The organism is Paraburkholderia sp. BR10923 (genome assembly GCF_040948765.1).
Classification (GTDB): Bacteria; Pseudomonadota; Gammaproteobacteria; order Burkholderiales; family Burkholderiaceae; genus Paraburkholderia; species Paraburkholderia youngii.
Genome location: NZ_JBFPKO010000001.1, coordinates 1 through 112,734 on the forward strand (window position 1 = coordinate 1; position 112,734 = coordinate 112,734).

106 protein-coding genes, 5 tRNA genes and 1 pseudogene are annotated in these 112,734 nt (G+C 64.9%); 64 read left to right on the forward strand and 48 right to left on the reverse strand.

All coding sequences use genetic code 11. The features are described from left to right. From AB3X94_RS00005 to AB3X94_RS00015, 3 genes and pseudogenes are all read left to right on the forward strand, one after another. Positions 1-97 (forward strand): annotated as a pseudogene (locus AB3X94_RS00005) (electron transfer flavoprotein subunit beta/FixA family protein); the annotation flags it as partial. A 22-nt stretch (positions 98-119) separates the two neighbouring features. Continuing rightward, a complete protein-coding gene (locus AB3X94_RS00010) occupies positions 120-1,067 on the forward strand; it encodes an electron transfer flavoprotein subunit alpha/FixB family protein (RefSeq protein ID WP_368610771.1) in 948 nt (315 codons plus the stop codon). 98 nt (positions 1,068-1,165) lie between these two features. Then, on the forward strand, positions 1,166-2,956 hold the full coding sequence (locus AB3X94_RS00015; protein WP_368610524.1) for an acyl-CoA dehydrogenase: 1,791 nt from the start codon (positions 1,166-1,168) through the stop codon (positions 2,954-2,956). 139 nt (positions 2,957-3,095) lie between these two features. On the opposite strand, the gene AB3X94_RS00020 is transcribed toward AB3X94_RS00015, so the two are convergent. Continuing rightward, complete coding sequence (locus AB3X94_RS00020; RefSeq protein WP_368610525.1) at positions 3,096-4,382, reverse strand: D-amino acid dehydrogenase; 1,287 nt, start codon at positions 4,380-4,382, stop codon at positions 3,096-3,098. Positions 4,383-4,562: 180 nt separating this feature from the next. Between AB3X94_RS00020 and AB3X94_RS00025 the strand changes: the two genes are divergently transcribed. Continuing rightward, a complete protein-coding gene (locus tag AB3X94_RS00025) occupies positions 4,563-5,051 on the forward strand; it encodes an Lrp/AsnC ligand binding domain-containing protein (RefSeq protein WP_013090122.1) in 489 nt (162 codons plus the stop codon). 146 nt (positions 5,052-5,197) lie between these two features. Next, positions 5,198-6,349 carry a PA0069 family radical SAM protein gene (locus AB3X94_RS00030; RefSeq protein ID WP_368610526.1) on the forward strand — a complete coding sequence of 384 codons (1,152 nt, stop codon included), beginning with the start codon at positions 5,198-5,200 and terminating at the stop codon, positions 6,347-6,349. Between the two features lie 34 nt (positions 6,350-6,383). Here the strand turns inward: AB3X94_RS00030 and AB3X94_RS00035 are convergent, their stop codons facing one another. Further along, complete coding sequence (locus AB3X94_RS00035; protein ID WP_176105401.1) at positions 6,384-6,851, reverse strand: NINE protein; 468 nt, start codon at positions 6,849-6,851, stop codon at positions 6,384-6,386. A gap of 197 nt (positions 6,852-7,048) precedes the next feature. Then, positions 7,049-8,233: a sorbosone dehydrogenase family protein gene (locus tag AB3X94_RS00040; protein WP_368610527.1), complete on the reverse strand. Its 1,185-nt coding sequence runs from the start codon at positions 8,231-8,233 to the stop codon at positions 7,049-7,051. A 171-nt stretch (positions 8,234-8,404) separates the two neighbouring features. On the opposite strand from AB3X94_RS00040, the gene rpsP reads away from it, so the two are divergent. The 6 genes from rpsP to AB3X94_RS00070 all read left to right on the forward strand — a co-directional run bounded on the left by rpsP (position 8,405) and on the right by AB3X94_RS00070 (position 12,788). Further along, positions 8,405-8,659 (forward strand): 30S ribosomal protein S16, encoded by a 255-nt coding sequence (rpsP, locus tag AB3X94_RS00045; RefSeq protein WP_013090118.1) that lies wholly within the window; start codon positions 8,405-8,407, stop codon positions 8,657-8,659. Between the two features lie 134 nt (positions 8,660-8,793). Beyond that, positions 8,794-9,528, forward strand: coding sequence for a ribosome maturation factor RimM (gene rimM / locus AB3X94_RS00050; protein ID WP_368610528.1), 735 nt, complete (start codon positions 8,794-8,796; stop codon positions 9,526-9,528). Positions 9,529-9,553: 25 nt separating this feature from the next. Next, entirely contained in the window at positions 9,554-10,321 is a 768-nt protein-coding gene (gene trmD / locus AB3X94_RS00055; protein ID WP_176105404.1) for a tRNA (guanosine(37)-N1)-methyltransferase TrmD, read from the forward strand. Between the two features lie 146 nt (positions 10,322-10,467). After that, positions 10,468-10,854 (forward strand): 50S ribosomal protein L19, encoded by a 387-nt coding sequence (rplS, locus tag AB3X94_RS00060; RefSeq protein WP_176105405.1) that lies wholly within the window; start codon positions 10,468-10,470, stop codon positions 10,852-10,854. Between the two features lie 87 nt (positions 10,855-10,941). Then, complete coding sequence (locus tag AB3X94_RS00065; protein ID WP_176105406.1) at positions 10,942-11,700, forward strand: CoA pyrophosphatase; 759 nt, start codon at positions 10,942-10,944, stop codon at positions 11,698-11,700. A gap of 149 nt (positions 11,701-11,849) precedes the next feature. Then, positions 11,850-12,788 carry a CobD/CbiB family protein gene (locus AB3X94_RS00070; protein ID WP_176105407.1) on the forward strand — a complete coding sequence of 313 codons (939 nt, stop codon included), beginning with the start codon at positions 11,850-11,852 and terminating at the stop codon, positions 12,786-12,788. A gap of 69 nt (positions 12,789-12,857) precedes the next feature. Here AB3X94_RS00070 and AB3X94_RS00075 read toward each other — a convergent pair whose 3' ends face one another. The 3 genes from AB3X94_RS00075 to AB3X94_RS00085 are packed head-to-tail and all read right to left on the reverse strand — an operon-like array spanning position 12,858 to position 15,425. After that, the gene (locus tag AB3X94_RS00075; RefSeq protein ID WP_176124218.1) at positions 12,858-13,178 is read right to left on the reverse strand and encodes a DUF2007 domain-containing protein; all 321 of its coding nucleotides are present in this window, start codon (positions 13,176-13,178) and stop codon (positions 12,858-12,860) included. A 1-nt stretch (position 13,179) separates the two neighbouring features. Next, positions 13,180-14,169, reverse strand: coding sequence for a ribosome small subunit-dependent GTPase A (rsgA, locus tag AB3X94_RS00080; protein ID WP_176105409.1), 990 nt, complete (start codon positions 14,167-14,169; stop codon positions 13,180-13,182). Further along, entirely contained in the window at positions 14,166-15,425 is a 1,260-nt protein-coding gene (locus AB3X94_RS00085) for a M48 family metallopeptidase (RefSeq protein ID WP_176105410.1), read from the reverse strand. The genes rsgA and AB3X94_RS00085 overlap by 4 nt, the downstream gene beginning before the upstream one ends. A 227-nt stretch (positions 15,426-15,652) precedes the next feature. On the opposite strand from AB3X94_RS00085, the gene orn reads away from it, so the two are divergent. Continuing rightward, positions 15,653-16,264 carry an oligoribonuclease gene (gene orn, locus AB3X94_RS00090; RefSeq protein WP_152853925.1) on the forward strand — a complete coding sequence of 204 codons (612 nt, stop codon included), beginning with the start codon at positions 15,653-15,655 and terminating at the stop codon, positions 16,262-16,264. A 38-nt stretch (positions 16,265-16,302) separates the two neighbouring features. Here orn and mog read toward each other — a convergent pair whose 3' ends face one another. Next, positions 16,303-16,944, reverse strand: a complete 642-nt coding sequence (gene mog, locus AB3X94_RS00095; RefSeq protein ID WP_368610529.1) for a molybdopterin adenylyltransferase — start codon at positions 16,942-16,944, stop codon at positions 16,303-16,305. Further along, the gene (yjgA, locus tag AB3X94_RS00100) at positions 16,925-17,533 is read right to left on the reverse strand and encodes a ribosome biogenesis factor YjgA (protein ID WP_176105412.1); all 609 of its coding nucleotides are present in this window, start codon (positions 17,531-17,533) and stop codon (positions 16,925-16,927) included. Before yjgA ends, mog begins: the two co-directional genes overlap by 20 nt. Positions 17,534-17,684: 151 nt before the next feature. Here yjgA and pmbA point away from each other — a divergent pair, with 151 nt between their 5' ends. After that, entirely contained in the window at positions 17,685-19,055 is a 1,371-nt protein-coding gene (gene pmbA / locus AB3X94_RS00105; protein ID WP_176124213.1) for a metalloprotease PmbA, read from the forward strand. A gap of 101 nt (positions 19,056-19,156) precedes the next feature. On the opposite strand, the gene AB3X94_RS00110 is transcribed toward pmbA, so the two are convergent. The 9 genes from AB3X94_RS00110 to AB3X94_RS00150 form a co-directional block, all read right to left on the reverse strand. After that, positions 19,157-19,657: a dihydrofolate reductase gene (locus AB3X94_RS00110; RefSeq protein ID WP_176105414.1), complete on the reverse strand. Its 501-nt coding sequence runs from the start codon at positions 19,655-19,657 to the stop codon at positions 19,157-19,159. A 71-nt stretch (positions 19,658-19,728) separates the two neighbouring features. Beyond that, positions 19,729-21,288, reverse strand: a complete 1,560-nt coding sequence (locus AB3X94_RS00115) for a sigma 54-interacting transcriptional regulator (RefSeq protein ID WP_368610530.1) — start codon at positions 21,286-21,288, stop codon at positions 19,729-19,731. Positions 21,289-21,312: 24 nt separating this feature from the next. Then, complete coding sequence (locus tag AB3X94_RS00120) at positions 21,313-22,764, reverse strand: hypothetical protein (protein WP_368610531.1); 1,452 nt, start codon at positions 22,762-22,764, stop codon at positions 21,313-21,315. Between the two features lie 94 nt (positions 22,765-22,858). Beyond that, a complete protein-coding gene (locus tag AB3X94_RS00125) occupies positions 22,859-23,668 on the reverse strand; it encodes a peptidase C39 (RefSeq protein ID WP_368610532.1) in 810 nt (269 codons plus the stop codon). A 7-nt stretch (positions 23,669-23,675) separates the two neighbouring features. Next, positions 23,676-24,389, reverse strand: a complete 714-nt coding sequence (locus AB3X94_RS00130) for a C39 family peptidase (protein WP_368610533.1) — start codon at positions 24,387-24,389, stop codon at positions 23,676-23,678. Between the two features lie 104 nt (positions 24,390-24,493). Then, on the reverse strand, positions 24,494-25,885 hold the full coding sequence (locus AB3X94_RS00135; RefSeq protein ID WP_368610534.1) for a hypothetical protein: 1,392 nt from the start codon (positions 25,883-25,885) through the stop codon (positions 24,494-24,496). A gap of 25 nt (positions 25,886-25,910) precedes the next feature. Then, on the reverse strand, positions 25,911-26,588 hold the full coding sequence (locus tag AB3X94_RS00140; RefSeq protein WP_368610535.1) for a hypothetical protein: 678 nt from the start codon (positions 26,586-26,588) through the stop codon (positions 25,911-25,913). After that, on the reverse strand, positions 26,585-27,136 hold the full coding sequence (locus tag AB3X94_RS00145; protein ID WP_368610536.1) for a hypothetical protein: 552 nt from the start codon (positions 27,134-27,136) through the stop codon (positions 26,585-26,587). The genes AB3X94_RS00140 and AB3X94_RS00145 overlap by 4 nt, the downstream gene beginning before the upstream one ends. Positions 27,137-27,255: 119 nt before the next feature. Beyond that, a complete protein-coding gene (locus AB3X94_RS00150) occupies positions 27,256-27,732 on the reverse strand; it encodes a hypothetical protein (RefSeq protein ID WP_176105422.1) in 477 nt (158 codons plus the stop codon). A gap of 538 nt (positions 27,733-28,270) precedes the next feature. Here AB3X94_RS00150 and AB3X94_RS00155 point away from each other — a divergent pair. Both AB3X94_RS00155 and AB3X94_RS00160 read left to right on the forward strand, forming a co-directional pair. Further along, positions 28,271-29,665, forward strand: a complete 1,395-nt coding sequence (locus AB3X94_RS00155; protein ID WP_176105423.1) for a sigma-54 dependent transcriptional regulator — start codon at positions 28,271-28,273, stop codon at positions 29,663-29,665. 244 nt (positions 29,666-29,909) lie between these two features. Beyond that, positions 29,910-30,881 (forward strand): thymidylate synthase, encoded by a 972-nt coding sequence (locus tag AB3X94_RS00160; protein WP_176380321.1) that lies wholly within the window; start codon positions 29,910-29,912, stop codon positions 30,879-30,881. A gap of 102 nt (positions 30,882-30,983) precedes the next feature. On the opposite strand, the gene AB3X94_RS00165 is transcribed toward AB3X94_RS00160, so the two are convergent. Both AB3X94_RS00165 and AB3X94_RS00170 read right to left on the reverse strand, forming a co-directional pair. Continuing rightward, positions 30,984-33,593, reverse strand: a complete 2,610-nt coding sequence (locus AB3X94_RS00165; RefSeq protein WP_368610537.1) for a DUF6600 domain-containing protein — start codon at positions 33,591-33,593, stop codon at positions 30,984-30,986. Positions 33,594-33,764: 171 nt separating this feature from the next. After that, positions 33,765-34,478 carry a helix-turn-helix transcriptional regulator gene (locus tag AB3X94_RS00170; protein WP_176105426.1) on the reverse strand — a complete coding sequence of 238 codons (714 nt, stop codon included), beginning with the start codon at positions 34,476-34,478 and terminating at the stop codon, positions 33,765-33,767. A gap of 186 nt (positions 34,479-34,664) precedes the next feature. Between AB3X94_RS00170 and AB3X94_RS00175 the strand changes: the two genes are divergently transcribed. Both AB3X94_RS00175 and AB3X94_RS00180 read left to right on the forward strand, forming a co-directional pair. Then, positions 34,665-34,805 carry a hypothetical protein gene (locus AB3X94_RS00175; RefSeq protein WP_176105427.1) on the forward strand — a complete coding sequence of 47 codons (141 nt, stop codon included), beginning with the start codon at positions 34,665-34,667 and terminating at the stop codon, positions 34,803-34,805. Positions 34,806-34,924: 119 nt separating this feature from the next. Then, positions 34,925-35,431, forward strand: a complete 507-nt coding sequence (locus tag AB3X94_RS00180; protein ID WP_176105428.1) for an acyl-CoA thioesterase — start codon at positions 34,925-34,927, stop codon at positions 35,429-35,431. Positions 35,432-35,495: 64 nt separating this feature from the next. Here AB3X94_RS00180 and fumC read toward each other — a convergent pair whose 3' ends face one another. The 5 genes from fumC to AB3X94_RS00205 all read right to left on the reverse strand — a co-directional run bounded on the left by fumC (position 35,496) and on the right by AB3X94_RS00205 (position 41,984). Continuing rightward, positions 35,496-36,893, reverse strand: coding sequence for a class II fumarate hydratase (gene fumC, locus AB3X94_RS00185; RefSeq protein WP_176105429.1), 1,398 nt, complete (start codon positions 36,891-36,893; stop codon positions 35,496-35,498). Positions 36,894-36,908: 15 nt separating this feature from the next. Beyond that, a complete protein-coding gene (locus AB3X94_RS00190; protein ID WP_246391781.1) occupies positions 36,909-38,630 on the reverse strand; it encodes a phospholipase D family protein in 1,722 nt (573 codons plus the stop codon). A gap of 126 nt (positions 38,631-38,756) precedes the next feature. Next, on the reverse strand, positions 38,757-39,716 hold the full coding sequence (locus tag AB3X94_RS00195) for a bile acid:sodium symporter family protein (RefSeq protein WP_368610538.1): 960 nt from the start codon (positions 39,714-39,716) through the stop codon (positions 38,757-38,759). Positions 39,717-40,052: 336 nt separating this feature from the next. Then, on the reverse strand, positions 40,053-41,468 hold the full coding sequence (locus tag AB3X94_RS00200) for an MATE family efflux transporter (RefSeq protein WP_368610539.1): 1,416 nt from the start codon (positions 41,466-41,468) through the stop codon (positions 40,053-40,055). 297 nt (positions 41,469-41,765) lie between these two features. Beyond that, positions 41,766-41,984 (reverse strand): RNA-binding S4 domain-containing protein, encoded by a 219-nt coding sequence (locus tag AB3X94_RS00205; protein ID WP_013090085.1) that lies wholly within the window; start codon positions 41,982-41,984, stop codon positions 41,766-41,768. 358 nt (positions 41,985-42,342) lie between these two features. Here AB3X94_RS00205 and AB3X94_RS00210 point away from each other — a divergent pair, with 358 nt between their 5' ends. The 3 genes from AB3X94_RS00210 to AB3X94_RS00220 all read left to right on the forward strand — a co-directional run bounded on the left by AB3X94_RS00210 (position 42,343) and on the right by AB3X94_RS00220 (position 45,476). Further along, positions 42,343-42,861 (forward strand): hypothetical protein, encoded by a 519-nt coding sequence (locus tag AB3X94_RS00210; RefSeq protein ID WP_368610540.1) that lies wholly within the window; start codon positions 42,343-42,345, stop codon positions 42,859-42,861. 91 nt (positions 42,862-42,952) lie between these two features. Then, a complete protein-coding gene (locus AB3X94_RS00215; protein WP_184226540.1) occupies positions 42,953-43,216 on the forward strand; it encodes a hypothetical protein in 264 nt (87 codons plus the stop codon). Between the two features lie 121 nt (positions 43,217-43,337). Further along, the gene (locus AB3X94_RS00220) at positions 43,338-45,476 is read left to right on the forward strand and encodes an ATP-dependent helicase (RefSeq protein WP_368610772.1); all 2,139 of its coding nucleotides are present in this window, start codon (positions 43,338-43,340) and stop codon (positions 45,474-45,476) included. A gap of 30 nt (positions 45,477-45,506) precedes the next feature. Here AB3X94_RS00220 and AB3X94_RS00225 read toward each other — a convergent pair whose 3' ends face one another. The 8 genes from AB3X94_RS00225 to fdxA all read right to left on the reverse strand — a co-directional run bounded on the left by AB3X94_RS00225 (position 45,507) and on the right by fdxA (position 50,120). Next, positions 45,507-46,274, reverse strand: coding sequence for a DUF4088 family protein (locus AB3X94_RS00225; protein WP_176105434.1), 768 nt, complete (start codon positions 46,272-46,274; stop codon positions 45,507-45,509). Between the two features lie 326 nt (positions 46,275-46,600). Next, positions 46,601-46,924, reverse strand: a complete 324-nt coding sequence (locus AB3X94_RS00230) for an AzlD domain-containing protein (protein ID WP_176105435.1) — start codon at positions 46,922-46,924, stop codon at positions 46,601-46,603. Beyond that, on the reverse strand, positions 46,921-47,682 hold the full coding sequence (locus tag AB3X94_RS00235) for an AzlC family ABC transporter permease (RefSeq protein WP_368610541.1): 762 nt from the start codon (positions 47,680-47,682) through the stop codon (positions 46,921-46,923). The genes AB3X94_RS00230 and AB3X94_RS00235 overlap by 4 nt, the downstream gene beginning before the upstream one ends. A 189-nt stretch (positions 47,683-47,871) precedes the next feature. Next, positions 47,872-48,714: an AraC family transcriptional regulator gene (locus AB3X94_RS00240; protein ID WP_368610542.1), complete on the reverse strand. Its 843-nt coding sequence runs from the start codon at positions 48,712-48,714 to the stop codon at positions 47,872-47,874. 116 nt (positions 48,715-48,830) lie between these two features. Beyond that, positions 48,831-49,307: a CreA family protein gene (locus AB3X94_RS00245; protein ID WP_368610543.1), complete on the reverse strand. Its 477-nt coding sequence runs from the start codon at positions 49,305-49,307 to the stop codon at positions 48,831-48,833. Positions 49,308-49,463: 156 nt separating this feature from the next. Beyond that, positions 49,464-49,539: transfer RNA gene (locus tag AB3X94_RS00250), tRNA-Asn, on the reverse strand. Positions 49,540-49,601: 62 nt separating this feature from the next. Then, positions 49,602-49,677: transfer RNA gene (locus AB3X94_RS00255), tRNA-Asn, on the reverse strand. Between the two features lie 119 nt (positions 49,678-49,796). Further along, positions 49,797-50,120, reverse strand: coding sequence for a ferredoxin FdxA (gene fdxA / locus AB3X94_RS00260; protein ID WP_090801209.1), 324 nt, complete (start codon positions 50,118-50,120; stop codon positions 49,797-49,799). Between the two features lie 290 nt (positions 50,121-50,410). On the opposite strand from fdxA, the gene pncB reads away from it, so the two are divergent. The 5 genes from pncB to AB3X94_RS00285 all read left to right on the forward strand — a co-directional run bounded on the left by pncB (position 50,411) and on the right by AB3X94_RS00285 (position 56,469). Beyond that, entirely contained in the window at positions 50,411-51,607 is a 1,197-nt protein-coding gene (pncB, locus tag AB3X94_RS00265) for a nicotinate phosphoribosyltransferase (RefSeq protein WP_176105439.1), read from the forward strand. 188 nt (positions 51,608-51,795) lie between these two features. Next, positions 51,796-52,458, forward strand: a complete 663-nt coding sequence (locus AB3X94_RS00270) for a lactate utilization protein C (protein ID WP_368610544.1) — start codon at positions 51,796-51,798, stop codon at positions 52,456-52,458. Between the two features lie 139 nt (positions 52,459-52,597). Continuing rightward, positions 52,598-53,986 carry a sodium:proton antiporter gene (locus AB3X94_RS00275; protein ID WP_368610773.1) on the forward strand — a complete coding sequence of 463 codons (1,389 nt, stop codon included), beginning with the start codon at positions 52,598-52,600 and terminating at the stop codon, positions 53,984-53,986. Positions 53,987-54,034: 48 nt separating this feature from the next. After that, positions 54,035-55,024: a 2-hydroxyacid dehydrogenase gene (locus AB3X94_RS00280; protein WP_368610545.1), complete on the forward strand. Its 990-nt coding sequence runs from the start codon at positions 54,035-54,037 to the stop codon at positions 55,022-55,024. Next, on the forward strand, positions 55,021-56,469 hold the full coding sequence (locus tag AB3X94_RS00285) for a DNA recombination protein RmuC (protein ID WP_176105443.1): 1,449 nt from the start codon (positions 55,021-55,023) through the stop codon (positions 56,467-56,469). The genes AB3X94_RS00280 and AB3X94_RS00285 overlap by 4 nt, the downstream gene beginning before the upstream one ends. 56 nt (positions 56,470-56,525) lie before the next feature. Here the strand turns inward: AB3X94_RS00285 and AB3X94_RS00290 are convergent, their stop codons facing one another. From AB3X94_RS00290 to AB3X94_RS00310, 5 genes are all read right to left on the reverse strand, one after another. Then, positions 56,526-56,801 carry a hypothetical protein gene (locus tag AB3X94_RS00290; RefSeq protein WP_008923126.1) on the reverse strand — a complete coding sequence of 92 codons (276 nt, stop codon included), beginning with the start codon at positions 56,799-56,801 and terminating at the stop codon, positions 56,526-56,528. A 102-nt stretch (positions 56,802-56,903) separates the two neighbouring features. Then, positions 56,904-58,220: a gephyrin-like molybdotransferase Glp gene (glp, locus tag AB3X94_RS00295; protein ID WP_368610546.1), complete on the reverse strand. Its 1,317-nt coding sequence runs from the start codon at positions 58,218-58,220 to the stop codon at positions 56,904-56,906. Between the two features lie 61 nt (positions 58,221-58,281). After that, positions 58,282-58,908, reverse strand: a complete 627-nt coding sequence (mobA, locus tag AB3X94_RS00300) for a molybdenum cofactor guanylyltransferase MobA (RefSeq protein ID WP_176105445.1) — start codon at positions 58,906-58,908, stop codon at positions 58,282-58,284. A gap of 11 nt (positions 58,909-58,919) precedes the next feature. After that, positions 58,920-60,029 (reverse strand): GTP 3',8-cyclase MoaA, encoded by a 1,110-nt coding sequence (gene moaA / locus AB3X94_RS00305; protein WP_176105446.1) that lies wholly within the window; start codon positions 60,027-60,029, stop codon positions 58,920-58,922. Positions 60,030-60,222: 193 nt separating this feature from the next. Continuing rightward, a complete protein-coding gene (locus tag AB3X94_RS00310) occupies positions 60,223-63,441 on the reverse strand; it encodes an Rne/Rng family ribonuclease (protein ID WP_368610547.1) in 3,219 nt (1,072 codons plus the stop codon). Positions 63,442-64,180: 739 nt separating this feature from the next. Between AB3X94_RS00310 and AB3X94_RS00315 the strand changes: the two genes are divergently transcribed. Genes AB3X94_RS00315 through AB3X94_RS00330 form a run of 4 tightly spaced genes read left to right on the forward strand, consistent with a single transcriptional unit; the run spans position 64,181 to position 67,325 of the window. Continuing rightward, positions 64,181-65,230: an RluA family pseudouridine synthase gene (locus AB3X94_RS00315; RefSeq protein ID WP_368610548.1), complete on the forward strand. Its 1,050-nt coding sequence runs from the start codon at positions 64,181-64,183 to the stop codon at positions 65,228-65,230. Continuing rightward, complete coding sequence (locus AB3X94_RS00320) at positions 65,223-65,882, forward strand: HAD-IA family hydrolase (RefSeq protein WP_368610549.1); 660 nt, start codon at positions 65,223-65,225, stop codon at positions 65,880-65,882. Before AB3X94_RS00315 ends, AB3X94_RS00320 begins: the two co-directional genes overlap by 8 nt. Beyond that, the gene (locus AB3X94_RS00325; protein ID WP_176105450.1) at positions 65,879-66,295 is read left to right on the forward strand and encodes a Rieske 2Fe-2S domain-containing protein; all 417 of its coding nucleotides are present in this window, start codon (positions 65,879-65,881) and stop codon (positions 66,293-66,295) included. The genes AB3X94_RS00320 and AB3X94_RS00325 overlap by 4 nt, the downstream gene beginning before the upstream one ends. Positions 66,296-66,323: 28 nt before the next feature. Next, positions 66,324-67,325, forward strand: a complete 1,002-nt coding sequence (locus AB3X94_RS00330) for a S49 family peptidase (protein ID WP_368610774.1) — start codon at positions 66,324-66,326, stop codon at positions 67,323-67,325. Positions 67,326-67,439: 114 nt separating this feature from the next. On the opposite strand, the gene AB3X94_RS00335 is transcribed toward AB3X94_RS00330, so the two are convergent. Continuing rightward, complete coding sequence (locus tag AB3X94_RS00335; protein WP_176105451.1) at positions 67,440-68,159, reverse strand: SAM-dependent methyltransferase; 720 nt, start codon at positions 68,157-68,159, stop codon at positions 67,440-67,442. Then, positions 68,159-68,773, reverse strand: a complete 615-nt coding sequence (locus AB3X94_RS00340; protein WP_176105452.1) for a Maf-like protein — start codon at positions 68,771-68,773, stop codon at positions 68,159-68,161. Before AB3X94_RS00340 ends, AB3X94_RS00335 begins: the two co-directional genes overlap by 1 nt. A 299-nt stretch (positions 68,774-69,072) precedes the next feature. Between AB3X94_RS00340 and AB3X94_RS00345 the strand changes: the two genes are divergently transcribed. From AB3X94_RS00345 to nagZ, 22 genes are all read left to right on the forward strand, one after another. Continuing rightward, a complete protein-coding gene (locus tag AB3X94_RS00345) occupies positions 69,073-69,729 on the forward strand; it encodes a DUF177 domain-containing protein (RefSeq protein ID WP_368610550.1) in 657 nt (218 codons plus the stop codon). 102 nt (positions 69,730-69,831) lie between these two features. Further along, positions 69,832-70,011, forward strand: a complete 180-nt coding sequence (gene rpmF, locus AB3X94_RS00350) for a 50S ribosomal protein L32 (protein WP_006401275.1) — start codon at positions 69,832-69,834, stop codon at positions 70,009-70,011. A gap of 123 nt (positions 70,012-70,134) precedes the next feature. Continuing rightward, positions 70,135-71,241 carry a phosphate acyltransferase PlsX gene (gene plsX, locus AB3X94_RS00355; protein WP_013090058.1) on the forward strand — a complete coding sequence of 369 codons (1,107 nt, stop codon included), beginning with the start codon at positions 70,135-70,137 and terminating at the stop codon, positions 71,239-71,241. After that, the gene (locus AB3X94_RS00360) at positions 71,241-72,230 is read left to right on the forward strand and encodes a beta-ketoacyl-ACP synthase III (RefSeq protein ID WP_176105454.1); all 990 of its coding nucleotides are present in this window, start codon (positions 71,241-71,243) and stop codon (positions 72,228-72,230) included. Before plsX ends, AB3X94_RS00360 begins: the two co-directional genes overlap by 1 nt. A 118-nt stretch (positions 72,231-72,348) precedes the next feature. Then, complete coding sequence (gene fabD / locus AB3X94_RS00365; protein WP_368610551.1) at positions 72,349-73,284, forward strand: ACP S-malonyltransferase; 936 nt, start codon at positions 72,349-72,351, stop codon at positions 73,282-73,284. Positions 73,285-73,396: 112 nt separating this feature from the next. Further along, positions 73,397-74,146 (forward strand): 3-oxoacyl-ACP reductase FabG, encoded by a 750-nt coding sequence (gene fabG / locus AB3X94_RS00370; protein ID WP_176105456.1) that lies wholly within the window; start codon positions 73,397-73,399, stop codon positions 74,144-74,146. A 151-nt stretch (positions 74,147-74,297) separates the two neighbouring features. After that, positions 74,298-74,537 carry an acyl carrier protein gene (acpP, locus tag AB3X94_RS00375; protein WP_004197638.1) on the forward strand — a complete coding sequence of 80 codons (240 nt, stop codon included), beginning with the start codon at positions 74,298-74,300 and terminating at the stop codon, positions 74,535-74,537. A 255-nt stretch (positions 74,538-74,792) separates the two neighbouring features. Then, positions 74,793-76,031: a beta-ketoacyl-ACP synthase II gene (gene fabF / locus AB3X94_RS00380; protein WP_176105457.1), complete on the forward strand. Its 1,239-nt coding sequence runs from the start codon at positions 74,793-74,795 to the stop codon at positions 76,029-76,031. A gap of 108 nt (positions 76,032-76,139) precedes the next feature. After that, on the forward strand, positions 76,140-76,556 hold the full coding sequence (locus AB3X94_RS00385) for a hypothetical protein (RefSeq protein WP_176105458.1): 417 nt from the start codon (positions 76,140-76,142) through the stop codon (positions 76,554-76,556). Between the two features lie 101 nt (positions 76,557-76,657). Continuing rightward, the gene (gene rpoE / locus AB3X94_RS00390) at positions 76,658-77,257 is read left to right on the forward strand and encodes an RNA polymerase sigma factor RpoE (protein WP_006051939.1); all 600 of its coding nucleotides are present in this window, start codon (positions 76,658-76,660) and stop codon (positions 77,255-77,257) included. Between the two features lie 93 nt (positions 77,258-77,350). Continuing rightward, positions 77,351-77,965, forward strand: coding sequence for a sigma-E factor negative regulatory protein (locus AB3X94_RS00395; RefSeq protein WP_176110282.1), 615 nt, complete (start codon positions 77,351-77,353; stop codon positions 77,963-77,965). A 4-nt stretch (positions 77,966-77,969) separates the two neighbouring features. Continuing rightward, the gene (locus tag AB3X94_RS00400) at positions 77,970-79,010 is read left to right on the forward strand and encodes a MucB/RseB C-terminal domain-containing protein (RefSeq protein ID WP_368610552.1); all 1,041 of its coding nucleotides are present in this window, start codon (positions 77,970-77,972) and stop codon (positions 79,008-79,010) included. Positions 79,011-79,047: 37 nt separating this feature from the next. Then, positions 79,048-80,568 carry a DegQ family serine endoprotease gene (locus AB3X94_RS00405; RefSeq protein WP_368590563.1) on the forward strand — a complete coding sequence of 507 codons (1,521 nt, stop codon included), beginning with the start codon at positions 79,048-79,050 and terminating at the stop codon, positions 80,566-80,568. Continuing rightward, positions 80,565-80,837, forward strand: a complete 273-nt coding sequence (locus AB3X94_RS00410; RefSeq protein ID WP_176105461.1) for a glutaredoxin family protein — start codon at positions 80,565-80,567, stop codon at positions 80,835-80,837. The genes AB3X94_RS00405 and AB3X94_RS00410 overlap by 4 nt, the downstream gene beginning before the upstream one ends. Positions 80,838-81,064: 227 nt before the next feature. Next, positions 81,065-82,858, forward strand: a complete 1,794-nt coding sequence (gene lepA / locus AB3X94_RS00415; protein ID WP_176105462.1) for a translation elongation factor 4 — start codon at positions 81,065-81,067, stop codon at positions 82,856-82,858. An 18-nt stretch (positions 82,859-82,876) separates the two neighbouring features. Beyond that, on the forward strand, positions 82,877-83,770 hold the full coding sequence (lepB, locus tag AB3X94_RS00420; protein WP_013090047.1) for a signal peptidase I: 894 nt from the start codon (positions 82,877-82,879) through the stop codon (positions 83,768-83,770). Between the two features lie 192 nt (positions 83,771-83,962). Beyond that, complete coding sequence (gene rnc / locus AB3X94_RS00425) at positions 83,963-85,246, forward strand: ribonuclease III (RefSeq protein ID WP_176105463.1); 1,284 nt, start codon at positions 83,963-83,965, stop codon at positions 85,244-85,246. 54 nt (positions 85,247-85,300) lie between these two features. Beyond that, positions 85,301-86,200: a GTPase Era gene (gene era / locus AB3X94_RS00430; RefSeq protein ID WP_050783920.1), complete on the forward strand. Its 900-nt coding sequence runs from the start codon at positions 85,301-85,303 to the stop codon at positions 86,198-86,200. Then, entirely contained in the window at positions 86,187-87,101 is a 915-nt protein-coding gene (recO, locus tag AB3X94_RS00435; protein ID WP_176105464.1) for a DNA repair protein RecO, read from the forward strand. The genes era and recO overlap by 14 nt, the downstream gene beginning before the upstream one ends. Continuing rightward, positions 87,098-87,862: a pyridoxine 5'-phosphate synthase gene (gene pdxJ, locus AB3X94_RS00440; RefSeq protein WP_176105465.1), complete on the forward strand. Its 765-nt coding sequence runs from the start codon at positions 87,098-87,100 to the stop codon at positions 87,860-87,862. The genes recO and pdxJ overlap by 4 nt, the downstream gene beginning before the upstream one ends. A gap of 24 nt (positions 87,863-87,886) precedes the next feature. Then, the gene (acpS, locus tag AB3X94_RS00445) at positions 87,887-88,354 is read left to right on the forward strand and encodes a holo-ACP synthase (protein WP_176105466.1); all 468 of its coding nucleotides are present in this window, start codon (positions 87,887-87,889) and stop codon (positions 88,352-88,354) included. A 67-nt stretch (positions 88,355-88,421) separates the two neighbouring features. Beyond that, complete coding sequence (gene nagZ / locus AB3X94_RS00450; protein WP_176105467.1) at positions 88,422-89,450, forward strand: beta-N-acetylhexosaminidase; 1,029 nt, start codon at positions 88,422-88,424, stop codon at positions 89,448-89,450. 81 nt (positions 89,451-89,531) lie between these two features. Here the strand turns inward: nagZ and AB3X94_RS00455 are convergent, their stop codons facing one another. The 4 genes from AB3X94_RS00455 to earP form a co-directional block, all read right to left on the reverse strand. Beyond that, positions 89,532-90,914, reverse strand: a complete 1,383-nt coding sequence (locus AB3X94_RS00455; protein ID WP_176110284.1) for a sigma-54 dependent transcriptional regulator — start codon at positions 90,912-90,914, stop codon at positions 89,532-89,534. Between the two features lie 189 nt (positions 90,915-91,103). Beyond that, the gene (locus tag AB3X94_RS00460) at positions 91,104-91,310 is read right to left on the reverse strand and encodes a CsbD family protein (protein ID WP_176105468.1); all 207 of its coding nucleotides are present in this window, start codon (positions 91,308-91,310) and stop codon (positions 91,104-91,106) included. A 274-nt stretch (positions 91,311-91,584) separates the two neighbouring features. Then, positions 91,585-92,142, reverse strand: a complete 558-nt coding sequence (gene efp / locus AB3X94_RS00465; RefSeq protein ID WP_176105469.1) for an elongation factor P — start codon at positions 92,140-92,142, stop codon at positions 91,585-91,587. Between the two features lie 392 nt (positions 92,143-92,534). Beyond that, positions 92,535-93,728 carry an elongation factor P maturation arginine rhamnosyltransferase EarP gene (gene earP / locus AB3X94_RS00470; RefSeq protein ID WP_368610553.1) on the reverse strand — a complete coding sequence of 398 codons (1,194 nt, stop codon included), beginning with the start codon at positions 93,726-93,728 and terminating at the stop codon, positions 92,535-92,537. Between the two features lie 255 nt (positions 93,729-93,983). Here earP and uvrC point away from each other — a divergent pair, with 255 nt between their 5' ends. From uvrC to AB3X94_RS00510, 8 genes are all read left to right on the forward strand, one after another. After that, on the forward strand, positions 93,984-96,215 hold the full coding sequence (gene uvrC / locus AB3X94_RS00475) for an excinuclease ABC subunit UvrC (RefSeq protein ID WP_368610554.1): 2,232 nt from the start codon (positions 93,984-93,986) through the stop codon (positions 96,213-96,215). Between the two features lie 213 nt (positions 96,216-96,428). Continuing rightward, positions 96,429-97,022 carry a CDP-diacylglycerol--glycerol-3-phosphate 3-phosphatidyltransferase gene (pgsA, locus tag AB3X94_RS00480; protein ID WP_176105472.1) on the forward strand — a complete coding sequence of 198 codons (594 nt, stop codon included), beginning with the start codon at positions 96,429-96,431 and terminating at the stop codon, positions 97,020-97,022. A 197-nt stretch (positions 97,023-97,219) separates the two neighbouring features. Further along, positions 97,220-97,295 (forward strand) — tRNA-Gly (locus AB3X94_RS00485). A 63-nt stretch (positions 97,296-97,358) separates the two neighbouring features. Next, a tRNA-Gly gene (locus AB3X94_RS00490) sits at positions 97,359-97,434 on the forward strand. A 129-nt stretch (positions 97,435-97,563) separates the two neighbouring features. Further along, positions 97,564-97,637 (forward strand) — tRNA-Cys (locus AB3X94_RS00495). Between the two features lie 379 nt (positions 97,638-98,016). Further along, entirely contained in the window at positions 98,017-98,766 is a 750-nt protein-coding gene (locus tag AB3X94_RS00500; protein WP_368610555.1) for a TraB/GumN family protein, read from the forward strand. Between the two features lie 141 nt (positions 98,767-98,907). Continuing rightward, positions 98,908-99,888: a sensor domain-containing diguanylate cyclase gene (locus tag AB3X94_RS00505; protein WP_176105474.1), complete on the forward strand. Its 981-nt coding sequence runs from the start codon at positions 98,908-98,910 to the stop codon at positions 99,886-99,888. Positions 99,889-100,005: 117 nt separating this feature from the next. Next, on the forward strand, positions 100,006-100,506 hold the full coding sequence (locus AB3X94_RS00510) for a GNAT family N-acetyltransferase (protein ID WP_176105475.1): 501 nt from the start codon (positions 100,006-100,008) through the stop codon (positions 100,504-100,506). An 11-nt stretch (positions 100,507-100,517) separates the two neighbouring features. Here AB3X94_RS00510 and AB3X94_RS00515 read toward each other — a convergent pair whose 3' ends face one another. From AB3X94_RS00515 to AB3X94_RS00525, 3 genes are read right to left on the reverse strand one after another with little or no spacing between them, the layout of a single operon-like run. Next, positions 100,518-101,402 carry a cytochrome c oxidase assembly protein gene (locus AB3X94_RS00515; RefSeq protein WP_176105476.1) on the reverse strand — a complete coding sequence of 295 codons (885 nt, stop codon included), beginning with the start codon at positions 101,400-101,402 and terminating at the stop codon, positions 100,518-100,520. A 39-nt stretch (positions 101,403-101,441) separates the two neighbouring features. Then, on the reverse strand, positions 101,442-101,903 hold the full coding sequence (locus tag AB3X94_RS00520) for a copper chaperone PCu(A)C (RefSeq protein ID WP_176105477.1): 462 nt from the start codon (positions 101,901-101,903) through the stop codon (positions 101,442-101,444). 28 nt (positions 101,904-101,931) lie between these two features. Then, positions 101,932-102,558: an SCO family protein gene (locus AB3X94_RS00525; RefSeq protein WP_176105478.1), complete on the reverse strand. Its 627-nt coding sequence runs from the start codon at positions 102,556-102,558 to the stop codon at positions 101,932-101,934. Between the two features lie 473 nt (positions 102,559-103,031). On the opposite strand from AB3X94_RS00525, the gene otsB reads away from it, so the two are divergent. Together otsB and otsA are read left to right on the forward strand one after the other, a co-directional pair. Then, positions 103,032-103,781: a trehalose-phosphatase gene (otsB, locus tag AB3X94_RS00530; protein WP_176105479.1), complete on the forward strand. Its 750-nt coding sequence runs from the start codon at positions 103,032-103,034 to the stop codon at positions 103,779-103,781. A gap of 52 nt (positions 103,782-103,833) precedes the next feature. Next, positions 103,834-105,312 (forward strand): alpha,alpha-trehalose-phosphate synthase (UDP-forming), encoded by a 1,479-nt coding sequence (gene otsA / locus AB3X94_RS00535; RefSeq protein ID WP_176105480.1) that lies wholly within the window; start codon positions 103,834-103,836, stop codon positions 105,310-105,312. A gap of 85 nt (positions 105,313-105,397) precedes the next feature. Here the strand turns inward: otsA and AB3X94_RS00540 are convergent, their stop codons facing one another. Next, on the reverse strand, positions 105,398-107,233 hold the full coding sequence (locus AB3X94_RS00540) for an ABC transporter ATP-binding protein (RefSeq protein WP_176105481.1): 1,836 nt from the start codon (positions 107,231-107,233) through the stop codon (positions 105,398-105,400). Between the two features lie 696 nt (positions 107,234-107,929). On the opposite strand from AB3X94_RS00540, the gene AB3X94_RS00545 reads away from it, so the two are divergent. The 3 genes from AB3X94_RS00545 (at position 107,930) to AB3X94_RS00555 (ending at position 110,718) form a co-directional block, all read left to right on the forward strand. Continuing rightward, complete coding sequence (locus AB3X94_RS00545; RefSeq protein WP_176105482.1) at positions 107,930-108,994, forward strand: glycosyltransferase family 4 protein; 1,065 nt, start codon at positions 107,930-107,932, stop codon at positions 108,992-108,994. A 254-nt stretch (positions 108,995-109,248) separates the two neighbouring features. Beyond that, positions 109,249-110,103 (forward strand): hypothetical protein, encoded by an 855-nt coding sequence (locus tag AB3X94_RS00550; protein WP_176105483.1) that lies wholly within the window; start codon positions 109,249-109,251, stop codon positions 110,101-110,103. 150 nt (positions 110,104-110,253) lie between these two features. After that, entirely contained in the window at positions 110,254-110,718 is a 465-nt protein-coding gene (locus tag AB3X94_RS00555; protein WP_176105484.1) for a DUF2214 family protein, read from the forward strand. A 78-nt stretch (positions 110,719-110,796) separates the two neighbouring features. Here the strand turns inward: AB3X94_RS00555 and AB3X94_RS00560 are convergent, their stop codons facing one another. Beyond that, positions 110,797-112,671 (reverse strand): ABC transporter ATP-binding protein, encoded by a 1,875-nt coding sequence (locus tag AB3X94_RS00560; protein ID WP_184226563.1) that lies wholly within the window; start codon positions 112,669-112,671, stop codon positions 110,797-110,799. Between the last annotated feature and the right edge of the window lie 63 nt (positions 112,672-112,734).

Sequence of the window (112,734 nt, forward strand, 5' to 3'; positions counted from 1 at the left end):
GAAGGTCGCCGAGCCTCCGAAGCGCTCCGCCGGTGTGAAAGTGCCGGACGTGAAGACGCTGGTCGAGAAGCTGAAGACCGAAGCCAAGGTGCTGTGAGGAGACGCAAGAAATGACGAATCTGGTTAATCTGGTAGTAGCAGAACACGACAATGCATCGATCAAGGCCGCGACGCTGAATACGATCGCAGCGGCACAGAAGATCGGCGGTGAGATTCACGTGCTGGTCGCGGGGCATAACGCGCAGGCCGCGGCCGATGCCGCAGCGAAGATCGCCGGCGTCGCCAAGGTACTGCTCGCCGACGCGCCGCAACTCGAAGCGGGTCTCGCGGAAAACGTCGAAGCGACGGTGCTGACGCTTGTGCAAGATGCGGCCAGGAACTACACGCATATCCTCGCGCCGGCTACCGCGTACGGCAAGAATATCGCGCCGCGTATCGCCGCAAAGCTCGACGTCGCGCAGATCAGCGACATCACCGCGGTGGACAGCGCCGACACGTTCGAGCGTCCGATCTACGCGGGCAACGCCATTGCGGTCGTGCAATCGGCTGATCCGATCAAGGTCATCACCGTGCGCTCGACCGGTTTCGACGCCGTTGCAGCCGAAGGCGGCAGCGCAGCGGTCGAAAAGATCGAAGCCGCAGCCGACGCAGGCATCTCGCAGTTCGTGAGCCGCGAAGTGACGAAGCTCGATCGTCCGGAACTGACGAGCGCGAAGATCATCGTGTCCGGTGGCCGGGGTCTGGGCAACGGCGAGAACTACACGAAGGTGCTCGAGCCGTTGGCCGATAAGCTCGGCGCGGCACTGGGCGCATCGCGCGCAGCGGTCGACGCGGGCTTCGTGCCGAACGACTATCAGGTCGGCCAGACCGGCAAGATCGTCGCACCGCAACTGTACGTCGCGGTCGGCATCTCGGGTGCGATCCAGCACCTCGCGGGCATGAAGGACAGTAAGGTAATCGTCGCGATCAACAAGGACGAAGAAGCGCCGATCTTCAGCGTGGCCGACTACGGCCTCGTCGGTGATCTGTTCACCCTCGTACCGGAACTCGTGAAGGAACTCGGCTAAGCGCCGCGGCGGCTGAAACAGGCCGCCGAGAATAAGCGAAGGGCGCTGGACCGACCAAGTCCCGCGCCCTTTTTTCATATCAAGGGAGGAGAACCGAAATGAGCTATACGGCGCCCATCAAGGACATGCTGTTCGTGATGAAAGAACTGGCCGGACTCGAAGACATCGCGAAGCTGCCCGGCTTCGAAGACGCGAACCTCGATACGGCGCAGGCCGTGCTCGACGAGTCGGCGAAACTGTGCGGCGAAGTGCTCGCGCCGCTGAACGTCGACGGCGATCGCAACCCGAGCAGCTGGAAGGATGGGGTCGTCAGCGCGACGCCCGGTTTCAGGGACGCGTTCCGCCAGTTCGCCGAGGGCGGCTGGCAGGGTGTGCAGCACCCGCTCGACTACGAAGGACAGGGGTTGCCGAAGCTGATCGGGACGCCATGCGTCGAAATGCTCAACGCGTCGAATCTGTCGTTCGCGTTGTGTCCTTTGCTCACCGACGGCGCGATCGAAGCACTACTGACCGCCGGCAGCGAAGCGCAGAAAAAGACCTTCGTGCCGAAGCTGATTTCAGGCGAATGGACCGGCACGATGAACCTGACCGAGCCGCAGGCGGGCTCCGATCTCGCGCTGGTGCGCACGCGCGCCGAGCCGCAGGCCGACGGTTCGTTCAAGCTGTTCGGCACGAAGATTTTCATTACCTGGGGCGAGCACGACATGGCGAAGAACATCGTCCATCTCGTCCTTGCGCGCACGCCTAACGCGCCCGATGGTGTGAAGGGCATTTCGCTGTTCGTCGTGCCGAAGTTTCTCGTCAACGAGGACGGCTCGCTCGGTGAGCGCAACGATGTGCATTGCGTGTCGATCGAGCACAAGCTCGGCATCAAGGCGAGCCCGACCGCGGTGCTGCAGTTCGGCGATCACGGCGGCGCGATCGGTCAGTTGATCGGCGAAGAGAATCGCGGCCTCGAATACATGTTCATCATGATGAATGCCGCGCGTTTCGCGGTCGGCATGCAAGGCGTCGCGATTTCGGATCGCGCGTATCAGAAAGCGGTCGCGTATGCGAAGGAGCGCGTGCAGAGCCGTCCCGTGGATGGCTCCGCGAAGCAGTCGGTCGCGATCATCCAGCACCCGGACGTGCGCCGCATGCTGTCGACGATGCGCTGCCTCACCGAGGCGTCGCGCGCGCTCGCGTACGTCGCGGCCTCGCACTGCGATATCGCGCATCGTCATCCTGACGACGCGACGCGTGCCAAGCATCAGGCGATCTACGAATACCTGGTGCCGATCGTGAAGGGCTGGAGCACGGAATTGTCAATCGACGTGACGAGCCTCGGCGTGCAGGTGCATGGCGGCATGGGCTTCATCGAGGAAACCGGCGCCGCGCAGTACTACCGTGACGCGCGCATTCTGCCGATCTACGAAGGCACGACCGCGATCCAGGCCAACGACCTGATTGGTCGCAAGACGCTGCGCGACGGCGGCAAGGTCGCGAAGGAACTGCTTGCTGGTATCGCCGAAACGGTCGAAGCGTTCGGCGCGCAGCAGGGCGCGGCGTTCGCGTCGATGCGGACGCAACTCGCTGAGGGTCAGCGGGCGCTTGGCGCGGTCGTCGATTTCGTCGTCGCGAATGCGAAGGGCGATCCAAATGCGGTGTTCGCGGGCAGCGTACCCTATCTGAAGCTCGCGGGCATCGTGTTGGGCGGCTGGCAGATGGCGCGTGCGCAGCTTGCCGCGGCGGCGAGGCGCGACGAGAATCCCGCGTTTTATGACGCGAAGATTGCGACCGCGCGGTTTTACGCCGAGCATGTGCTGCCACAGGCGGCGGCGCTCGAAGTGGCGATCGTCAGCGCGAAGGGTGGCGAGGGCGTGCTGGCTTTGTCGGAAGATCAGTTCTGAGGTGCGTTGATGCCTGTCGCGATTGCGGCGGCACATTGAAAAGCAAACGGCGCCTCGCGAGGCGCCGTTTGTTTTTGCCGCTGCTGTTGGTTGCCGCGTGCGCTTGCGGCCAGGGCCGCGTCAGCGCACGCACTCGAACTCACGCATACGCCGGCCGATGTTCGCCCGCGGTCTCGCCGAGATAGCGATGCACCGACAGATCGTCCGCGCGGATCGCCGGTTGCTTGCCCGACATCAGGTCGGCGAGCAGTTGGCCTGAGCCGCACGACATCGTCCAGCCGAGCGTGCCGTGGCCGGTGTTCAGGAACAGGTTCGGCACCGGCGTGCGGCCGACGATCGGCGTGCTGTCCGGCGTCATCGGTCGCAGACCGGTCCAGAACGTCGCCTTCGACGTGTCGCCGCCGCCGGGGAACAGGTCGTTCACCGAAAGCTCGAGCGTCTTGCGGCGCGCCTCGCGCAGCGATTTGTCGAAGCCGACGACCTCAGCCATGCCGCCGACGCGAATCCGGTCATCGAAGCGCGTGATCGCGATCTTGTAGGTCTCGTCGAGCACTGTCGACACCGGCGCGGCAGCCGCGTCGACGATCGGCGCGGTGATCGAATAGCCCTTCAGCGGATAGACCGGAATCTTCACGATGCCGTCGAGGAAGCGCGTCGAGTACGAGCCGAGCGCGACCACGAACGAGTCCGCGCGCACCAGTTCGCCGCCGCACTGCACGCCGGCGATGCGGCCGCCTGCCATCGAGAGCGCGTCGATCGGCGTGTTGTAGCGGAACTTGACGCCCAGTTGCTCGGCGAGTGCCGCGAGGCGCGTCGTGAACATCTGGCAGTCGCCCGTTTCGTCGCCTGGCAGGCGCAGGCCGCCGGTGAGCTTGTGCGACACCGCGGCGAGCGCCGGTTCGGCCTTGCCGAGTTGGTCGGCGCTCAGCAGCTCGTACGGCACGTTGGCTTCCTGCAGCACGGCGATGTCTTTCGCGGCGCCGTCGAACTGCTGCTGCGTGCGAAATACCTGCAGCGTGCCACCGGTGCGGCCTTCGTACTGGATGCCGGTGTCGGCTCGCAGCGCCTGCAGGCAGTCGCGGCTGTATTCGGCGAGCCGCACCATGCGGCCCTTGTTCACCGCATAGCGCGGCGCCGTGCAGTTCTGCAGCATCTGCCACATCCATTGCAGCTGGAACGTAGTGCCGTCGAGGCGGATCGCGAGCGGCGCGTGCTTCTGGAACATCCACTTGACGGCCTTCAGCGGCACGCCCGGCGCGGCCCACGGCGACGCGTAGCCCGGCGAGATCTGGCCCGCGTTGGCAAAGCTGGTTTCGAGCGCCGGGCTGGCCTCGCGATCGATGACGGTCACTTCGTGACCGGCGCGTGCAAGGTAGTACGCGCTCGTTACACCGACGACGCCACTGCCCAAAACGACGACTCGCATAGCTGCTCCAGATGTCCAAAAATTGAGTGAGGGCAAGGCGCGTTTCGCTGGATTCGATCTGCTTCGATTCAACGAGCTGCAACGTGAGGTGAAATGCCGTCTGCCCAGTGTTAACCGCTATACTATTAACAGTGAAGCAGGTTTTGTTATCGTATTTTCATCATTTTCAGCAAAAACACTATGCGTACCCAGCGCCATCCCGTGCGGGCTCTCGATAAGCTCGATCACAAGATCCTGCGGCTGTTGCAGCAGGACGGCCGTATGGCGATGAAAGACCTGGCGGAACGGGTCGGTCTGTCGGTGACACCTTGCATCGAGCGCGTCAAGCGGATGGAGCGCGACGGCGTGATCACCGGCTACTACGCGCGCGTGAATCCGGCAGAACTGGGCGCGGCGCTGCTGGTGTTCGTCGAGATCACGCTCGATCACAAGAGCGGCAACATGTTCGACCAGTTCCGCCGCGAGGTGCAGAAGATCCCCGAGGTGCTCGAGTGCCACCTCGTGTCGGGCGATTTCGACTATCTGATCAAGGCGCGCATCGGCGAAATGGCCGACTACCGCAAGTTGCTCGGCGACATCCTGCTGCAGTTGCCGGGAGCGGTGCAGTCGAAGAGCTATGTGGTGATGGAGGAAATCAAGGAGACGCTGACGATCGCGGTGACCGACTAAAGTGCCTGATCGCTGGCGGGACTGGTCGCGCATCTCGCGGCACACGAAGTGCTCGACAAACGGCGCAAATACTGTATATTTATACAGGTGTTTTGCGCCGTTTTCTTTTGGCGCTTCGTGTTTGTGCTAGCTTTGCGTGGCCCGCCGTGGATGACCCCGACACCCCTGACATTCCCGAATTTCCGATCGCGCCGCCGGCGCCTCGCAAGGGGCGCGGTGCGGTCACGAACCTGCAAGGCCGCTACGAAGTCGACCAGCGCGAGGCCGTCGACGACGGCTGGCAGGCGGCCGACGAAGACTGCGAGCCGAAGCTCCTGCGCACGCAGGTGTTCGAGGAGCCCGCCAAAACCATCCTCACACGCAACGCGTCGCCGGACATTCCGTTCAATGTGTCGCTGAATCCGTATCGCGGTTGCGAGCACGGTTGCATCTATTGCTTCGCGCGGCCCACGCACAGTTACCTGGGGTTGTCGCCGGGGCTCGATTTCGAAAGCCGCATTTACGCGAAGATCAACGCGCCCGAACTGCTCGAGCGGGAACTGTCGAAGAAATCCTATGTGCCCGAGCCGATCGCGCTAGGCGTCGCGACCGACGCATGGCAGCCGGCCGAACGCGACTTGCGACTTACGCGTCGGGTGATCGAGGTGCTCAGCGAGCGCAATCACCCGTTCGGGGCGATCACCAAATCGTCGCTGATCGAGCGCGATATCGACCTGCTCGCGCCGATGGCGGAGCGCGGGCAATTCATGGCCGCGATCACGATCACCACGCTTGACGCCGACATCGCGCGCACGCTCGAACCGCGCGCGGCCACGCCGTCGCGCCGGCTGCGCACGATCCGTACGCTCAGCGAGGCGGGCATTCCGGTCGGCGTCAGCATCGCGCCGGTTATCCCGTTCGTCACCGAACCGGACATGGAGCGCGTGCTCGAAGCGTGCGCGGAAGCGGGCGCCAGCAACGCGAGCTATATCGTGCTGCGGTTGCCGTGGGAGGTCGCGCCGCTGTTCAAGGATTGGCTGAGCGCACATTTCCCGGATCGTGCCGAGCGCGTGATGAACCGTGTGCACGACATGCGGGGCGGCAAGGATTACGACTCGTCGTTCTCGACCCGCATGAAGGGAGAGGGGTTATGGGCGGATCTGCTCAAGCAGCGCTTTCACAAGGCCGCGCGCCGGTTGGGGCTGAGCGGGCGTGACCGCGGCATTCTCGACATGTCGCACTTCCGCCGGATCGAGTCGCCGCGCGCCGGGCAGGCGAGCGCACCGGCGCGTGACAATCCGCAATTGAGGCTCTTCTAGCGCGCAGGAATGCCTGCTGGTCCCGCGACGGGTGTTACTGCGAAATCGCTTTGGCCGCTTCGACCTGGCTTTCGAAGTAGGTCTGGAACGCGAGCGCGAGACCGGTCATCAGCAGAAACGCACCGATGAGCAGCGAAAAGATCACGACGAAAATGACCGTCCAGCCCGAGCGGCTTTTGCGTTGCGTGTGGGCGTTGAATTGCGCATCCCATTTCTGATCCGGACGCAGCCCGTAGACGAGCGCGGCCAGAAACGCAGCGAACAGTGAAACCGCACCGATCGACGCAAGCACCCAGCCGAGGATCGACGCGCGCTCGGTCGCGATCAGCAGCATCACGCCGGGAATGCCGATCAGCGTGCCGAGCAGATGCGTCCAGCCGAAGATGTCCCGGATGCCATACAGATAGAAGCGGTGGGCGCCGAGGCTGCCGAACAGGAACGCCAGCGCGGCGGTGAGCGTCTTGGATCTGAAGCGCGGGGAGGTCAAGGCAACGGTGGACATGAACGCGTGGGCAGAGTGACAGGCGGTCGAAAGGAGCGGTGTGCCGCAGGGCGCGGGCCGATGCGCATTCTACGCCTGCGGCGGGCGGGTGATTACGTTGAGGGCGAGCGCCCGCGCTGAAAGCGGGGCGGCGGTACGCGCCGCAACTGGCTGAAGACCAGTGCAGCCGCTCAACCGGACATGCATGCATCCGCGCTCTACGGCGCCGAATACGTGACGCGATAGATCGCGCCGGCGGTATCGTCGCTGATCAGTAGCGAACCGTCCGGCAGCGGCAGCACGTCGGCGGGACGGCCCCACACCGATTCGCCGGGTTGCAGCCAGCCTTCGGCAAAGACTTGCTGGCGTGCGTGGCTGCCGTCAGGGTCGGTGATCACGCGCACCACGCGGTAGCCTACCTTCTTGCTGCGGTTCCACGAGCCGTGCTCGGCGATGAAGATATTGTTGCGGTAGTCGGGCGGAAACATCGGGCCGTCGTAGAAGCGCATGCCAAGCGCCGCCACGTGCGCGCCAAGCTTGACCACGGGCGGCGTGAAGTCGCTGCACGGATGATCCTTGCCGAACTCGGGGTCGGGCGTGTCGCCGCCGTGACAGTACGGAAAGCCGAAGTTCATGCCGACTCGTGACGCGCGGCTGAGCTTGTCGCTCGGAATGTCGTCGCCGAGCAAGTCGCGACCGTTGTCGGTGAACCACAGTTCGTGGGTGATCGGATGCCACGCGAAGCCAACCGAATTTCGGATGCCGCGCGCGACGACCTCGTAGTGGCTACCGTCCGGGTCCATGCGGCCAATCAGCGCAAAGCGGTCCGGATCTCTCTGGCAAATGTTGCACGGCGCGCCTTGCGGCACGTACAGCTTGCCATCCGGGCCGAACGCGATGAATTTCCAGCCGTGATGCGTGTCCGTCGGCAGCTTGTCGGTGACGACGACCGGTTTCGGCGGATCGTTCAGGTGCGAGTCGATCGCATCGAAGCGCACGATTTTCGACACGGCCGACACGTACAGCGCGCCATCGCGCCACGCGACACCGGCGGGCATCTGCAGCCCGGACGCGATCACGTGGTGGCCCGTCACCCGGCCGTTCCGCAGTTCGAGCGCATAGACGTGCCCATCGTTGCTGCCCACGTACAGAATGCCCTTGGGCGATAACGTCATCGCGCGTGCGCTCGGCACCTCGTCCGACAACACCTCGATGTGAAAGCCCGGCGGCAGTTTAATTTTTTCGATGGGTAGCGCGGCGTTTGCCGTCAACGCCTGCGCGGCGACCAACGTGGCCGCCGCCACGCGTAGGATCCGGCTGCGCGGGGTGCGCGAAAGTCCAGCAAAGCGCACGAAAAAAGCAAAAAAGGCGAATGGAAACAGGAGGTTCAGTTGGCGTTGCACACGCGCTCCTTCAGGTAATTCGGGCGTTTGAGCGGGTTCTCGCACCTCTTGTGGAAGGCCGGTGCGGCGCGGTTCCTCAGTTTATCCCGGTAAGTGTTTGTTATGGCGTCGGTTTCCCGCTATAATCGCGTGTTTCAGTCGTTCCGAACCCCGGTTTTCAAGGATTCTAGTATGGTCATCATCCGCTTGGCTCGTGGCGGCTCCAAGAAGCGCCCGTTCTACAACATCGTCGCCACCGACTCGCGCAGCCGTCGTGACGGCCGCTTCATCGAGCGCGTCGGTTTCTACAACCCGGTCGCTACGAAGGGCGAGTCCCTGCGTATCGCTCAGGATCGCCTGACGTACTGGCAAGGTGTTGGCGCGCAGCTGTCGCCGACCGTCGAGCGTCTCGTGAAGGAAGCCCAAAAGGCACAGCCGGCTGCTTGATATGGCAGCCCGCGGGCGTATCGTCGTCGGTGCGGCCGGCGGCTCGCGCAACTCGCGTGAGCAGTCCGATACGCAATTTGTGTTACTGAAGCAGACGCCAAAGCCTGCTGCGAAGTGGTTGTCGAGGTTATTCGATGTCTGAGCGTGATTCCGGCAGTTCTGGTAGCGCCAAGGCAGCTTCGCGCGCAAAGGCGTCTGGTCAGGCGTCGTTCGGCGCATTCGTCCGCAAGCCGGTCGAACGAACCGACGGCAAGGTGAAAGAGGCGCAGGCCAAGGTAGCGAACGCTGGTTCCGAAGCTGCAGAAATGCGCATCGAAACGGCGGCGAGCTGGCCGGCCGATGCGGTCGAAGTCGGCGCAATCGTCGACGCGTATGGTCTCAAAGGCTGGGTCAAGGTGGCCGCGCATGCGGATGCCGGGCAGGGCGGCGACGCCTTGCTGAGCGCGAAGCGCTGGTGGCTGCTGAAAGGCCAGGAGCGCAAATCGGCGCCGACCTTGCAGGCCAAAACGCATAGCGACAGCGTGGTCGCCCGTCTGGGTGGCATCGCTGACCGCGATGTGGCGCTGGCTTTGCGCGGCTCTCGCGTGTACATCAGCCGTAGCGAATTTCCGGCGCTCGAAGCCGACGAATTCTACTGGGTCGATCTGATCGGCCTGGATGTGGTGAATCTCGCTGGGCTCGGCCTCGGCAAGGTCGCCAGCATGATCGACAACGGCGCGCAGTCGGTGCTGCGCATCGAATACCCGGCTACCGATAAAAGCGGCAAGCCGATCGCAGGCGAGCGTTTGATTCCGTTCGTCGGCGTCTTTGTCAAAACGGTGGACCAGACGGCCAAGCAGATCGTCGTCGACTGGGAAGCTGACTATTGAAATCTATCGTTGAGTGGGGAGAGCGATGCAGTTCGATGTCGTGACGCTCTTTCCAGAAATGTTCCGCGCGCTGACTGACTGGGGTATCACCAGCCGGGCCGCGAAACAGCAGCGTTATGGGTTGCGTACGTGGAATCCGCGCGATTTCACGACCGACAACTACCGCACCATCGACGATCGCCCGTACGGCGGAGGCCCCGGCATGGTCATGCTGGCTCGGCCGCTCGAAGATGCGATCAGTGCCGCGAAGGCGGCGCAGGCGGAGCAGGGCATCGGCGCGTCGCGCGTCGTGATGATGTCGCCGCAAGGCGCCACGTTAAATCACGAGCGCGTGATGAAGTTCGCGGCCGAACCCGGTCTGATCCTGTTGTGCGGGCGTTACGAAGCGATCGACCAGCGTCTGCTCGACCGTGTCGTCGACGAGGAAGTTAGCCTTGGCGACTTCGTGCTGTCGGGCGGCGAGCTGCCCGCGATGGCATTGATGGATGCGGTCGTGCGTCAGTTGCCCGGCGTGCTGAACGACTCGCAGTCGGCGGTGCAGGATAGTTTCGTCGACGTGCTGCTCGATTGTCCGCACTACACACGTCCCGAGGAATACGAGGGCGTGCGGGTGCCCGATGTGCTGCTCGGCGGCCATCATGCGGAAATCGAAGCGTGGCGGCGGCGCGAAGCACTGCGCAACACGTTGAACAAACGGCCCGATCTGATCGTGAAGGCCAGAAAGAACAGAATGCTGAGCCGTGCCGACGAGGCGTGGCTCGCAAGTCTCGCGAAGGAAGAGCCGAAGGCCTGAGGCTCCGGTCTTTCGAGCGGACAAAAGGCGGTGCCGTATATGCGTGTGCGGTGCCAGATGTGAACCCATCCTCTATCGGGGCCGTAGCCCAACGCAGTAAGCGTGGGCAGGTACGAACGCCGACAAGATGGATCTAGGAGTCAGTGATGAATCTGATTGCAAAACTCGAGCAGGAAGAAATCGCGCGCGTTCTCGGCGAAAAGACCATTCCGGATTTTGGTCCGGGCGATACGGTCATCGTCAGCGTGAACGTGGTTGAAGGCACGCGTAAGCGTGTGCAGGCTTACGAAGGCGTCGTGATCGCCAAGCGTAACCGTGGTCTGAATTCGTCGTTCATCGTCCGCAAGATTTCGTCGGGCGAAGGCGTCGAGCGTACTTTCCAGACGTATTCGCCGCTGCTGGCAAGCATCGTCGTCAAGCGTCGCGGCGATGTGCGTCGTGCGAAGCTGTACTATCTGCGCGAGCGTTCGGGCAAGTCGGCTCGAATCAAGGAAAAGCTGGTCTCGAAGGACCGCGCTCCTTCCGAAGCGTAAATGCTGTAAGAAAAAGCACCCCTCGCGGGTGCTTTTTTGTTGGCCAGGTCAAAATAGCAGCATGTCCCCGCTCATCAGAGAGACCCGTTGATCCGCCCCGTCTTTGAGCCCGAAACTCTGCCTGTCATCGCGACGGGCGCCGATCTGCCACCGGTCACGGGCGAGCGTCTGACGCCCGATGCACTGCGGGCGCGCTTCGAACGGCAACTTGCCTGGACCCCTGAAAAAATTGCCGATGCGCCGTGGCGCAACACCGACCTCGACCCACGCGTGGCCGCGGTGCTGGTGCCGCTCGTCGTGCGTGCGCGAGGCCTTACCGTGTTGCTCACGCAGCGCGCGGACCATCTGAGCGATCACGCCGGCCAGGTGAGTTTCCCCGGCGGCCGCCAGGAACCGTTCGACGCCAATGCGACCGCCACGGCGCTGCGCGAAGCGCGCGAAGAGGTGGGTCTCGACGCGTCGCGCGTCGAAGTTCTCGGCGCGTTGCCCGACTATCTGACTGGCACCGGCTTTCGCGTGTCGCCGATCATCGCTCTCGTGCATCCGCCGTTCTCGCTGGAGATCGATCCGCTCGAAGTCGCCGAGGTTTTCGAAGTGCCGCTCGCGTTCCTGATGGACCCGTCCAACCACGAAGAGCGGCTGTTCCGCTACGAGGGCGGGGAGCGCCGCTTCTTCGCGATGCCGTATCCGCGCGGCGAATTGACGGTCGCTCCGGAAGCCGCCGAGCAGCACGGCGGGCAACACGCGCAGACGGCCACGCCAGCGGCCGTGCAAAGCGGCCATCATTTCATCTGGGGCGCGACGGCCGCGATGCTGCGCAACCTGTATCGGTTCCTCGCCGCGTGAGAGATATGACTCGCATCGACGCGCCGACGATGCGAGTTGCGCGAACGACGCACTTGTTGGCGCTTTGTCAGCGTCCGCGTTCAGACTCATCCGACCCTGTGCTATCGTTATAAAACAATCGTAAAAACTTAAAAAGCACGGCGCATCGCATGACTTTTTTCTCCGTATTGCTGGCTCTGATCATTGAACAGGTACGCGCGCTATCGCCGAACAATCCGGTGTCTGCGTTGCTTCAATACCATGCGGAGTCGGCGGCGCACGGATTCGATGCTGGCAAGCAACGTCACGGTCTGCTCGCGTGGCTCGTCGTGGTGCTACCCTGGACGCTCGCAGTCGCGCTCGTCTATTACGTGCTGTATCACATTCACTTCATGCTCGCGTTCCTGTGGAACGTCGTGGTGCTGTACTTCACGCTCGGCTTCCGGCAGTTCAGCCACTACTTCACCGACATCCATCTCGCGTTGAACAACGACGACGTGCCACGCGCGCGCGAAATCCTCAACGAATGGACCGGGCTCGAGACAGTCGACATGCCGGTCAGCGAGATCGTGCGTCACACGTTGATTCACGCGGTGGTCGCGTCGCATCGCCACGTGTTCGGCGTGTTCTTCTGGTTCCTGATTCCGGTCGGCCCTGCCGGCGCGGTGCTGTACCGTTGCGCGGAATATCTGGCGCGCGCATGGGCGCGGCCGGCCGACGACCGCACCGTCGCGTTTTCGAGCTTCGCGCAGCGCGCGTTCTTCGTGATCGACTGGGTGCCGGCGCGGCTCACGTCGCTGGGCTTTGCGATCGTCGGCAATTTCGAGGATGCGATTTACGCGTGGCGCAATCATGCGCGGCAATGGCCCGATACGAACGACGGCGTGTTGCTCGCCGCGGGCAGCGGGGCGCTCGGCGCGCGCCTGGCTGGGCCACTCGCGGAGCCGTCGAGCCTCGACGCGCTCGCCACCGGCGACGGCGGTCCGATGCAGGTCGGCGACGACTGCACGCCGCGCACGCTGCAATCGGCGGTGGGGCTCGTGTGGCGCGCGGTCGTGTTGTGGATGATCCTGCTGTTGATGTTGACCATCGCGGTGTGGCTCGCCTGAAGCAGCCACGCGCGCGCAGCACAAGAGAAAGCCGGGCGTTGCCCGGCTTTTTCAATTCCTGACGACGCTTCACCCCTTCAAAGGATCGCGCACAGTCCCGCATTGCCAGCACACGGTGAACTGCGCCTCGAGCATCTCGCCGCACTGCTGACATTGCCATAGAGGCGCGCCCGGTGCCGGTCCTCGCGACGCCGCTTCGATCAGCCGCCGCGCGACCGCCTCATCGCGTTCATCGACGAGCCACAGCTCCGGCGCGCATTGATCGGCCGGAATCTCGCCGAGCGCGCCGTTCAGATAGCGGTTATGCAGCTCGCAGGCGATGCCCGCGGTCTCCAGCACGTTGACCCAATGCTGTCCGATGATCAGGTTCGGCGCGCGCATCAGTTTCATGTCAGCGGATGATCTGGCTCGCCTCGTGCACGAGTTGCGCATAAAGCGCATGCCGTTCGCGGCGGATGCGGCCGTCGGCGACCGCTTCGAGGATCGCGCAGCCAGGCTCGTGCAGATGATGGCAGTTATAGAAACGGCAGTTCGGCAGCAGCGGCCGGAACTCGGGGAACGCGCGTTCGAGCCGGCCTTCGGTCAGATGGTGCAGGCCGAATTCCTGGAAGCCCGGCGAGTCGATCAGCGCGCCGGCCGCGCCGTTGACGTGATTCAAATCGGCCGTACCCTCCGACTGAGGCAGCGGATAAAGACGCGTGAACGTCGTCGTATGGCGCCCACTGTTCAACGCGGTCGAGATCTCGCGCGTCGCCACTTCGGCATCGGGAATCAGCAGGTTCACCAGCGTCGATTTGCCCATGCCGGACTGACCGAGCAGCAGTGTCGCGTGACCGTGCAGATGTTCGGTCAGCGTGGCGCGTGCCGCCTCGGGCTGCATGCGGATCGACACTTCGAGCACCGGATAGCCGAGCGCGCGATACGGCTCGAGCCGCTTGCGCGCGCCATCCAGAGCAGCGGTGACGTCGATCTTGTTCAGCACGATCAGCGGCTTCAGTTCGTTCGCCTCGGCGGCGACGAGCGCGCGGCCGAGCAGATCCTCGCTGAAATGCGGCTCGGTCGCGAGCACGATCAGCAGTTGGTCGAGGTTCGCGGCGAACAGCTTCGACTTGTACTGGTCCGAGCGATACAGCAGATTGCGCCGCTCGCCGATTTCGACGATCACGCCTTGATCCGCCGAAGTCGGCTCGTAGACCACGCGATCGCCGACCGCGACCTCGCTGCGCTTGCCGCGTGGGAAACACTGTAGCAGCGCGCCGCCGTCTTCAGGGGCGACCAGATAGTGGCGGCCGTGCGCGGCCACCACGAGCCCGCCCGTGCGCGCGCCGTGCATGCCGGACCCGGCGCCGCGCGCCGCTTTCTTGGGAGCGCGGCCGCTCATGCGTGCTGCAACAGTCGGTCGATCCGCTGCGAGGCCGGCGGATGCGAGTAGTAGAACGCGGTGTAGAGCGGATCGGGCGTCAATGTCGACGCGTTGTCCTCGTACAGCTTGACGAGCGCGTTGATCAGATCGTGCGCGTCGGTTTGCGACGCGGCGAACGCGTCGGCTTCGAACTCGTGCTTGCGCGAGCTGAGGCTGCCGAGCGGCGTGACGAAGAACATGAACACCGGCAGCGCGAGGAAGAACAGCACGAGCGCGAGTCCGCTGTTGCCGCCAATGAGCGACGGCCGCACGCCGAGCCCTTCGTAGAACCATACGCATTGCGTCAGCCAGCCGAGCAGCGCGAGCATCGCGAGGCTGATCGCGAACGTGACGAGCATGCGCTTCATCACGTGACGGCGCTTGAAGTGGCCGAGCTCGTGCGCGAGCACCGCTTCGATCTCGCGGCCCGACAGGCGCGCAAGCAGTGTGTCGAAAAACACGATGCGCTTGCTCGCGCCGAAGCCGGTGAAGTACGCGTTGCCGTGCGCCGAGCGGCGGCTGCCGTCCATCACGAACAGACCCTTCGCGGCGAAGCCGCAGCGCTTCATCAGCGCCTCGATGCGGGTCACGAGCGCTTCATCCTTCAGCGGCTCGAACTTGTTGAAGAGCGGCGCGATGAAGGTCGGGAAAATCAGCAGGCCGAACATCTGGAACGCGACCCACACGACCCATGCCCACAGCCACCACAGGTTGCCCGCGCGGTTCATCAGCCACAGCACGACAAACAACAGCGGCAAGCCGAACGCGATACCGAGCAGCGCGCCCTTCAGACGGTCGAAGAAGAACAGGCTTTTGCTCATGCGATTGAAGCCGAAGCGTTGCTCGACGACGAACTGCCGGTAGTAGTCGAACGGCAGGTCGATCGCGCTCGTGATCGCGATCACAGCGGCAACCAGCGCAATCTGACCGGCATAGCCGCGGCCGAGCCAGTCGGAGATCGCGAGATCGAGCATCTGCACGCCGCCGAGCAGCGTGAGCCAGATCAGCACGGCCGCGCCGACGACGATCTCGACCATCGCGAGCCGCGTGCGCTCGACGGTGTAGTCGGCTGCGCGCTGATGCGCGGTGAGCGCGATGGTGTTCACGAACTGGCTGGGCACCTGTTCGCGATGCGCGACGACGAAGCGGATCTGCCGCGACGCGAGCCAGAGTTTGATGCCGACCATCGCGACGACGGCGACGATGAAGAGGGCGGTGAAGTACAGGGTAGGCATCCGAGGATTCCGTGGTATCTATGCGAGAATTATATGTTTCTTCCCGCCTCAGGGCGGAGATACGGTTTAACGCGGCGGTTTGACGCATTAGCTCCGGGCAGCAGTTCAAGGCGGCGCTTCAGCGCAGCCGGCCCGGCTCGAACCGCGCGAATCCATTTCAAACGAACACATGCCGCGCCGCACGGGCTTGCAGCGAAGCCCGCGGCGCGGCCCTCAGGGTTGCCTTCATGACTGACATCCTCGCATCCACCGAACAGCCGCCGCTCGTGCGCAGCGACATGAATCTCGTCTGGCTGGACATGGAAATGACCGGGCTCGAGCCCGACACCGACCGCATCATCGAGATCGCGGTGGTGGTGACGAATTCGACGCTCGACAGGATGGTCGAAGGTCCGGTGCTCGCGATTCATCAGAGCGATGAGACGCTCGCGAAGATGGACGAGTGGAACCAGAACACGCATGGCCGCTCGGGGCTGATCGATCGGGTGAAGGCCTCGACGGTCAGCGAGGCCGACGCAACCGCGCAGATCCGCGAATTCCTCGGCCAGTACGTGCCGCCCGGCAAGTCGCCGATGTGCGGCAACTCGATCTGCCAGGACCGCCGCTTCATGGCGCGCTGGATGCCGGATCTGGAGAGCTTCTTCCACTACCGCAACCTCGACGTGAGCACGCTGAAGGAGCTGTGCCGGCGCTGGCAGCCGGTCATCTACAAGGGCTTCCAGAAGCGCGCGATGCACACCGCGCTGGCCGATATTCACGAGTCGATCGACGAACTGAAGTACTACCGCGAGCATTTCCTCGTGCCGTCGGCGCCCGACGCCGCCGCGAGCGCCAAATAAAGCGCGGGCCTGCACCTGCAGGCCCTAATCCGCCAACCTCAGTCCTGCCGCGGCGCGCGCTGCGCGCTCTTTGGCCGGAACGCCTTCACCACGTCCGCGTTGGTTTCCAGGTAAGGCCCGCCGATCAGGTCGATGCAGTAGGGCACCGCAGCGAAAATTCCCGGCACCTTCACCACGCCGTCATCGCGCAGGCCTTCCAGCGTTTCCCGGATCGATTTCGGCTGGCCGGGCAGGTTGACGATCAGCGCGGCGTGCTGATCGGTTTCCCGGATCACCGCGACCTGGCGCGACAGGATCGCGGTCGGCACGAAATTCAGGCTGATCTGCCGCATCTGCTCGCCGAAGCCGGGCATCTCCTTGGTCGCCACCGCGAGCGTCGCCTCGGGCGTCACGTCGCGGCGCGACGGGCCGGTGCCGCCGGTCGTCAGTACCAGATCGCAGCCCACTTCGTCGACCAGTTCGATCAGCGTCGCCGAGATGGTCGGCGCATCGTCGGCGATCAGCCGCGTGACGACTTGCCACGGCGAGCTCAAGGCCGCGCCGAGCCACTCCTGCAGCGCCGGAATGCCCTTGTCCTCGTACACGCCCGTCGACGCGCGGTCGCTGATCGACACGAGGCCGATCACGATTTCGTCGGGGTGGTTACGTTGCTTGCGTTGATCAGGCGTCACGGTCGTCATCGTCGTGTTCCGGGGCGAGGTCAGCGTCTTCGGCTTCGTCGCCGGCGCCGGCCGCGTTCTTGATCCACTGGAACAGCTCGCGGAAGTAGCGCGGCGGCTTGCTCTGCTGCGCTTCCTTGCGCGCGTTGCGGATCAGCGTGCGGCCCTGCTGCGGGTCGGCGGCCGGGTGCTGGCGGATGAACTCGGTCAGTGCGGCGTCGTCGGCAAGCAGCTTTTCGCGGGTGCGTTCGATCCAGTGGAGCTTCGCCGTTTCCGTCTTGTTGACGCCGTTGTAAGTGTCGAGCGCGGTGCGCAGCGCGGCGGTTTCGGTGTCGAGCAGCGAGCGCATCACGCGGCCGACGTACTGGATCTGGCGGCGCTTGCCCTCATGATCAGTGATGCGGCGCGCTTCGCGCACGGCTTCGTCGAGCTTTTCGGGCAGCGGCATGCGCTTGAGCGCGTCTTTCGGCAGCGCGACGAGCGCCGCGCCCAGATCCTGCAACGCCTGCATTTCGCGTTTGACCTGGGACTTGCTCGGACGATCGTAGCCGTTTTCGTCGACTTCCGTGACGACCGATTCGATCGGTTGAATGCGGGTTTTGCGTGTCATGCCGGTATTGTAACTTGCCGCGCCGGCCCGACCCGCGGCGGCGCGTACCTTGCTATGATCGCGGGATGCATTTATCCCGCACCCGCGCATCTCGCGCCGAACACGGTGCGCATATCCAGGGCCGCGCGGCCCCAACAGGACGGCAACCACAATGGCAGCAGACATGGACGTCAAGCAGCGCTTTTTTCCGCATACCCAGGATGAACTGAAGGAAATCGCCTCGGACATCCTCCGTCACGCGAAGGCGCTCGGCGGCACCGACGCCGCAACCGAAATCTCCGAGGGCGACGGCCTGTCCGTCTCCGTGCGGCGCGGCGAAGTCGAGACGATCGAGCACAACCGCGACAAGATGGTCGGTGTGACGGTGTTCATCGGCAACAAGCGCGGCAACGCGAGCACCTCGGACTTCTCGCCGCAAGCGTTGAAGGACACGGTCGCGGCCGCCTACAACATCGCGCGCTTCACCGCCGAAGACGATTGCGCAGGCCTCGCCGAAGCCGAGCTGCTCGAAACCGCGCCGCGCGATCTCGATCTCTATCACCCGTGGAATCTGTCGGCCGACGAAGCGGTCGAAATCGCGCGCCGCGCCGAAGACGCCGCGTTCGCGACCGATCCGCAGATCAAGAATTCCGAAGGCGCGAGCGTGTCGGCGCAGCATTCGCAGTTCGTGCTGGCGACCTCGCGCGGCTTCCTCGCCGGCTACCCGTACTCGCGCCACTACATCGCGTGCGCGCCGATCGCCGGCAGCGGCCGCAACATGCAGCGCGACGACTGGTACACGTCGACGCGCAGCGCCGACGAGCTCGCCGATCCCGAAGCGGTCGGCCGTTACGCGGCGCAGCGCGCGCTCGCTCGCATCGGCGCGCGCGGCCTCGACACGCGCAAGGTGCCGGTGCTGTTCGAAGCGCCGCTCGCGGCGGGCCTGCTCGGCGCGTTCGTACAGGCGACGAGCGGCGGCGCGCTGTATCGCAAGACCTCGTTTCTGGTCGACAGCCTCGGCAAGCCGGTGTTTGCGCCGCACGTGCAGGTGGTCGAAGATCCGCACGTCGCGCGCGCGATGGGCAGCGCGCCGTTCGACGAGGAAGGCGTGCGCACGCGTCAGCGCTCGGTCGTGAAGGACGGCGTCGTCGAGGGCTACTTCCTGTCTACCTACTCGGCGCGCAAGCTCGGCATGAAGACCACCGGCAACGCGGGCGGCTCGCACAACCTGTCGCTGCTCAGCTCGAACACGCGCGCCGACGACGACTTCGAAGCCATGCTGAAGAAGCTCGGCACGGGTCTCTTGCTGACCGAGCTGATGGGGCAGGGCGTCAACTACGTGACGGGCGACTACTCGCGCGGCGCGTCGGGCTTCTGGGTCGAGAACGGCAAGATCCAGTACCCGGTCGAAGAGATCACGGTCGCGAGCACGCTGCAGGAGATGTTCCGCCATATCGTCGCAATCGGCGCGGATACGATCACGCGCGGCACCAAGCAGACCGGCTCGGTGCTGATCGAGAGGATGACGATCGCGGGGCAGTAAGCCGCGCGGCGGCGCGTTCCGGCGCTGTCCCGTATCAAACGAAAACGCCACGCAGCTCAACGTTGCGTGGCGTTTTTTTATTGCATGCGTGGCGCGTGCAGTCAGACGTCCTTGCGTTGATACGTGACGAATGCGTAATCGAAGTCGTTGGGCGCATTCGAGTGATGCGCTTCGCGCGCGATTTCTTCCCACACCTGCGGGTCGATCGCGGGGAAGGTCGCATCGCCGGCGAAGTCGGCGGCGATCTCGGTGACGATCAGCTTGTCCGCGTGGCGCAGCCCTTCGTCGTACAACTCCGCGCCGCCGATCAGAAACGCCTGCGGCGCCTGGTCCTGCGCGGCGAGCGCGAGCGCTTCGTCGAGATTGGTCGCGGTATCGCAGCCTTGAAAGCGCCGCGAGGCATCGCGCGTGACCACGATGTTGCGGCGTCCCGGCAGCGGCCGGCCGATCGATTCATGTGTCTTGCGGCCCATGATGATGGGCGCGCCCATCGTCGTGCGCTTGAAGAACTTGAGGTCTTCGGGCAGTCGCCAGGGCAACTGGTTGTCGCGGCCGATCACGCCGTTGCTGGCGCGAGCGACGATCAGGGTGAGCGTCGTCATCGAATGGAAAGAGGAGGGTAACCGGGCGATTCTACCCGACGCACCGATGTGCACCGATGCCCGCCCGCTGCTCACCCCTGCGCCGCCCCGTCCGTGGCGAGCCCTTTCTTGTCGTCGGCGCCACCCGGTTCGCGCAGACCGTGCACGCCCATCAGCCGATACAGCGTCACGCGCGAAATGTTCAGATCCACCGCCGCCTCGTTCAAGCGGTGCCGATGGCGCAGCAGCGCGGCCTCGATCGCGCGCTTCTCGGCGGCCTCGCGCGCCTGGGTGAGCGTCATGCTTTGCTGCTCGGTAAAACCGGCGAGGTCGAGATCTTCAGCTGAGATCAGCTTGTTCTCGGCCATCACGATCGCGCGGCGCACGCGGTTGATCAGCTCGCGCACGTTGCCGGGCCAGTTGTAGTTGTAGAGCGCCTCGATCGCCGACGGCGTGAAGCCGCGAATCTTGCGCGCGTTGTCGGTCTTGAACTTGTGCAGGATGTGGTACGCGAGAATCTCGATGTCCCGCCCACGCGCGCGCAGCGGCGGCTCGTCGACGCGCAGCACGCATAGGCGATGAAACAGGTCCGCGCGGAACTGGCCGTCGCGCATCGCGCCGTCGAGATCCACGTGGGTCGCCGAGATGATGCGCACGTCGACCGGGATCGATTCGCGTCCGCCGAGCCGCTCGATCTTCCCTTCCTGCAGAAAGCGCAGCAGGCTCGCCTGGCTTTCGAGCGGCAGGTCGCCGATCTCGTCGAGAAACAGCGTGCCGCCGTCGGCAGCCTCGACTCGGCCGATCTTGCGCTGATTTGCGCCGGTAAAGGCGCCGCGCTCGTAGCCGAACAGTTCGGATTGAAGAAGGTGATGCGGAATCGCGCCGCAGTTGATCGGCATGAACGGCGCCTTGCGGCGCGGCGAGCGCTCATGGATCGCCAGCGCGGTCAACTCCTTGCCGGTGCCCGATTCGCCCGCGATGAACACGCTCGCGTCGGTGTTCGCGACCTTGCGGATCGTGCGAAAGAGCTGCTGCATCGCCTCGCAGGTGCCGACCATTTCCTCGTCGCCCGCTTCGCTGGCGGGCGGCGGGAGCTCCGGGTCGCACAGCGTGACCATGCCGAACGCGTGGCCGGCCAGATAGTCGATCGTCGCGTGCGCGACCGGCAGCTTCACGAAGTCGAAGCAGTAGTGGCGCACGAGACGTCGCACCAGCGGATCGCTGAGGCGCTCGTTGCTCGCGAGCGCGATCCAGCCGATCTGCTGCTGACGCAGGCTCGCCTCGAGTCCGCCGATGTCGCGCGGCGCGAAGCTCGCCAGATCGACGATGCCCGCGCACGTTATGTCCGGCTTCAAAAACCGCCCGAGTTCGTGCGCCGAGCGCGCGGCCGCGACCTGCCAGCCGCGGCTTTTCAGGTGCGCGATCAACGTTTCGTCTGGGGTGCGCGCGACGTACAGCAGCTGTCGCGCGACGCCCGGCATCGCGGCGCTCGCGGGCGCGCCGGTTTCGTTGCTAGCCGGTGGCTCGACGGCCGGCGCCGCGGCGGCCCCGGCGGACGACACCGCGGCGCGCTGCTTCGGCACTGCGAGCGACAGATGCGATCCCGCTGCCGCGACGGAAGCCACACTGCTCAGATGAGGTGATTCACGCACGTTCGACCTCGTATCGTTGACACGTCAGAAGGTGTACGGAAAGCGCACGCCGACCACGAAGTTCGGCGCGTCGGGTGTGAGTCCGATCGATACCGAGCCGTTGATGGTCAGGTGCTTGTTCACGACGTGGTTCAGGCCAAAATTCATCGCCGCGGCCGTGGTTTCGCTGCCCGGCACCTTCTGGTAGCTGCCGCCCGGCGCCTTGGTCTCCGACTCGGGCTCGAGCGCCATCGTGAACGATACGCTGGCCGAATCCTTGTCGGAGAACGCGAGCGCGACGCCGCCGCCGAACTGCACGATGTCGCCGAGCTTGACCGTCGCCGGTTCGGTTTGTCCCTGCACCGACGAGATGTCCGCGAACGAACGCGCGATGTTGTAGGTGTAGGAAACGCTGCCGAACAGCACGACCGGGTCGTAGGTCTTCAGCACCGACAGACCCGCGGTGATGTTCCAGAAGCCGGTGCCGGTCGGCAGTCGGGTCGGCGCGACGAGGTTGGTGTTGTTCGCGTCGACCTGCACGACTTTTTCGCCGAACGGCGAGCTGCCGGTCGGCGCCTTCACGCGCAGACTGCCGACCACGTCCGGCAGCGCATTGGTTTCCCTGACGAACTGGTAGTAGATGCCGAAATTCACGTCGCCGATGTCGTGACTCGACACCGTCGCGTCCGACAGCGTGCTGGCCGCGCCGCCCGCGCCGCCGACGATGAAGGTGCTGCGCCGGTACACGTACGGCACGTCGACGTCGACGTTGATGCGGTCGGACACGCCGTAGCGCGTGTCCAGGTCCGCCATCACCTGGTGCGACTTGGTCTGGCCGAGGTTGATGTTGCCGAGGAAGATCGCGTCGAGCGCGAGGAAGCCCGACAACTGCAACTGGCGACGGTCGTAGTAGGTGTCGCTGATGCCGAAGTCCATCGTCAGCTTGTGGTCGAACAGCGGCGCATGCTCGCGCTGCACGACCGCCTGCTCGGCTTGCGTGCGCACCGGTTCGTTCGCGCGCTGGGTCTGGCCGACCGCGCCGCTGCCGTCGGTGGCGGCGGGCAGGCCGCCGGCGCTGGGGGTGCCCGCGTTGCTGCCGTCCGGCGTCGGCGGATTGACCGGCACGCCGGTGGCGGTGCCGGTGGTGCCCGCCGGCGCGGGCTCGCCAGGCGCGATCTGCGCGAGCGGCGGCAGCGGCACCGGCAGCCCGTCGGCGCCGGGCTGCTCGGTCACCGCGCCGCTGCCCGCGGGAGCGCCGGCGCCCGGCACGCCGCGGCCGCGTTGCGCCATCTCGAGTTCGGTGACCTGGCGTTCGAGCGAATGGATCTGCCGCTGCTGCTCGTCGACGACGCGCATCAGCGTGTTCAGACGGTCCTCCACGGATTGACCGGCGAGCGCCTGCGCGCTCGCTGGCTGAGAAAGAGCCCAAAGCATGACGGCGGCCGGAATGGCCGCGAGAGCCATGCGCGGTGCCCTGGTCGATGACACTTTTTTCATTATTTGCTCCCCCGGTGGTCCGGCCGCGCGGTCCTGACTGCGCGGCCGTCTCTTTTCTGCTTGTGGTGCAACTGGCGGGTGGCGGCCCGCTCCGTTATCTCCTGTTTTGCAGTGCCTGCAGTACGCCCAACTGACGAAGCATCGAAGCCGACATCTGCTGGGTTTGCAGATGCAGTTGCAGGGCGTTGGCGACTTGCTGGTTATTGCCTGCAATCTGCAGCAACTGGGCGATCTGCCCGTTGCTCGGCGCGATGGTCTGGGTGGCGAGCCCAGCGGGTGTCTGCAGCGCGACGTTCACGCCGTTGCTGCCGAACGAAATGCCGGCTTTCACGGAGCCGGTCGAATTGCTGGCCGTCGCCGACGGCGCGTTGGCGGAGCCCGTCAGCGTCGCGGCGCTGTTGTTGAAGTCGATCAGCGCGGAGTTGGTGCCGCTGTTGCGATCGCCCGCGACCTGGCTAACCTGCGACACGCCGTTGACGCCGATGCTCTGGCCGCCGCGCGCCTGCGCATTCGGATTGGCGCCCGAATCGCCGGCATGGCCGTGCGCGCCGCCGCTCACGCTCGCGAACGTGCTGACGGAACTCGTGAGCTGGCCGCCACCGTTCTGTACCGCGCTCAGCGAGCCTTGAGCGAGCGCGCCCGCGCCGTTGGGCAACTGCCATTGCGAAATGACGTTCAGCACGAAGCCGGAGATCATCGTCGCGCCGGCGTATTTGCCGGTCTGGGTCGCGAGCACGTCGTCGCCGACCAGCTGCACTCGCAGCGGCTCGGCGCCCGGCGCGGACCGTGTCGAAACTTCGGGAGCCGGTGGCGAGGCGGCGCCCTCCGAAGCATGGGCAATGCTGCTTGCGCCACAGGCGATGGAGCAGAGCACGAACCCAAGCGGTGTCAGGTGTGACTTCATGGCGGGATCAGAACATGTCTGCCTTGTTCAAGCCGTACTCGAAAAAGGGCGTCGCGGCGGTGCCGGCCGCCAGCGCGGCGGCGCGCAGCTTCAGCGCGAGCGACTCGTTGTCCTGCAACAGCGGTGAATCCTCCCTGAAGGGTTTGCCGAGGACCGCGAACACGAGGCCGTTCCAGGTCTTCGCGAAGTCGTCTTCGAGCACGACGCGATTGCCGAGCGCCGGGTCCGCGATGAACACGCGGCCGTCCTGCGCATGCTTGACGATCACGAAATGCTCGTAGCCGTCGATGTTCATCAGGACCATCACGGGGATCTGAAGATGGTGGAGCGCGTCGACGTTGACGCGAAAGCCGCGGCCGCGCAGTCCGATGGTCTCGACGAAGTGCTTCATGTCGAGCATCGAGAAGCCGTTCTTGACGACGACTTCGGGCGTCGAGAAAACCATCATCCGGCGGATCAGTTCGGTTTCCGGAATATCGATGCCGTAGCCATACGTGAGGAGGGTGGCGAGCGCCGCCGCGCCGCAGCTGTAGTCGAACTGCTGATTGACGATATGGTTGTAGCGCAGGTCCTTCATCGAACGGACCGTCTTCGTCAATGGCACGCCGACGAACGTGGACGTGTCGATGCTCGACTGTGCGGCGGCGTGATTCGCGCACAGCACACAGCCTGCCAGCGCTACGGCGAGCGGTAGCGCCGGGAACCCCTTGAACCCGGTCATGCTGGTCTCCTGCCCGATCCGCGCCGGCAGCTTCTATGGCTGCCGGCGCGCCCTTCCGACTGCTTTTGCTTCTTCTGCTTGCCCGCGGTCGTCGCGTCGTCGGCTTATTTGCCGCTGTTCAGCGCCGCGATGGCAAGGCCGTTGTGCTGCAAGTTGCCCGCGCCGCCGGCGATGTTCACGCCGATGTTGCCGGAGGCGCCTTTCAACGTATCGGCGCCCAGACTTGCGGTGCCCTGGAATTGCCCGTGAACGACCATCGTGGCGGATTGCGAGTTGTCATCCGTCGCATCCATCGCGGTGGTCAGCGCCTTGCCCGGCGAGGTCGTCGTCACTGCGCCGGCAAGCGCGTTGTCCTGCGCGTTGCCGATGCCGGACGCGACGTTCACGCCGACGTTGCCCGTCACGCCCGACAGCGACCCGTTGCCGACCGACGCGTTCAGATTGAAGTTATGGATCGCCGCGCTGCCGCCCGAGGACTGCACGTTGAAGTCCTGCGCGTTGCCGAACACGTTGCCGACGTCGACCGAGGCGAGCGACACGTCGTTGCTCTGTGCGTTGTCGATGCCTTCCGCGACGTTGATGCCGAGGTTGCCCGACACGTTGCTGGCCGCGTTGGTGCCGGTGGTCGCGTTCAGCGTGGCGGCCCGTTCGTTGTTGATGTGCTGCGTGATCGAGCCGCGCGTCGTCACGTCGGTCGTCGCGAGGCCTTCGTCGATGCCCCATACGGCGCCGTACGCGTTGGTCGACGAAGAGCGGCTGCGCGAGTAGCTCGACGATTGCTCGCCGACCCTCGCAAAGCCAGAGCCTTCGCTCGCCTTGAAGCCCCACGAACGGCTTTGCCCGGACGCTTCGCTCGCTTCGAAGGCGCCGGCGACGCCCGACGAGTTCGAGTAGCTCGACTCGCGATAACCGGCGTGCAGGCCGCTGTGCGCGCTGAACGAGCCGCTGCCGTGCGAGGGAGTGTTGTGGTCTTGATAGCTGTAGCTGCCGCCGATCGAGCCGCCCGCCGCGATATGGCCGCCCGAATTCTGACTCGTGTGCGAGAAGCTGGCCGCGATGCCGGCTGCCTGCTGGCTCGTTTCATAGCCGCCGCTCGTCACGCTCGCACTCTGGCTGCCGTACGCATAGCCGCCCGAAGCTTCGAAGCCCTGCGCGCTCGAGCTCGACGAGGTATGGCTTTGCGTCGTGAACGCGAATGCCGTGCCGCCGCCTCTGACCGACGACCTGTTGTTGTTGATGGTCGTGGTCACGGTGCCGGTGGTGTAGGTCTGCGCCTGCGGATCGAGCGTCGCGTTGACGTTGACCATCTGATTGTTGTTGATCACCGCGTTAGCCGTGCTGGAGACATGCACGCAGCCAAACAGTCCGACCATACCCTCGACGCCGACCATCTCGCCGACGACCGTCGTATTGAACAGGTAGGCCTTCTGCGGCGCGGCAAGCACGCTGCCGGATGCGGCAACGAGAACGGCCGTGGCAATAAGAGTGCGCTTCATGATTCGCTCCGATACTTAAGTGTGGTCAGTTAAAAAAAGTGCCCGCCGGGGGACGGAGCACAAAACTGTTTGCCGTGGCATTACCGGCGCCGGCTGCCTGGTTGATCTGCACGATTCCGCTCGCGTTACGGAAGGCATCGCTGGAAATGCTTGCCTCGCGCACGCCGTGAATCGTGTTCGACCGCCCCGGACTGCCGTTTTTCGGGGCCGTCGCGGATAGCTCCCCATCCGAGACGGTCTCGACTCCGAGCGCCGCAGTCCCGATCTGGGTGCTGTTGCGCTGCAGATTCCCTGCTCCGGCCGACTGGTTCACCAGCACCGCGCCGGATGTGTTCGAAAACGCATTGGCTTCGATCGACGCTTGCGCGCGCGGCACGTTGGCGACCACCGACGCGCTTTGCACGCTCGCGTTCGCGTTGCCGACGGCGGCGCCATTCGTCACCGTGATCTGGTTGATCTGCGCGTTGTCGAGGCCAGCGGTTTCGTTGACCGAGAGCGCGCCCGTCGCGCCCATGCCCGCGCCGCTGCCGATCGTCGCGGTGGCGCCGATGACCGGCGCCGCCGGCGACTGCGCGTGGGCCTCGCCCGCGACGAGCGCGGCGACGCCCATGCACAGGCACGCGCAGACGCGCAGGGCAGTGCGCGCCGAAGTGAATTGCAGTGATTCGAGCGATGGCAGCGAGGGGCGCAGGCGCGTGCTCATTTCAGACCTCCGGGTGCGCCGCCGAGCACGTTCGATAGCGGCGCGAGCGCGCCCGTCACGGACGAGCTGATCGTGCCGCCGACGCCCGTCGCCGGTCCGCCGATGCCGCCCGCGTTCAGCGGGATCGTATTGCCGGTCGCCTTGCCGGAGAGGATCTGCGTGACGGCCTGCATGCCCGTGCCGCCGAGCACGCCGCCGGCGCCGACGCCGTTCGAGCCGTGCGCGTTGGTCAGATCGGTGTCGCCGACGAGCGTCGCGATCGTCGGGTCGAACGAGTTGGCCGGGAACGTGGTGGCGCGCACCGCGACCGGGTCCTGGTCGCGCGGCACGGGGACGAACGCGTCGCGCGGCGTGACGCTGCGCTCGACGATGATGTCGCCCGGATTGGCGACCTGCTCGGCATACGCATGGCTCGCGAAGCAGGCGCTGACGAGGACGCTGGCGAAGAGGGCGGTGCCGGCCAAAGCGGTGCGCGGCACGACGGGAGCGTTGCTGAACGACGCCGCCGGCAGCCCGAGGGCGCGCGGCGTCTGGTGGTTCGTGCTCATGTCCCGGTCCCTTCTCTGTTGTTGCTTGTGTCCCGCCGTCGTGGGGCGCGTCAACTTTCGCGCGGCCACCGGTCCCGCATTCCTTGGGTATTTGCTATCGGTTCGTTGCTTCGTCCTGCTCACTTGCGCTGGTATGTCGCGACGTTGCCCTGGGCGGCGCGTGCTGCATCGACGGGCACGGGCAGCGGCGAGGGCGGGGCGATCTCGTCCCACAACGTCACCTGGTTGCCGCCGCCTTGCATCAACTGTGGCGTCGCGGCGACCATCAACATGCCGACCGCGCCGCCGCGTTGCCGCGACAGCATCTGGTCGTCGAGCGAAATATCGTTCATCGATGCAGCATCGCCGGCCGGGTTCGACGCGTTGGCGGCAAGCTGGCTGCCGTCCTCCGCGGCAACCGGCGAAGCGGTTTGCGGGCTGGCGGAGGCGGGGTCGGTGGCATCGTTGAAATCAGCCGGCGTGACGGAACGCGTCGGGGCGGCTACCGTTGTCTGGGTGCCGGCACTCGCCGGCAGGGCGCTGAGCGCCAAGGCTGCGCAAATTGCGAAGAATGGTGCGCGGCGTCTTATCAGATCGATGCGGAATGCGAGTCGCATGATGTGTCTCCCTGGTGTTCGCCAATTAGCGAAACATGTGCCATCACTCGCAATCCATTGATGCGTCTGGCGCCCACCGGCGGAATGACAACTAATGCGTTCCAAATCGGAAAAAAACGTTGCAGCCCTGAAACGGGTCAGCAGAAAATACCTATAATTCGATAATCTGTAAGGTACGAACTACCGTCGCGGGAACGCCACGAAAAGCGCTTCCACTAATGTTTTATTTGTCGGCTGAATATATGGCGATCGGCCGCTAAACCATGATGGGCAAGGGGTCCATCGATTAAATTCGCATAATTGTTTTCGAAGCGGCGCACGTATAGTAAGCTCTCGAAAACAGCTTCAGATTTAAAAAAGGCCCATATCGGGCCGTCTCAAACACACACGCCGCTTTCTTGGGGATCAGCTGTCCGCACGGAATGGAATGGCCGTTCGGGTTTTGCGATTCGCGAATCCCGGACGAGTCAGCGTGTCTGAACCGCAGTTTCAGGTGCATGCGTCGTCCTTAACGTTCGTTGACGAGAGGATCTGAATAATGGAACCCGCAGCGCGGCAACTGATTTACGTTTCGCGTGACCCGAGCGCGGAACTGAATACGCGTTTTATGCAGCGTGGCTGGCATGTGGAAGTCGTGGGATCGGCGCGCGATGCGCGCCGGGCAGTGCGCACCGGCTCGGCAGCTGGCGGCCTGCTCGATTTGTCCAGCGATTTCCAGCCGCACGAAATCGCCGCTTTTGAATCCTGTTTGACCATGCCGAACGTCGGCTGGGTCGCTGCCACTGCGCCTGGCCAACTGCAAGACGCCGCGTTGCGCCGGCTCGTGCGCGACTACTGTTTTGATTATGTGACGGTGCCGTCTTCTGGCGACCGTATCGTCGACTCGGTCGGTCATGCGTACGGCATGATCTCGCTGAGCGACACGACCCCGCACGACGGCTTGCAAGGCGCCGAGGGCGAGATGGTCGGCTCGTGCGACGCGATGCTCGCGCTGTTCCGCTCGATCCGCAAAGTCGCGATGACCGACGCACCGGTGTTTATCTCCGGCGAATCGGGCACCGGCAAGGAGCTGACGGCGGTCGCGATTCATGAACGCTCGGCGCGGCGCAACGCGCCGTTCGTGCCAATCAATTGCGGCGCGATTCCGCCGCATCTTCTGCAATCGGAACTGTTCGGCTACGAGCGCGGTGCGTTCACCGGCGCGAACCAGCGCAAGATCGGCCGCGTCGAAGCGGCCAACGGCGGCACGCTGTTTCTCGACGAAATCGGCGATCTGCCGCTCGAAAGCCAGGCGAGCCTGTTGCGCTTCCTGCAGGAGCGCAAGGTCGAGCGGCTCGGCGGACATACCGCGATCGATGTCGACGTGCGCATCATTTCGGCGACGCACGTGGACATGACCGCGGCGATGATCGAAGGACGCTTCCGTTCCGACCTGTATCACCGCCTCTGCGTGCTGCAGATCGACGAGCCGCCGCTGCGTGCGCGCGGCAAGGACATCGAGCTGCTCGCGCGGCACATGCTCGAACGTTTCAAGAAGGATGCGAGCCGCCGTCTGCGCGGCTTCGCGCCCGACGCGATCGCCGCGCTGCATAACTACGGCTGGCCCGGCAACGTGCGCGAGCTGATCAACCGGGTGCGGCGCGCGATCGTGATGTCGGAAGGACGCGCGATCACCGCGCGCGACCTCGAACTCGCCGAATACGTCGAGATCGTGCCGGTGTCGCTCGCGCAGGCGCGCGAAGCGGCGGAACGTCAGGCGATCGAGCTTGCGTTGCTGCGGCATCGCGGGCGGCTCGGAGACGCGGCACAGGAGCTCGGCATCTCGCGGGTAACGCTGTACCGGCTGCTGTGCTCGCACGGCATGCGCCATATGGAAGGCGAGCCGATGTCGGCGCCGCACGGCGATTTGCCGGCGTCGGTGCAGCATCTGTAAGCGGCGAGGCTGGCGACGCGGCTTGTGAAGGTCTGGCGCGTCGCCTCGAAGCACTTTGCGTGCACGGTTTAGCCGCTCGTGTATCGCGTGCCGCGTCGTTTTCCTTCCCGCCTGACATTCCCCTCGATATTTCCCATCCGGCGCGCCATGCCCCGGCGTCGTCCGGTCGCGCTTGTTAGAATCGGGCTTTGCTCAATTCCGTGAGCGCGCCTGATCGGGTTCGCGCCGCGTCGAAGGAAACCGCATGAAACAATACCTGGACCTCGTCCGCACGATTCTCGATACCGGCACGTGGCAGGAAAACCGCACCGGCATCCGCACCATCAGCATGCCCGGTGCGATGCTGCGCTTCGATCTGCAGCAAGGCTTCCCCGCGGTCACGACGAAGAAGCTCGCGTTCAAGTCGGCGATCGGCGAGCTGGTCGGGTTCCTGCGTGCCTCGCGCAGCGCCGCGGATTTCCGCGAGCTCGGCTGCAAGGTGTGGGACGGCAACGCGAATCAGAACGCGCAATGGCTCGCCAATCCGTATCGCGAGGGCCCCGATGATCTCGGTGACGTGTACGGCGTGCAATGGCGCAAGTGGCCGGCCTATAAGGTGCTCGACGCCAGCGCCAGTGCGCAGCTGGCCGACGCGCAGGCGCGCGGTTTTCGCGTGATCACGCAGTTCGACGAAGATGGCCGCTCGAAGGTACTGCTTTACAAGGCGATCGACCAACTGCGCCAGTGTCTCGACACGATCATGCAGAACCCCGCCGATCGACGGATTCTGTTCCATGCCTGGAATCCGGCCGTGCTCGATCAGATCGCGCTGCCGGCTTGCCATCTGCTGTACCAGTTCCTGCCGAACGTGACGCGCCGCGAAATTTCGCTGTGCCTGTATATCCGCAGCAACGACGTCGGGCTCGGCACGCCGTTCAATCTGACCGAGGGTGCGGCGCTGCTGCACCTGGTCGGACGGCTGACGGGCTATACGCCGCGCTGGTTCAGCTATTTCATCGGCGATGCGCACATCTACGAGAATCAGCTGGATATGCTGCATCAGCAACTCAAGCGCGAGCCATACGAGAGTCCGCGGCTCGCGATTTCCGATCGCGTGCCCGACTACGCGAAGACCGGGGTGTACGAGCCGGAATGGCTAGAGAAAATCGAGCCGGCGGATTTCTCGCTGATCGGCTATCAGCATCACGAGCCGCTGACGGCGCCGATGGCGATCTGATCTCGGTGGAAGCGGGGCGATAGCGTTCCCCCCGATATAGAAAAGCCCCGCGATGGTGTGTATCGCGGGGCTTTTTCGTTGTCGGAACGGCAGGTGTCCTGCTCAGCTCCTGTGATGGTCGTCGCGATTGCCGCCGCCTTGGTGCTGCTCGACGTGTTGCGGCTGCGGCTGGGGTTGCGGACGTGGCTGCTGCACCGGTTGGGGCCGCGGTTCGGGGCGTGGCTGCTGCATCTGCATCTGCATCTGTGGACGCGGCTCTGGCCGGGCTTGCGGCACCGGCATCGGCTGTGGTCGCGGCTCGAAATGCGGCTGCTGCGCCTGCTGGAATTGCGGCTGGGGCCGAGGAGCTTGCGGCATCGGCTGCGGACGCGGCTCGAAATGCGGCTGCTGCGCCTGCTGCAACTGCGGCTCGGGCCGAGGGGCTTGCGGCATCGGCTGCGGACGCGGTTCGAAATGCGGCTGTTGCGCCTGCTGCATTTGTGGTTCGGCACGCGGTTGCTGCGGCGGGACGGCGCGCGGCGCCTGTTGCATCGCAGGCGGATGCCAGTTCGACCCACGCGCCTGTTGCTGCGCGGCCGGGTTTTCCGGCGGATGCGGCACACCGGACTGCGGCGCGAAGCTCGGCTGTTGCGGGTGGCCGGGCTGTTCCATGCGCGGCGCCTGCTGCGCCATCGGCGGATGCGGCTGCGTCCATGCGGGCTGAGACCTGCCGACCGCGCCCCATTCCTGCGGCGCGCCGTGCTGCCCTGCGTGCGCTGCCGCGTCGGCTGGATTACCGCCGACTGCTTGCGGTGGCCGCGGCACACCATTCGACGGACGGCCCAGATTGCCCACGAGCCCGCTCTCGCCGGGCTGCGGCGGACGCCCGTTGCCGACCATCTGCGGCGGCATGCCCGCACGCGCTTGCGCAGGCGCCTCGCCACGCGGCACCACGGCGCCAGCTTCGCCGGGCCGCTGACCGGCCTGTTCGACGCCATGCGGCGCGTTGCCGCCCATTGCGCCAGGCGTACCTGGCGCACCTGCCGCCATCCCCGGCGGACGTCCCGGCACATGCGATTGCACGACCCGCACGTTCGCCATCGGCAGCGCGCCAGGTGCACCGGTCATATGCGCGGGTACCGAGGTGCGCACGACCGGCTGGCCGCCGCCGGGCACCCGGCCGCCGCTTTGCGCGAAGCGCTGCGCGAGTTCGTCGTGGAAAGCGGCGGGCATGACGGGATTGCGGGTCGCGACGACCGGCCGGCCGGCGACGCTCGCCGGTGGCCGATAGTTCGCGCGCCGCAGATCCGACCCGAAGCTTTCGCGCACCGGCGCGATCCCCGGTGCGCCCGGATTGATTCGCGCGTTGCGCCACTGCGCCGGGTCGACCTTCTGCGAGAAGCGTCGGACCGGCTGACCGTGCACGAACGCGGTCGCCGGCACGGCCGTCACACAGCCCGGCACGCGATAGTTCACGTACGTGTTCACGTTGCGGTGGTAGTCGTTGTAGATCGTCGCGCGGTTCACGCGGTTGTAATAGCCGGCGCTCCAGCGATCGTGATCGCCCCAATGCGGATGCCACGGCTCGCCCGGCCCGAGCGGAAACCACGCGACCCCCGCCGCGATGACGCCGCCGACCGCCAGGTTGACACCCCAGTCGGTGCCGCCGTCGTTATCACCGACGAACGCGACCAGCGCCGGCGCATAGGCCGGCGCCACGTCCGCTTCGAGCGGACCGGGCACCCAGGCCCACGCGCCGTCGATGTCGGCCCAGCGGCCGTAATGGTACGGCGCGAAGCCCCAAGGCTGGTCGTCGACCCAGGTCCAGCCCCACGGCGCCTGCCAGACCCAGTGGCCGTCATGATACGGCGCCCAGCCGGCCGGCGTCGCGTTCGGCACCCACACTGCGCCGTACTGCGGCGTCTCGCGCCATGTGCCGTTGGCATCGAGATCCTCGTAGCCGGGGATGTCGCGCGACACGTAGCGCGCCGACAGCGAGCGGTCTTCGGTGGCGTCGCGGCTGGCGGCCCATTGGTCGAGCTCGTCGGCGGCGGGCGCGCGGTTGTCGGCGAGTTGCTGCAGGTTGGTGCCGGCAAAGCGGATCTGCTGACCCGCCGCAATCGGCACCTGGCCGCCGTCGCCGTAAGCGATTGCGCTGCCGCTGCGCACGGTGACGGTCGTGCTGCTGCCGTCGGGGGCGACGTCGACGCGGTAGTCGCCGGGACCGTTCACGCCGAGCGCAAGATTCGGCGTGTCGATTTCATACGACGACCCCGGCGCGAGTTCGCGCACGCGTGTCGACAGCGTGCCTTGCGCGACTTTCAGCTGCGCGGTCGAGTCGTCGAGGTTGAGCACGTCGAGGCTCGTGTTCTGGCCGAGGCGCACCGCGGTCGAGCCGATGTGCAGCTCGGAGCGGGCGTTCTGGTCGTTCCACAGCTGGTCGCCGGTCGTCAGCGGCCGGTTGATCTGCGCATACGACCAGCCGGTCGCGCCGGCGGGCTCGGTGGTCACGGCCCCGGCCGTGTAGTTCAGACGCGCGATGCGTCCAGGCGGATCACCCCCGGACGCTTCGCCGCCCGCCCCGACGGCTACCGCGGCTGGTGGCGCAGGTGGCGCTTCCTGCGCGAGAGCGGTTTGCGCGGCGAGCGCGACGACCGCGGCCGCGATCAGCGTATAGCCGCTGATCCGGCGATGAATCCCCGCTTGCAGCACGGGTTGCTTGGCGTGTGTCATGACTGATCTCCGGCGGACGCGGCAATCGGCCGGGTCCGTTCAGTCACTGTACCTGCCGCCTATGTTTCAAGGCCCGCACATTTGTAAGGTGGATTCGCTCGCCTGTAACAAAAGGTCTCGCGCGGGTCTCGCGCGGGTCCCGCGGCTCCGCGGCAAAGCCGGTTCAGCGGTCTATCCGGCCAGAAACGCATCGAATTGCTGATGGCCGGCCGGCGTGACGCGCAGCACGCGCGGCCGCTCCGTCCGCTCGACCCAGCCATGCGCCGACCACGCGTCGAGCAACGCCGCACCGAGCGCGCCGCCCAGATGCGGCCGGCGCATGCTCCAGTCGAGGCAGGTGCACGCGAAGCGCCGCCGCCGGGTCTTCTGCGCGGCGAGGTCGATGCCCCAGTCGGCGAAGCGGGCGGCGCCCTGCGCGGTCGCTTCGAGCGAGGCGCCGTTTTGCGTCAGCAACCCGCGCTCGAGCATGCGCTCGAACATCCGCACCGACAGCTCGCCGGCCATGTGGTCGTAGCAGGTGCGCGCAAAGCGCATTTCCAGCGGCACGGTGCGTGCCGGACGCGGCACGGAGCGCTGCGGCGCGCTGACTTGCGCGACGTTCGCGAGTGCTTCGATCGATGCGGCAATGTCCGCCGACGCGATACGGAAATAGCGATGCCGGCCGCGCACTTCGAGCGAGAGCAGCCCGCCGTCGGTGAGCCGTCCGAGATGGGCGCTCGCCGCCGATGGCGACAGCCCCGCGATCATCGTCAGTTCCCCCGCGGGGCGCGCGCTGCCGTCCATCAGCGCCCACAGCATCGCGGCGCGGCCGGGATCGGCGAGTAGCGCGCCGATGCGGCTCAGGCCGGGGAAGTGGTTCTGGTCGTCTAAGAGGGGGGCGGTCATCGCGAATCTCCTGAAGGGGTGGCAAAGGGCGCCGCCACGATTCCTACTCTACGCGCATCAGGTATTCGATGTTTCAGCTTTGCGTGAACAATCAATGTGACGGACGTGTCACGCTCGCCCGCGTTCCCGCGCCGTCTCGTGCCGCCAGGCTAGAATCGAAGCCTGTTCTTGCAGGAATTCGATGTGATGAAAACGCTTCTGGCCGTCGCCGCGACGGTTCTGCTGTTTACCGCCTGCGCAGGGGGCGGAGCCGGCTCGGGCTCGGCCGGCAGCGGCAGCATCAGCATGTACGGCACCATCGACCAAGGGATCACCTTTCACAACTAGGCCGACCGCCGGCCCATCGGCGTGCCGCGCGCCGCGTCTTCCATGCGACGCCGCGCCGCGCGCAATATTGCGCTCGTATAATCGCCTCCTTTCAATGCATCCGATTGACCGGAGTCAAGATGAGCACTGTTCCCACTGCACCGCTGGACCGTTCGGAAACCACCTTCCGCTTTCTCGCCGAGCCGACCTCGGTCAACTTCGGCGGCAAGGTGCACGGCGGCGCGCTGATGAAGTGGATCGACGAAACCGCCTATGCATGCGCGGCGGTATGGTCGGGGCGCTATTGCGTGACGGTCAGCGTCGGCAATATCCGTTTTCGTCGGCCGATTCTCGTCGGCAATCTGGTCGAACTGCGCGCGCGCGTCGTCGCCACGGGCCGTACCAGCATGCACATCCACGTGTCGGTGCACGCGGGCGACCCGAAGGGCGGTGAACTGCTGCAGACCACCGACTGTCTCGTCGTGATGGTCGCCGTCAACGAGAACGGCCATCCGGTGCCGGTCCCCGCCTTCTTGCCGGAGACCGAGGAGCAGAAGCGCCTCGCCAGGTACGCGATGGACGTGAAGGAAGCGCTCGACGCGATCGTCGAGCTGAAGCCGGAAGAAGTCGCGCAGGGGAAAATCTGAGCGCAGCGGGGCGGCGCGCGGCGCGCCCGTTTGCGCGCCTTCCTTCACGCCGCCTCGCGGATCATCATGCCGTGCGTCCGACCATATCGTTCGGTCGCACCCACTCGTCGAACTGCTGCTCGGTGACATAGCCGAGCGCCAGTGCCGACGCCTTCAGCGTCGTGCCTTCCTTGTGTGCCTTTTTCGCGATCTGCGCGGCCTTGTCGTAGCCGATGTGCGGATTGAGCGCCGTCACCAGCATCAGCGATTCGTTCAGCAAGGTATCGATGCGCTCGTGATTCGGCTCGATGCCGACCGCACAGTTGTCATTGAAGCTCTGCGCGCCGTCGGCGAGCAGGCGCACCGACTGCAGCAGGTTGTGCGCGATCATCGGCCGGAACACGTTCAGCTCGAAGTTGCCGCTCGCGCCGCCGATGTTCACCGCGACGTCATTGCCGAACACCTGCGCGCACAGCATCGTCAGTGCTTCGGACTGGGTCGGATTGACCTTGCCCGGCATGATCGAGCTGCCCGGCTCGTTTTCCGGGATCGACAGCTCGCCGAGACCGCAGCGCGGGCCGCTCGCGAGCCAGCGGATGTCGTTGGCGATCTTGTTCAGGCTCGCCGCTACCGTTTTGAGCGCGCCGTGCGCGAAGATGAGCGCGTCGGCCGCGGCCATTACCTCGAACTTGTTCGGCGCCGACACGAACGGCAAACCGGTCAGCTTGCCGATCGCGGCGGCGACGCTGTCGGCGAACTTCGGATGCGCGTTCAGTCCCGTGCCGACCGCGGTGCCGCCCTGTGCGAGCTCGTACAGGTGCGGCAGCGCCGACTCGACGTGCCGAATGCCATGCTCGAGCTGCGCGACATAGCCGGAGAATTCCTGGCCGAGCGTGAGCGGCGTCGCATCCTGCAGGTGCGTGCGGCCGATCTTGACGATATCGGTAAACGCTTTCGCCTTGCCGTCGAGCGTATCGCGCAACGTTTTCAGCGCGGGCAGCAGATGCTTGACGATCGCGTCCGCGGCGGCCACGTGCATCGCAGTAGGAAACACGTCGTTCGACGACTGCCCGCGATTCACGTCATCGTTCGGATGCACCTTGCGCGCTTCGCCGCGCTCGCCGCCGAGCAGTTCGCTCGCGCGGTTCGCGATCACCTCGTTGAGGTTCATGTTGGTCTGCGTGCCCGAGCCGGTCTGCCAGACCGCGAGCGGAAATTCGCCCGGATGCTTGCCGTCGATGATCTCGTCGGCCGCCTGCATGATCGCGCGCGCCTTCTGCTCGTCGAGCACCCCGAGGCCGAGATTGACTTCGGCGGCCGCGCGCTTGATCACCGCGAGCGCGGTGATCAGTTCGGGCGACTGCTTTTCCGTCGAGATCTTGAAGTTCTGCAGCGAGCGCTGCGTCTGCGCACCCCACAGGCGAGCGTTCGGCACCGCGATTTCGCCGAAGGTGTCGCGCTCCATCCGTACGTCTTCAGTCATGGTTGACTCCGCTTCTCAAAGTTCCGAGTTGACAGGCAATAACGAGAATAGACCGGTTAGCACATTCCGGTAAAAACCGGCCTGCGGATCGAAAATGTAGGTGCGTGTCTCGCCGTTCTCGACGTCGGTCCAGACGAGCGGCGACAGCGGCGCGCCGATCGAGCGCAGATAGGCGAGCTGGGCCGAGTCCGCGAGCGTTACGTGGTAGCTCTGCTCCGGCTGGGTCCCGCGCTCGAAGATTCTCGCGACCTGATTCGCCAGTTCGGGGCTGTGGATCACCAGCGCCAGCTCGGTGTTCAGATTGGCCGAGCGCGGATCGAGGTTCATCGAGCCGATCACGAGAATCTTGTGGTCGATCACGTAGGCTTTCGCATGCAGGCTCGCGCGCGAACGCGAGCCGACCAGCCCGACGTTCGGCGTTTCCTGGCGCGGCCTGAATTCGTACAGCTCGACACCGGCCTTCAGCAGCGGCACGCGAAACGGACTGTAGCCGGCCTGCACGGCGACCGCGTCGGTGGCCGCGAGCGAGTTGGTCAGCACCGCGATACGGATGCCGCGATGCGTGAGCTCGCTGGCCGCCTGCACCCCCGCGGCGTGCGGCACGAAGTAGGGCGACACGATCAGGAAATCGTGCTGCGCGTCGCGCATCAGTTCGCGCAGCCGCGCGAGCGGCGGGCTCACGTAGTCCGGCGACGGATGCTCGATCTTCTCCGGCAGGTCCACCCGGAATTCCGCGTCCGCCCACGTGAGGCCGAGCTGCTCGCTCGTGATCTGCGCGGCAAGCGGCGTCGCGTTCAGCGGTTTCGCGTTGTACGGATCGGCATTGGTGCGCCAGTGATGGCGCAGGTCGTCGCGCGTCTGGTCGAGTTCCTTCTGGTCGAACTTCTGCTTGTTCAGCGCACGCAGCGGATAGGCGAGCTCGCTGTTCCAGTAGTCGTCGAAACTCGCGGAGACGTCGGCGACGATCGGGCCCGCCGCGAGCACGTCGAGGTCGCGGAACTGCAGCGTTTCGCTCGCGCTGAAGTACTCGTCGCCCAGGTTGCGACCGCCGACGATCGCCAACTGGTTGTCCGCGATCATCGCCTTGTTGTGCATGCGGCGCGTGAAGTGGCCGATCTGCGTGAACAGGTTCGTGGTGCGCTCGAACAAGCCTTCCTGCGCGCTGCCGAACGGGTTGAATACGCGGATCTCGATGTTCTCGTGCGTGTCCAGGCCCGCCATGATGCGGTCGATGTCCTTGAAGTTCAGGTCATCGACCAGCATGCGCACCCGCACGCCGTGATCGGCCGCATATAACGCGGCGCCGAGCAGCAGCTTGCCGGTGGTGTCCTCGTTGGCAATGTAGTACTGCATGTCGAGGGTTTTGGTCGCCGCGCGCGCAAGCGCGATGCGCATTTGCAGCGCGTCGGTGCCGTTCGCCAGCACACGGAAACCCGACTGCTCCGGATGCTTCGCCTCGAGCGGCGCGAGCGCTTCGCGCAGCGGCGTATCGGCGGTGGCCGGCAGCGCGTGCGTCACCTGGCGGTCGAACGCGGTGGCGGGCGGCTTCGTCGCGCAGGCGGTCAAAAATGCCGCCGCGCAACAGAGCAGGAAGATTTGGCTCGTTGTGCTGACTATCGAGCGGCGGCGCGCGGCCCGCCGATGTTGTTCGAATTGGCCCTGCACGCTGTTTTCCCCTTGTTGCAAGCTTTTCGCGTGGCGACAGCGAAGGCCTGTGCCCGCTGTCGAGAAAACCATTCTAAGGGAATTGGGGCGGGTTCCGCGTACGTCGGCAAACGCAGCGGAGTGCCGCGCGTTGGTCGCGAGGGCGCCGCGGTTCGGTGATCGATCACGTGCTGCAAACCGCGGCGCGCGGGGGCGGTATCAGGCGCGCTCGACGTGCAGCGCGCGCTCGCCATCGGGATGCGTCGAGCCTTTCGCCGGTCGGCCCGCCCACACGCCCGCGAGCAGCGAACCCGACAGGTTGTGCCAGACCGAGAACAGCGCGCCTGGCAGCGCGGCGATCGGCGTGAAGTAGAGCTTGCCGAGCGTCGCGGCGAGGCCGGAGTTCTGCATGCCGACTTCGATCGCGAGCGTCCGGCAGACGGCTTCGTCGAACCCGAGCAGACGGCCGCCCCAATAGCCGCCGAGCAGGCCGATGCCGTTGTGCAGCACGACGCCGACCATCACGAGGAAGCCCACCGACGCGATGCTCTTCTGCGTGCCGCCCACCACCGCGCCGATGATCAGCACGATCGCGACCATCGAGACGAGCGGCAGGATCGGTTCGATCTTGCACACCAGCTTACCGAACAGATGATTGACGACGAGACCGACGACGATCGGCAGCGCGACGATCTGCAGAATGCTCATCAGCATGCCGTGCACATCGACGGCGATCGACGCGTCGACGTAAAGGCGCGTGAGCAGCGGCGTCGCGAATACGCCGACGAGCGTCGACAGCGCGCTGATCGTCACCGACAACGCGACGTCGCCGCGCGCGAGATAAATCATCACATTCGACGCGGTGCCGCTCGCAACGCTGCCGACCAGCACCATGCCGGCGGTCAGGTCGGGCGGCATGCGCAGCGCCTTCGCGATGACCCATGCGGCGAGCGGCATCACGAGGTAGTGCAGCACGATGCCGGCGATCACGGGCGCGGGGCGCGTGAACACGCGCAGGAAATCGCCGGCCGACAGCGTGACGCCCATCGCCAGCATGATGATCGTGAGGAGCGTGGTGACGTGCGGCGCGACGCCGGAAAACGAGGCCGGCGAGAAGTACGCGGCGACCGAGACGAGCACAGCCCAGAGCGGGAACAGGCGGGTGACGCGGGCAAGCATGGCGGGTGGTCCTTGGTTGTGTTGTATCGCGAGAGAGCGGGGGCCGCGGCGCGGCCGGGTGTCGGCTGGCGTTGCGGCGTTCGTCGCGCCGAAGCGGGTGAAGCGGCTACGGCAAGCGCCGTGGCGAAAGCGCGGCAAACACGGGCGGCCAATCGAAGCCGCACGCGTCGCGGGCAATGGTGGGTGCTCCGGCGGCGCCAGTCTGGCTTTTGCCTTGGTGAGGCGCGCCGTCGTGCGGTTCCTGGCGCGTGAGCGCGGGTTAGCGCTCGCGTGCAGCGGCGGGCATTTTACCTTTTACAGTGAGTGCTTCAGGAGTGAGCCTTGCCGCTGCGCCGCTCAAACCGAGTGCGCGGGCGGTGTGATTGACGCCACTGTCGGCGGTTGCCGGCCGCTCAGCTTGTGAAAACGCAGTGTCATCAGCAGCGCGACGCTCGCGAGGCCTGCCGCCAGCCCCCACCACAAGCCGCGCGCGCCGAGGCCGGCGTGAAACGCGAGCAGATAGCCGGTCGGGAAGCCGATCACCCAGTAGCCGAACGCGGCGGCGATCATTGGGATGCGGGTGTCTTTCAGGCCGCGCAGACAGCCGGAGCCTACCGCCTGCATCCCGTCGACGATCTGGAAGATCGCCGCCACGCCGAGCAGCGAACTGGCGAGCGCAATGGTCGGCGCGTTGGCCGGATCGTCGAGATGCAGATACAGGCCGACGATCCAATGCGGCGCGGTGATCAGCACGAGACCCGACATCGACATGAAGCCGACGCCGAGCGCGAGCGCGACGAAGCCCGCGTGGCGCGCGGCGAGCGGCTGACCGGCGCCGGCCCAGTAGCCGACTCGCACATTGGCCGCCTGGCCGATCGACAGCGGCACCATGAACGCGACCGACGCGACGTTCAGCGCGATCTGATGCGCGGCCAGTTGCGATTCGCCGAGCAGGCCGACCATCAGGCCGGTGGCAAGGAACAGCGTCGACTCGACGCCGTAGGTGATCGCGACCGGCCAACCGATGCCGAACAGTTCGCCCATCAGCGGCAGCTTCGGCCGCGTCGCGACGACGAAATGCCGAAAGCGCGGCCGCAGATGCAGCAGCGCCATCAGCACGAGCGCGGTCAGCCACACGGTGATCGTGGTCGCGGCCGCCGAGCCGAGAAAGCCGAGCCGCGGCAGCCCATACGCGCCGTGAATCAGCCCGTAGTTCAGAAAGCCGTTCACGCCGACGCTCAAGATCGACACCCACAGCAGCCGCCGCGCCGCGCCGATCGCCGGCAGGAACGAGCGCATCAGGCCGACGCCGATCAGGCTCGCGGGTGCGCCCCAGCGCAGCACCGCGGCGTATTGGCCGACGTTGTGCGCGAGCAGGCCCGGCTCGCCGAACGCGAGCAGGATGTGCGACGCGAACGACAACAGAATGAACGCCGGCACCGCCAGCAGCACCGACAGCAGGAAACCGGTCCAGTAGATATGCGGCACCCGGCCGTCGTCCTGCGCGCCGCGCGCGTGCGCGACGCTGACGCTGACCGACGTCAGCACGCCCTGCAGCAGCGTGACGACCACGAAAAAGAGGTTCGCGCCGAGGCCGCCGGCGGCGAGCGCGTCGGGGCCCAGCGAGCCGAGCAGAATCGTGTCGGTCACGCTCATCGCCATCTGCGACAGTTGCGCGATCGCGAGCGGCGCGGCGAGCCGCGCGGTGTCGGCCGCGTGGCGGGATAGGGTCGGCGGCCGGCTGGCCGCGTGGGCGAAGCTGGGTTGAGTCATCGAATGCCTGGCGGCGAAAGTTGGCCACTGCGGCGGCAACCGCAGTGGCGACAGGGAGAGGCGGGCGCAAGCGGCGCCGCATTGCATCGCGCCGCGCTCCGACGGGCGATGGAGCGGCGGGGCAGCGGGCGGAGAAATTCCGCGGCGCGGCGGCGAGCCGGTCAGCCGACTCCTCGCCCGTGGCGCGGTCCGTCGCGTTTACCTGTCGAAACCGACAGCTTATTGCCTCGCCCGGGCGATGTCGATGGACAACGCACAGTTCCGGTGCGCGGCGTCCCGCGAATTTCCGGAGTGGCGTCAGCCTTCGTGGACCGCGATCCGCGTGTCGCCGAGCAACACGACCTGGCCCGCGCGGATCTTGCAGGTCTTGCGGGTCTCGACCCGGCCATCGACCATCACGGCGCCGTCCGCGACCATCATCTTCGCGGAACCGCCGCTATCCGCGAGGCCCGTGATCTTCAGCAGATTGTGGAGTTCGACGTACTCGCCGGTCAGCGTGAAATTGAGATTGGGCATGGCGTTTGCACCTTGGGCACGGGTCGCGTTGGGGGTTCGCATCATAAAGCAAGTGCACGGCGGCGCGGCGGCGCGGGGCTGTCCCCGCCTGTGCTGGATGCATCGAGCGAGCCATCGCGCAAGCAAATGAAAGTAGATGTTATTCAGTTGTGGAGAGTGAAACGTTGCGTAACGCTGGTCGCACCAGACGGATTTCACTCCTAAAGTGCACCTCAGCAGCAAAGCCCGCTGGTATTCCGGGATCGCTCCCCGGCCACCCATCCAGCGACGCATAGACCGAGCGGGGCGCGTGGGCCATTCCGTCATCACGACGCCAGAGAGTCCGCCCGTGTCACAACTAAGTCTAGAGAGGATAGCCATGACCCAGATTCGTACGCTCCTGATCGGTACCGCCCTCACCGTTTTTGCCGCGACGTCCGCCGTCGCGCAGACCGCGCAGCCGGCAACAGGCATCGGCGGTCAGGCGCAGATCCAGAGCCAAGGGGCCGCCGAGATGGCGCCGCCGTCCGCGGCCGGCGCTCAAGGCATGCAGGCCCCGCCGTCGGCGCAAGGCATGCAGCAAGTCCCGGGCGCGCCCGCCGCGCAAGGCGTCGCCGCGCCGCCGCCGGGCCGTCTGACGGCTTCGGGCTCGACCGACCCGTTCGTACAGAAGCGCGACGCCGACGCGAAGGCGAACGCCGAGTATCGCGCGGCGAAGAAGTCCTCGAAAGCGGAACTGAAGGCTGAGCAGAAGGCCGCGAAGGACCAGTACAAGGAGCAGGTGCGCGGCGCGAAGCTGAACCAGAAGGCGGACAAACAGAGCGCCAACAACGAAATGAAGATAGAGATGGAAGGGCAGGCTGCCGCGCAGACCGACGGCGCGGACGTCAAACATTAAGCCCTGCTGGATGCCGCGGCGCGTGGGTCGGCGAGGCTCCCGCGCCGCGGGCGTCTGTCACTTTGCAAGCTGTGCCTAAGGGAGAATCCAGATGAACATCGACCGTTCCAGCCGAAACCGCATTTACGCCGCGCTGATCGCGGCTTGCCTGTCATCGGCCGTGCTCGCGCAGACCGCGGACCCGGCTTCGGCGCCCGCCACCCACGCGGACAAGAAGGCCGCGAAAGAGCAGGCGAAGGCCGACAAGAAAGCCGCGGTCGCTCAGGCGAAAGCGGACAAGACCAAAACCGACGCGCAGGCCGATGCCGACAAGGCCGCCGCCGAGGCCAACGTGAAGGACGCGAAGAAGCAGTAGTAGCGCGCAGTGTAGACCGCCAGGCAGGCGCCCAAAAAAGGGGCGCTTGTCGCATGGGGTTGTATGGATATACAGTATGCGTCGCATCCTGAAAATCCATCCAATCCGCAAAAACCGCTCAGTGTCCACCGTCGCCGAATCCGCTCCGTCGTTCGATACCGCCGCCTGGCTCGCCAAGCTCAACGACGCTCAACGCGAAGCTGTCGAATACGGGACCGACACGCCAGACGCGCTGCCCGGCGCGCTGCTCGTGATCGCGGGCGCGGGCTCCGGCAAGACCAACACGCTTGCGCATCGCGTCGCTAATCTGGTGGTGAAGGGCGCCGATCCGCAGCGCATCCTGCTTTTGACCTTCTCGCGCCGCGCGGCGCTCGAAATGACCCGCCGCGTGACACGCATCACCGGCGCCGCGGCTGCCACCGTCGGTGCACGCGCCGCGCTCGCGCAAGGCCTGACGTGGGCGGGCACGTTTCACAGCGTCGGCGCGCGGCTGTTGCGCGAATACGCGGATCTGATCGGCCTCGCACCCGCGTTCACGATCAACGACCGCGAAGACTCCGCCGATCTGATGAACCTCGTGCGCCACGAGCTCGGACTGTCCGCGAAAGAGCGGCGCTTTCCGGCGAAGGGCACCTGCTTCGCGATCTACTCGCGCGTCGTCAACACCGGTGCATCGCTCGGACAGGTATTGGACAGCGCGTTTCCGTGGTGTCGCGAGTGGGAGGACGATCTGCGCAGGCTGTTCGCCGCGTACGTCGACGCCAAGCAGAAGCAGAGCGTGCTCGACTACGACGATCTGCTGCTCTACTGGTCGCACATGGCCGCCGAGCCCAGCATCGCGGCCGATCTGTCGGCACGCTTCGACTATGTGCTGGTCGACGAATACCAGGACACCAACCGCCTGCAGGCGTCGATCCTGCTCGCGCTGAAGCCGGACGGCCGCGGCCTGACCGTGGTCGGCGACGACGCGCAGTCGATCTATTCGTTTCGCGGCGCGACCGTGCGCAATATCCTCGATTTCCCCACGCAGTTCGAGCCGCCCGCGAAGCAGGTCACGCTCGAGCGCAACTATCGCTCCACCGAGCCGATTCTCGCCGCGTCGAACGCGGTGATCGAACTCGCGAGCGAGCGCTACACGAAGAATCTGTGGACCGACAAGGCGTCGGCGCAACGCCCGCGCCTCATCACGGTCGCCGACGACGCCGCGCAAGCTCGCTACGTCGTCGAGCAGGTGCTCGAAGCGCGCGAGCAGGGCGTCAAGCTGAAGTCGCAGGCGGTGCTGTTCCGCGCCGCGCATCACAGCGCCGCGCTCGAGATCGAGCTCACGCGCCGCAACATCCCGTTCGTCAAATTCGGCGGGCTCAAATTTCTCGACTCGGTGCATGTCAAGGACGTGCTCGCGGTGCTGCGCTGGGCCGAGAATCCGCGCGACCGTGTCGCCGGCTTTCGCGTCGTGCAGCTGCTGCCGGGCGTCGGTCCGGCCACCGCGGCGAAGGTGCTTGACGACATCGTCGCGCGCGCGGACGGCGGCGATCCGGTCGCGACCGCGGGCGGTGTGCTCGCCGCGTTTGCGGCGCCCGCAAGGGCGCAGGAAGACTGGCATCCGTTCGTCAAGCTGATGTCGAGCGTGTATGGCCGGCAAACGCCGTGGCCCGCCGAGTTCGAGATGGTGCGGCGCTGGTACGAACCGCATCTGGAGCGCAATCACGAGGACGCCGCGATCCGTCACGCGGACCTGCTGCAGATGGAAAGCATTGCGGGTACCTATCCGTCGCGAGAGCGCTTCCTGACCGAGTTGACGCTCGATCCGCCCGACGCCACCAGCGACGAATCCGGCGTGCCGCTGATCGACGAGGATTACCTGATCCTGTCGACGATCCATTCGGCGAAGGGCCAGGAGTGGCGCAACGTGTTCGTGCTGAATGGCGTCGACGGCTGCATTCCGTCCGATCTGGGCACCGGCAGCGACGAGGAAATCGACGAGGAGCGGCGCCTGCTCTACGTGGCGATGACGCGCGCGAAGGAAGACCTGCATATCGTCGTGCCGCAGCGCTTTTACGTGCACAACCAGACCCATCTGGGCGACCGCCATGTGTGGGCGTCTCGCACGCGCTTCATCGCCACGCCGATGCTGCCGCTGTTCGACGCGTACGCATGGCCGCGCGTGCCGGCGGCTAGCGCGCCGAGCGCGGCCGGGCTCGCCGCGGCCGCGCAGGCCAGGATCGAGATCGCGGCGAAGCTCAGGAAGATGTGGGACTGAGCGGCCGGCGCCGCTCGGGTCAGCGGAAGCTCAACGCGGCTGCCGCTGCTGTTGCTGCGCGACCGGAGGCGGCGGCACGAAGAAATTGCGCAGCCATGCCGCGAGCCGCGAGAACACGTCGTACGGCTCCTCGACGAAAATCTCCGGCTTCAAAAGCCGCAGATACTCCATGATCTGCTGCGCTTCCTGCTTCTGGAACGTGCCGTGCGAAATGCCGAGCCGCAACAGCCCACGCAGTTCGCCGAGCTTCTCGCGCGCGGTGCTGCCGACGCTCGTCTCGCACGCGATCTTCGCCTCGTAGACGCGCTGGCGCAGCGATTCGACCAGCCGCCATGCCGGCGTCTGCATCACTTCCTCGAGCGCCTGGATGTCCTGCACCGTGCTCTTGATCTGCGAGGCGAGCGGATCGACCAGCGTCGCGTCGCCTTCCGCTTCCTTGACGATCGCGGCGGCCCAGTCGCGGCATTGCTTGGTGAGCTCCTCGGGCGTCCATTCCGAGCGCGCCGCGAAACCGAAGCCGAACTCGCTCGCCTGGCGCATCAGGATCGACACGACGTCGGGAAACTCCTTGTCGAGCGTGCGTTTGGCCCACGCGTACTGGCCGCCTTGCAGCATCCGCTGCACCGCGTGCTCGGTGAGCGGCACCATGTTGTCGAGCAGCTTCGCGCGCAAGAAATCTTCGAACGACGGCGTCGCGAACTGCGGATCGAGCTTCAGCGAGACCCGCAAAAAGGCCTCGAAGTCTTTGCGCAGCGAAGCGACGGTCTCGTCCTTCAGTTTCAGGGTGATTTGACCCATGTGTTATCCCGTTTAATGCGGCCGCGCGCGGCGCGCCGTCGCACGATCGCCCGGTCACTCCCGGACCGAGGCGACGCGACGCCGGCTGCCGACGCGCTCGATTTCAAGCTGTTGCCGCGTAACCAACGGGACGACTCCCGATGAGCGGACCTCGACTGCATATCGGCGGGGTGGCGGGAAACTTGAGGGCGGCCCGGCGACGGTTGCGGGCTTTGGAGGGAGGCTTCGGGCGCTTGCGCGCCTCGCTGCCGCTGGGAGAGGGGGGCGCGGTCCGCGATGCGTCGACGGACCGCTGACGAGTCGATGAGCGTGGAGAAAGGGCGCGCTTACTTCAGCACCACGCACTGCCACACGAAGAACACGACGAGACCGACTGCGATCGTCAGCAGCGGCCTGCGCGTCACGGCACTCACGACGATCGCGGCGAGCGCGCCGACCAGCTGCGGATTGCGCCAGGTCAACTCGGCGTTGTTGCCGTGCGGCGACACGGCCATCGGGACGATGATCGCGGTCAGCACGGTGACCGGCACGAAGCTGAGCGCCGTGCGCATCAGCGGCGGGAACACGAGGCGCTCGCCGAGCACGAATACGGCCGCGCGGATCAACCACGTAATCGCGGCCATGCCGACGATCAGAACGACGTAGTTCATCGCGTGGCCTCCACCGGACGGCGCGCGCCACGCAGGTTCAGACGCGACATCGACAGCAGCACGCCGACCGCGACTCCCGCGAACACCGCGCCGAGCAGGCCGAGCTTATACGGCCACGCTTGCCAGAAAAACGCCAGCGTGCCGGCGGTGACGGCCGCCGCGATATAGCGCAGCGCGACCAGTTGCGGCACGACGATCGCGATGAACGTCGCGACCATCGCGAAGTCGAGGCCGAGCGACTGCAGGCCCGGGAAGGCCGCGCCGAACAGCAGGCCGGCGACGGTCCACAGTTGCCAGTTCAGATACATCGCGACGCCGGCGCCAAAGAAGTAGTACGGACCGACGGTACCCGGCTCGCGATGCCGGTAGTGCTCCCACGCGACCGCGAAGACTTCGTCGGTGAGCAGCGCGCCGAGCGCCCAGCGCCAGCGCTTCGGCAGATGCGCGACGTGCGGCGCGAGCGTGGCGCTATACAGCACGTGACGCAGATTGACGACGAGCGTGGTCGCCCAGATTACGGCGAAGCTCGCATGTCCGGCGATCAGCCCGAGCGCGATGAACTGCGCGGAACCCGCGAAGACGACGAGCGACATCAACTGGCCGTGCCACAGATGCAGCGGGCCGGACGTCACGAGCGTGCCGAAAATGACGCCGAACGGCGCGGCACCGACCATCATCGGGATGATGTCGCGCGCGCCGGCGGCGCATTTTTTGAGATGACTGCCGCGGGTGGGCTGGCCTTGGGTGGAATCGGTCAATCTGAGCCTCCTTGATTTTCGGAAGCATAGCGACTGACGGGCCTTCGGACTTGTACGTTCTTGCGGCGGGTTGCTGGCGGGGGCTACGGCGTAGCGGGGGATGGCTGATGAAGGGCTGGCGCAGACAGGCGAATTGCGGCGCGATGCTCACTGCGTGCGGCGCACGCGACGGCGGTGCCGCATCGCGCGTTACGGGCCGCGCTGCGTTCCTTGCCATTGGCCCGGCGGCACGCCGAACATGCGCCGGAAATGCCGCGTGAAATGGCTCTGATCGGTGAAGCCACTTGCGGCGGCGACGTCGGTCACCGGGACGCCGGCGCGCAACGGCGCGAGCGCGCGCTGCAGGCGCACCTGATTGCGCCACGCATGAGGCGGTAGGCCGGTCGACTGCGTGAATAGCCGCGCCGCGTGGAACGGCGACAGACCCGCGGCCTTGGCGACCTCGGCGAGCGTCACCGGTTCGACGAGGTCACCGGTCAGCCGCTCCTGCATCAGTGCGACGCGGGTGTCGTCGGTCGCGACGCGCGCGGAGGCGGGGCGCGTCTGCGCATAGCGGACCAGCACGGTTGACAGTGCGTCGAGCATCGCGGCTTCGGCGGCGAGCGCGTCGTCGCCGGCTTCGAGCAGACGGTGGGCGTGCGCGAGCCGCATCGCGAGATCGGGATCGCGGATCACGCCGGGCGCAAACCACGGCAACGCCTGCGGCTTGCCGGCAACCTCGTCGGCAAGCGCGCGGAGGAACTCGACCGGCGCATACATCACGCGATACCGCCAGCCCGCCTCGACCGCCTTCGACCCCGTATGCAACTCGCCCGGATTGATGATCGGCACGCTGCCCGCTTCGGCGACATGGTTCTCGCCGCGATACCGATAGCACTCCGCACCCGCGACGATCACCGGGATCGTGTAGGCGTCGTGCCAATGCGGCGCGAACTCGTGGTCGTGGTATTCGGCGGTGAGCAGATCCGCGCCGGGCAGTAGCGGCGTGCGCCAGTAGTGGGCGGAATCGCGGAAACGAGAGGTGGCGGTCATGACGAAAGTCCAACTGGACCGGTCAGTTTAACGCGTCGTGGGCGGGGACGGCGGCGGGCGCGCAGGCGCGCAGGCGCGCCGCGTGCCGCTCGCGCCGTCAATTGACGGTACTTGCGTTACTTGAGCGGAATCGTCGTGCCGGTCGGCATCGGCACGGCGCTCACGCTGTTTTTCGCGCTGCCGCTGACCACACGGTCGCTGTAGGTCAGATAGACCAGCGCGTTGCGCTTCGTGTCGACCACCCGCACCACGTGCAGCGACTTGAAGATCAGCGACATGCTGACCGAAAACACGTCGTCCTTCTGCTTGATGGGGCCGGTAAAATGCAGCTCCCCGACCTGGCGACACGCGATCGACGCCTCGGTCGGATCTTCGGCGATGCCGAGCGTACCTTTGACGCCGCCGGTCCGCGCCCGCGACACGTAGCAGGTGATGCCTTGCACGACGGGATCGTCATAGGCTTCGACGACCACGCGGTCGGAGCCTGTAACGTGAAAATTCGTATTGACGCTGGCGATTTCTTCGCCGTGCGCCGAAGAAAGCAGCAGGGCGCCGATCGCCGTGAGCGCGATGTGTAGCGAGGTGGATTTCATGAGCGTGCCGGTTGAGTGTCTGGGGTGAGCCGGCGCCAGAGGGGTGAAACGTGCGCCGTGAAGCCGACATCGTATAACGGCGTGCCGCGCGCGTGAGGCGGGCGATCGGGGCGCAAAAATAAAAAGGCCCGCACGGATGCGGGCCTTTCAATTTTTTGGCTCCTCGACCTGGGCTCGAACCAGGGACCTACGGATTAACAGTCCGGCGCTCTACCGACTGAGCTATCGAGGAACAGCAGTACAAGTTGATCTACATAAAAAAACCCGTCTTGGTTAACGGGCTTTTGCAATTCTTGGCTCCTCGACCTGGGCTCGAACCAGGGACCTACGGATTAACAGTCCGGCGCTCTACCGACTGAGCTATCGAGGAACAGAACAACAACAGCAGAGAAGCGAAATTGTAGAGGCGGCTTAAACGCCTGTCAATACCTCTGCGTTCGTCTTCATATTAATTCTGAACGGGCAGGGCACGCGACAGGCGTGCCCTGCTCAGCGCGCGAGCAACGCGAGCTTTTCCTTCACGTCCTTGAATTCCTCGGCTTCCGGCAGCGGTGCCTTGGTCTTCGTGATGCTGGGCCACGCTTTCGCCAGGTCGGCGTTCAGCGCGATGAAGTCCTGCTGGTCGCCCGGCACGTCTTCTTCGGCATAGATGGCGTTCACCGGGCACTCGGCTACGCACACGGCGCAGTCGATGCATTCATCGGGGTCGATCGCGAGGAAGTTGGGACCTTCGCGAAAGCAGTCCACCGGGCATACATCGACGCAGTCGGTATAGCGGCACTTGATGCAGCTTTCGGTCACAACGTGAGTCATTCAGGCAGCTCCTGCATGCGGAATCAGGGAAGGCGCGGACGCCAAAAGAGTTATTGTAACTTAACGTCAACAGGCAGATGAAACATCGGCCTGTGCGTCTTATATGTTTTTGTGATTAGTTTATGAGGTGCCGCAAATGGCCGCGGACAGCCGGCGCAGGCCGGTGGCACGATGGATGCGGACGCATTCGGGTAACATGCGTCAGGTTGGCGCGCCGCTCGGTTCAGCGCGCCCGTTGCAACGGGGCCGTGAGCCCGTTTCGTTTTTTCAGCGGTCCAGTTCGTACCATCATGATTATTACTTCGCTGCTCGATACCGATCTGTACAAGTTCACGATGATGCAGGTGGTGTTGCATCACTTCCCCGCCGCGAACGTGGAGTACCGCTTCCGCTGCCGCACGCCGAACGTCGATCTGGTGCCCTACATCGGCGAGATTCGCGACGAAGTGCGCAAGCTCTGCGAACTGCGTTTCACCGACGATGAACTCGACTACCTGCGCCGCATGCGCTTCATCAAGGGCGACTTCATCGAGTTCCTCGCGCTGTTCCATCTGAACGAGAAGTACATTTCGATCACGCCGTCGCCGAAGGGCAATGGCGAAATCGACATCGACATCAAGGGGCCGTGGCTGCATACGATCCTCTTCGAAATCCCGGTGCTCGCGATCGTCAACGAAGTCTATTTCCGCAACACGCAGCAAACGCCCGACTATCACGTAGGCCGCGGCCGTCTGCTCGACAAGATCCAACTGCTCGGCGCGCGTCCCGAATACGCCGACTGCAAGATCGCCGATTACGGCACGCGCCGCCGCTTCTCGAAGCAATGGCACGAGGAGGTGATCCTCACGCTGAAGGACGGCCTCGGCGAGCAGTTCGCCGGCACGAGCAACGTCTTCTACGCGATGAAGCACAGCCTGACGCCGCTCGGCACGATGGCGCACGAGTACCTGCAGGCCTGCCAGGCGCTCGGTCCGCGGCTGCGCGACTCGCAGATCTTCGGCTTCGAGATGTGGGCGAAGGAATATCGCGGCGACCTCGGGATTGCGCTCTCCGACGTGTACGGCATGCAGGCGTTCCTGCGCGACTTCGACATGTACTTCTGCAAGCTGTTCGACGGCGCTCGCCACGATTCCGGCGATCCGTTCGACTGGGGCGAGCGCCTGCTCAAGCACTACGAGGCGAATCGCTGCGACCCGCGCACCAAGGTCCTCGTGTTCTCCGACGCGCTCGACATCCCGAAGGTGCTGCAGCTCTACGAGCGCTTCCGCGGCCGCTGCAAGCTCGCGTTCGGGGTGGGCACCAATCTGACCAACGACCTCGGCTACAACCCGCTGCAAATCGTGATCAAGATGGTCCGCTGCAACGGTCAGCCGGTCGCGAAATTGTCCGATTCGCCGGGCAAGAACATGTGCGAGGACAAGGCGTATCTCGCGTATCTGCGCCAGGTGTTCGGCATCGCGCAGCCGGAAGAAGAGGCGGCCAAATAGCGCGCTTCGCGGCCTGCCGTTCGGTTCGTCGCCTGTTCATGATCTGCTCGCGTTCGGGGTGGTGCGGCGAACAGTGTCGCCGCACTCCCGGCGCCCGGCAATATGCCGTTCGGCCAGGGTGTTTGCATGGAATGCCACCGGTATAATCCTCGCCATATCGCACGGCTGTCGACACGAGGATTTCGCCCATGGACACATCGATTGCCCGCCGCAACATTCTGGCGCGCATCCGCGCCGCGCAAGGGCGCGAGCCCGAGCCGAGCGCCGCCGAGCGCGAAGCCGCGGCGGACTATCTCGCGCGTCATCCGGCCGGGCCGCGTCCGGACATCCCCGCCGATCTGCGCGCGCAGTTCATTGAAGAAGCGCAGAAGATGGCGACCACCGTCGACACCGTTCAAACCCTCGCCGATGTGCCCGCCGCCGCGCATCGCTATCTGACCCAAGAGGGCTTGCCGTTGCAGGCCATCGCATGGCAAACGCTGCGCGATCTGCCGTGGGCCGAAGCCGGCCTCGCCGTCGAATTTCGCAAACCTCAAGACCACGACGCGGTCGGTCTCACCGGCTGCTTCTGCGCGACCGCGGAGACAGGCACACTCGTGTTGCTGTCCGGACCCGAGACGTATGCGTCGGCCGGGCTGCTTCCGGAGACGCATATCGCGATCGTGCCGGCGTCGCGCATCGTCGCGGGTCATGAGGAGGCGTTCGGTCTGATTCGCAAGGAGCGCGGTGAACTGCCGCGCGCGGTCAATTTCATATCGGGGCCGTCGCGCACCGGCGATATCGAGCAGACCATCGTGCTGGGCGCGCACGGCCCTTACCGCGTGCATGCGATCGTCGTGCAGGATGCTTGAACGCGTCGCGCGGCGGCTTGCTGTCGCATATGCGACACACGCGGTATCCGTCGTTCGTGCGTTGGCAAACCGTCGCGCGTCCTGTATCGGCATGAGTTCGCTGTCTGGTCGCGCGGGCCTGTGGCTCGCCGTTGCCTCCATGCTCGCGCTGTGTGCGCCGTCCGTGCAGGCTGCGACGCTCGACGGTGCGCGCTTGTCAGCGCTGTGGGGCTTGCCCTTCGCGGGTGTGCTGCTGTCGATCGCGATCTTTCCGCTGATCGCGCCAGCCTTCTGGCATCACCATTTTGGCAAGATCGCCGCGGCGTGGGCGCTCGCGTTCATCGTGCCGTTCGCCGTGAGCTTCGGCACGAGCGCCGCGCTAGGCGCGCTCGCGCATGCCATGCTCGACGAGTACATCCCGTTCATCATTCTGCTGACCGCGCTCTACACCGTCGCGGGCGGCATCTGCGTGCGCGGCAATCTGCACGGCACGCCGCGCCTGAACACCGCGATTCTCGCGCTCGGCACGTTGCTCGCGAGCGTGATGGGGACGACCGGCGCGGCAATGCTGCTGATCCGCCCGCTGCTGCGCGCCAACGACAATCGCCGCCATGTGACCCACGTGGTGGTGTTCTTTATCTTCCTCGTCGCGAACATTGGGGGCGCGCTGTCGCCGCTCGGCGATCCGCCGCTCTTCCTCGGCTTTCTCGAAGGCGTGAATTTTTTCTGGACCACCACGCATCTCGCGGCTCCGATGCTGTTCGTGAGCGGCATGCTGCTCGCCGCTTTCTATGCACTCGACTCGTACTATTTTCACCAGCGCGAGGAGGCGCGTTCCGCCTTCCTCGATCCGACGCCCGACGGCGCGCCGCTCGGCATCGACGGCAAGATCAATTTCGTGCTGCTCGCCGCGGCGATCGCGCTCGTGCTGATGAGCGGACTGTGGCGCCCGCAAATCACATTCGACGTACTGGGTGCCCACGTCGCGTTGCAAAACATCGTGCGCGACGCCGCGCTGATCGTCGTCACGCTGCTGTCGCTCGCGTGGACTCCGCGCGCCGCCCGTGCCGGCAATGACTTCAACTGGGCGCCGATCGAGGAAGTCGCCAAACTGTTCGCCGGCATCTTCGTGACGATCGTGCCGGTCATCATGATCCTGCGCGCGGGGGAAGCCGGCGCGTTCGCGGGCATCGTCCATCTGGTCAACGATCCGTCGGGCGAGCCGCGCGACATCATGTACTTCTGGGCGACCGGCCTGCTATCTTCGTTTCTCGACAACGCGCCGACCTATCTCGTGTTCTTCAATTTGGCCGGCGGCGACGCGCAGACGTTGATGACCACCGGAGCAACCACGCTCGCGGCGATTTCGGCCGGTGCCGTGTTCATGGGTGCCAATACCTATATTGGCAACGCGCCGAACTTCATGGTGAAGGCGATGGCGCAATCGCGCGGCGTGCGCATGCCGAGCTTTTTCGCATATATGGGCTGGTCCGGCGCGATGTTGCTGCCGTTGTTCGCGCTGACCGGCTGGCTCTTTTTTCGACGCTGACTCTGCAACGCCGAGGCACTCCCTCGACGTGCGATACGGAGACTTGCAATGCAGAAAATCCTCGTTGCCCGTTCGATCTTTCCCGATGTGATCGACCGGCTCAAACAATACTTCGACGTCGACTGGAACGAGGGCGACGTGTTGCCCGCCGACGAGCTGAAGCGCCGTCTCGCCGACAAGGACGGCGCGCTGACGGCCGGCGAGATGATCGATGCGGCCGTGCTCGCCGCGGCGCCGCGTTTGCGCGTCGTGTCGAACATGGCAGTCGGCTACAACAACTTCGACATGGCCGCGTTCAACGCGGCGAACGTGCTCGGCACCAACACGCCAGACGTCCTGAACGAATCGACCGCCGACTTCGGCTGGGCGCTGATGATGGCTGCCGCGCGCCGCATCGTCGAGTCGGAGCACTGGCTGCGCGCGGGGCTCTGGCAGAAGTGGAGCTACGACGGCTTTCTCGGCAGCGACCTGTACGGCTCGACGCTGGGCGTGATCGGCATGGGCCGCATCGGCCAGGCGCTCGCGCGTCGCGCGCAGGGCTTCAAAATGCGAGTCATCTATCACAACCGCTCGCGCGTCGCGCCGCAAATCGAGGCCGAGCTGAACGCGGAATACGTGTCGAAAGAGGATCTGCTGCGGCGCGCCGACCACGTCGTGCTGGTGCTGCCGTACACCAAAAACAACCACCACACGATCGGCGCGGCCGAACTCGCGCTGATGAAGCCGAGCGCGACGCTGACGAACATCGCGCGCGGCGGCATCGTCGACGATGCGGCATTGGCCGACGCGCTGCGTGACAGGCGCATCGCGGCGGCCGGTCTCGACGTGTTCGAGGGCGAACCGAATCTGAATCCGGCGCTGCTCAGCGTGCCGAACGTGGTGCTGACGCCGCACATCGCGAGCGCGACCGAAACCACGCGCCGTGCGATGGCGAACCTCGCCGCGGACAATCTGATCGCCGGGCTCGGCGCAGGACCGCGCGCCGGTCAGCCGCCGAATCCGATCAACCCCGACGTGATCGGCAAGGCGCGTTCATGACGATGATTCTGGTGGCGGCCGTCGCGGTGCTGGCGGTCGCCCTCGTGATCGCATTGGCCTTACTGGTGCGCGGTCATGACCGCACGGAGCAGCACGAGCAGTTCGCGATGCTCAACGAACGCGTCGATGCCGTCGTCGATGCTCAGGTGCATACCGCCGAGCGGCTCGAGCGGCAACTGCGCAACGACATCGCCGAGACCGCCCGTGTATCGCGCACCGAGCAAAGCGGCGGCTTCGCGCAGTTTCAACAAACCCTCGCCGCGCAGTTCGGCAGCATGACGACGGTGCAGGGCGGCAAGATCGACGGCTTTGCGCAGCAGCTGGACGCCGTGCGTCACAGCCTGCAGGCGCAGGCGCAGCAGGCGCGCGACGAGCAGGGCCGCTCGCTCAAGCAGTTCGGCGACACGCTGAGCCTGCAGCTCGGGCAACTGACCGAGGCGAACGACCGGCGCTTCGCCGAAGTGCGCGCGACGATCGAGCAACGTCTGAGGGACATCGAGGCGAACAACGCGACGCGGCTCGAGGAGATGCGCCGCACCGTCGACGAAAAACTGCACGCGACGCTCGAACAGCGGCTCGGCGAATCGTTCAAGCTCGTGTCCGACCGGCTCGAACAGGTGCATCGCGGGCTCGGCGAAATGCAGACGCTGGCGGCGGGCGTCGGCGATCTGAAGCGCGTGCTGACCAACGTGAAGACACGCGGCACGTGGGGCGAAGTGCAGCTCGAAGCCTTGCTCGAACAACTGCTGACCGCCGATCAATACGCGAAGAACGTCGCGACGGTGCCGAAGAGCGCCGATCGCGTGGAGTTCGCGATTCGGCTGCCGGGGCGCCCGGAACCGGGCGGCGCGAATACGCCGGTATGGCTGCCGATCGACGCCAAATTCCCGCGCGAGGACTACGAGCGGCTGATCGAGGCGCAGGAGCGCGCCGATCCGGTCGCGGTCGAGGAAGCATCGCGCGCGCTTGAAGTGCGGATTCGCGCGGAGGCGCGCACCATCGCGGAGAAGTACGTGGCGCCGCCGCATACGACCGACTTCGCGCTGCTGTTTTTGCCGACCGAAGGCCTGTACGCGGAAGTGCTGCGCCGGCCGGGGCTCACGGATCTGCTGCAGCGCGACTATCGCGTGACGATTGCGGGGCCGACCACGCTGACCGCGTTGCTCAATAGTCTGCAGATGGGTTTCCGCACGCTCGCGATCGAAAAACGTTCGAGCGAGGTGTGGCAGGTGCTCGGCGCGGTGAAAACGGAGTTCGGCAAATTCGGCGACGTGCTCGCGAGGACCAAGGCGCAGCTCGAAACCGTCACACGTTCGATCGAGGCCGCCGAAACGCGCACGCGCATGATGAACCGCAAGCTGCGCGACGTCGAAGCGTTGCCGGGCGAGGAGGCGAGTGGGCTGCTCGGCGATGCGCTGTCGGGTGTGGAACCCGATGAGCAATGAGGGGCGAGGCGCTGGAATTCAGGCTCTTTCAGCTAGCCGCTCCTGCGCATCGCCCGTCACGCTTCTTCCGGTGCGTCGGCCAGATGGATTTCGATACCACCGAAGCGCGACGCGACCCAGTTGTACGCGTGGCACGCGATCCACAACAGGACGAAGCCGAGGATCGCGTTCAACAGCAGCGCGCTGAACACGGTGCTCAGCTCCACCGAGCCATAGCGCACGAACGCGACCACCACGCCGAGCAGCACGATCGGCACCGAGAATGTCAGATACACGAGGATCAGCGCTTTGGCCGTCTGTCCTGGTGCGATGAACGAGATCTGTTTTTTCATGTAAGTCAAACCCCAGTGTGTCTTAGTAGTGGTAGTGGGTGGAGTGCGGATCAGGTACTGATGTAGTGCCGATGTCGTGCGATCGATGCGTCGCCTGGAACGTCAGATGAGACCGTCGAACAGCATGATCGACACGCGATCGCCGACGTCGATTTCGCCCTCGTCGTGGCCAAGCACGATGAAGCAGTTCGCTTCGCTCATCGAGCTCAGCACGCCGGAGCTTTGCGAACCGGTCGGGCTCACGTGCCAGTGTCCGTGCGCGTCCTGTTCGGCGATGCCGCGCTGGAATTCGGTGCGGCCCGCGCGCTTGTCCATCGCCACGCGGCTCGCCGCGTGAATCACCGGCAACGGCCGCGGCGTCGCGCCGGCCATCAGCAGCAGCGCTTCGCGCACGATCTGATAGAACGTCACCATCACGGCGACCGGATTGCCGGGCAGGCCGAAGAATAGCGCAGGTTTGCCGAGCCCCGGCTGTGCACCGGACCACAGGCGGCCGAACGCGAGCGGCCGGCCGGGGCGCATCGCGAGACTCCAGAAGGCGACGTCGCCGAAAGTCTGCAGCAGTTGCTTCGTGAAGTCCGCTTCGCCGACCGACACGCCGCCCGAAGTCAGCACCACGTCGGCATTGGCCGCGGCGCTGTGCAGCGCGGCTTCGAGCGCGGCCGGCTCGTCACGCACGACGCCGAGATCGAGGGCGTCGACGTTCAGACGCCGCAGCATCGCAAACAGCGTGTAGCGGTTGCTGTCGTAGACCGAGCCGGCGTCGAGCGGTTCGCCGAGCGAGCGCAGTTCGTCGCCGGTCGAAAAGAACGCAACCCGCAGACGCCGCCGCACGCTGACTTCGCCGATGCCAAGCGACGCGAGCAGACCGAGGTCCGACGCGCGCACGATGCGCCCGGCATGCAGCGCGACGTGGCCACGCGCGAGATCTTCGCCGGCGCGACGGCGGTTCGCGCCCGCCGGGAGCGCGCTGGCCGCGAAGCGGATCGAAGGGGAATCCGCGCTATCGCGCTCGACCCGCTCTTGCGGCACGACGGTGTCGCAGCCGGAGGGCATGCAGGCGCCCGTCATCACGCGCACGCACTGGTTCGCCGCGACGCGGCCCGTGAACGGATGGCCCGCGAGCGCCTTGCCGGCGACCGTCAGCTCGACGCTGTCCGCGCCGCCTCGCGTACCGGCCGCGAGCGCCGCGTGATTGAACGCGTAGCCGTCCATCGCGGAGTTGTCGTGCGCGGGCACGTCGATCGGCGACACGATGTCGGCGGCGAGCACGCGCTCGAGCGCGTCGCGCAATGCCACGCGCTCGACGGCCGCCACGGGCGTCGCCCACTGCCGGACGATCGCCTGAGCGGCCGGGACGGGTAGCGCATGAGGATCGTACTGCGCGACGCAGCGTGAAAAGTCGTTGAGCGTGGTCATGAATGGCTGGGCGTCGCGACCGGAGACGGGCGCGGCTATTGCCGTGCGGCCGGAGCGGATGTCAGCCGGGGCCTCGATTCCGTTCGAGGTCGGCGAGTTCTTGTAACGAGTTGGCATTGTAGAACGCGCGCTCGTCGGCAAAGACGACTTCGACCGTCTTGTGGCGCGCGTACCACGCGCGGACCTTGCGTTCCCCGGCGGCCAGAAACGCGGCCAGGTCGTCCGCGACGGCGGTGCGCATCAGCGCGAACACCGGGTGCAGCATCGTCTCGCCACGGATGTCGATGGTGGTGACGGTCACGATATCGGCGTGGTTTGCGTCGAGCGCATCAGCGAGGCGCGCGGCGAGGTCGGCCGGCAGCCATGGCGAATCGCAGGGCACGCTCAGCAGGTAGGCCGTGCCGGCGGCACGCAGTCCGGCGAGCATGCCGGCGAGCGGGCCGGGAAAGTCGGAGAGCGTATCAGCGACGACCGTCGCGCGATACGGCGCGCCGAGCGCGGCATAGATGTCGGGATGGCGGTTCGCGCTGATCATCAGCGGGCCGGTCTGCGGCACGAGACGTCGGAGCACGTGAGCGGCGAGCGCTTCGCCGTGCAGCGGTTGCAGCCCCTTGTCGACGCCGCCCATGCGCGTGCCGCGGCCGCCCGCAAGCACGAGGCCGGTGATCTGTTCGCGGGGGATGGACATGCGCCGGCCGCTCAGCCGCCGATGTAGGACATTTCGACGCGATGCCCGGCCGCCTCGCTCGAATCGGCCGGCTGACTGCCGCGCAGCAGCGAGTAGCGGTCACTGCGGCCCTGCCAGATTTCGGCGATGGCGGTGGCGATCTCGGCATCGCTCGCGCCGCCGCGCAACAGCGCGCGCAGGTCATGCCCGCTCGATGCGAACAGGCACAGGTACAGCTTGCCCTCGGTCGACAAACGCGCGCGCGTGCAATTGCCGCAGAACGCGCGGGTCACGCTCGAAATGACGCCGATCTCGCCGCCGCCGTCGACATAGCCCCAGCGTTGCGCGGTTTCGGCGGCGCTGTGCGCTTCGAGCGGAAGGAGCGGGAAATGCTCGGCGATGCGCGTGACGACGTCGGCGGAAGGCAGCACTTCGGTCATGTTCCAGCCGTTCGAGGTGCCGACGTCCATGTACTCGATGAAGCGCAGCACCGTGCCCGTGCCTCTGAAATGACGCGCCATCGGGACGATTTCGCCGTCGTTGGTACCGCGTTTGACGACCATGTTCACTTTGATCGGCGCGAGCCCGACCGCCTGAGCGGCGGCGATGCCGTCGAGCACGTCGGCGACCGCGAAGTCGGCGTCGTTCATGCGGCGAAACAGTGCGTCGTCGAGCGCGTCGAGGCTGACGGTGACGCGCGAGAGGCCGGCGTCCTTCAGGCTGCGCGCCTTGCGCGCCAGCAGCGAGCCGTTGGTGGTCAGCGTGAGATCGAGCGGACGGCCGGCGGGGGTGGTCAAGCGGGCGAGCCGGTCGATCAGGAATTCGAGGTTCTTGCGCAGCAGCGGCTCGCCGCCCGTCAGGCGAATCTTCTCGACGCCATGCGCGACGAACAGCTGCGCGAGCCGCTCGATCTCCTCGAAGCTCAACAGCGCGCTGTGCGGCAGGAACGCATAGTCCTTGTCGAACACCGCGCGCGGCATGCAGTAGACGCAACGGAAGTTGCAGCGGTCCGTCACCGAGATGCGCAGATCGTGCAGCGGACGCGCGAGCGCATCGTGCAGCGCGCCGCTAGGCGTCTGCTCTGGGCCGGTGATGACCGGCGCCGCGCTGAAATCGGCAACAGGGATGATGCGTCGTGACATGAAGTGCTTCGTCAGAGGCTTTATCGGACGGCGGATGATTAATTCTATCGGAAATGCCCGTGGTGGCAGGCGGCCGGCGCACGTGGTGGGGGTTTACGGGGAGCGACGTGACGCGGCTCGCGGCCAGGATGGGTCACCCCCCAAAAAAAAGCCCGCCGGGAAGGGCGGGCTTTTTCTAGTACAACGACGCGGCTTACTGCGGATGCTTGATCGTTTCGACCTGTTGCATCGGCGTGTTGTCGACCGGCGGCAGCGCCTTGCGCTCACGGACCACACGCGGCGGCTTGACCGTCTGCGCCGCCGCTTCCTGCGCGGCACGCAGTTTGTCGGCGTCGGTGTTCACCCAGATCAGGCCAGCTTGCTCGAGGATCGGCTGCAATGCATCGGCCGATGCGGCGGCGGGCGCTGCGCTGCGCACGGGAGCCGGCTGCGCGGCCGCGGCGACAGGCGCCGGTTCGGACACGGCCGGTTCCGGCGCGACGACCGGTTGCGGCTCGACGATCTCGGCCTGCGGTGCCGGCACGGCTGCCGGTGCCTCGACGATCGTGGCCGGAGCCGCGGTGTCGAGCGCAGCCGGGGCGGCTTGCGGTTCGGTCGGGACGGTCGGCTGCACTTCCAGCGCCGGCTCGACTGCCGGCGATTCGGCATGCGCGGCAGGTTCGACCGGAGCAACCGGCGCGACCGGTTCGCTCGCGGCCGGCGCGGCTTGCTCTGCTTGCACCGGCGTTTCGATAGCCGGTTGCGCCGCCACCGGAGCTTGCTCGACTGGCACGACCTTTTCGGTCTTCGCGGCATTTTCCGCGGCGAGAGCCGGCGTTTCGGCTGCCGCATGCAGTTCGGTCACGACGGCGCTTTGCGTTGCGACAGCGGCGACCACCACTTCGACCGGGGTCACGTCCTTCGCTTCGCTGACCGTACGCGTGTGCTCGACAGGCTGCTCGATACGCACCGGCGCTTCGTCGCTGGCGGCAACGTTGTCACCTTCCGCTTCCGCGACGTCCGCCGCGAGGTTGCCATTCACGTCCTCTTCACGCTCGCGACGACCACCACGACGGCCGCGACGGCGACGACGACGCTCTTCACCGTCCCGTGCGACCGCTTCCTGATCGACCGGCACGCCGTTTTCACCGGCTGCGGCGCGGTTGCGGGCGAGTTCGTCGGCGGCTTGCGTGTCGGTTTGCGTGAGTGCCGCGGCGGCTTCCGCCTGCGGCTTGCGACGCTCGCCACGCTCGACGCGTTCAGCGCGTTCGCCACGCTCGCGGCGCTCACCGCGTTCCTGACGTTCGGCGCGTGCCGTGCCTTCGACTGCTTCCGCGCGCTCGGCGCCGCGGGTGTCGCGTTCGCGTGCTTCACGCGGCTCGCGAGCCTCGCGCGGTTCGCGGCCTTCACGAGCCTCACGCGGTTCGCGTTGCTCACGCGGCGCGCGCGGCTCACGGCCCTCGCGTGCCTCGCGGCCTTCGCGTTCCTCGCGACGCTGCGACGGCTGCTGAGCTTGCGGCTGACGGCCGCCGGTGACGCCTTCGCCACGCGCTGCCGCGTCGCGGCCGCCTGCGCCGCCACGGCGATTGCGGTTGCGATCGCCGCCGCGCTCGCCGGTGCGCTCACCGCGCTCGGCGCGTTCGCCGCGTTGCGGACGGGCCTGCTTGTCGGTCGTGGCCGGTGCGGCAGGTGCCGGAGCGGCCGGCTGCATGCCGAACAGATTCTTCAGCCAGCCGATGAAGCCGCCGCTGGCCGGCGTCACCGCGACCGGAGCGGGGGTAGCCGCCGGGCGGACCGGCGCGCTCGGAGCCGGCTTCTCGGGCGTGATGCCCTTGACCGCCGCTTCCTGCTTCGGCTTCACTTCCTCGGTGCGCTTGCTGTAGCCGGTTTCCGATTCGAGCTCGCGGGCTGCTTCTTCGGCCATCTTCCACGATGCGCGCGGATCGTCGAGGCGCGCGTCGTCGTGACGCAGACGCTCGAGCTTGTAGTGCGGCGTATCGAGGTGCTTGTTGGGGATCAGCACGACGTTGACCTTGAAACGCGACTCGATCTTGTTGATTTCGGCGCGCTTCTCGTTCAACAGGAAGGCGGTCACTTCGACCGGCACCTGGCAGTGGATCGCCGCGGTGTTTTCCTTCATCGCTTCTTCCTGAATGATCCGCAGCACCTGCAGCGCGGACGATTCGGTATCGCGGATGTGACCCGTGCCGTTACAACGCGGACACGTGACGTGACTGCCTTCCGACAGCGCCGGACGCAGACGCTGGCGCGACAGCTCCATCAGGCCGAAGCGCGAAATCTTGCCCATCTGGACGCGGGCGCGGTCGTGCTTCAGCGCGTCTTTAAGACGCTGCTCGACTTCGCGCTGGCTCTTGGCCGATTCCATGTCGATGAAGTCGATCACGATCAGCCCGCCCAGGTCGCGCAGACGCAGCTGGCGGGCGACTTCGTCGGCGGCTTCGAGGTTCGTGCGCGCGGCGGTTTCCTCGATGTCGGCGCCCTTGGTGGCGCGCGCCGAGTTCACGTCGATCGCGACGAGCGCTTCAGTGTGGTCGATCACGATCGCGCCGCCCGACGGCAGCGGCACGGTGCGCGAGTACGCGGTTTCGATCTGGTGCTCGATCTGGAAACGCGAGAACAGCGGCACGTCGTCGTGATACCGCTTCACCTTGCTGACATTATCCGGCATCACGATGTCCATGAAGGCGCGTGCCTGGTCATGGATTTCGGTCGTGTCGATCAGGATTTCGCCGATATCGGGCTGGAAGTAGTCGCGAATCGCGCGGATCACGAGGCTCGATTCGAGATAGATCAGCATCGGCTGGCCGGCCGTGCCGCTTTGCGACGCGGCTTCGATCGCGCGCCATAGCTGCATCAGGTAGTTCAGGTCCCATTGCAGCTCTTCGGCGCTGCGGCCGATGCCGGCCGTGCGCGCGATGATGCTCATGCCTTCCGGCAGTTGCAGCTGCGCCATGGTTTCGCGCAGTTCCTGACGGTCGTCGCCTTCGATCCGGCGCGACACGCCGCCGCCACGCGGGTTATTCGGCATCAGGACCAGATAGCGGCCGGCGAGCGAGATGAACGTGGTCAGGGCCGCGCCCTTGTTGCCGCGTTCTTCTTTTTCGACCTGGACGATCAGTTCCTGACCTTCCTTCAGCGCGTCCTGGATGCGTGCAGAACGCATGTCGACGCCATCGCGGAAGTACTGCCGGGCGACTTCCTTGAACGGCAGGAAGCCGTGGCGGTCTTCGCCGTAGTTCACGAAGCAGGCCTCGAGCGACGGCTCGATGCGCGTGATGATGCCCTTGTAAATATTGCCTTTGCGCTGTTCGCGCCCGGCGGTTTCGATGTCAATGTCGATGAGTTTTTGCCCATCGACGATGGCGACGCGCAGTTCTTCCTGCTGCGTCGCATTGAACAACATTCGTTTCATTGAACGGCTCCAGAGCGGCCTCGCCGGCCCAGCTGCGCGGTTGTCAGTCGCGAGAGCGTAAAGGGCAGGCGTGCCGCGTCTTATTGTGTTTTCACAAGCACGCTGGAGCGGGAAAGATGGCGGGAGAATTGCCTGAGAGGGCCCGGCCCGATGGAAAGATGGGCACGGTGCCGCAGGGCACATGCGAACACGGCTTCAAATCATGGCCTGACACGCCGCGTTTAGCCAGCAGACCTTCATAAGTCTTCGTCCTGTGAAGCGGGCGCGCCAACTGGGCGCGCGAGCGAAGGGCCGAAGTCCGCGGTCATGCCGCAACGGGAAGTTCGCGCAGGCGGCGCGTCTTTTCCTGCTGGGGGTGTCTCGCCTTTCTTTTGACGTCGCCATGTCTTGTACTTTCTACAAGACGCCTCGGGCGCACGCCGTATTTTCGCGACTTGCAGCTTCGTCCAGCAGGGCGTCATACCACCCGGATCACGAAGCTGGAAGCTAAATTCTTTTTTACCAAAATTCCGTTACCGTCGAAGCCGACCTTGACCGAACGCGCCTGCGGGCGCCGTCCCTGCCGGGTGCTGACTTCGTGCGTGCAACTTGTTGCATCTCATTTTCAGGGTGAGCAACCAGACCCCGGCGCAAGTAAAATAACGGTTTATCGCTTGCGCTCGCGCAATCCACCCGCATTCCGGACGCTGTGCGGACACCGCGCCGGCCGTCGCGGACTGCTGGGCAAATTATATTCAGAATGAAAGAGTTAGGCAAAACATCCCAGAGATCGGTTGCAGGCGCGGTCGAAGGCTCGATTTCGGGCGACCAGGTTTCGCTGATCGAAATCGACGACCGATCGGCTGGTCAGCGCATCGATAATTTCCTGCTGCGCGTCTGCAAGGGCGTGCCGAAAAGCCATATTTACCGCATTCTGCGCAGCGGCGAAGTGCGCGTGAACAAGGGCCGGATCGATGCGCAATACCGGCTCGAACTGGGCGATCTCGTGCGCGTACCGCCGATCCGCGTCGCCCAGCCGAATCAGGCCGCAGCCCACGTGCCCGTGCCCGCGGCGGGCTTTCACATTCTGTTCGAAGACGAGCATTTGCTGGTGATCGACAAGCCAGCCGGCGTCGCGGTCCACGGCGGCAGCGGAGTCGCGTTCGGCGTGATCGAGCAGATGCGCGCGGCGCGGCCCCAGGCGAAATTCCTCGAACTCGTGCACCGGCTGGATCGCGAGACTTCGGGCATCCTGATGCTCGCGAAGAAGCGCGCGGCGCTCGTCAATCTGCACGAGCAGATTCGCGACAACCAGATGGACAAGCGCTATTACGCGTGCGTGCACGGCGAATGGGCAAGCGACTGGGGGCGCCGTCGCGCGGTGAAGGAGCCGCTGCACAAATACCTGACCGCCGACGGCGAGCGCCGCGTGCGCGTGCAGGCCGATGGCCTCGCTTCGCACACGATTTTCAATCTGGTCGACCTCTGGCCCGAATACGCGCTGTTGGAGGCGGAACTGAAAACTGGGCGCACGCACCAGATTCGCGTGCATTTGCAGCATCTGGCGCTACCGATCGTCGGCGACGCCAAATACGGTGATTTCGCGCTTAACAAGGCTCTTGCGCGCGCGAACGCGAAGCCCGGGATCAAGCGTATGTTTCTGCACGCTTACCGGCTCAAGCTCACGCATCCGGCCACCGGCGCGCCGTTGCAACTCGAGGCGCCGCTGCCGGCCGACTGCCGCGGCTTTATAGAACAACTCAACGAACTACGCACTGGGTCCAACCCGGAGACGACCTTGCATGGCTAGAGAGCAATTTGACCTGATCGTGTTCGACTGGGATGGCACGCTGATGGATTCGACCGCGCATATCACGCGCAGCATCCAGGCGGCGTGTCGCGATCTCGGCCTGCCGGTTCCCGCCGCCGAAGCCGCGAGCTATGTAATCGGCCTGGGCCTGCGCGACGCACTGCAGATCGCCGCGCCGACGCTCGATCCTGCCGACTATTCGCGGCTTTCAGAGCGTTATCGCTTTCATTTTCTGGTAAAGGACCAGACCACCGAGCTGTTCCCCGGCGTGCGCGAAATGCTTCAGGAGTTGCGCGACGTCGGCTATCTGCTCGCGGTCGCGACGGGCAAGAGCCGCGTCGGGCTCAATCGCGCGCTCGATCAGGCACGTCTGACGAGCCTGTTCGACGGCACGCGCTGCGCTGACGAAACCTTCTCGAAGCCGCATCCGGCAATGCTGCACGAGCTTACGCGCGAGTTGGGGCAGGATACGGCGCGCACGGTCATGATCGGCGATACGACGCATGACTTGCAGATGGCGCTCAACGCCGGCGTGGCGGGCATCGGCGTGACTTACGGCGCGCATCCGGCGAATTCGCTGAATGCGATGTCGCCTAAGTTCGTTGCGTCGAGCATCAGCGATTTGTCCAGCTGGCTGCGGGAGAACGCATGAGCGCCGACGGCGTGAATGCCACGACGGCCGCGGCTGCGCAGGCGGTGCGCATTTGCGCGGCCGAGGATCTGGTCGACGGTGGGGAAGGCGTCCGGCGCGACGCGCGGCTCTGCGGGCAGGATGCCGTGGTGTTTTTCGTCCGCTATGATGGCTGCGCGTACGGCTATCTGAACCGCTGCGCTCACGTGCCGATGGAACTCGACTGGCAGGAAGGGCAGTTCTTCGAATCGTCCGGCTTATACTTGATGTGCGCGACACATGGCGCGATTTACGCGCCGGATACCGGCAAATGCGTCGGTGGGCCGTGTCGCGGGGGCAGATTGCGCGCCGTGCAGGTCGAGGAACGCGATACGCCTGAGGGTCGTGCGGTATTCTGGTTGCCTGACGGCGAATTGCTGCCGGTCACGCGCTGATTTCCTCTCCAATCTTTCCACTGTCCGCATGTCCGACAATTTGACCCCCGGAAGGGACCCCTCCTCGGGAGGCCGCTCCGGTGCCCCTGCCGACCAGCCCGGCTGGGAGCGTGCCGCGCTCGAGCGCATCGCGCTCGCTGCGATCAATGAGCAACGCGCCGCGCGGCGCTGGCGGATTTTTTTCCGTTTCCTGTTCCTCGGAGTGCTTGCACTAGTAGTGTGGGGCGTGCTGAGTTTTTCGGGCGAGCGGGTCGCCACGACTGGCCGACATACGGCGATGGTGTCGCTTGACGGCGAGATCTCGACGGATACGAACGCGAACGCACAAGATGTCAATACTGCCCTCGACTCCGCATTCGAAGATTCCAATACCGCCGGCGTGATTCTCTATTGCAACAGCCCGGGCGGCAGTCCGGTCCAAGCGGGCATTATCAATAGCGAAGTTCGGCGATTGCGCGGGAAATATCCCTCTATTCCGCTGTATGTCGTAGTTGGCGATATGTGCGCATCAGGCGGCTACTACGCGGCCGCCGCGGCAGAGAAGATCTATGTAGACAAGGCGAGCATCGTCGGTTCGATCGGCGTCCTGATGGACAGCTTCGGTTTCACCGGTCTGATGGACAAGCTGGGGATTCAGCGCCGGCTGCACACCTCGGGTGAGAACAAGGGGTTTTTCGATCCGTTCTCGCCTGAAACGCCGAAGATGGACGAACATGCGCAGGTTATGCTCGATCAGATCCACTCGCAGTTCATCGATGCGGTGCGTCAGGGGCGCGGCAAGCGTCTGCATGAGACACCGGACATGTTCTCGGGTCTGTTCTGGACGGGGCAGAAGAGCGTCGAATTGGGCCTCGCGGACGGTTTTGGGGATGCGGATTACGTCGCGCGAGAGATCTTCAAAGCGCCGGATATCGTCGATTACACGGTAAAAGAGAGCATTACGGACCGCGTTGCGCGCAAATTCGGCGCTGCGGTCGGCGCCGGCGCGGTTCGGGCGATGGCGCTCGGCGCAAAAATGAATCTGCATTGAACGCGCAGTAATAAAAGAAGCCCGCGCGGTCGGCTTTGGCCGATTGCGAGGGCTTTGTCTTTGCGGGCACGTTTCGGGGCGGCCTGGTGTTCGCTGTCTGCCCGGTACTCGCGCTCAGGCCGCCAGAATCAGAAAAATCGCCGGCCGCTTATGCAGGTCGATCTCAGACTTCTTTTTCCAGTCCGCAACGCTCCGGCTTGCGATGACTTCGCTCGGCAGCGTCAGATCGACCGCCACACAAACGAGCGTCGACGGCGCGCAGGTCGCGAGCAACGTATCGAGCAATGCGCGATTCCGGTACGGCGTTTCGATGAAGATCTGCGTTTGCTTGCTCTTGCGCGACTGTTGCTCGAGATCGCGCAGACGTTTGGCGCGCTCGGCGGCGTCGACGGGCAGGTAGCCGTGAAACGCGAAAGTCTGGCCGTTCAGCCCCGACGCCATAAGCGCGAGCAGAATCGAACTCGGTCCGACCAGCGGCACGACTTTCACGCCGCGCTCGTGCGCGCGTCGCACGAGTAGTGCGCCCGGGTCCGCGACTGCCGGGCAGCCAGCCTCGGAGACGAGGCCTGCGTCGGTCCCCGAGAGTAGCGGCGCGAGCAGCTTGTCAATTTCCCCGCCCGGCGTATTGACGTTCAGTTCGCGAATCTCGATCTCCTGAATGGGCCGTTCGGTGCCGACTTTTTTCAGGAACGCGCGCGTGGTTTTCGCGTTTTCGCCAATGTAATAGTGCAGCGACGCCGCACGGGCGCGCACGGGCGCGGGCAGCACCAGCTCGAGTGCGCTTGCGTCGCCTTCGCCGAGTGTGTTCGGAATCAGATAGAGCGTACCGGTCATCATGCCCCCAGAAGCGGATAGTCGGCCGCGAGCAGCATGTGCGACAACGCGATGAGCGGCAGGCCGACGAGCGCGGTCGGGTCGTCGGAATGGATCGCCTCCAGCAGCGCGATGCCGAGTCCTTCGGATTTGGCGCTGCCGGCCACGTCGTACGGCGTTTCGGCGCGCAGATACGCGTCGAGGGCCGCGTCCGGCAGGTTGCGAAAGCGCACGCGGGTGATCACATCGACGGTCTGCGCGCTGTCCGTCGCGCTGTCGAACAGACACAGTGCGCTATGGAACAGCACCTCGCGACCACGCATCGCCTGCAACTGCGCGAGCGCCCTGTCGTGCGTGCCGGGTTTGCCGATCTGCAGGCCGTCATAGGTGGCGACCTGGTCGGAGCCGATCACGAGCGCGCGTTCGGCGGCGGCGAGGCATTTGGCGACCGCGCGCGCTTTGGCTTCGGCGAGGCGCAGCGCGGTGGTATCGGGTGTTTCACCGGCGAGTGGGGTTTCGTCGATCGCGGGCACGACGATGTCGAACGGCACGCGCAGGCGTTCGAGCAACTCGCGGCGATACTGCGAACTCGATGCCAGAATCAGGCGTGGCGGGCATTTGGAGGAATCAGACATGGTTTGCGGGCAACGGAAGAGGCGGGTCGTACGGGGTCGCGCGAGGCTCGTGTGCGTACGGGCTTAAGTGTTTGACTCGAAAAGACAAAACGGATATGATTTTGGGCTTTTCACGGTATGCTTGCGCCTGAAGGGTCTCGGCGCGTTCAGCGGCTTTCGGCAGCCGGAAGGTCGAAGAAAGCTCGGCAGGTTGAACGCAATGGCCACTGGCTGCCTCGCACACCGGATTATCTTCGCGGCGGATCTGATCGTCCTTCGCGAATCACCCCGGCAACTTGCTTGCCGACGCAGGAGCGCACATGACTCAACATCCTGGCAAACCTGCAGGTCCGTCCGACCCGCATGAACTCGATCTGTTCGAATTTGCGCGAAGTGGGCGTCAGGCTGCGGGTGTCGTGCGCGTCTCGCAACTGCCGCGCATGTTAAACGAAGTCCCGGCGGAAGCGCCAGATCGCGACACCGCGTTCACATGGCAGGCCGAAGGGACGACGCAACCGGAATTGCAGGACGACGGCACCGAAGGTCCCCAGCCTTATCTGCGGCTGGCGATTCATGGTGCCGCGTGGCTCGAATGCCAGCGGTGCTTGACGCCGTATTCGCAGGCGTTCAACGTCGATGCAACTTACCGGATCGTCAGTACGGAGGCGGAAGCCGAAGAGTTTCCGCTCGACGAGGATGAAGTCGAGGTGATCGTGGGCTCGCGCCAGTTCGATCTCATCGACTTGATCGAAGAAGAGTTGCTGCTTTCCTTGCCGCTCGTGCCGAAACACGAGGTCTGTCCTGAAGTGCACGAGAGCCTTGTCTCTGGTGCGGACGGCAGCGAAGGGGAGGGTGACGAAGCCGCGCAGCACGAAGCTGGCGATGTCGGCGAGCCGGATCAATCCAGCGAGCGGCGCAATCCGTTCGCGGCGCTCGAGAGTCTGAAACGCGACGAACCGGGCGGCAAGAAGCACTGAATAGTTGCAGGGGGCGCGATGCTGGCGCATTGGCCATTCGGCCAGTGGTTAAGTCCGTATCGGGCTGTGTTAGAATTCGGAAAATTTTTTGGAGTTTTAGTCATGGCAGTTCAACAAAACAAGAAGTCGCCGTCGAAGCGCGGCATGCACCGTTCGCACGATTTCCTGACGGCAGCGCCGCTGGCCGTTGAGCCGAGCACGGGCGAAGTGCATCTGCGTCACCACATCAGCCCGAACGGCTACTATCGCGGCAAGAAAGTCGTCAAGACGAAGAACGACTAATCGTTGACTGCGATGCGCCCTGTGGCGTTTCGCGTAGCGATCGGCTCGCTTGACATTTTCCCGGTTCGGCAAAAAGGCGGCATTCAACTGCCGCTTTTTTGTGTCTGAAATTCGTCGCACTCCATGACAGTAAAGCTCACGATAGATTGCATGGGAGGCGACCACGGCCCGTCCGTGACCGTTCCCGCTGCCGTCAACTTCGTTCGTTCGCATCCCGATGCGCAGTTGCTGCTCGTCGGCATTGAAAGTGCGATTCGTGCGCAGCTGAAGAAGCTCAAGGCTCAGGATCTGCCGGCGCTGACCGTCGTGCCTGCTACCGAGGTCGTCGCGATGGACGATCCGGTCGAGGTCGCGCTGCGCAAGAAAAAAGATTCGTCGATGCGCGTGGCGCTGAACCGCGTCAAGGAAGGCGAGGCGCAAGCCTGTATTTCCGCCGGCAACACCGGCGCACTGATGGCGGTCTCGCGTTATGTGCTGAAAACGCTGTCGGGTATCGAACGCCCGGCCATCGCGTTCGCCCTGCCCAATCCCACCGGCTATACGATGATGCTCGACCTGGGCGCCAACGTCGACTGCGAGCCGCAGCACCTGCTGCAGTTCGCCGAGATGGGGCACGCGCTCGTGTCCGCGCTCGAAGGCAAAGAGCGGCCCACCATCGGCCTGCTCAACATCGGCGAAGAAGTCATCAAGGGCAATGACATCATCAAGCGCGCCGGCGAACTGCTGCGTGCGAGTACACTGAACTTTCATGGCAATGTCGAAGGCGACGACATCTACAAGGGCACCGTCGACGTAATCGTCTGCGATGGCTTTGTCGGCAATGTCGCGCTGAAGACGTCGGAAGGTCTCGCGCAGATGCTGTCCAACATCATCAAGGAAGAGTTTGGCCGTTCGTGGCTGACCAAGGTGATGGCGGTGCTCGCGCTGCCGGTATTGATGCGCTTCAAGAAACGCGTCGACCATCGGCAATACAATGGCGCCGCGCTGCTCGGCTTGCGCGGTCTCGTGATCAAAAGCCACGGTTCCGCCGATGCCTACGCGTTTGAGTGGGCTATCAAACGCGGGTATGATGCCGTCAAAAACGGCGTGCTGGAGCGCCTTGCGCGAGCGATGGAAGAGAACGCAGGTTCTCTCGAACAGGCGGCGCGCGACGCAAGCGGTGCGGGTCACGCAAGCCCGATCGCAGGCCAGCCGGCCGAGCCCTACGCTGCGCAATCCTCGAAGGCATAATGGCTCAATCCACAATCTACTCCCGCGTGCTGGGCACCGGCAGCTATCTGCCGTCCAACCGCGTCACCAATCAGGATCTGGCTGAGCGTCTCGGCAGGCAAGGTGTCGAAACGAGCGACGAATGGATCGTCGCGCGCACGGGCATCCATGCCCGCCACTTCGCCGATCCCGACGTCACGACCAGCGACCTCGCGTTGATCGCCTCGCAGCGCGCGATCGAAGCGGCGGACATCGATCCCCAGTCCATCGATCTGATCGTCGTCGCCACTTCCACGCCGGACTTTGTGTTCCCGAGCACCGCCTGCCTGCTGCAGAACAAGCTCGGCATCAAGAATCAGGGCGCCGCGTTCGACGTGCAGGCGGTCTGCTCAGGCTTCGCTTACGCGGTCGCGACAGTGGACAGTCTGATTCGCACCGGTCAGCATCGCACGGCTCTCGTGGTCGGCGCGGAAACATTCTCGCGCATCCTCGATTTCAACGACCGCACCACCTGCGTGCTGTTCGGCGACGGCGCCGGCGCGGTGATCCTGCAAGCCTCCGACGAACCGGGCGTGCTCTCGAGCGCGCTGCACGCGGACGGCAGCCATTCGAACATTCTATGCACGCCGGGCAACGTGAACGGCGGCGTGGTCGCTGGCAGCGCGTTCCTGCACATGGACGGTCAGGCGGTGTTCAAGCTTGCCGTCAACGTGCTGGAGAAAGTCGCCATCGAAGCATTGGAAAAAGCCGATCTGAAGCCCGAGCAGATCGACTGGCTGATTCCGCATCAGGCCAATATCCGCATCATGCAAAGCACCTGCCGCAAGCTCGGCCTGCCGCAGGAGCGCATGGTCGTCACGGTGGGCGAGCACGGCAATACGTCGGCGGCGTCCATTCCGCTTGCACTCGACGTCGCGGTGCGCGACGGCCGCATCAAGCGCGGCCAGAACGTGCTGATCGAGGGCGTCGGCGGCGGCTTCACGTGGGGCGCGTCGGTCATTCGCTACTGAGCGCGACGACGCATCGCAGGGCGTAGCTGGGGGCGCCTGCGCGGCCGGAGTAATACCGCGCGCCATCGGGCAGCCGCGGCCGGCAGCCACATCCGATTAAACAGATTTTGGGGACGATATGAAATTCGCGTTCGTTTTTCCTGGGCAGGGCTCGCAGGCGGTCGGCATGCTCAATGCATTCGCCGGTCACGCAGTCGTGCGTGAGACGGTTCAGGAAGCCTCCGACGCACTCAACCAGGACCTCGGCAAGCTGATCGCCGAAGGCCCCGCCGAAGATCTCAATCTCACCACCAACACCCAGCCGGTCATGCTGACCGCGGCCTACGCTACCTATCGCGCGTGGCAGCAGGCGGGCGGCCCGGCGCCGGCGATCGTCGCCGGCCATAGCCTCGGCGAATACACGGCGCTCGTCGCGGCCGGCGCGCTAGCTTTCCGCGACGCGGTGCCGCTCGTGCGTTTCCGCGCGCAGGCGATGCAAACCGCGGTGCCGGTGGGCGAAGGCGGCATGGCCGCGATTCTCGGCCTCGACGACGACACGGTGCGCGCGGTCTGCGCGGAAGCGTCGGTCGCGGGCGTCGTCGAAGCGGTCAATTTCAATGCGCCGGCGCAAGTCGTGATCGCGGGCCACAAGGCCGCGGTCGAGAAAGCCTGCGAATTCGCGAAGGCCAAAGGTGCGAAGCGCGCGCTGCCGCTGCCGGTGTCGGCGCCGTTCCACTCGTCGCTGCTCAAGCCGGCGTCGGATCAATTGCGCGAATACCTCGCGAGCATCGACGTGCAGGTGCCGTCGATTCCCGTCATCAACAACGTCGACGTCGCCGTGGTCAACGAGCCGGCCAAAATCAAGGACGCGCTGGTGCGCCAGGCGGCTGGTGCGGTGCGCTGGGTCGAATGCGTGCAGGCAATGGCCGCGCAGGGCGTCACGCACGTGATCGAATGCGGCCCGGCCAAGGTCCTTGCGGGTTTGACCAGGCGCATCGACGGCAATCTCGGCGGCGCATCGGTGTTCGATCCGGCATCGCTCGAAGAAACGCTGAAGCTCGTGACGGCAGGCTGAGCGCTTTCGCGAGCGGGTATCGGCAGAGCCGTGCCGCGCTGGCGCGGCCTCCCTCGACAGACGAATCAACAAGAATCAATGAGCCCTATTTGAAGGGCATCCGGACTGACAGATGGAAAAGACTCTCGACAAGCAGATCGCAATCGTAACGGGCGCATCGCGCGGCATCGGCCGTGCGATCGCGATGGAACTCGCGCGTCAGGGCGCGACGGTCATCGGCACCGCGACCAGCGAAAGCGGCGCGACGGCGATCACCGAGGCGTTCAAGGCGGCCGGGGTGAGCGGCCGCGGCGCGGTGCTCGACGTCAACGACGCGGCCGCGGCCGAAGCGCTTATCGACGGCACGGTCAAGGAATTCGGCGCGCTGAACGTGCTGGTGAACAACGCCGGCATCACGCAGGATCAACTGGCGATGCGCATGAAGGACGACGACTGGGACGCGGTGGTCGACACCAACCTGAAGTCGGTGTTCCGTCTGTCGCGTGCGGTGCTGCGCCCGATGATGAAAGCGAAGGGCGGTCGGATCATCAATATCACGTCGGTGGTCGGCTCGGCCGGCAACCCTGGCCAGATCAACTACGCCGCCGCGAAGGCGGGCGTCGCGGGCATGACGCGCGCGCTCGCGCGCGAGATCGGCAGCCGTGGCATCACGGTCAATTGCGTGGCGCCTGGCTTCATCGATACCGACATGACCAAGGCGCTGCCCGAAGAGCAGCAGACCGTGCTGAAAACGCAGATTCCGCTCGGCCGTCTCGGCAGCCCGGAAGACATCGCGCACGCGGTCGCTTTCCTCGCGTCGCCGCAAGCGGGCTACATCACCGGCACGACGCTGCACGTGAACGGCGGCATGTACATGCAGTAACCAAATTCGGTTACTATCCGCGCCTTGATGCGTTCGCAGAAGCACGAGGCGCATGCGTTGACAGGAACCCGAAGCGCCGCTTTTTTGCCGGGTCAAACCTGATAAAATGCGCGCACCTGTATTTTTGAACTTCTTTTCCCTTGGAGGGGTAATGGACAATATCGAACAGCGCGTCAAGAAGATCGTCGCGGAACAACTGGGCGTTGCGGAAGCGGAAATCAAGAACGAAGCGTCGTTCGTGAACGATCTGGGCGCCGACTCGCTCGACACCGTTGAGCTCGTGATGGCCCTCGAAGACGAATTCGGCATGGAAATTCCGGATGAAGAAGCCGAGAAGATCACCACCGTTCAGCAAGCGATCGACTACGCTCGCGCGAACGTCAAGGCCTAAGGTCATTCGCGCCTGCGTTTCTGCACGGGTCGCGCATGACGCCCTGCCGTGCCGCTTGCCGGCGCCAGCAGGGTCGGCGCTATGGGGTGTGTCCATTGACACGCCATACGCCACGCCGCTTGCCACGCAGGAGCCAGCGATGTTGACAGCGCAACTTTCCGCGCGATTGCCGACTTAAACAGCCACAGGGCACACAGGGCGATTCCTGTGGGCGCTGTGGCTTTTGCTTTTGTCATCTATGAAAAAGGGGTTACCGTGAGCCGCCGTCGTGTTGTTGTTACAGGCCTGGGGCTGATTTCGCCTGTTGGCAATAATGTTGCCGATGGCTGGGCCAATCTGGTCGCCGGCAAGTCTGGGATTGCCAATATCACGAAGTTCGATGCGTCGAACTTCTCGACTCGTTTCGCCGGCGAGGTGAAGGGCTTCAATATCGAGGACTACATCCCCGGTAAGGAAGCGCGCCACATGGATACGTTCATCCACTACGGCGTGGCCGCGGGCATCCAGGCCATGCAGGACAGCGGGCTCGAAGTCACCGACGAGAATTCGGAGCGCATTGGCGTGGTGGTCGGTTCGGGCATCGGCGGTCTGCCGATGATCGAAATCACCCAAACCGAATTGCTCAATCGCGGCCCGCGCCGCATTTCGCCGTTCTTCGTGCCGGCTTCGATCATCAACATGATCTCCGGCCACCTGTCGATCAAGTTCGGCATCAAGGGTCCGAATCTGTCGATCGTCACCGCGTGCACGACCGGTCTGCACTGCATCGGCGAGGCTTCGCGCCTGATCGAATACGGCGACGCCGACGTGATGATTGCCGGCGGCGCGGAATCGACCGTGTCCCCGCTCGGTATCGGCGGCTTTGCGGCGGCGCGCGCGCTGTCGCAACGCAATGACGATCCGGCAACCGCTAGCCGTCCGTGGGACAAGGACCGCGACGGCTTCGTGCTCGGCGAAGGCGCGGGCGTGATGGTGCTCGAAGAATACGAGCACGCGAAGGCGCGTGGCGCGAAGATCTACGCGGAAATCGGCGGCTACGGCATGAGCGGCGATGCGTACCACATGACCGCGCCGCTCGAAGACGGCGACGGCGCACGCCGCTGCATGCTCGCAGCGCTGAAGAACGCGGGCATCAACGGCGATCAGGTGAACTACCTGAACGCGCACGGCACGTCCACGCCGCTCGGCGATCTGGCGGAAACGACCGGCATCAAGCGGGCGTTCGGCGACCACTCGAAGGACATGGTCGTCAATTCGACCAAGTCGATGACGGGCCACCTGCTGGGCGGCGCCGGCGGTCTGGAGTCGGTGTTCACGGTGCTCGCCGTGCATCACCAGGTCTCGCCTCCGACCATCAACATCTTCAACCAGGACCCGGCCTGCGATCTCGATTACTGCGCAAACACCGCGCGGGACATGAAGATCGACGTCGCGCTGAAGAACTCGTTTGGGTTCGGCGGTACGAACGGCACGCTGGTGTTCAAGCGCGCCTGATCACGGGTGACGCATCAGTTCGCGACGCCGGCTTCGCCGGCGCTTTCCCCCGCACCGGCAACGTTGAGCAGGACGACGCAGCGGATTGCGTTGCGTCGCTCTGTCGCAATGCGTGCCGCGGCGGGGGCGTTCGTGCTGATTGCGACGTTAGCCGTTTATACCTGCCTCGCGCCGCGCTTGGGCGCGTGGCAGGCCGCTGCGTTGACGCTCGCCGTCGCAGCGGTCCTTGCACTGTGCGCGGCTAGGCATGACGCGGCGCAGCCAACCGCGCTGCATATCGCGATGGGCGAGATTTCCGCCTGGAACCGCGCAGGTGAATTGCTCGCGCGAGGTCGCGTCGTCGGTTGCGCGCAGTGGAGCAGCCGTTTGTTGGTGCTCGCGCTCGCGCCCGAGAGTGGTCGAAGGCGTGGCCTCATGCGTGCGCCGCTGGGCCGTACGCGCTCCCTGCTGCTCGCCGCCGACGCGCTGCCGCCCAATGTTTTCCGCGAACTTTCCGTGCTGGGCCGGCGTGCGGCCGGCGCCTGACTGTAACGACTGTAACCGCTGTTACCGTAGTAACGTGCCCTCACGAGGGGGACGCTACAATGGTCCCCCGCCATGCGCCCTATAGTTAACGGATTTATCAGGTGAGCGAAAAAGAAATTGATCAGGTGCTGGTCGAACGCGTCCAGAAGGGCGACAAGGCCGCGTTCGAGCTTCTGGTCTCCAAATACCACCGCAAGATTCTCCGGCTGATCTCGCGTCTCGTGCGGGACCCCGCCGAAGTCGAAGACGTCGCACAGGACGCATTTATCAAGGCGTATCGCGCGTTGCCGCAGTTTCGCGGCGAGTCGGCGTTTTATACGTGGTTGTACCGGATTGCGGTCAATACCGCGAAGAACTACCTTGCCACCCAGGGCCGGCGCGCGCCGACCTCGACCGAAGCGGATGCTGAAGAAGCTGAAACTTTCTCCGACGCTGACCAACTAAGGGATATCAACACGCCTGAGTCGATGTTGATGAGCAAGCAGATCGCCGAGACGGTCAATGCTGCGATGGCGGTTTTACCGGAAGAATTGCGCACCGCCATTACTCTTCGAGAAATTGAGGGTTTGAGCTACGAGGAAATCGCTGAGATGATGGGTTGCCCGATTGGCACAGTCAGATCACGAATTTTCCGCGCTCGCGAAGCCATTGCGGCAAAATTGCGACCGTTGCTTGACACACCCGAAGGCAAGCGCTGGTAGAGGCTTTTGAACGTCCAGCAGGCTTGGCGGGGCAGCGGCGCAATATCTGGTTTAGTGGTGTCACTACGGGGTATTTGGAAGATGGGGAGCATCATGGGGTCGGTCTCGATGCAATCGCAAGCGGGCTCGCGCGGCGAGCGTCTGTCCGCTTTCGTCGACGGTGAATTGTTTGGCGAAGAGCATCTGAATCTGGACAAGTTTCTTGCGGAACTGGACGGCGATGATCGCGCTGCCTGGTCGAGCTACCACCTGATCGGCGACGCGCTACGTTCCGACGATCTGGCAGTCAGCCCCGCACGGAGCAGCGCCTTTCTCAGCGGTTTTGCCGCGCGCCTCGAAAGCGAGCCGCATGTGCTGGCGCCAGCCGCCGCGTCCGCGTCGGTCACGCGCCGCCTGCTCGGGCTGCGCCGGCGAGTCGTGCCGGCTTTTGCCGTCGCTGCCGCGGCCGCTACCTTGACCTGGATCGTCGTGCCGCAGCTGCAGGGCGCGCCGGGTGGTCCGGGTGCCCAGCTCGCTTCGCTACAATCGCACGCCGACCCGGTGCAGCGTGTCGCCATGGCCTCGGTGCCCGCGCAAGACTCCAACATCATTCGCGACGCGAGCCTCGATCAATACCTCGAAGCTCATCAGCAATTCGCGCAGCAACCGGCGCTGGCAGGCTCGATGCCGGTGATTCGCGCTGCCTCAGTCTCCACGCAGGGCCAATAGTTTGATGCAGACTCCGCGGTTCAATAAAACGACTATCTGGGGGCGGTTGCCAGCATTTCTGTTCTGTGCAGCCGTGTTGTTGTCCGCTACACCGCGGGTCTTCGCTCAAGACGATCCGGTCGTCGCCCGTCGCACGGCCGCCGAACTGCTCGACCGCATCCATCAGGCCGCCCAACAGCAGAACTACGAGGGCGCCTTCGTCTATCAGCGCGGCAATTTCGTGCAGACGTCGCGCATTGCGCATTACTCCACGCATACGGACGGCGAGTTCGAGCAGCTCGAAAGCCTCGACGGCAAGCCGCGCAAAATGCTGCGCCACAACGACGACATGTACACGTTCCTGCCGGAACGGCGTATCGTGGTCTTCGAAAAGCGGCAGAACAAGGATTCATTCCCCGCGCTGCTGTCCGTGAACGGCGAGCAGGTACTGTCCGTCTACGAGCCGAAGATGCTGGGTGATGACCGCGTCGCGGGCGTCGACAGTCTGGTGATGGAACTGGATCCGAAAGACGCGTACCGGTTCGCGTACAAGCTTTGGGCCGACAACAAGACCGGTCTGCTGCTGCGCGCGCAGACGCTCGACCCGAGCGGCCAGGTGCTCGAGCAACTGTCGTTTTCGCAGGTCCGCATCGGCGTGCCGGTCGACAAAGCGGGCATCGTCAACGGCATTCGCAATCTCACGGGCTGGACGGTCGTGCGTCCGCCAGTCGAGCCGGTCGACATGGCCGCGCAGGGTTGGCTAATCAATCCGTCGGTGCGGGGTTTTCATATCATCCGTCAGTTGCGCCGTCCGATGGCGTCGCGCGAGGCGGGGCAGCCGCCGATCCCGGTCGACCAGGCCGTGTTTTCCGACGGCCTCGCGGCGATTTCGGTTTTCGTCGAGCCGGTCGAGAACAACACGCGCAAAGAGGGCACGGGCGATAGCGGCGCGACGCACGTCCTGGTCAAGCGTCAGGGTGACTTCTGGATTACCCTGCTCGGTGAGGTGCCCCAAACCACATTGCAGCAATTCGCGTCTGCCATAGAATACAAAGCTCCGAAGTAACCCTTCCGAATCCTGAAATCCCTCGGCTTGCTACGATATGACGACTTTCTCGGTGCGCAAATTCCTCGCGGCCGTAGTGGTGGCGGCGTGTTTGCCGCTTGTGCCGCATATGGCATCAGCGGCTCCCGCTGCCAATCTGCCCGACTTCACTGACCTCGTCGACAAGGTAGGCCCGGCGGTCGTCAATATTCGCACGACAACGCGCGTGTCGAACGGTAGTTCCCGCGGCGGCCTGCCGCCGGGTATGGACGACGGCGATATGTCGGAGTTCTTCCGGCGCTTCTTCGGGATTCCGTTGCCGCAGTCACCGCAATCACCGCGCGGTGGTGATAACGGCGGTGGCGGTGGAGGGGGGGGCGGCAGCGGCGGCAGCCCGGATTCACAGGACAACACCGACCCCGAACAGAACAGCGGGGTGGGCTCGGGCTTCATCCTGTCGGCGGACGGCTACGTGATGACCAACGCTCACGTCGTCGACGACGCGGATACGATCTACGTGACGCTGACCGACAAGCGCGAATTCAAGGCGAAGCTGATCGGGGTCGACGACCGTACCGACGTCGCGGTCGTGAAGATCAACGCGTCGAATCTGCCGACCATCACGATCGGCGATTCAAACAAGGTGCGCGTCGGCGAATGGGTCGTCGCGATCGGGTCGCCGTTCGGTCTCGAAAACACGGTGACGGCCGGTATCGTCAGCGCGAAGGGACGCGACACCGGCGACTACCTGCCGTTCATCCAGACCGACGTAGCCGTCAATCCGGGCAACTCGGGCGGCCCGCTAATCAACATGCAAGGCGAAGTGATCGGCATCAATTCGCAGATTTACAGCCGCACCGGCGGTTTCATGGGCATTTCGTTCGCGATTCCGATCGACGAAGCGATGCGGGTGGCCGATCAGCTGAAGAGTTCGGGCAAGGTGGTGCGCGGCCGCATCGCGGTGGCGATCGGTGAAGTGACGAAAGACGTCGCCGATTCGCTCGGCTTGCCGAAGGCGCAGGGCGCGCTCGTCAGCAGCGTCGAGCCGGGCGGCCCGGCCGACAAGGCCGGCGTGCAGCCGGGCGACATCATCCTGAAGTTCAACGGTCATTCGGTCGACACCGCCACGGACCTGCCGCGCATGGTCGGCGATACGAAGCCGGGCACGAAGACGTCGATCTCGATCTGGCGCAAGGGTCAGACGCGCGAACTGCCGATCACGATCTCGGAAATGCAGTCGGACAAGGTCGCGAAAGCGGATCAAAAGAAGCCACAGGCGCCGAAGCAGCGCGCGACCAACGCGCTTGGCATCGCGGTCAGCGACATTCCCGCCGATCAGCAGAAAGCGCTGAAGATTCAGAATGGCGTGCAGATCGACGCGGTCGACGGTCCGGCAGCCCGTGTCGGGCTCCAAAAGGGCGACATCATCCTGCGGGTTGGCGACATGGATGTGACGAGCGCGAAACAGTTCGACGAACTGACCTCACACCTCGATTCGCAGAAGATGGTCGCGTTGCTGGTGCGTCGCGGCGACAACACGCAGTTTGTGCCGATCCGTCCGCGCAGCGCGCAGAAATGACAAAGACGGCTTCGCTCACGCTCTATGGGCGCGCGTGGTGCCATCTGTGCGAGGACATGCGCGCCGCGCTCGAGCCGTTACTGGCCGAGTTCGGTGCGCAACTGGCGGTGATCGACGTCGACAGCGATCCGTTGCTCGAAGCTCGTTACAACGAGTGGGTGCCGGTGCTGGTATGCGATGGCGTCGAGTTGTGCCACTACCATCTCGACGAAGCGCGAGTGCGCGCAGCATTGGCGGCGCATGCGTCGCGTGTGGCCGCGGCGTCCTGATTTACATCCGCGCGGCATGGCGATTCGCGCGATCCATGCGCGGATTGTCGCGACTCGCCGCGATGCGCAGGGTAAATTTCTCGCATCTTCTACGCCGTCTTGAGGCCCGCGCTATGCAAGATGCGCCGGCCGAGGGGCTTTTCGGCTAAAATAGATAGGTTTTTCACCTACTTACAAGGCGTGCTCCGCTATTGTCCGGGCGCGCCTTTTCGCTTGATCGGCACTGAATGGATCATATTCGTAACTTCTCGATCATTGCGCACATCGACCATGGCAAGTCGACGCTCGCCGATCGCATCATCCAGATTTGTGGTGGTCTGTCCGACCGCGAGATGGAAGCTCAGGTGCTCGACTCGATGGATCTCGAGCGCGAGCGCGGCATTACCATCAAGGCGCAAACCGCCGCGTTGTCGTATCGCGCGCGCGACGGCCGAGTCTACAACCTGAACATGATCGACACCCCCGGGCACGTCGACTTCTCGTACGAAGTCAGCCGCTCGCTGTCCGCGTGCGAAGGTGCGCTGCTCGTCGTCGACGCGAGCCAGGGCGTGGAGGCGCAAACCGTCGCCAACTGCTACACGGCCATCGAACTCGGCGTCGAAGTGGTGCCGGTGTTGAACAAGATCGATCTGCCGGCGGCGAACCCCGAAAACGCGATCGCCGAGATCGAGGACGTGATCGGCATCGATGCGACCGACGCCACACATTGCAGCGCGAAGACCGGCCTCGGCGTCGAAGACGTGCTCGAAGCGCTGATCGCGAAAGTACCGCCGCCGAAGGGCGATCCGGAAGCGCCGCTGCAGGCGCTCATCATCGACTCGTGGTTCGACAACTACGTCGGTGTCGTGATGCTCGCGCGCATCGTCAACGGCACGCTGCGCCCGAAGGACAAGATCCGCCTGATGGCAACCGGCGCGCAGTATCCGGTGGAACATATCGGCGTGTTCACGCCGAAGTCGAAGAATCTCGAATCGCTGTCGGCGGGGCAGGTGGGCTTCATCATCGCCGGCATCAAGGAACTCGCGGCGGCGAAGGTCGGCGACACGGTTACGCTGGTGAACCAGCCGGCGGCCGAGCCGCTGCCGGGCTTCAAGGAGGTGAAGCCGCAGGTGTTCGCGGGTCTCTATCCGGTCGAAGCGAACCAGTACGACGCGCTGCGCGACTCGCTCGAAAAGCTGAAGCTGAACGACGCGTCGCTGCAGTACGAGCCGGAAGTGTCGCAAGCGCTCGGTTTCGGGTTCCGCTGCGGCTTCCTCGGTCTGTTGCACATGGAAATCGTGCAGGAACGTCTCGAGCGTGAGTTCGACATGGACCTGATCACGACGGCGCCGACCGTGGTCTACGAAGTTCTGCAGCGCGACGGCACAACCCTGATGGTCGAGAATCCGGCCAAGATGCCGGAGCCATCGAAGATCGAGGAAGTGCGCGAGCCGATCGTCACCGTGAACCTCTACATGCCGCAAGACTACGTCGGCGCGGTGATCACGTTGTGTACGCAGAAGCGCGGCAACCAGATCAACATGCAGTATCACGGTCGTCAGGTCCAGCTGACGTACGAAATCCCGATGGGCGAAGTCGTGCTCGATTTCTTCGATCGTCTGAAGTCGATTTCGCGGGGTTACGCGTCGATGGATTACGAGTTCAAGGAATACCGCGCGTCGGACGTCGTGAAGGTCGACATGCTGATCAACGGCGACAAGGTCGATGCGCTGTCGGTGATCGTCCATCGCTCGCAAAGCCAGTATCGCGGCCGCGAAGTGGCAGCGAAAATGCGCGAGCTGATTCCGCGTCAGATGTACGACGTAGCGGTTCAAGCCACGATCGGTTCGAACATTATCGCGCGCGAAAACATTAAAGCGTTGCGTAAGAACGTGCTGGCAAAATGCTACGGCGGTGATATCACGCGTAAGAAGAAGCTGCTTGAAAAGCAGAAGGCAGGCAAGAAGCGAATGAAGCAGGTGGGCTCGGTTGAAATCCCGCAAGAGGCTTTCCTCGCTATTCTGCGTGTCGAAGACAAATAAGTTGAATAACGGAACCCTATGAATTTCGCGCTGATTCTTTTTGTGCTCGTCGTTTTGACGGGTGTCGCATGGGTCGCGGACAAACTGGTTTTCCTGCCGAAACGGCGCCGCGAGGCAGAAGCCGCAGTCGCCGAATTCGATCGTCAGCAGGCGCGCATCGGCGAGCGTTTCGCCGATGAAAACGCCGCGCAAACCCGCGCGCGTTTGCGTGACGACAAGCTGCGTCAGCCGTGGTGGCTCGAATATACGGCGAGTTTTTTTCCGGTGATTCTGGTGGTGTTCGTCGTGCGCTCGTTCGTGGTCGAGCCGTTCAAGATCCCATCCGGCTCCATGGTGCCGACGCTGCTGGTGGGCGACTTCATCCTCGTCAATAAATTCGAATACGGTCTTCGTTTGCCGATCACCAATACGAGGATCACGCAGGGCCGTCCGGTCCAGCGCGGCGACGTGGTGGTGTTCCGTTATCCGAAAGACGAATCGGTCGACTACATCAAGCGTGTGATTGGCCTGCCGGGCGATGTGGTCGAGTATCAGGACAAGAAGTTGACCGTCAACGGCAAGCCGGTGCCAGAAACGCCGCTGCCCGATTATCTCGACGAAGAGCGGCTCGGCTACGCGAAGCAGTTCCAGGAAGATATCGACGGCCGCAAGAACGCGATTCTGAATAATCCGGCGGTGCCGCCGTTCATCGTTGGTGCGGAAGACTTCCCCTATCGCGACAACTGCCAATACAACGCACGTGGCGTCATCTGCAAAGTGCCGCCGGGCAACTTCTTCATGATGGGCGATAACCGTGACAACAGCGCGGATAGCCGGTACTGGGGTTTTGCGCCTGAACGCAATATCGTCGGCCGCGCATTTTTCATCTGGATGAACTTCAGCGATCTGCGACGCATCGGCTCCTTCCAGTGAGTCGTGTGCATTGATCGCTTCGTGATCACTTCATGAGCGATCACACGCCGCGCGAATAAACGGCACCGGTTATCTCGGTCGCGGCGTGTTGTCATGCTACTTTAAGAACTCGCGGTAACGTCGCTTCGCCACGCTTTTTCCTCTGGCGCCCCGCCTTTCCGCCGGGTCAGGCGCCCGCGTTATACTCTGCCCATGCCTCTATCTCCGTTGGAAAGCCGTTTGCGCTATGAATTTCGCAATGCGGAATTGCTGCGCCAGGCTTTAACACACCGCAGTCACAGCTCCACGCACAACGAACGGCTCGAATTTCTCGGCGACTCCGTTCTGAATTGCGCGGTGGCTGCGCTTTTGTTCCAACGTTTCGGCAAACTCGACGAAGGCGATCTGTCGCGCGTGCGTGCCAATCTGGTCAAACAGCAGTCCCTTTACGAGATTGCTCAGGCACTCAATATCTCCGAGGGCCTGCGCCTCGGCGAGGGTGAATTGCGCAGCGGCGGCTTCCGCCGGCCGTCCATCCTCGCGGATACGCTCGAGGCGGTGCTCGGTGCGATATTTCTCGACGGCGGCTTCGACGCTGCGCAGACGGTCATCAAACGCCTCTACGTGCCAATCCTCGATCATATCGACCCGCGTACGCTCGGCAAGGACGCTAAGACGCTGCTGCAGGAGTATCTGCAGGGCCACAAGATTGCATTGCCTACCTATACGGTCGTCGCCACCCATGGTGCGGCGCACAATCAGCAATTCGAAGTCGAATGCACGGTGCCGAAGCTCGACGTCAAGGTGTCCGGCTCGGGCGCGAGCCGTCGCGCGGCGGAGCAGGCGGCCGCAAAGAAAGCGCTCGACGAAGTAATGGCCGCGGCGCCTGCCGTAGTTGCGAAGCCGAAGCGTTCGAAAAGCGCGCGCGCCGCGAAAAACGCCGAGCAGGACATCGTGCCGGGTGTGACCGGCGTGCAGGCCGCACTGGATTTACGCACACCGGATCGCAAGAGCGCGCGCGGTGAAGGGCGGGCGCCTGCTGCGGTTGAAGCCCACGCCGACAAGTCTGCCGTGGAAAAGTCAGCGGTTGAAAGGCCTGCAGCCGAGCGTGCAGCGCCGGGCGCCGCCGGTGCGCCGTTGGCTGTCATCCGTGCCGCGCATGTGGAGTACAGCGGACATGACAAGCCGGAGCGCGCCGAGAAGTCCGAAAAGGCGGAGAGAGCCGACAAGGTTTCGGTGCACTCAGGCGAGAAACCTGTCGACAAGCCGGCCGAAAAACACACAGCGGACAAAACCCCCGACCTCAAAGCCGACGCGCCGTCACACGCGCGCAGCGCAGAGCGTCAGCGTAACCGCGAAGCCGCGCCGGGCACTACCTCATCGAGCGTTTCCGCCGCGCCCGCGTCGGTTGTCTCGGCGGCCCCGGCCGCACCTGCCGAACACGAACCCGGCGTCGCGGGCGCGGTGCAAACGCGCGTCGCCGATGCGGGCCATTGATTGCCATCGGCGTGCGCGTCGCGCACGCCGACCTGAACCTGCCGTAGTCCGAATATGAACGCTCCCACTCCCACTGGTTTTCGTTGCGGCATGGTCGCGATCGTCGGCCGCCCGAACGTCGGCAAGTCCACGCTGATGAACGCGCTGGTCGGCCAGAAAGTCAGCATCACGTCGCGCAAGGCGCAGACCACGCGCCATCGCATCACCGGCATCAACACGCTCGAAGACGCCCAGTACATCTTCGTCGACACGCCCGGTTTCCAGACCAAGCACAGCGGCGCGCTGAACCGCTCGCTGAATCGCGCCGTGACGTCGACGCTGACCTCGGTCGATGCGATCCTGTTCGTCATCGAAGCAGGCCGCTTCGGCCCCGACGACCAGAAGGTACTCGACCTGATTCCGGCGAAGGTGCCGACGTTGCTGATCGCGAACAAGCTCGATCGCGTGTCGGATAAAGACTCGCTGTTCCCGTTCATGCAGCAGATGAGCACGCTGCGCGAGTTCAACGAGATCGTGCCGCTGTCGGCGAAAAATACCGACGACATCAAGCGTCTGATGGCGACCATCAAGCCGTTCCTGCCGGAAGGCGAGCCGATCTACGGCGAGGACGACCTGACCGATCGCAGCGAGCGCTTCCTTGCGGCCGAAATCCTGCGCGAGAAAGTCTTCCGCTGGACCGGCGACGAACTGCCGTACACCAGCACCGTGCTGATCGACAAGTTCGAAACCGAAGGGCGGCTGCGCCGTATCTTCGCGACGATTCTCGTCGATCGCGACACGCACAAGGCGATGATCATCGGCCAGAAGGGCGCGAAGCTGAAGCAGATCAGCACCGAGGCGCGCCTCGACATGGCGAAGCTGTTCGACGGGCCGGTGTATCTCGAGACCTTCGTCAAGGTGAAGAGCGGCTGGGCCGACAACGAAGCCGGGCTTCGTGCGTATGGGTACGAATGACGCGTGGATGACGCTCCATTCAGACGAGGCTCCGGACCAACCGGAGCACGAGCCGTCGCGGCCCGCGCGTAGCGCGAGGAAGTCGTCGGCTCAGGCAAAAGGCGCGAAAAGCGCGAATAGCGCGCCCGCCGACGATGGCGAGCCGCGCAAAGCGCCGGCGCGTCGCGCGCCGCGCACCTCCACATCCGAATACCGGATCACCGAGCAGCCCGCGTTCGTGCTGCATAGCTACCCGTATCGCGAGACCAGCCTGATCATCGACGTGCTGTCGCGCGATCACGGTCGTCTCGCGCTCGTCGCGAAGGGCGCAAAGCGCCCGCACTCCGCGTTGCGCGGCGTGCTGCAAACGTTCCAGCCTTTGTCGCTCGCATGGTCGGGCAAATCCGAAATGCGCACGCTGACCGGCGCCGAGTGGGTCGGCGGCATGCTGCCGCTGACCGGCGACGCGCTGCTGTGCGGTTTCTATGTCAACGAACTGCTGGTGCGCTTCTGTGCGCGCGAAGACCCGCATCCGCAGTTGTTCCATCACTACGTCGTCACGCTGACGCGTCTTGCGCACGACGAGCCGCCGGTGCAGGTGCTGCGCTCGTTCGAGCGCGTGCTGCTGCGCGAGACCGGCTACGCGATGGCGCTCGACCGCACGGTCGCGCGCAAGGCCGTGCTCGCCGACGGCCGCTACGTGTTCGATCCCGAGCGCGGCGTGCGCGAGGCATCGGACGAATGGCCCGCGCAGTGGCCGGTGGTATCGGGACAAACCTTGCTCGATATGGAAAAGGACGATTACCATCGAGCGCAGACCGTCGCGCAAAGCAAAACGCTGATGCGCTTCCTGCTCAACACCTATCTCGGCGGCGCGCCGCTTGCTACCCGCCAGATCCTGATCGACCTGCAGAACTTATGAGCTTCTTCCTGACTTCGCCGACCGTGATCGACCTCGGCGTGAATATCGACCACGTTGCCACGCTGCGCAACGCGCGTGGCACGTCCTATCCCGATCCGATCCGCGCCGCGCTGATGGCCGAAGAAGCCGGCGCCGATGCGATCACGCTGCACCTGCGCGAAGATCGCCGGCATATCGTCGACGCCGACGTGCACAAGCTGCGTCCGCTGCTGAAAACGCGTATGAATCTCGAATGCGCGGTCACGGCCGAAATGCTCGACATCGCGTGCGAAGTGCAGCCGCACGACGTGTGCCTCGTGCCGGAAAAGCGCGCGGAGCTGACGACCGAAGGCGGTCTCGACGTCGCCGGCCAGTTCGAGGCGGTGCGCGCCGCATGCAAGCAACTGGCGGATGCCAACTCGCGCGTGTCGCTGTTCATCGATCCCGACGAAACGCAGATTCGCGCCGCGCACGAAGCCGGCGCACCGGTGATCGAGCTGCACACCGGCCGTTACGCGGAAGCGCACGATCCCGCCGAACAGCAGCGCGAATACGAGCGCATCGTGCGCGCGGTCGAATTCGGCACGACGCTCGGCCTCAAGGTGAACGCGGGCCACGGCCTGCACTACACGAACGTGCAGCAGATCGCGGCTATCGACGGCATCGTCGAACTCAACATCGGCCATGCGATCGTCGCGCACGCGATCTTCGCGGGCTGGGACAACGCGGTGCGCGAGATGAAGGCGATCATGGTCGCCGCGCGTCTCGGCGCGCGCGCGTAACCCAATCTCGCGACGGACGCACGCATGGCAATCTACGGAATCGGCACCGACATCGTTCAGGTCAGCCGTGTCGCAGCGGTGATGACTCGCACCAATGGCCGTTTCGCTGAGAAGGTGCTCGGTCCCGACGAACTTCGCGTCTACCACGCGCGTCAGGCCCGTTCGGCGGCGCGCGGTCTCGCGTTTCTCGCGACACGTTTTTCGGCGAAAGAGGCGTTCTCGAAGGCAATCGGCCTCGGCATGCACTGGCCGATGAGCTGGCGCGCGTTGCAGACGCTGAACCGGCCGAGCGGCGAGCCGATGGTGGTCGCCTCCGGCGAGCTGGCCGACTGGCTCGACGCGCGCGGCATCACGGCGCGCGTGACGATCAGCGACGAGCGTGATTACGCGGTGTCGTTCGTGATCGCCGAGACGCAGCGGCCGGACGAGACGGAAGGTTCGTTTGCCGCGTCGGCGTCGCGGGCTTCGTCCGCGCACTCCGCCACCGAATGAAAACGTTGAACGCGGCCGCTGACGGTCGCGTTTGTCTTTGCGACAGACTCTTTTCCAGCGGAATTCGATGAAAACCACACCCGGACCGGTGATGCTCGACGTGGTCGGCAAAACGCTGAACCGCGATGACAAAAGGCGTCTCGCTCACCCGATGACCGGCGGCGTGATCCTATTCGCGCGCCACTATGAGAGCCGCGCGCAACTGGTCGCGCTGACCGATGCGATCCGCGCGATTCGCCCGGATCTGCTGATCGCGGTCGATCACGAAGGCGGCCGCGTGCAGCGCTTTCGTACCGACGGCTTCACGGTGCTGCCGTCGATGGGCAAGCTCGGCGCGTTGTGGGACGAGGACGTGCTGCACGCGACGAAGGTGACGACCGCGGTCGGCTACATCCTCGCCGCGGAATTGCGCGCATGCGGTATCGACATGAGCTTCACGCCGGTGCTCGACCTGGACTATGGGCACTCGCAGGTGATCGGCGATCGCGCGTTCCATCGCGATCCGCGCGTGGTCGCGCTGCTCGCGAAGAGCCTCAATCACGGTCTCGCGCTCGCCGGCATGAGCAACTGCGGCAAGCATTTTCCGGGGCACGGATTCGCGCAGGCAGATTCGCACGTCGCGATGCCCGTCGACGAACGCCCGCTCGACGAGATCCTCGGCAACGACATCGCGCCGTACGACTGGCTCGGTCTGTCGCTTGGCGCGGTGCTGCCCGCGCACGTCGTCTATCCGGCGGTCGACGCGAAACCGGCCGGCTTCTCGCGCATCTGGCTGCAGGACATCCTGCGCGGCAAGCTCGGCTTCGAAGGCGCGATCTTCAGCGACGATCTATCGATGGAAGCCGCGCGCCAGGGCGGCACGCTGACCGAAGGCGCGCAAGCCGCGCTGGAGGCCGGCTGCGACATGGTGCTGGTCTGCAACCAGCCGGACGAAGCGGAGAAGGTGCTCGACGCACTGCGCGTCACGCCGTCGAAGGAATCGCTGCGGCGGCTGAAGCGCATGCGGCCGCGCGGCAAGGCGCTCACGTGGAGCAAGCTGATGGCCGAGCCACGGTACGCCGAAGCGCAGAAGCTGCTTCGCAGTACCTTTGCATAAATGGCAATGGCGCCTTGAAGCAATTCAAGGCGCCATTTCTTTATCAGCTTCGACTGGCTCGAACCGTCGTCGAGCAATCGCTCAGTTCAAGCGCATGCGCTGCAGCTTGTTATACAGCGTCTTCGGGCTGATTCCCAGCAACGACGCGGCGCGATGCCGCGTGCCGCCGACCGCATCGAGCGTCGCTCGAATCAGCATTTCTTCGACATCCGCGAGCGGCGTGCCGACCGTCACCTGCACGCGGCTACCGTTCAGCTCGCGGCCGTTGGCCGTGCCGGCTTCGTCGGCGCGCAACGATTCGATCACGTCGCCCGATGCCTGATAGGCGCGCCGCACGCGTTCCTGCAGCTCGCGCACGTTGCCCGGCCAGTCGTACGCGAGGCATTCGCGCAGGAAGTTCGGCCCCGCCTGCTTCGCGACCTCGGGCGTGCCGCGCGCGGTCGCTTCCACATTCAGTTCGTCGACGACTGCCTGCGCGATCAGCACCGGATCTTCGCCGCGCTCGCGCAGCGGCGGCAGGTTGACCGCGGCGGCCTCGAGACGCAGCGCGAGGTCCTGATGCAGCGAGCCGTCCGCGACCGCCGCGCGCGGCGGTTTGCGCGTCGACGCGATCAGTCGGAAGTCGGTCACGATCTGGTTGCTACCGCCCACGCGCATAAAGGTCTGCGAATCGAGCGCGCGCAACAGCGCTTCCTGCTGCGCGCGCGGCAACTCGGTGATTTCGTTGATGAACAGCGTGCCGCCGCTCGCCTGTTCGAAGAGGCCTGGCTCGCGCTGCTCGGCGCCGCCGAACGCGCCGCGTTCGTGGCCGAACAGCATGCTGTCGAGCGAGCGATTGAGGCCGCCGGCCGCCGCGCCGCGGCAATCGAAGGTGACGAATGGGCCTTTGCGACGGCGGCTCATGTCGTGCAGCGTGTGCGCGGCGATCTCCTTGCCGGTGCCGGCTTCGCCGGAGATCAGCACCGCCGCTTCGGTCGGCGCAAGCCGCTCGATCGTGTCGTACACGTGCTGAATCGTGCTGCTGCGGCCGAGCATCGAACCGAAGCGTCCCAGTTGACGCAGCGATGCGCGCAGCGCCTGGACTTCCTCGGTCAGTTCATAAGGCCGCGGAATGCGCGCGAGCAGGCTGCGCAGACGCGGGATGTTGACCGGCTTCAGCAGATAGTCCCAGATACCGTGCCGCAAGCCCTCGATCGCACTCTCGACGGTCGCATTGCCGGTCATCACGATCACCGGAAGCGCGCCGCCTGGCGGATGCGCGGGCAGATGCTGCAACAGATCGAGCCCGCTGCCATCCGGCAGATTCAGGTCGACGAGCACGACGTCCGGAATGAAGCGCGTCAATGCGCCGCGCGCCTCGGCGAGCGTGGTCGCGGTGTCGACTGAAAAGCCGTCGGCGGCGAGGATTGCCGACAGCCCGGACAGGCTATTGGGATCGTCTTCAACAATCAGGGCGTGTGGCATGGCGAGCGCAATTTTATGAATGGGTTGAATGCCCGGCGCGCCGCCAACGCTGATGGCGCGCACCGCGGGCTCCTGGGGGCTCGATGACAGGGCTAAACGAACGGTCCTTGTACGGTGAAAAAACGACAGCCGCCGGCACTGCGTCTTGAGCGGCGCGGGCCGGCGCCTGGAGTTCCTTCACTGCTCCTGTCAGAAATCCCGGTTGCTATCGAAAAACCGGCGCACTTCGAGTTCCGCCTGTTCACGGGTTTTGCCATAGCGTTCCTGAATCAGACCGGCGAGCTTGTCGGCCCGGCCTTCGGCCTTGGTCAGCTCGTCGTCGGTCAGTTCGCCCCATGCGGCCTTCGCCTTGCCGACCATCTGTTTCCATTTACCTTCAGCAATGTCGTTGTTCATGGTGCCTCTCCCACGGTGGAAATTGAGCAGTACTCGCGTAACTCTCTCCACCTAGCAGGGATCGTGCCAAAAAGCTTGGATGAAATGGATCAAGGGGCCTGCCGCGCGCGCGACGCGAATTCAGGATGTCGCGATGGCAATTTTGAGAAATTTGCCGGTAAAGTTTTCCTAAACCATACACGGCGCGACAGAAAAGAAAAAGCGCCCAAAAATTGAGCGCTCTGGGTGCAGGCCGGCAGGGCGCCGGCGCTGGCGGGGTGACGCAGGCCGCTGTTTAGGCGCGGCTGCGGTACTCGTGCGTACGGGTGTCGATTTCGATCTTGTCGCCGATGTTGCAGAAGAGCGGCACTTGCAGTTCGAAGCCGGTGTTCAGCTTGGCGTTCTTCAGGACCTTGCCCGACGACGTGTCGCCCTTGACTGCCGGTTCCGTGTAGATGATTTCGCGAACCAGCGTGGTCGGCAGTTCGACCGAGATGGCCTTCTCGTTGTAGAACACGACTTCGCAAGCCATGCCGTCTTCGAGGTAGTTCATCGCGTCGCCCATCATTTCGGCTTCGACCTCGTACTGGTTGTAGTCGGCGTCCATGAACACGTACATCGGGTCGGCGAAGTACGAGTACGTCACTTCCTTGCGCTCGAGCACGACGACGTCGAACTTGTCGTCCGCCTTGTACACGGTTTCCATGCCTGCGCCGGTCAGCAGGTTCTTGAACTTCATTTTGACGACGGCGGAGTTACGGCCCGATTTGTTGTATTCGGCCTTTTGCACGACCATTGCGTCTGCGCCGATCATCACGACGTTGCCGGTGCGGAGTTCCTGTGCGGTCTTCATAAAACTGTCCTGTACGAGATAAATAGCTTAACTGTTGCTCAACGGCATAGGTGCCAAGCGGCTTCGGCGTTTCGCCACCGCCTGCCGCGCGCCGCTCGAAGCGACCGCAGCCCGGATGCGTGAAACGGGACCGGCTCACGGCGAAAATCGCGGCGTGATGCCCCGGCGTTTCCACCTGTCCGTTACCTGAGTTTTTACCCTGTTCGGGCGTGTACACGAGTGGCGCCGATCTGCAACACGCCCAAACATACGTCCCTTTTTTGACATTCGCGTGCCCGACCAGGAGATTGGGACACGTGCTGTGTTTTTCGAGGGGACCGGTCAGACGGGCTGACCATGGGGTTGTTGCTCGAATCGGGCCGCGCTTGCGTCGTCGGCCGTTGGATAACCGCTTATTTTAACTGAGTTTTTGCGAACGAGGTCAGATTTCCGGCGAGATCGCCGACTTGCGCGAGTTCGACCGCCCAGGCGGCGGCGCGCCGCTTAAGCGCCGGATAGTGGCGCTGGAATTCCGCCCAGTCCGGCTGACCCGCGCCGTTCCACGCGTGCCAGAAACGCCCGAGCGCGGCGCGGGCGTTCCTGGACAGCGTGCGCGTGTAGTGCGCGAGCGCGGCGTCGAGCTTTGGCAGATGGGCGTCGTCGGCCTGCGGATAGATGTGCCAGACGAACGGCTTGGCGGCCCACTGCGCGCGCACGAACGAGTCCTCGCCGCGGACGAAATTGATGTCGCTCACCCATAGCAGTGCGTCGTAGCCCGGCTGTTCGGTGAAGGCGAGTGCGTGCGCGCTGAGGTTGCCGCGCGTCGCATGGGTGCCCGCCGCAAACGACGGTAGGCCGAAAAAACGCGCGAGCGCGCCGGAAATGCGACCTTCGGGCACCAGCAGCACGATTGGGCTTGCGCTGTCGCGCCATTGTTCGAGCAGACTGTCGACGGCCGGGTTTTCGTATGTGAACAACGACACGACGGTCGCGTCGGCGGGCGGCGGCGCGTGGCCCGTGACGTTGCGCCACCAGTTGGTGCGCGCGGCCGGCGAGCCTTCGAACGCGGCGCGCGCCGCGTCGAGATCGCGCTCCTTCAAGACGCCACCGGTGCCGGGGCAGAGGCCGGGAAAAAAGAAGATCTTGCTGAGCGCGTAGCGCGGATGCGGCGACGGCCGCAAATGAAAATCGGCGATCCAGTCCTCGGCGCTCAGATATTCGAGGTTGAACCACAGCGGCGTGCGCGCGCGCTCGGCCATCGCCGTGATATAGACGGGAGGCAGTTCGCAGCCGAACGCCTCGATCACGACGTCGGCGACTTCGAGCGTGTCGCCCGCATGGGACGGCTCGTGCCAATGCTCGATGACAATGCCGTCGAGCGTTTGCCGCGCACGCTCGAGCACGAGCGACGGGCACAGCCTCTTGAACGCATGCAGATCGTCGACGAACACGCGCACCTGCCAGCCATGCTCGCGCGCGAGTTGGCGCGCGAGACGCCAGCACACGCCGATGTCGCCGAAGTTGTCGATGACCGCGCAGAAGATATCGCAGGCGATCGGGTTGGCAGGGGCGGCGGGTGATCCGGAAGCGGGTGCGACGGAGGACATGGCGGCTCGGCTGGCTCGGTGACTCCGGCGACGCGGAGCGGGTTCGAACGAACGCGGAATGTTCTAAACTGGCGATTCTAAAGCCTCGCTCGCGATCGCGCGCGCCGTTTGTCCGCCACGCGGGCCGCATGGCGCGACGCGCGACACGACCCCCGGTGCATGGTGCCGGGCACCCGCCGGCGCAATCGGCGCAATCGGCGCAATCGGTGCAATCGGCGAGGCAGCGCGAGACAGTCCCACCCCAATCGATCCCGCATGACCGAACCCGAAGCAACCGACGCCCCCGACACCTTCGAGCCGAAAAAAGTGCTCGCCCAACTGCCGCATCTGCCCGGCGTGTACCGCTATTACGACATGAGCGGCGTGGTGCTCTACGTCGGCAAGGCGCGCAATCTGAAGAAGCGCGTATCGAGCTATTTCACGAAGACGCAGCTGTCGCCGCGTATCGCGATGATGGTCACGCGCATCGCGCGCATCGAGACGACGGTCACGCGTTCCGAGGCCGAGGCGCTGCTGCTCGAAAACAACCTGATCAAGGCGCTCACGCCGCGGTACAACATCCTGTTTCGCGACGACAAGTCGTACCCCTATCTGAAGCTGACCGGCCACAAATTTCCGCGCATGGCCTATTACCGCGGCTCGGTCGATCGCAAGAACCAGTACTTCGGTCCGTTCCCGAGCGCGTGGGCGGTGCGCGAGAGCATCCAGATCCTGCAGCGCGTGTTCCAGTTGCGCACCTGCGAGGACTCGGTGTTCAACAACCGGACGCGGCCGTGTCTGCTGCATCAGATCGGCCGCTGCACGGCGCCGTGCGTTGCGAATATCAGCGAAGAGGACTACGCGCGCGACGTCGCCAACGCGTCGCGCTTTCTGCTCGGCCGCCAAGGCGAGGTGATGAAAGAGCTCGAGCAGAAGATGCACGCGTTCGCGAGCGAGCTCAAGTTCGAACAGGCCGCGGCGGTGCGCAACCAGATGAGCTCGCTGTCGACGGTGCTGCATCAACAGGCGATCGAAGTCGGCAGCGATAGCGACGTCGACATTCTCGCGGTGGTCGCGCAGGGCGGCCGCGTGTGCGTGAATCTCGCGATGGTGCGCGGCGGGCGGCATCTCGGCGACAAGGCGTACTTTCCCGCGCACGTGGAGAGCGCGTTGACGGCGGAAGAAGGCGGGCTGGAAGAAGACGGCGATCAGGACGATGCATCGGCGGGTGGGCAAGCAGTCGCGCCGTCGGCCGCAGCGGCGAGGGCCACGGCCGATGCGCTCGCGATCGCGCAGGACATGCCATCGGAAGACGAAGACACCGATGGTAGTGACGAAGAAGCGCTCGACGAGGCTACCGAAGCGACCGCGGACGCCATCAGCGACGAAGGCACGGACGAAGGCGCCGACGGGAACCCAGAATCCGGCCCGGCGGCGAAGGGGCGCAAAGGCCGCGCGCCCGGCGGCGTCGAATCCGAAGTGCTCGAAGCGTTCATCGCGCAGCATTACCTCGGCAATCGCGTGCCGCCGGTGCTGGTGGTCAGCCACGCGCCGGCGCGCGAACTCGTCGACTTGCTGATCGAGCAGGCGGGCCACAAGGTGAGCGTGCTGCGTCAACCGCAGGGACAGCGGCGCGCGTGGCTCGCGATGGCCGAGCAGAACGCGCGGCTCGCGCTCGCGCGGCTGCTCTCCGAGCAGGGCTCGCAGCAGGCGCGCACTCGCGCGCTGACCGACACGCTCGGCATGGAATGCGACGACCTCGCGCATCTGCGCATCGAATGCTTCGACATCAGTCACACGATGGGCGAGGCGACGCAGGCGTCGTGCGTCGTCTATCACCATCACAAGATGCAGTCGTCCGAGTATCGCCGCTACAACATCACCGGCATCACGCCCGGTGACGATTACGCGGCGATGCGCCAGGTGCTCACGCGCCGCTACGAAAAGATGGTCGCGCAAGCCGCCGCGAATGCGAGCGACGAAGCCGCCGAATCGCAAAGCGACGCGGCCGCCGATCCGTCGCTAGCCGCCGATGCCGCCGAGCCTGCCGCAGCCGGCGGCGTGCTGCCGACCATCGTGCTGATCGACGGCGGCAAGGGGCAGGTGGAGATCGCTCGGCAGGTGTTCACGGAGCTGGGGCTCGATACCGGCATGCTGGTCGGCGTCGCGAAGGGCGAGGGGCGCAAGGTCGGTCTCGAGACGCTAATTTTCGCCGACGGCCGTGCGCCCCTCGAACTCGGCAAGGAAAGCGCCGCGCTGATGCTGGTCGCGCAGATCCGCGACGAAGCGCACCGCTTCGCGATCACCGGCATGCGCGCCAAACGCGGCAAGACGCGCCAGACCTCGCGGCTCGAAGAACTCGAAGGCGTGGGGGCCAAGCGGCGTCAGCGCCTGCTCGCGCGGTTTGGCGGCTTGCGCGGTGTGGTGGCGGCGAGCGTCGAGGATCTCGCGAGCGTTGAAGGTATTTCGCAGGCGCTCGCCGAGCAGATCTACCGGCAACTGCATTGAATCGACGAGCCGCGTTGCGCTGTTATCGGTACCACGGCCCGCTGGAGCCGACGCGTCGCGCAGCGGATGTGCCGGCTGGCGCGTCCGCGAACCACGCGCCGGGCGCGCGGCCCGCTTGCCGCCTCCGCGCGGCCATGCCCGGCCCGCTTGCTTGTGGCAGGCCTTGCGACACGGCACAATTGCAACTCACTCGTCAGACGCTGCGCCTGCCCCATGCCGTTTAATTTCCCGATATTCCTGACCTGGCTGCGGATCGTGCTGATTCCGCTCGTCGTCGGTGTGTACTATTTACCTGACATGATGATGAGCCCCGCGCACCGCAATCTCGCAGCCGCGACGATCTTCATCCTGGCGGCGCTCACCGACTGGTTCGACGGCTTTCTGGCCCGCAAATGGAATCAGACCTCGGCATTCGGCGCGTTTCTCGATCCAGTCGCCGATAAGCTGATGGTCACTGCGGCGCTGCTCGTGCTCGTGCAGCTCGCGCGGATCGATTCGGCGATCGCGCTCGTGATCGTCGGACGCGAAATTGCAATCTCGGCGCTGCGCGAATGGATGGCGCAGATCGGCGCATCGAAGAGCGTTGCTGTGAACTCGCTCGGCAAGTTCAAGACAGCTTGCCAGATGGTCGCGATTCCGATGCTGCTGTTCTATGGTCCGCTGCCGCTCGGCGGCGGCGTGACGGTCGACACCCGGGTGTGGGGCCTGTGGCTGATCTATCTGGCCGCGTTCCTGACGATCTGGTCGATGCTGTACTACATGAAGCTCGCGTGGCCGCAGATTCGTGAGCGCGGTGGTGTCGCGTGACGGCGTGAACAAAAGGAGCGCGCGGACGCAAAAGTGTGTTCGAACCCTTCGCTAACGAGCGAAATATTTCTTTAAAACAGATGGGTCAAAAGGGGGTTGACACGTTTCAGTCGTTTCTCCATAATCTCGTTTCTCCGATGCACGCAACGCGAAACACCGGAGACGCAGTAAGGCAGTAGCAGTAAATGCAGTACGACGCGGGAATAGCTCAGTTGGTAGAGCGCAACCTTGCCAAGGTTGAGGTCGCGAGTTCGAGCCTCGTTTCCCGCTCCAGTTTTCGAAGCATCGCGTTGTTTGGCGAAGTAAAAAACGCAGCGCGGTGTGAAGCAGTTCAATGCGGGAGTAGCTCAGTTGGTAGAGCGCAACCTTGCCAAGGTTGAGGTCGCGAGTTCGAGCCTCGTCTCCCGCTCCATACATCAGGGGAAGCAACGCTTCCCTTTTTGTTTGGAAGGCCGGTCGTTCTGAACTTTCCAGAGCTTCGGTTCTTCTGGTGACCACCAGATAAATCTGCGAACCCGTATCTAGGTTCCAGTCCGCTTGCGGCGCGATAGCAAAGCGGTTATGCAGCGGCCTGCAAAGCCGTTTAGGCCGGTTCGACTCCGGCTCGCGCCTCCAGTCTTTGATGTAAAGCGAAAGCCCCGACTTGTCGGGGCTTTTCTTTTTTCTATTTCCTCTTTTGCCAGCTTTTGCCGACCGTCGTCAGCGATGTGAGCGAACCGGTCGATCCCATCGCGTGCTGTAGACGTCGCTTCGAATCAATCAGAAACGGAGAGTGGATTTGATTGGCGGCAGGGCAGCGTTGTTCAGGAACCAGCATGACCGCATTTTTCGGTGTATCGCTATTGCCGGGTTTGACTCCGGCTCACACATGAGCAGCGCATTCTGATTAATGGCGTGTCCGGCTCGCGGAGAAGGACAAAGCACGTCGGCGCGCCGCATCCGGAACGGACGATAGAATCACAGCACCGTCATCGCCCGCTCTCATTGAAGCCGCATGTATTTCCACCTCACCGGCACACAGGTCCGCTTGCTCGGCTCGATGCATCTGTTTCCCGCGACGAGCCGTCGAACGCCGCCATGGATCGCCGACGCCTATGACTGGGCTGAGACGCTCGTATTCGAGTCGTATCCAGCGACGATCCTGCCGTTTCTCAAAGCCGACGCACACCCCGCTGCCGCACAACTGCGACCCTTGATGCGCGACGAGGCCTGGACCCAACTGCACGTGCTATGGCCAACCGATGGTCTGCTCGCGCCGCTTGAAACACTGCGTCCGTGGGCCGCGCTGATCGTCGCGCCTACGCTGCTGCAGCAGGTCGTCGAGGGTGTCGAGCCGCGCATGTTGCGCTCGGCGATCGCGCAGGCGAAGCCGTACCGCTATCTCGAGTCCGCACAGGACGTCGCCGTCACGCTCGAATCGATTCCGCTCGAAGCCATTGCCGCCGCGCTCGACATGCTGATGGCCGATCGTGGCGAGCCGCAGCGCACGCTCGAACGGATGCACGCGGCGTGGCTGGACGGCGATCTGCAAGCGATACAGCAAATCGCCGTCGAATCGCCGATGTTCAATCTGCCCGGCATCCGTCAGGCGATTCTCGACGTGCGCAATCGCGCATGGGCCGCGCGGCTGAACGAATTGCTGGACGTGCACGAGCGCACGCTGGTGGTCGTCGGCGCGCTGCATCTGTGCGGTCCCGACAATCTGCTCGACTGTCTCGCGCGACCCCTGCAAGCAGTGTTCTGAGCGCGTGCGCGGATTTCGCGACTGCACACGGCCGTGTCGACCGCCCGGACGACTGGCCGTTTCCTCAATTCCACGCGCCGGAATGCCGCTATACACTAATCCTTACCCCTCAGAACATCCGACACCCGCCGACCTCACTCCATGCTCGTTCCTCCGATCCCCAGCAATGAAAGCGCCCGTCTCGACGGATTGCACGCACTGCATATTCTCGACACGGCGCCGGAAGAGCGCTTTGATCGCCTGACCCGCCTCGCGCGGCGGCTATTCGGTGTGCCGATCGCCGTCGTCAGTCTCGTCGATGCGAACCGGCAGTGGTTCAAATCGTGCATCGGCCTGGAGGAGAGCGAGACCTCGCGCGACGTGTCGTTTTGCGCGCACGCCATTCTCGGCGACGATATTTTCATGGTGCCCGACACGCTCGCCGATCCGCGCTTCAACGACAATCCGTTCGTCACCGACGAACCGCACATCCGCTTCTACGCAGGCTGTCCGCTGCAGGTTGCGAACGGCGGCAAGGTCGGCACGCTGTGCCTGCTCGACACGAAGCCGCGCATGCTCGATGACGAAGATCGCGCGTTGCTGCGCGACCTCGCGCGCATGGCCGAACAGGAACTCGCCGCGATCCAGCTGGCCACGCTCGACGACCTCACGCTGCTGTCGAACCGACGCGGTTTCGAAGTGCTCGCACAACACGCGCTGAACGTCTGTCGGCGCATGAATAAGCCGGCGTCGCTGCTGTTCTTCGATCTGAACGACTTCAAGCAGATCAACGACACGCTCGGACACGCCGAGGGCGACCGCGCGCTGCAAGCCTTCGCCGAGGTGCTACGCGCTGCGCTGCGCGAAAGCGACGTGATCGGGCGGCTCGGCGGCGACGAGTTCGTCGCGCTGCTGACCGGCGCCAGCAACGCGGAGACGCATGAAGTGACGCAGCGTCTCGAGCACCTGCTCGACCAGCGCAATGCCGAGTTGCTGCGCGGCTATCAGATCCACTTCAGCGTCGGCCAGGTGACGTACGAGCCGACGCGCCACGGCACGGTCGCCGAACTGCTCGCCGCGGCCGATGCGGCGATGTATAGCCACAAGCAGGCGTCGAAGGCGCGCTCGGCGCAACGGCACTGACGGGCGCCCGGCCCGCGGCCAATCTCCAGCCGACTCGCGCGATGGCCCGACACAGGCACGCGCGGCATAATTGCGGATCGTTGCCCGCGCTGTCGCGCATTGACCTGAAAGCTACCGATGACTGATTTGCAGCACACCGCCGCCGCGCGGCTCGCCCAACTCGAATGGCGCTGGAAGCCGTTCGCGGACCTCACGAGCGTCGAAGTCTATGAGATGCTGGCCGCCCGCAGCGCGGTGTTCGTCGTCGAACAGAACTGCGTGTATGGCGATATCGATGGGCTCGATGTCGAAGCCTGGCATCTGCTCGCGTATGGCACCGGCGGCGACGCGGCGCTGCCGCCGTTGGCCGGCTATTTGCGCGTGTTGTTGCCCGATGCGACGGATGCCGACGTACGCATCGGCCGGGTGTTGACCACCGCGTCGTTTCGCGGCATCGGTCTCGGCAATACGATGCTCGAACGCTCGCTCGCGCATATTCGTGCGCAGTGGCCCGATACGCCGATCCGTCTGCACGCGCAGGCGCATCTGCAAGGCTTTTACGGTGCGTTCGGCTTCGAGCCGGTCTCGGAGATTCACGACGAAGACGGCATCCCGCATGTGTGGATGCGCTCGCCCTGAACGCGAGCGGGTCAGCGAGGCCCGTTCGCGGTCGTCGACACCGCATGCGTGAGCCCGCGCGCCGCTTTCGCACGCCGCTCGGCACGCAGGCGTCCGCGCGCCGACAGCCGCATCCAGTGACGCAGCGCGATCAGCGCGCCGACCACGCTCATCATCGAACCCGGAATCCATAGCAGCAGCCCGCCGATCTGCTGATCGCGCATCGGGCTCAGCCATGTGAACGCGCGGCCGCAGATCGAATAGATCGGATACAGCTCGTGCGGCGTAAAGAAGATGAACGCGCCGAGGATGATCTGCGGCGGAATCGCCGCAATGACGACGAGCACGCGCTTGCCCGGCGACAGACGCGCGGGCGGCGCCGGACGCGGATCGAGCACGAGCCACCAGAACAGCAGGCCGTCGATCGCCATGCTCCAGTTCATCACGCGATAGATCCGCCAGTCGAGCATCGCGATGAAATGGATCGGCGACAGCAGCCAGAAATAGATCAGCCCGACGAATAGCGTGACCGCCACGACCGGGTGCATGACCACGTCGAGCGCCCCGCGCACGAGCGGAGTTTGCAGCGCGGGCCGCACGAAGCGCTGTCGCCAGCGCAATGGAATGCCCGCGCGCAACGCCGCGCCTGGATACGACAGCGCAATGAAGAACGGCCCGAGGTGATGCAGCACCAGATGCTGCAATCGATGCATGAAGAACTCATGCTCAAAGAAATAATCGAGCCGTGTATGCAGCACGACATACAGCGCGACCAGCCCGAACCAGAAAGACAGACGCCGCGCGAACGACAGCCGCGCCTTGCGCGCGCCGCGCACGAACAGGATCGCAGGAATCAGCAACGCGATCACGACGGTCGGCGAAAACTCCCAGGGATCGAGCCAGTAGAGCAGGTTCATGGCGATGGCGTGTGCGGTGGCGGCGGCCCGTGTTGCCGCTTACTTGGTCTCGCCCGGCCCTTTGACCGCGAACGGCGCGCTCAACGTTTCGCCATCGGAAAACTTCAGCGTCAGATGCACGGTGTCGCCCGGCGCGATCTTGTGCTTCGCGTCCTCGAGCATCAGGTGATAGCCGCCCGGCGTGATCGCGACCTGGCCATGCGCGGGCACCGTCAGCTTGTCGACCATCACCATCTTCTGGGTCGAACCGTTCGATACGGTTTGATGCAGCATCGCGTCGCCGTAGTCGTCGCTCGATACGTCAACGAGGTCGATCGGCCTGTCGCTCGCGTTGACGAGCGTCGCATAGCCGGCCGCAGGCAGGTTGTTCGGCAGCCAGCGGACCCACGCGTCCTTGATGCTGATCGCGTGAGCATCAGCCGCGTGCGCGGCGGACGCGACGCCGAAAGACAGCACGAGCGTGCAGGCGAGGGAAGCGAATGGTCTGAGCTTGATCGTCATGATGGAATGGAGTGGGATCAAAGAAGAATCAGGATTGGTCATCGATGATGCGGCGCAAGTCCTTCGCAATCGCATCGGGTGTGTCGTGATCGGTGGCGAGCAGGCGCGCGTGGCCCTGACTGTCGAACACATAGACGGCGGAGCTGTGCGTGACCTCGTAGTTGCCGTTCGGGTCGCGCTTTTCCATCTGATACGCAACACGATAGCGCTGCGCCAGCGACTCGATCTGCCAGTCGGTGCCGGTCAGCCCTTCGGCGTGCTGCGCGTCGAACGCGCCGACGTAGTCGTGCAAGGCCTGCGGCGTGTCGCGCGCGGGATCGACGGTGATGAACAGGATGCGCACTTTCTGCGCCTCGGGGCCGAGCTTGCCCAGCACCTGCATCAGACGGCCCATCGTTTCGGGGCAGACGTCCGGGCAATGCGTGTAGCCGAAGTAGACCAGTGAGGTGCGGCCCTTGAACGAAGCGGCGCTGACGGGCCGGCCGGTGTCGTCGGTCAACGTAAAGTCCAGATCCGGCAGGTGCCCCGTCACGTTGGTCAACCGCCACGGCTCGGCGCGCTGCGTGCAACCGGTCAGTGTGGCGAGCGCGACCAGCGTGCCCAGCGCCGCTGCCGCCGCAAACCGGCGTGCCACCCCGTGCGTCAACCGGTGCATGGACCGGTTGGATCGTGAGCGGGACAGCGTTGGCTGCGGGCGCTGGGGTGGAAAGATCGGGAACAAAGCGGGGTTCAATGACTCGATTGGGGAGCAGGCCACACGAATCGATGGAGCGGGGAGGCGCACCGTCGCCCGATCATGCCGTGCAAGTTTCGCGCGCGACACGCAATTGAGCGGCAGGTGCAACGATGCGCATTACGCCGACGGTCTGTGTGGCAGCGACTGTAGCGCAAAATTGGCGCCAGCGTCGCGCGGCGCGCCGGGCGTACGATTTGCGAGTCAATTTGACGCAGCAGGCTGAAAGTCGGGCGAAGCCCGATCGTTGCGCTTTTGAATGCAATCGCCGCGAGCGGGCGGGCAAACGTCGCGCCAGGCTTGAGTCCCGGCTTACTTTCTCGAAAAATTGACCGATGCGCGGTAAGATGCGCACACTTTTCCGGCCCCAGATGGCTGAAAGGCGAACCCACGCGATGCAAGCACTTCCGGCTGTTCTGTCTCCGAGCGAGACGGCATTTTTCTTCGACTTCGATGGCACGCTCGTCGAACTCGCCCCCACGCCGGACGGCGTGCTCGTGCAGCCGCGCGTGATCGACCTGCTGCGCGAACTGCGCAGCCTGACGAATGGCGCGGTCGCGGTGGTGTCCGGGCGCGGCATCGACAGCATCGACAGTTTTCTCGGCATGCCCGATCTGCCGGTCGCTGGTCTGCACGGCGCCGAGCGGCGCGATGCGAACGGCGACACGCAGCGCATCGGCTTTCACGACCAGCGCCTGTTGCGCATGGAGCAGGTGCTCGCGCAAGTCGTCAACGAGCACCCGGGCATGCTGCTCGAGATCAAGGGCGCGGCGCTCGCGCTGCACTACCGCAATGCGCCGGACCGCGAGCCGGTCGCGCGCGAGGCAACCGAGCGGCTCGTCGCCGATTACCCCGCGTCGTACGTGCTGCAGCCCGGCAAGATGGTCTACGAGATCAAGCCGAAGGACGTCGACAAAGGCCGCGCGACACGCGCGTTCCTGGAGGAGCTACCGTTCACCGGCCGCACGCCCGTGTTCGCCGGCGACGATCTGACCGACGAGAAGGGCTTCGCGGTCGTCAACGAACGTGGCGGTCTGTCGATCAAGGTTGGCGCGGGCGAAACGATGGCGCGCACGCGCGTCGAGTCGGTGTCGTCACTGCTCGACTGGCTCGAAGCGATTGTCGCGGCGGCGCGCGGCGCATGACGCCGGCGCGACGTTCAACGAAAACAACATACTGCATCGGGAATCGCGCTTCATGAGCCGACTGATCATTGTTTCGAACCGGGTGGCGCCCATTTCGGAGGGCGGCCCGGCGGCGGGCGGTCTGGCGGTCGGCGTGTACGACGCGCTGAAAGAGACCGGCGGCATGTGGTTCGGCTGGAGCGGCGACGTGCTCAGCTCCGGCCAGCCGCAGATCAAGCTCGAGGAGCGCGGTCCGGTGACTTTCGCGACCGTCCCGTTGATGCGCCGCGACTACGATCAGTACTATCGCGGTTTCTCGAACGCGACGCTGTGGCCCGCGTTCCACTATCGTTCCGACCTGCTGCACTACGACCGGCACGACTTCGAAGGCTACTGCCGCGTCAACGCGTGGCTCGCGCAGCAACTCGTGCCGCTCTTGCGCGAAGACGACGTGATCTGGGTGCACGACTATCACCTGATCCCGTTCGCGCAGGCGCTGCGCTCGGCAGGGGTGAAGAACCGCATCGGCTTTTTCCTGCACATTCCGTTTCCGGCCGCGCAGGTGCTGCTGACGGTGCCGCCGCATCGCGAGCTCGTCGAGGCGCTGTGCTCGTTCGACCTGCTCGGCTTCCAGACCGGCCCCGATCTGCGCGCGTTCTGCGACTACGTCATTAACGAGGCGGGCGGCTCGATCGACGCGTCGCCGAAAGGTCCGCTCACCGTGAATGCGTTCGGCCGCACGCTGCGCGCGTCGGCCTATCCGATCGGCGTCTATCCGGACGAAATCGCCGAGCTCGCGAAGGCGGGCGAGCGCGGCAAGCCGGTGCGCACGATGAAGGCGACGCTGCATTCGCGCAAGCTGATCATGAGCGTCGACCGGCTCGATTATTCGAAGGGGCTGGTCGAGAGATTCCGCGCGTTCGAGCGCCTGCTCGAGCATACGGCCGCGCAGCGCAACAAGGTGTCGTTCCTGCAGATTGCGCCGCCGACGCGCGCCGACTTGCACGCGTATCAGGACATCCGGCTGCAGCTCGAAGGCGAGTCGGGACGGATCAACGGGCGTTTCGCCGAGCTGGACTGGACGCCGATCCTGTACATCCACAAGCAATACGAGCGCTCGGTGCTGGCGGCGCTGTTCCGCACCGCGCACGTCGGCTATGTGACGCCTTTGCGAGACGGCATGAACCTCGTCGCGAAGGAATACGTGTCGGCGCAGGATCCGGAGAATCCCGGCGTGCTGGTGCTGTCGCGCTTCGCGGGCGCGGCGCAGGAGCTCGACGGCGCGCTGATCGTCAATCCGGTCGATATCGACGGCATGGCGGAGGCGCTGGCGCAGGCGCTCGACATGCCGCTCGCCGAGCGCCAGGCGCGCTATCGCGACATGATGGCGCAGCTGCGCGAGAACAACGTGTCGGTGTGGCGCGATAACTTCATGCGCGATCTGCAGAGCGTCGATGGCGCGAAGCGCGCTAGAAGCGGGAAGGCGCGCGCGGCCACGGGTGCGGGTCACGCCGGGCGGAAGAGGGCGGCGCGCGAGCGCGTGACCGGCTAAGCTAGCCGCGAAGCCAGACAGGAAAAAGCCGCTCCCTGGAGCGGCTTTTTGCATGCGGCGCGCAGCGCCTGGACCCTGCGTGGCGTCAGGCCACGTGCTGTTCGTCGACTTTCTTGCCGCCGATATGCAGCGTCTGGCCCTTGCCATACTGCTTGGCGAGCAGGTCGCGATAGAGGCCCGGACGCTGACGCAGTTCTTCCGGCGAGCCGTCGTCGATGACCTTTCCGGCGCTCATCACGATGATCCGGTCGAAGTTGTTCAGCGTCGATAGACGGTGTGCGATCGCGATCACGGTACGACCGACCATCAGGCGGTCGAGCGCCTTCTGGATCGCTTCCTCGGACGCGCTGTCGAGCGCTGACGTGGCTTCGTCGAGCAGCAGGATCGGCGCGTTTTTCAGAATCGCGCGCGCAATCGCGATGCGCTGGCGCTGGCCGCCCGACAGCTTCACGCCGCGGTCGCCGACGATCGTGTCGTAGCCTTCTGGCATTGCTTCGATAAAGTCCGCGCAACGCGCCTCGCGCGCTGCGGCGAGCACTTCCTCGCGGCTCGCTTCCGGGCGGCCGTACGCGATGTTCTCGTACACCGTGCGATGGAACAGGGAAATGTCCTGGGGCACCAGCGCGATCGCGTGACGCAGGCTGTCCTGAGTGATCGACGCGATGTCCTGGCCGTCGATCTTGATCGCGCCACCCTGGGTTTCGTAGAAGCGCTGCAACAGCGCGAGCACCGTCGATTTGCCAGCGCCCGACTTGCCGATCAGGCCGACGCGCTGGCCCGGCTCGATATTGAGGTCGAAGTGATCGAGGATCGGCCGGCGGCGCGGATAGGCGAACGTGACGCCGTCGAACGTGACGCGGCCGCCCTGGGGCACGAGTTCGGTCGAGTCGTCGCGATCGGGCATGCCGTGCGGTTCGAGCAGCGTGCGCACCGCCTCCGCGAGTCGCGCGACGTGCTGGGTGACGTCGACGAGCGCGACCGCGAGATCGCGCGTGCCGTGCAGGATCGTGAAACCGAGCGAGCTGACGAGCACGATGTCGCCCGAAGTCGCGCGGCCCTGGTCCCACAGCCACAGCGCCCAACCGAGTAGGCCGGCCGACAGCAGCGCGGTGATCACGGCGTGCAGCAGACGCAGCTTTTCCAGGTACAGCAGGCTTTGCTGGCGCGCGTCCATTTCCGACTTGACCGTTGACGCAAAACGTTGCTGTTCGCGGAACGTCATGCCAAACGCGCGCACGAGGCCCATGTTGCTGATCACGTCGACGAGCTCGCCGTCGACCGATGCCGCCTTGGTCGCAAAATTATGGTGACGCGCGGAGCCGCGGCCCGCGAGCTTGTACAGCACGACCGCCAGGATCGCCGAGCACAGCATCAGGCCGGCGGCCATCAGCGGGTTCACCGAGATGATCATCACGATCGCGCCGAGCACGGCTATACAGGGCGGCAGCACGTTCCACGCGGTGGTGTTTTCGGCGGTGTAGACGGCGTTCGAGGTCGCGGTGATGCGGCTTGCCAGCATGCCGGGCTGCTTTTCGGCGTAGTAGGTCGGTGAATGGCCGCTCAGGTACTGGAACAGGTCGCGCCGCAAATCGCCCGTCACGGCGACGAACGTGTGCGCGGCGAACCAGCCGCCGAGCCGCCATAACAGGTTATCGGCGGCGATCAGGCCGACAAGGATCGCGAACGCGCCCCACAACGGCCCCGGATGATGGCGGCCACCGCCGAGCACGTCGATCAGATGTTTGATCGCGTATTGCGAAGCGAGTGCACAGCCCACGGCCGCAAACACGCTGCACAGCACGATCGCGTGCGCGACCGGATGACGGCGGATAAAGCGGAAGAGAAACGCAAGCGGCCGGTGCGCATAGCTCGCGAGCTTTGCGTTCTGGGCGTTTCGCTGGGCGATGGTCAAGTGTTCCAATTGAGCTGAGATCGATGTGTTGCGGGTTGTGCATGCAATGCGCGGACCACACGGACAAGCATGGCTCTCCGTGAAGCCGATGCTTCGCATTGTAAACATGCAAAGACGATTGCGCCCTGTGTATCCGGGCTTTGACGCGATTGATTTCGCGATAGACCTCCGCGATCTGCGTCGTCTCGACACACCAGCCGACGGGCCCTTCCGGCAGATTGCGGAAAATTTCGAGATATAATTACAGTTTGCATTCAACCGGGCCGTGGCAATTTTGCAATTCCTACCGGCAACGTTTGATGCGCGAGAGTTCACCGCTCGGTACGTCGTGCCTCGCCGAACCTCCTGGACACTGTAGAACTGTCTTTGAAAACAAGGGTTTGCAAAGTGTTTCGCGTTTGTAACAACGTAAAGACTTTGAAATGTTGCGGTGCGGCGACAATTCGGGCATCGATAATGCGTGCTCGTTAGCCCCGGCAAATTTTCTGACAGTTTGTCAACGTAGGTGCCCCATGCGCGTTTACTCGCACATGCGCAGACGCTGATCCACTTGTCTGGGCTCTTGACCCAAGCGATCCATCGCAGGATTTCTCAAAAGAATCAGGCCCGCGCCGGTATCTCCGGCCAGACTGCCCTGGCGAGCAAGCGAGTCGCTTTTTCCAAATGCAGTACCTTTGCCTGATTTTTTACTAGGAGTTCGTCAATATGCGAATCGCTCAAATCGCTCCGCTGCACGAGGCGGTTCCTCCCAAGCTGTACGGTGGTACGGAACGCGTGGTGTCCAATCTGACCGAGGCGCTGGTCGAGCAGGGCCACGACGTCACGCTGTTTGCAAGCGGTGATTCGCAAACCTCGGCGAAGCTCGAAGCATTCTGGCCGCAGGCGCTGCGCCTCGACCCGACGATCCGCGACGTGATGGCGCCGCATATGCTGCTGCTCGAAGAAGTGCGCCGCCGCGCGGACGAATTCGACGTGCTGCATTTCCACATCGACTACTACCCGTTCTCGCTGTTCGCGCGTCAGCCGGTGCCGTTCCTGACTACGATGCACGGCCGTCTCGATCTGCCGGAACTGCAGCCCATCTTCAATACGTTCAAGGACGTGCCGGTCGTGTCGATTTCCGACAACCAGCGCATCCCGCTGCAACAGGCGAACTGGCTGCAAACCGTCTATCACGGTCTGCCGGAAAACGTGCTCACGCCGATCCCCGACGTCGAACCGGGCTACCTCGCATTCCTCGGCCGCGTTTCGCCGGAGAAGGGTCTCGACCGCGCGATCCGCATCGCCGGCCAGGCAGGCATGAAGCTCAAGGTCGCCGCGAAGATCGACAAGGCCGACCGTGCCTATTACGAAGAAGTGATCAAGCCGCTGATGGCGCTCCCGCATGTCGAGTACATCGGCGAAATCGGCGAAGCCGAAAAGCGTGAGTTCCTCGGCAACGCGCATGCGCTGGTCTTCCCGATCGACTGGCCGGAGCCGTTCGGCCTGGTGATGATCGAGGCGATGGCTTGCGGTACGCCGGTGATCGCGTTCAATCGCGGTTCGGTGCCGGAAGTGATCGAAAACGGCGTGTCGGGTTTCGTCGTCGAAGACGAAATCAGCGCGGTCGCTGCGCTCAAGCGTCTGCACACGCTGCCCCGCGCTGGCGTGCGCAAGGCGTTCGAAGCACGCTTCACGTCGAAGGTGATGGCGAAGAACTACGTCGCCGTCTACGAAGACCTGCTGCGCAGCAAGCATCGCACGGTGCTGCGCGAAGTCAACGCGGGCTGATTGGCGGTTGATTCGCCGCGGTTGTTTCGCGGTAGATGAGACGCCGGCAGCAGGAATCACGCTTCCTTCGCTGCTCTGAACGCCCCGCCGGCATGTTGCCGGCGGGGCGTTGTTGCATGCGCGCCGCGTTTTTCGTCGGTGCACCGATGAAAATACCGGTTTCCGCGCGGCGCGAACGAGCCAGGCTCGGTAATATCCCTATAATTGCCGTGCCGCAAATTGGGCTGCGGTGCCGCCGACGACAGGAGGATGCCTTGGCGAGAACGAAAGAGACGCGCGCGAACGCCGCGCCCGGCGCCGGAACGATTTTTACGTTGCGCGCCATCGGTCTCGTGCTCGCCGCCCGCTGGCTTTTCTCGATGTCCGAGATGAGGCTGAGCACCGCGCTGACCGCGATGGCGTCTTCACCGTGGGCGTGTATCAACCTCGTCTTTCTGTTCCTGCTGATCTTCCTGCCCGGCGCGCGCGCCGTCGCCGAGCGTCCGTTCCATCCGTTGCCGCAATGGCTGCGTCAGGCGCTGCGCCTGTTCGCGTTCCTCGGGTTTCTGTTTGCGCTGTGGTCGGTCGGCGCGTTCGTCGCGAGCGCGGGCTGGCGTCGCGCGATGCAGGCGGTCGCGGCCACCAACGGCTGGCTCGTCGCGGCGCCGGTGCTGTATGCGATCGTCTTGTGGATCTGCCGGCCGCTGCCGTTGTGGCGCACCAATGTGGCGGCGCGGCGCTTTGCGATCGGCCGCTATGCGGTGTCGCTCGATCCGGTGACGCGCACCGTCGTCGTGTGGGCCGAGCGGCGCAAGGTGGGGCAATACGATGCGCGCGAATTGTCGGTGCGCTGGGCGAGCGGTTCCGATGCGCGCGCGACGCCGGCGCCCGCTCCCGCAGTTGCGTTCGGCGCGGCGGGCAAGGCCGGTGCGTCGGCGGCGCCGATGCCGTCGGTCGCGGCGCCCTCGCTGGCGCGCAGCACGTTCGGCGTACGTCCGAAGGTCGAGTTGCTGTGGGATTCGCCGGCCGCCGCGGGGCACAACCGGCAGACCGTTTTCCGCGCCGCGCTGACGACCGAAGGCGATCGCGTCGCCGCCCGCGCGCTCGACACGACGCTGCGCCAGGTCTGACGCTGCACGTTTTGTGCTATCGGTCACATCGCGTGGCCATTGCACGCATCCCGAAGCGAAGCTTCGTCGATAATGCAATCAAGGCGCCCGGCCTGCCGGCGGGCGAGTGGGACACTCATCGATCGTATCGCGTCTTTCGCAGGAGTCGCTATGCTGGTTCGCTGGTTGCTTGCCGCCCTTCATCTGCTCGCTTATGGCTTTGCGCTCGCGTCGATTCTCAGACGCACGTGGTCGCTGCGTCGCGCATCGGTGCCCGCCGCGCTGCGTTCGGTGTTTCGTGCCGATTCACGCTGGGGCATCGCCGCGCTGGTGCTGATCGTGACCGGCCTGATGCGCGTGTTCGGCGGCTATGAGAAGGGCGCCGACTACTACCTGCACGAGCCGCTCTTTCACGTGAAGATGACGTTGCTGGTGCTGATCCTGATCCTCGAAGTGCCCACGATGCTTGGCCTGATGCGCTGGCGCGCGTCGATCCGCAGCGGCGCGGCGCCGAATCTGAAGAAGGCGCGGTCCTACGCGCATTTCAGCGTAATCCAGACCGTGCTGCTGGTTCTGATGGTGTTTGCGGCCACTGGAATGGCGCGCGGCATCGGACTGCCCGCCGGCGCGGTGTAGCGCGGCGGGCCTTCTTTCCATTGCGACGGGCTGGTGGCGCGCGCCAAGCGTTGCGCCCTCGTGCAGGCCTGCGTCGCGCTAGCCGACCAACAAGCCAGAATCGTCGACCCGGTCGGCCTTGACCTCTGCCGACTCGCGCACGAGTTCTGGCTCGCCGAGACCCTTGATCAACTCCAGCGCCTGACGCTCGAACAAGCGACGGTACAAGCCGTTGTCGCGTTTGATCAGCGCGTCGTGGCTGCCTTCCTCGATCACCTTGCCCTTGTCCAGCACGAGCAACCGGTCGAGCGCGCGCACCGTCGACAACCGGTGCGCGACCACCAGCGTGGTGCGCCCCTGCATCAGCCGCTCCATCGCGCGCTGGATCAGCACTTCGCTTTCGCTGTCGAGGCTCGACGTGGCTTCGTCGAGAATCAGGATCGGCGCGTCGGCGAGAAACGCCCGCGCGATCGCGACGCGTTGACGCTCGCCGCCCGATAGCTTGATGCCGCGTTCGCCGACCAGCGTATCGTAGCCGTTCGGCAGCGCGGCGATGAAGTCATGCGCGCTGGCGAGCCGCGCGGCGCGCTCGATGTCGGCGCGGCTCGCGCCGGGCCGTCCATACGCGATGTTCTCGGCAAGCGAGCGGTGAAAAAGCACCGGCTCCTGCTGGACGATCGCGATCTGGCTGCGCAGCGACGCTTGCTGGACCTGCGCTATGTCCTGGCCGTCGATCGTGATCCGCCCGCCCGAAATGTCGTGAAGGCGCTGGATCAGCTTGATGAAGGTCGTCTTGCCCGAGCCGGAATGACCGACCAGCCCGACGCGCTCGCCCGGCGCGATGCGGATCGAGAAGTCGTCGTAGAGCGGCCGGCTGTGCGCGCCATAGTGAAACGACACATGCTCGAAGCGGATTTCGCCGTTGCGGATCGCGATCGGACCGGCACCGGGACGATCCTCGATGCCGAGCGGCTGGCTTTCGAGCGACACCAGTTCCTCCATGTCGTTGACCGAGCGCTGCAGGTTGCGGATGTGCATGCCGATGTCGCGGAGGTAGCCTTGCAGCATGAAGAACATCGTCAATGCGAACGTGATGTCGCCGACGCTCGCTTCGCCGCGTGCCCACAGCAGCAACGCAACGCCGAGAATCGCGGCCTGAATCGCGGCCAGCATGCCGCCCTGGAGGCCGCCGTTGAGCGTGCCGCGCACCCACGTCCGGCGCGTGCGCTGCCGCCATTTGCCGATCACGTACCCGAGGCGCGCTTCCTCGCGCGCTTCCGCGCCGAATGCCTTGACGACGCCGTTGCAGCTGACCGCATCGGCGAGCGCGCCGCCCATGCGCGTGTCCCACGCGTTCGCGAGACGCGCGGACGGCGCGACGAAGCCCAGCGACACCGTCACTGTCACGCCGATGTACAGCAGCGAGCCGATGCCGACAACGACGCCCATCATCGGCCAGCGCGAACCGAGCAGCAGCGTCGCGCCGACCAGCATCACCAGCGACGGCAGCAACGCGATCAGCAGCGTGTCGTTCAGCAGGTCGAGCGCCCACATGCCGCGCGTGATCTTGCGCACGGTCGAGCCGGCGAAGCTGTTCGCGTGCCAGTCGGTCGAAAAGCGCTGCACGCGATGAAACGCGCGTGCGGCGATCTCGCTCATCATCTTCAGCGTGAAGCGGATGATGTTGAAGTACACGCCCTGACGCAGCAGCGTCGCGGTCAGGCCGAGCGCGGCGAGCACGCCGAAGGCCTCGAGCGCGTGATGCCAGATGGGCGCCGACGACGCCGGACCGGCCGCGATCGCGTCCACCAGACGTCCGGCGAAGACCGGCGTGAGGATGTCCGCGCCCGCCGTGAACAGCGCGAGGGCCGCGATCACGATGATGCGCCACGGCTGTTGGGCCCAGTGACGGAAAGTGAAGCCGAGAACATCCTTGAAGGCTTGTCCGCGAAAGTCGAGTTTTTTGTTGGCCATTTGCTTTCGACCCGGCGACGCACGAGCGCGCCGAGGTTCCAGTCAGAAGCGAAAAAGGGTAGA

Bases quoted from the DNA above. Each gene is read 5' to 3' on its own strand.
- AB3X94_RS00520 (WP_176105477.1), bottom strand. From the start codon at position 101,903: ATGACGATCAAGCTCAGACCATTCGCTTCCCTCGCCTGCACGCTCGTG.
- AB3X94_RS00410 (WP_176105461.1), top strand. From the start codon at position 80,565: ATGACAAAGACGGCTTCGCTCACGCTCTATGGGCGCGCGTGGTGCCAT.
- fabG (WP_176105456.1), top strand. From the start codon at position 73,397: ATGGAAAAGACTCTCGACAAGCAGATCGCAATCGTAACGGGCGCATCG.
- AB3X94_RS00135 (WP_368610534.1), bottom strand. From the start codon at position 25,885: ATGAAGCGCACTCTTATTGCCACGGCCGTTCTCGTTGCCGCATCCGGC.
- AB3X94_RS00315 (WP_368610548.1), top strand. From the start codon at position 64,181: ATGAAAGAGTTAGGCAAAACATCCCAGAGATCGGTTGCAGGCGCGGTC.
- AB3X94_RS00320 (WP_368610549.1), top strand. From the start codon at position 65,223: ATGGCTAGAGAGCAATTTGACCTGATCGTGTTCGACTGGGATGGCACG.
- pgsA (WP_176105472.1), top strand. From the start codon at position 96,429: ATGCCGTTTAATTTCCCGATATTCCTGACCTGGCTGCGGATCGTGCTG.
- AB3X94_RS00070 (WP_176105407.1), top strand. From the start codon at position 11,850: ATGACTTTTTTCTCCGTATTGCTGGCTCTGATCATTGAACAGGTACGC.
- rimM (WP_368610528.1), top strand. From the start codon at position 8,794: ATGTCTGAGCGTGATTCCGGCAGTTCTGGTAGCGCCAAGGCAGCTTCG.
- trmD (WP_176105404.1), top strand. From the start codon at position 9,554: ATGCAGTTCGATGTCGTGACGCTCTTTCCAGAAATGTTCCGCGCGCTG.
- AB3X94_RS00120 (WP_368610531.1), bottom strand. From the start codon at position 22,764: ATGAAAAAAGTGTCATCGACCAGGGCACCGCGCATGGCTCTCGCGGCC.
- AB3X94_RS00275 (WP_368610773.1), top strand. From the start codon at position 52,598: ATGCTCGCGCTGTGTGCGCCGTCCGTGCAGGCTGCGACGCTCGACGGT.
- otsA (WP_176105480.1), top strand. From the start codon at position 103,834: ATGAGCCGACTGATCATTGTTTCGAACCGGGTGGCGCCCATTTCGGAG.
- AB3X94_RS00395 (WP_176110282.1), top strand. From the start codon at position 77,351: ATGGGGTCGGTCTCGATGCAATCGCAAGCGGGCTCGCGCGGCGAGCGT.
- moaA (WP_176105446.1), bottom strand. From the start codon at position 60,029: ATGTCACGACGCATCATCCCTGTTGCCGATTTCAGCGCGGCGCCGGTC.
- AB3X94_RS00310 (WP_368610547.1), bottom strand. From the start codon at position 63,441: ATGAAACGAATGTTGTTCAATGCGACGCAGCAGGAAGAACTGCGCGTC.
- AB3X94_RS00110 (WP_176105414.1), bottom strand. From the start codon at position 19,657: ATGACGACGCTCACCCTGATCGTCGCTCGCGCCAGCAACGGCGTGATC.
- AB3X94_RS00525 (WP_176105478.1), bottom strand. From the start codon at position 102,558: ATGCACCGGTTGACGCACGGGGTGGCACGCCGGTTTGCGGCGGCAGCG.
- AB3X94_RS00150 (WP_176105422.1), bottom strand. From the start codon at position 27,732: ATGCGACTCGCATTCCGCATCGATCTGATAAGACGCCGCGCACCATTC.
- pdxJ (WP_176105465.1), top strand. From the start codon at position 87,098: ATGAGCTTCTTCCTGACTTCGCCGACCGTGATCGACCTCGGCGTGAAT.
- earP (WP_368610553.1), bottom strand. From the start codon at position 93,728: ATGTCCTCCGTCGCACCCGCTTCCGGATCACCCGCCGCCCCTGCCAAC.
- mog (WP_368610529.1), bottom strand. From the start codon at position 16,944: ATGACGACCGTGACGCCTGATCAACGCAAGCAACGTAACCACCCCGAC.
- otsB (WP_176105479.1), top strand. From the start codon at position 103,032: ATGCAAGCACTTCCGGCTGTTCTGTCTCCGAGCGAGACGGCATTTTTC.
- AB3X94_RS00335 (WP_176105451.1), bottom strand. From the start codon at position 68,159: ATGACCGGTACGCTCTATCTGATTCCGAACACACTCGGCGAAGGCGAC.
- glp (WP_368610546.1), bottom strand. From the start codon at position 58,220: ATGACCACGCTCAACGACTTTTCACGCTGCGTCGCGCAGTACGATCCT.
- AB3X94_RS00205 (WP_013090085.1), bottom strand. From the start codon at position 41,984: ATGCCCAATCTCAATTTCACGCTGACCGGCGAGTACGTCGAACTCCAC.
- AB3X94_RS00240 (WP_368610542.1), bottom strand. From the start codon at position 48,714: ATGACCGCCACCTCTCGTTTCCGCGATTCCGCCCACTACTGGCGCACG.
- AB3X94_RS00215 (WP_184226540.1), top strand. From the start codon at position 42,953: ATGAACATCGACCGTTCCAGCCGAAACCGCATTTACGCCGCGCTGATC.
- efp (WP_176105469.1), bottom strand. From the start codon at position 92,142: ATGAAGACCGCACAGGAACTCCGCACCGGCAACGTCGTGATGATCGGC.
- AB3X94_RS00160 (WP_176380321.1), top strand. From the start codon at position 29,910: ATGAAACAATACCTGGACCTCGTCCGCACGATTCTCGATACCGGCACG.
- lepA (WP_176105462.1), top strand. From the start codon at position 81,065: ATGGATCATATTCGTAACTTCTCGATCATTGCGCACATCGACCATGGC.
- AB3X94_RS00170 (WP_176105426.1), bottom strand. From the start codon at position 34,478: ATGACCGCCCCCCTCTTAGACGACCAGAACCACTTCCCCGGCCTGAGC.
- AB3X94_RS00515 (WP_176105476.1), bottom strand. From the start codon at position 101,402: ATGAACCTGCTCTACTGGCTCGATCCCTGGGAGTTTTCGCCGACCGTC.
- AB3X94_RS00500 (WP_368610555.1), top strand. From the start codon at position 98,017: ATGTATTTCCACCTCACCGGCACACAGGTCCGCTTGCTCGGCTCGATG.
- AB3X94_RS00190 (WP_246391781.1), bottom strand. From the start codon at position 38,630: ATGGTTTTCTCGACAGCGGGCACAGGCCTTCGCTGTCGCCACGCGAAA.
- AB3X94_RS00225 (WP_176105434.1), bottom strand. From the start codon at position 46,274: ATGGGTCAAATCACCCTGAAACTGAAGGACGAGACCGTCGCTTCGCTG.
- yjgA (WP_176105412.1), bottom strand. From the start codon at position 17,533: ATGACACGCAAAACCCGCATTCAACCGATCGAATCGGTCGTCACGGAA.
- AB3X94_RS00345 (WP_368610550.1), top strand. From the start codon at position 69,073: ATGACTCAACATCCTGGCAAACCTGCAGGTCCGTCCGACCCGCATGAA.
- AB3X94_RS00230 (WP_176105435.1), bottom strand. From the start codon at position 46,924: ATGAACTACGTCGTTCTGATCGTCGGCATGGCCGCGATTACGTGGTTG.
- acpP (WP_004197638.1), top strand. From the start codon at position 74,298: ATGGACAATATCGAACAGCGCGTCAAGAAGATCGTCGCGGAACAACTG.
- AB3X94_RS00020 (WP_368610525.1), bottom strand. From the start codon at position 4,382: ATGCGAGTCGTCGTTTTGGGCAGTGGCGTCGTCGGTGTAACGAGCGCG.
- mobA (WP_176105445.1), bottom strand. From the start codon at position 58,908: ATGTCCATCCCCCGCGAACAGATCACCGGCCTCGTGCTTGCGGGCGGC.
- fumC (WP_176105429.1), bottom strand. From the start codon at position 36,893: ATGACTGAAGACGTACGGATGGAGCGCGACACCTTCGGCGAAATCGCG.
- AB3X94_RS00510 (WP_176105475.1), top strand. From the start codon at position 100,006: ATGACTGATTTGCAGCACACCGCCGCCGCGCGGCTCGCCCAACTCGAA.
- AB3X94_RS00385 (WP_176105458.1), top strand. From the start codon at position 76,140: ATGCGTGCCGCGGCGGGGGCGTTCGTGCTGATTGCGACGTTAGCCGTT.
- AB3X94_RS00155 (WP_176105423.1), top strand. From the start codon at position 28,271: ATGGAACCCGCAGCGCGGCAACTGATTTACGTTTCGCGTGACCCGAGC.
- orn (WP_152853925.1), top strand. From the start codon at position 15,653: ATGACTGACATCCTCGCATCCACCGAACAGCCGCCGCTCGTGCGCAGC.
- AB3X94_RS00195 (WP_368610538.1), bottom strand. From the start codon at position 39,716: ATGCTTGCCCGCGTCACCCGCCTGTTCCCGCTCTGGGCTGTGCTCGTC.
- AB3X94_RS00340 (WP_176105452.1), bottom strand. From the start codon at position 68,773: ATGTCTGATTCCTCCAAATGCCCGCCACGCCTGATTCTGGCATCGAGT.
- AB3X94_RS00280 (WP_368610545.1), top strand. From the start codon at position 54,035: ATGCAGAAAATCCTCGTTGCCCGTTCGATCTTTCCCGATGTGATCGAC.
- pncB (WP_176105439.1), top strand. From the start codon at position 50,411: ATGATTATTACTTCGCTGCTCGATACCGATCTGTACAAGTTCACGATG.
- AB3X94_RS00400 (WP_368610552.1), top strand. From the start codon at position 77,970: ATGCAGACTCCGCGGTTCAATAAAACGACTATCTGGGGGCGGTTGCCA.
- AB3X94_RS00130 (WP_368610533.1), bottom strand. From the start codon at position 24,389: ATGACCGGGTTCAAGGGGTTCCCGGCGCTACCGCTCGCCGTAGCGCTG.
- AB3X94_RS00505 (WP_176105474.1), top strand. From the start codon at position 98,908: ATGCTCGTTCCTCCGATCCCCAGCAATGAAAGCGCCCGTCTCGACGGA.
- AB3X94_RS00360 (WP_176105454.1), top strand. From the start codon at position 71,241: ATGGCTCAATCCACAATCTACTCCCGCGTGCTGGGCACCGGCAGCTAT.
- lepB (WP_013090047.1), top strand. From the start codon at position 82,877: ATGAATTTCGCGCTGATTCTTTTTGTGCTCGTCGTTTTGACGGGTGTC.
- AB3X94_RS00210 (WP_368610540.1), top strand. From the start codon at position 42,343: ATGACCCAGATTCGTACGCTCCTGATCGGTACCGCCCTCACCGTTTTT.
- AB3X94_RS00560 (WP_184226563.1), bottom strand. From the start codon at position 112,671: ATGGCCAACAAAAAACTCGACTTTCGCGGACAAGCCTTCAAGGATGTT.
- pmbA (WP_176124213.1), top strand. From the start codon at position 17,685: ATGGCAGCAGACATGGACGTCAAGCAGCGCTTTTTTCCGCATACCCAG.
- AB3X94_RS00325 (WP_176105450.1), top strand. From the start codon at position 65,879: ATGAGCGCCGACGGCGTGAATGCCACGACGGCCGCGGCTGCGCAGGCG.
- AB3X94_RS00075 (WP_176124218.1), bottom strand. From the start codon at position 13,178: ATGAAACTGATGCGCGCGCCGAACCTGATCATCGGACAGCATTGGGTC.
- AB3X94_RS00405 (WP_368590563.1), top strand. From the start codon at position 79,048: ATGACGACTTTCTCGGTGCGCAAATTCCTCGCGGCCGTAGTGGTGGCG.
- fabD (WP_368610551.1), top strand. From the start codon at position 72,349: ATGAAATTCGCGTTCGTTTTTCCTGGGCAGGGCTCGCAGGCGGTCGGC.
- rsgA (WP_176105409.1), bottom strand. From the start codon at position 14,169: ATGAGCGGCCGCGCTCCCAAGAAAGCGGCGCGCGGCGCCGGGTCCGGC.
- AB3X94_RS00140 (WP_368610535.1), bottom strand. From the start codon at position 26,588: ATGAGCACGCGCCTGCGCCCCTCGCTGCCATCGCTCGAATCACTGCAA.
- AB3X94_RS00270 (WP_368610544.1), top strand. From the start codon at position 51,796: ATGGACACATCGATTGCCCGCCGCAACATTCTGGCGCGCATCCGCGCC.
- AB3X94_RS00460 (WP_176105468.1), bottom strand. From the start codon at position 91,310: ATGAACAACGACATTGCTGAAGGTAAATGGAAACAGATGGTCGGCAAG.
- AB3X94_RS00165 (WP_368610537.1), bottom strand. From the start codon at position 33,593: ATGACACACGCCAAGCAACCCGTGCTGCAAGCGGGGATTCATCGCCGG.
- AB3X94_RS00285 (WP_176105443.1), top strand. From the start codon at position 55,021: ATGACGATGATTCTGGTGGCGGCCGTCGCGGTGCTGGCGGTCGCCCTC.
- recO (WP_176105464.1), top strand. From the start codon at position 86,187: ATGGGTACGAATGACGCGTGGATGACGCTCCATTCAGACGAGGCTCCG.
- AB3X94_RS00025 (WP_013090122.1), top strand. From the start codon at position 4,563: ATGCGTACCCAGCGCCATCCCGTGCGGGCTCTCGATAAGCTCGATCAC.
- AB3X94_RS00330 (WP_368610774.1), top strand. From the start codon at position 66,324: ATGTCCGACAATTTGACCCCCGGAAGGGACCCCTCCTCGGGAGGCCGC.
- AB3X94_RS00545 (WP_176105482.1), top strand. From the start codon at position 107,930: ATGCGAATCGCTCAAATCGCTCCGCTGCACGAGGCGGTTCCTCCCAAG.
- AB3X94_RS00245 (WP_368610543.1), bottom strand. From the start codon at position 49,307: ATGAAATCCACCTCGCTACACATCGCGCTCACGGCGATCGGCGCCCTG.
- plsX (WP_013090058.1), top strand. From the start codon at position 70,135: ATGACAGTAAAGCTCACGATAGATTGCATGGGAGGCGACCACGGCCCG.
- AB3X94_RS00035 (WP_176105401.1), bottom strand. From the start codon at position 6,851: ATGTCCACCGTTGCCTTGACCTCCCCGCGCTTCAGATCCAAGACGCTC.
- era (WP_050783920.1), top strand. From the start codon at position 85,301: ATGAACGCTCCCACTCCCACTGGTTTTCGTTGCGGCATGGTCGCGATC.
- rplS (WP_176105405.1), top strand. From the start codon at position 10,468: ATGAATCTGATTGCAAAACTCGAGCAGGAAGAAATCGCGCGCGTTCTC.
- rnc (WP_176105463.1), top strand. From the start codon at position 83,963: ATGCCTCTATCTCCGTTGGAAAGCCGTTTGCGCTATGAATTTCGCAAT.
- AB3X94_RS00125 (WP_368610532.1), bottom strand. From the start codon at position 23,668: ATGAAGTCACACCTGACACCGCTTGGGTTCGTGCTCTGCTCCATCGCC.
- AB3X94_RS00200 (WP_368610539.1), bottom strand. From the start codon at position 41,468: ATGACTCAACCCAGCTTCGCCCACGCGGCCAGCCGGCCGCCGACCCTA.
- acpS (WP_176105466.1), top strand. From the start codon at position 87,887: ATGGCAATCTACGGAATCGGCACCGACATCGTTCAGGTCAGCCGTGTC.
- AB3X94_RS00555 (WP_176105484.1), top strand. From the start codon at position 110,254: ATGCTGGTTCGCTGGTTGCTTGCCGCCCTTCATCTGCTCGCTTATGGC.
- uvrC (WP_368610554.1), top strand. From the start codon at position 93,984: ATGACCGAACCCGAAGCAACCGACGCCCCCGACACCTTCGAGCCGAAA.
- rpsP (WP_013090118.1), top strand. From the start codon at position 8,405: ATGGTCATCATCCGCTTGGCTCGTGGCGGCTCCAAGAAGCGCCCGTTC.
- AB3X94_RS00175 (WP_176105427.1), top strand. From the start codon at position 34,665: ATGAAAACGCTTCTGGCCGTCGCCGCGACGGTTCTGCTGTTTACCGCC.
- rpmF (WP_006401275.1), top strand. From the start codon at position 69,832: ATGGCAGTTCAACAAAACAAGAAGTCGCCGTCGAAGCGCGGCATGCAC.
- AB3X94_RS00180 (WP_176105428.1), top strand. From the start codon at position 34,925: ATGAGCACTGTTCCCACTGCACCGCTGGACCGTTCGGAAACCACCTTC.
- AB3X94_RS00085 (WP_176105410.1), bottom strand. From the start codon at position 15,425: ATGCCTACCCTGTACTTCACCGCCCTCTTCATCGTCGCCGTCGTCGCG.
- fdxA (WP_090801209.1), bottom strand. From the start codon at position 50,120: ATGACTCACGTTGTGACCGAAAGCTGCATCAAGTGCCGCTATACCGAC.
- AB3X94_RS00145 (WP_368610536.1), bottom strand. From the start codon at position 27,136: ATGAGCACGAACCACCAGACGCCGCGCGCCCTCGGGCTGCCGGCGGCG.
- nagZ (WP_176105467.1), top strand. From the start codon at position 88,422: ATGAAAACCACACCCGGACCGGTGATGCTCGACGTGGTCGGCAAAACG.
- AB3X94_RS00455 (WP_176110284.1), bottom strand. From the start codon at position 90,914: ATGCCACACGCCCTGATTGTTGAAGACGATCCCAATAGCCTGTCCGGG.
- AB3X94_RS00290 (WP_008923126.1), bottom strand. From the start codon at position 56,801: ATGAAAAAACAGATCTCGTTCATCGCACCAGGACAGACGGCCAAAGCG.
- AB3X94_RS00015 (WP_368610524.1), top strand. From the start codon at position 1,166: ATGAGCTATACGGCGCCCATCAAGGACATGCTGTTCGTGATGAAAGAA.